Consider the following 115,026-nt stretch of genomic DNA (forward strand, 5'->3'; position numbering starts at 1 on the left):
CCGGACGGCCAGGGCGGTGGCCAGAGATCCGAGCGCGGCCCCGAGCATCGCGAGACGGAACCGCCCGTGGCTGATGGACATGGCCGTGATCGTAGGGGGCGGACGAAAGCCCGGTCCGGCCTGCTCAACTCCGGTGGGCCGGATAGACCCGGCGCTGGTTGACCGGGATCCGGTGACCGGGCGCGGGGTCCGCCTCGCGAGGGGTGTACGGACCGGCGGCGAGCCGGGCGGTCGTGCTGTTCAGCGGGCGGCCGGCCGCGTTCGGGTCACCCATCATCCTCATGATCGACCGGGACGCCTCGTCGTACCCGACGCGGTACGCCTCGTCACGTTCCATGCCGTGCCGGTGCCATTGGTGGATCCGTCCGACCGCGTAACCGGTGGACATGACGATGGCCAGGGTGAGGATGAAGTACATGAGGTAGTTGCCGGGCGCTGTCATGATCCCGCCGCGGGGACTTGATCGTGGAAAGGTTCTGCGGCATTACCTTCTTTCATGCCTTCCATCCTTGGTGGTACGTTTCCCGGATAGCTGACTATCGAATTGTGAATTCGCCGTCGGCACGATTCCGGAGATGGTCGGGATAGCTTCGGGAATTCGTCTCTCAGGACAGAAAACTCGTGTTGGACGACGGGGGACGTCAGTCGCGGGTCCACCGTTGACGCCAAAAGGAACGTCCGCGGCTGCCCGATCGGCCCAGTCGTCCCGTGGTGCCCGCGGAGCGCTGGGGCGGGGTGATCGGTAGCGAGCGGTCCGATGGCGCGGGGTGCCCGGCCGACTCGGGACGATGTGGACCGACGAATTCGTTCGCCCGAATGGCCCGGGTCGTCCGGGTTGATCGTTGGGATCCGCCGATGATCGACAGGTGCGGAAGCCCGGGTGATGGATACCGAACGAGTGAGAAACGGCCCAGGTTCATGCGAACGGTCGGACGGGGATTTGCTTCCTTTGACCGTTTGAGAACGATTTAAAGGGAATCACCCGGTCGCGGCCGACGGGCCACCGTCCACGGCCTCCTGATCCGAGAAAGGTTCCCGCGGATGTACAGAGACGCAGGCACGACCGGTTCCGGGCCGACTCTCGTGGGCGAGGGGTGTTCGTCGTGATCATGGAGACCGACGTGATGCTCCATCGCCGCGAAGCCGACGGCGTGACGGTCTACCAGGCATCGACGGCACACCAGCCGGCCCCCGATCCCGCCCCAGCCCCAGCCCCAGCCCCCGAGCCGGCCCCCGACCCCGAGCCGGCGCCGCCGGACCGCGCCATCGCGATCCTCGCCCTGGCGCAGCGCACCGCCGACGACCACATCGCCGAGGCCCGGGCCCGGGCCGAGCGGATCCTCGACGAGGCTCATTCGTACGCCGACGGGGTGCGCGCCGAAGCCGACCGGCTCCTGTCCGACGCGCGGGCCGAGGCGGAGCACATCGTGTCCGGCGGGACCGTCTACGCCGAGCAGTTGAGGCTCCAGGCGCAGCAGCGCTACGAGGACGCCGTGGGTGGTCTGTCGATCAAGCGGGAGGCGCTGCAGCGTCAGATCGAGAACCTGGCCGCCTTCGACCACGACTACCGGCACCGGATCACACTGTTCCTGCAGAGCCAGCTGCGGGCGCTCTGGGCTGAACATCCGCAGACCATGGACGTGCCGGGTGTGGGCCAGCAACTGCCCGGTGGCTTCGCCGACGAGATCGGGCCGAGTTGAGCGCCCGCCGGTGGGCCCGGCGACCGATCCCCGGACCGTCGTCACTCGCGCCGCAGGCGCCGTTGCCGCTGCAGGTCGATCTCCCGCCAGTCGTCCGGGATCTGGTCGACGAAGAAGCGCTGGACCGGGGAGAGCCCGCCCGCCTGGGCGAGCAGTTTCTGCATGCGGATCCAGCGGCGCGTGTCCGTCCGGGCGCGCTGCACCCGGGCCCGGGCGACCGGATCCGAGGGATCGCTGTACGGCTGGTCGCTCTCCAGCAGCGCCAGCGCCGCCTTGTAGGCCGCTCGCCAGCGAGCCGGCAGTGTGGTGTCGATCTTTTCCACCAGTCGATTCCTTGCTCTAGTACCCATCGCTCTAGTACCCATCCGGCAGCTTTCCGGACCTTTGTGCACGGGAATAACCTGCCAGAAATGTCAGCCTCCATCAGGAACGTCTATTTTCGGCGCTCGGAGGCCTGCTATCAGTGAAACCGCGGCACCGCAAGGTGCCGAAATACCCTTGTGTGAACCATTTCGGGGGAGGGCGGACACGTATCGGTGACGTGTGGCCGGCGCCCGTCCTGATTTCGGGCGCCCGCGGATGGCCGGACGGACGAGCCACGCTCGGCGGGAAGACGACAGGTACCGACCGGGCGCCCTAAGTCATGTAGGTGACCGGCACGGAAATCGCGGCATCCGTGAGTTCCTCTCGTTTCCGGCGGGGCGCACCGGCGCGGTCCACTGAACGGCTGGCCGCCGAAGACCTGTCTGGCGTTCGGCGATATCCGCCAGTTCGACTTCCGGCGTGGCGTGAATCGGGTTCTTCATCGCGAAAGACACGACCAGAGCCCGTCGGAGGGAATTGCGATGAAAAAGCTCGCCCGGATGATGACCATGGGTGGATTCGGTCTTCTCGCCGCGCTGACGGTCGGGGCCGGGCCGGTTCAGGCTGCTCCCGCCAACAGCGTCGCGGTGGCCAAGCCGGGGCCGCGTCACATCGAGCTGCGCGAGGGCGTGCAGATCGCCGGCTTCTACCGGACGGCCGGCTTGTGCCAGCGGTCCGGCCGGTTCGGTGAGCGCAACGCCTACTGGGACGTCCACAAGTGCTCCCCGGTGCGGGTGGGCGTCCGCCGCGGCGCGTGGGCGCTCCAGACGGCCAGCTACGACGACTGGGACCGGCTCGGATTCGCTGTTCCGCTGAGCGCCGTCTGCGAGTTCCCCGTCCAGTACCGCCCGACGTGGGTGGGCCAGTTCCGCCCGGGCCGGCCGGGCTACGTGAGCCCCCGCTACCCGCGCTACAACCGCCCCGGTCACGGCCGCCCGGACCACGGCCGCCCGGACCACGGGCGCTCGGACCAGGGTCGCCCGGACCAGGGCCGTCCCGACCACGGGCGCCCGGACCAGGGCCGTCCCGAGTCGCGGCTGCCCGGCTCGGCGGCCAAGCCCGGGAACCGGTCCGGATTCGGCTCGGCCCAGCCGGTGCCCTCGGTCTCCGTGAGCCCCAGCCCCAGCCCGAGCGCGAGCACGAGCGCGCCGGTTCGGGGCGGCCACGGATCGGGCCCCGGCTCGCGATGAGACCGCGAACGATCCGGCGGTGAGCCCGATCGGAGAGGAGGGATTCGAGACGGCTGCCTCTTCATGACCCCGCGGTGCGTGTGAAACGCGCCGGGGCGGGTGCGGCTCGCGTCGTGCGCGCCCCGGCGTCGCTCATCGACGGATCAATCCCGGGACGTTTCCGGGGAGAGCTCCTCGGAGTCGCTCCGGGAGACGAGCGGGAAGAGCGTCTGATAACCGTGTCGATAGCCTTCTCGAAAAGAACGGTCGCGATCCAGGCCCAATTTGTACCACTGATGAAAACGTCCCCCGCCGTACGAGGCCAAGGCCGAGATCGCGATGCAACCGATGATCTGGAGGGCACTGCTGTCGGTCGGCATTCGCCTACCTTAGTTATTGGATACGGCGAGTCGGACATGGCTTTTGGTGCAGATCGTCGCGCCGATCATCCGAGCTGTTTCGTGGTCCGGTTCGTGAAACGGGCTCAGGCGGGCGGCGCGTCGGCCGAATGTGACGGAGGAGGCCCGGCCGGACACGGCCGGACCCGTATACCCGACGCAACGACGCGACGAAGGGGAATCCGCATGACCGTCACCGCGAATCTCGACAACCTCCTCGACAAGAAGTTCGAGGACCTGGACCTGCACGCGCTGCCGAACGCGCCGGTCGACGCGCTCGCCGGTGTGAGCAAGGCCGATGCCGACGCGCTGGCCAAGGCGTTCGACGTGAAGACCATCGGCGATCTGGGCCGCAACCCCTACATCCGCGCCGCGGTCTCGATCACGAGTCTGGCCGACGCGAGCGCCAACTGAACCCGAGTCCTGATTACGGGCCGCATCGGGGATCCACCCGATGCGGCCTGCGATCTCTGCTTCCTACCGTCGAAGGCATGAACCTGCTGTTCAGAGTGCTCGGTGTCATCGTGGCGCTGTTCTTCGTCGCGCGGGCGGTGGCCGAGCCGTTCGTCATCGACGTGACCGACGCGTCCACCTACGCCAACGACTGGGGCGGCCCGAGCCTGGCCGGCGTGCTCGCCGTGCACTGCGGTCCGGGTGTGCTGGCCGCGATGTTCCTCTACGGCTCGGTGGTGCGCTGGCGCAACGACCGCAAATCGGAGCCCGTATCGTCCGGGCGGTGAAACAAGGCGATGAAACAAGGGCGACGGTACGGGACGTCGCCGCCCGGACCGGCCTGTCCATCGCGACGGTGTCCCGGGTGCTCAACGGGCGGGCCAACGTCGCACCGGACACCCGGGAGCGGGTGCTCGCCGCCATGGGGGAGCTGGGCCGGCAGGCGCCCCGGCGGCGCGGCGAGCGGGCCACCGGCATCTACCTGCGCTGCCCCTACCTGCTCACCGACTACTTCGGGCTGATCGTCTCCGCGGTCACCGAGGCCCTGGAGCCGCACGGCCTGCAGGTCATCCTGAACGCGGGGGTCGCCGCCCAGCGCGACCACGTGCTGACCGCACTGACCGGCCGGCGCGACGTGGCCGGGGCGATCCTGATCCTGCCCCCGGAGCCGGGGGCCGAGCTGGCCCGGCTGCGCGATCGCGGCTTCCCGTTCGTGGTGCTCGACCCCCGTATCCCGCCGCCCCGGAATCTGGCCGCGGTGTCCGCCGCGCACTTCTCCGGCGCCCGGCAACTCACCACCCACCTGATCGAGCTCGGTCATCGCCGGATCGGCATCGCCGGTGGCCCGCGTGACTGGCTGGCCGGGGAGAACCGGTTCGCCGGCTATCTCGCGCCGCTGGCCGACGCCGGGGTGCTGCCCGCGCCGGAGCTGATCAGGTTCGTCGCCGAGCCCACCGTCGAGCTGGGTCATCGGGCCGCCGCCGAGCTGCTGGACCTGCCGGACCGGCCGACCGCGCTGGTCGCGTTCAACGACAAGATGGCGATCGGGGCGCTGCACGCGGCGGCCGAGCGTGGCCTGCGGGTGCCGGAGGACCTGTCGGTGGCCGGGTTCGACGACATCGAGCTGGGGCAGGCCTGCCGGCCGCGACTCACCACGGTGCGGCAGCCGCTGGAGGAGATGGGCCGGATGGCCGTGCACCTGCTGCTGCGGATGCTTGGCGGGCACCGCCTCGACGCGCTGCATGTGGAGCTGGCGACCGAGCTCGTGGTTCGCGAGTCCACCGGGCCCGTTTCTGACGTGTTTCATGGTTCCGGAACCGGCACACGTCATTCCGCAACTCAGATGCATTGACTCGTACAAATTAACAAAGGTTTCCTTCCTGTTACCTGTCCCCCGTGTAGCAGGAGTCCTCATGAGAAAGACCGCGTTGCTCGCGGCGGCCGTCATCGGCGCCGCCTCGCTGAGCGCACCGGCCTACGCCGCCGGAGAGACCGTCAACGTCTACCTCACCACCACCTCGGACAGCGGCGGCCGCACCGTGACCCGCGGCCTCGCGCAGCAGGCCCCGATCGCTTTCGGCCCGGCCGGTGGCAGCGCCGCCCAGACCATCACCGTCGACGAGGGCACCACCTACCAGACCTTCGAGGGCGCCGGGGCGTCGATCACCGACACCACCGCCTACCTGCTGCGCGGCGGCCCGGTCAGCGCCGCAACCCGGGACAGCGTGATGTCCAAGCTGTTCAGCCCGACCGACGGCATCGGCCTGTCGTTCGTCCGGAACCCGATCGGCGCCTCCGACCTGTCCCGGCCCGGCAACGTCTCCCTCGACGACACCTGCTGCGACCTCAACGACTTCGGCGCCAACGGGTACGACACGAATGTCCGCCTGCTCACCCAACAGGCCCGGCAGCTCAACCCGGCACTGCGGGTCAAGGGCGTGCCGTGGAGCGCGCCCGGCTGGATGAAGGACAACGGCCGGATGGACCAGATGGGCTGGCTCAAGTGGGAGCACTACCCCACCTACGCCCAATACCTCGTCAAGTACGTCCAGGGCTATCAGGCCGCGGGCGTGCCGATCAACTACATCTCCGTGCAGAACGAGCCGAACTGCTGCCAGGCGTCGAACCCGACCGCGATGAACTACCCCGGCATGAGCTGGAACCCGTCCGGCCTGGTCGAGTTCACCAAGAACTACGTCTACCCGGCGTTCCGCGCGGCCGGCATCACCACCAAGGTGCTGATCCACGACTGGAACTACGGCGACTACGCGAACTTCGGCGCGGCCATCCTCGCCGACTCCGGGGTGCGCAACGACCCACTGTTCGGCGGCATCGCCTGGCACGGCTACTTCGGTGACCCGGTCGTCGGCTCGCAGGTGCACGACGCGTACCCCTCGGTGAAGCAGTTCAGCACCGAGCACTCCGGCGGCACCTGGATCTCGAACCAGCACAACGAGGACATGGCCGACATCGTCAACTACACCCGGAACTGGAGCAGCAGCGTCGTCAAGTGGAGCCTCGCCCTCAACCAGAGCATGGGCCCGCACAACGGCGGCTGCGGCACCTGCACCGGGCTGATCACCGTGCAGGAGGGCGGCTCCCGGGCCGGTCAGGTCGACTACACCATCGAGTACTACACGACCGGCCACCTCACCAAGTTCGTCAAGCCGGGCGCGGTGCGGATCGCCTCCAACAACACCGCCGTGCAGAACGTCGCCTGGCGCAACCCGGACGGCAGCAAGGCGCTGATCGCCCACAACGGCGGCACGAGCAGCCAGTCGGTACGGGTCAACTGGGGCTCGCAGTCCTTCGTCTACACGATGCCCGCCCGTACCACCGCGACTTTCACCTGGTCAGGAACCGGAAGCCCGGCGCCTGGCGGGACCATCACCGGCCTCGGCGGCAAATGCGTGGACGTCGCCGGCGCCGCGACCGCCAACGGAACGGCGATCCAGCTCTACGGCTGCAACGGCAGCGTCGCCCAGCGCTGGACCCGCCCGGGCGACGGCACGCTGCGGTCGCTCGGCAAGTGCCTCGACATCAGCGGCCCCAGCAGCGCCGACGGCACCGTCGCGCACCTCTGGGACTGCCACACCGGCACCTCCCAGAAATGGACGCTCGACAGCTCGCAACGCCTGGTCAACACGTACTCCGGCAAGTGCCTCGACGTGACCGGCAACACTTCCGCCGACGGCGCCCGGCTGCAGATCTGGACCTGCACCACCGGCGCCAACCAGAAATGGGCCCTCAACTAGCGGGACCGCCGGGGCCGGGCGAGTAGCCGGCGCGTGCGGCATCTCGTCAACGGGGTCGTGCTGCTCGACCGGGACGCCCTCACGGTCGGCTTCGCGCGCCGGACCGGGAACATCGGCGAAGGGCGGGCGCCATCGGCACCCGCCCTTCTCAACGTCTGGTCAGGACTCGACCGCCGGTGGGCGGCGCTGCGCCGGGATCGCGGCGGTCGGCTCGACCGGCAGCTTCAGCGGCTCGGTCTCGTCGCTCGGCGGCGTGACCAGCGCGGTCGGCTCTTCGGCCGGCTTCGCGGCCGGAATCGACATGGGGGCGGTCCGGTCCTGGTCCGCGTCGGCCGAGGCTTCCTTCGCGGGGGTACGGTCCTCGCCCGGCCCGGTCCGGGCAGAGGTCTCGTCGCCGTTCCCGACTGAAGGCCGGGGCGCCGAGGTCGACGCCGCCGGGGGCGACGCTGCCGAGGTCGACGCGGGCGTGGCACTGACGGGCACCGATGCCGTGGCCTTGGCGGCGACCGAAGCCGATGCCGACGCCGGCTTGGCCGCGACCGATGCCGATGCCGGCTTGGCCGCGACCGGGGCGGAAGCCGTCGCCGGTTTGGCCGGCGCGGGGCTGACCGATGCGGAGGCCGTCGCGGGCTTGGCGCTTACCGAGGCGGACGCCTTGGCGGGCGCGGGGCTGACCGGGGCGGATGCGGTGGCGGGCTTGGTCGGTGTGGCGCTGACCGGGGCGGATGCCTTCGCGGGTGTGGCGCTCACCGAAGCGGAGGCCGTGGCGGGCTTGGCGGGTGCGGGGCTGACCGAGGCGGACGCCGTGGCGGACTTGGCCTGGGCCAGGCCCATGCCGGCCACCACGGTCGCCTCGTCGCCGGAGGACAGGCCCCTGCCCTGGACGATCGTCGGCTCGCCGGAACCGGTCGCGAGGACCGTGGTCGGCTCCGCCTGGGCCGGGACCGGCTTCGGCGCGGCGGGTGCCGGCGACTGCGGCTGGGTCACGAAGACCGTGCGGTCGTTGTTCGCCACGACCTCGGTGCGGTCCGAGCGGGGCGTGCCCGAAGGGCGGTCCGAGTGGGGCGCGGCCGAAGGGCGGTCCGAACGCGGCGCGGCAGGAGTGCGGTCCGAGTGGGGCGCGGTCGACGGGCGGGGCGTGCGCGGCGTGGTCGACGAGACGCTGTTGAAGGCCACGGTCCGGTCGGCGCTGTCCGCCGGGAGGTTGATCGCGACCGTCGGGTCGGCCGGGACGCCGGTGCGGATGACGGTGGTCTGCTCGGCGGCGACCGGGGTGCCGGCCACCTTCGCCGCGCCACGGAACCGGCCGATCTCACCGATGATCGGCAGCACGGGCGGCTCGTAACGGGCCCACCGGCGGGCGCTGAGCGCGGTGAGGAGCAGCGGGATCGACAGCACCGCGGCGAGACCGTATCCGGGGCGGCTGAGGTCGAAGCCCTCCTTGGAGACCGCCGGGGACCACAGGTCCGCGTACGCCCCGGGCGCGTTGAACGCCCAGATCGTGACGCTCAGGTAGACCGCACCGGCCACGACCGGCCCGGCGGGGGAGACCGGCCCGGCGGCGAGGATCGAGAACAGGATGCCGGCGAAGATCAGGAGCAGGAGCCCGCTGACCGATTCGGCGGTGAAGAAGTCCCGGCCGCGACTGCTCAGGTCGTCGGTGAACCCGACGGCTAGGAGCACCCAGATGCATGGGGCCAGCACGAGTGCGTAGAAGATCGACCTGAGGTGACGCATGATCCGGCACGGTACTCGGCACCGGCAAGAACTACCGTACCGGCTATGGAAGAACAGCATCCCGGCCGGCCGACCACCCTGTCCAGGGTCACTCTGAGCCGGATCATGACCGCGGTCGACGTGAACCTGTACGGGACCGTGCACGGCGGCGTGCTGATGAAGTTCGTGGACGACGTGGCCGGTGCGGCCGCGGCCCGGCACAGCGGCGGCACCGCGGTCACCGCCGCGATCGACGAGATCGTCTTTCTCGAGCCGGTCCGGGTGGGTGACCTGGTGCACGCGTACGCCCAGATCAACTGGACCGGCAGCACCTCGATGGAGGTGGGTGTGAAGCTGGCCGCCGAGCGCTGGGACGAGGTCGGTCCGGAGCCGCTGCCGGTGGCCACCGCCTACCTGGTGTTCGTGGCCGTGGACGCGGCCGGCAACCCGCGCCGGGTGCCGCCGGTGCTGCCCGCCGACGACGAGGACAAGCGCCGTTTCACCGAGGCGATGATCCGCCGTGACCACCGGCTGGCCCGGCGCGCGGCGATTCAGAGGGCCCGAGCCGAGCACCAGTCGGCCGCCGGCTGACCCGACGTTAAGGTGTGGTGATGACGACAGGTGTGGTGACGCCGGGCACAGTGTTGTGGGAGCCGCCGGCGGACATCCGGGAGACGTCGCGGATCGGGCGCTATCTCGCTTGGCTGGAGTCCGAGCGGGGCCTGGTCTTCGCCGACTACGCGGCGCTGTGGGAGTGGTCCGTCACCGATCTGCCCGCCTTCTGGCAGTCCGTCTGGGACTGGTCCGGGGTGGTGTCGCACACCCCGGCGACGGCCGTGCTGGAGTCCGGGGGCATGCCGGGGGCGCGCTGGTTCCCCGGAGCCACGCTCAACTATGCCGAGAACGTGCTGCGCATGCCGGGCATCGCCGACGACGAGACGGTCGTTCACGCGTACTCCCAGAGTCGTGAGCCGATCGCCCTGACCGCCCGCAGCCTGCGGGAGGAGGTCCGGAGGGTCCGTGCCGGGCTGAAGGCCCGGGGGTCGGCAAGGGCGACCGGGTCGCCGCCTATGCGCCGAACATCCCGGAGACCTATGTGCTGATGCTCGCGACCGCGAGTCTCGGTGCGGTGTTCTCCTCGTGCGCGCCGGAGTTCGGCGCCCGCAGCGTGATCGACCGGTGGATCCAGATCGAGCCGAAGGTGCTGGTCGCGACCGACGGCTACCGGTATGGCGACAAGGACGTCGACCGGCGCACCGAGATCGCCGCGATCCGTGCGGCCATCCCGTCCATCGAGCACGTGATCACCATCGGCTACCTCGACGGCGCCGCCGGAGACTGGGCGTCGCTGGCCGGCGACGACCCGCTGGAGTTCGAGCCGGTGCCGTTCGACCAGCCGCTCTACGTTCTCTACAGCTCCGGCACCACCGGCCTGCCCAAACCGATCGTGCACGGTCACGGCGGCATCCTGCTGGAGCATCTCAAGATCCTGGCGCTGCATCACGACCTGGGGCCCGGCGACCGGTTCTTCTGGTTCACCACCACCGGCTGGATGATGTGGAACTACCTGGCCAGCGGGCCGGCCGTGGGCGCAGCGATCGTGCTCTTCGACGGCAACCCGGGCTGGCCGTCGCTGGACGCGCTGTGGGATCTGGCCGACACGGCCGGCATCACCTACTTCGGCACGTCGGCGCCGTTCCTGATGGCCTGTCGCAAGGCCGGTCTGACCCCCGGCAGCTCCCTCAAGGGCGTCGGCTCGACCGGCGCGCCGCTGCCTCCGGAGGGCTGGGCCTGGGTGTACGAGGCGGTCGGTCCCGACGTGCACCTGGTCTCACTGTCCGGCGGCACCGACGTGTGCACCGGTTTCGTCGGGGGAGTGCCGCTGCTGCCGGTCCGGGCCGGCGTGATCACCTGTCGTGCCCTGGGGGCGCGCGTGGAGGCGTACGACCCGACGGGCCGGCCGGTCGTCGGTGAGCTGGGCGAGCTGGTGATCACGGCGCCGATGCCGAGCATGCCGGTCGGCTTCTGGAACGACCACGACGGCTCCCGCTACCGCGAGGCGTACTTCGACGTCTTCCCCGGAGTGTGGCGTCACGGCGACTGGATCACCATCGACCCCGACGGCAGCTGCGTGATCACCGGCCGCTCGGACGCCACGCTGAACCGGGGTGGCGTCCGGCTGGGCACGGCCGAGTTCTACTCGGTGGTCGAGAGCCTGCCGGAGGTCGCCGACTCGCTGGTGGTGCACCTCGACAAGCCCGGCGACCCGAACGGTGAGCTGCTGCTCTTCGTGGTGCTGACCGAGGGCGCCGACCTCGACGACGCGTTGCGCGCGCGGATCGCCAAGGAGCTCCGCGGCGCGCTGTCGCCCCGGCACGTGCCCGACGCCGCCCATCAGGTTCGCGCCCTGCCGCGCACCCTCTCCGGCAAGAAGCTGGAGGTGCCGGTGAAGCGGATCCTCACCGGCATCCCTGTCGAGTCGGCCGCGGCCAAGGGCGCCCTGGCCAACCCCGACTCCCTCGACGCCTTCGCCGCGCTCTACGCCGAGCGGGTCACACCAGCGTCAGAGTGACCTTCTCGGTGGCGGTCCGCGCCTCGGTCTTCGACGTGTCCAGGTTGGCGCAGAGCACGATCGACGCGCCGGCCGCCAGCGGGGCCAGCAGCCAGTCGTTGGCGTCCGGGTAGAAGGCGGTGTCGATCAGCACCCGGGCGCCGGGCCTGATGCCCAGCTCGGCGGCGCGCTCCAGAGCCGCCTCGACGACGTCCTGGTGGCTCAGCTCGACATAACCGGACAGCGCCCGGTCGGCGGCTCCGACCGGCTCCCCGCGGAAGTGGTCGCCGTGGTTGCGGACCTCGGTGACGTAGTCGATGTACCCCTCGGGCGGGGTGCGCAGCGGCATGGCCAGTGGGAGCAGCCCGGTCACGTACCGGTCCAGGGTGGCCCAGCCGGCTGCTCGTTCCACCAGCTCCGGGCTGGTGAAGAGGGCCTCGACCGGCTGTGGGTCGCCGCCCAGGTCGGCGGCCAGCCCGGCGGCGGAGACACCGAGCAGCAGCGCCGCGGTCTGCCAGTGCGGCGGCAGCACCAGGGCCACGGTGTCGCCGTGACCCAGGCCGACCCCGTCGACCAGCAGGTTCGCGGTCTTCGCCACCCAGTTGTCCAGGGTTGTCCCGGACAGTTCGGTCCGGTCGCCGGTGGCATCGTCATACCAGGTCAGGAGCGGGGCGGCCGGGTCGCGCGCGACCGCCTTCGAGAAAACCTGCGGGATCGTCGTGTTCATCGCTTCACAGCGTAGGCGGATCACTGACAGTGATGTCCTCGTCTGGTCCGCAATGATCGGCAGTGTCGCGGACACCTTCGTGAAGCCTTCCCGGCGTAGTCTCGAACCGTCGGTGGTCCCATTGCCGTACAGGTATGGCAGAACCATCGCATCGGTTCGTCAGAGCTGCCAAGGAGATGCCTCGTGACCCCCGGTCGCCCCCCGCGAGTGCTCGTCGACGCCACAAGCGTCCCCGCCGACCGAGGCGGTGTCGGCAGATACGTCGACGGGCTGCTCGGAGCCCTGGGGCAGGAGAGCCCCGGCCGTGTGGAGCTCGCCGTCGTGTCCCAACGGTCGGATGCGGAGCGTTACCGCCGCATGCTGCCCGGGGCCGAGGTGATCCCCGGCCCGGCGGCGATCGTGCACCGTCCGGCCCGGCTGGCCTGGGAGCAGACCGGGTTGCCGCTGCTGGCCCAGCAGGTCGGCGCGGACGTGCTGCACGCGCCGTTCTACACCTGCCCGCTGCGGGCCGGCTGCCCGGTGACGGTCACGGTGCACGACGCGACCTTCTTCACCGAGCCGGAGCACTACGACAACACCAAGCGGACCTTCTTCCGCAGCGCCATCAAGACGTCGCTGCGCCGGGCCGCCCGGGTGATCGTGCCCAGCAAGGCCACCCGTGACGAGCTGATCCGTCTCCTCGACGCCGACCCGACCAAGATCGACGTGGCCTATCACGGCGTCGACCAAACCGCCTTCCACGCCCCCGCCGAGGACGAGAAGGCCCGGGTCCGGGCACGGCTCGGCCTGGGCGACTCCGGCTACGTGGCGTTCCTGGGCGCCAAGGAGCCGCGGAAGAACGTTCCGAACCTGATCCGTGGCTGGGCCCGGGCGGTCGCCGACTGGCCGCGCCCGCCGGCCCTGGTGATCGCCGGCGGCCAGGGCCACGACGACGACATCGACCGTGCGGTGGCCGAGGTCCCGGCTCACCTGCGCCTGCTGCGACCAGGCTACCTACGGTATGCGGATCTGCCCGGTTTCCTCGGCGGCGCCCTGGTGGCCTGCTACCCGTCCTTCGGTGAGGGTTTCGGCCTGCCGATCCTGGAGGCGATGGCCTGCGGCACGCCGGTGCTCACCACGCCCCGCCTGTCGCTGCCCGAGGTCGGTGGTGACGCTGTCGCCTATACGACCGAGGCGCCCGAGCGGATCGCCGAGGACCTCGCTGACCTGCTGCACGACGAGGACCGCCGGCGCACTCTGGCCAAGGCGGGCTTCGATCGGGCGAAAGAGTTCACCTGGTCGTCCAGCGCGGAGGTGCATGTAACAACATGGAATCGGGTCTCGTCTTGATCATCTATTAAACTTTCCGCGCATGAGCGACGAACAGGCCGTGTTGTACGGAGTGGTTCTTGCCGGGGGCACCGGAACCCGTCTCTGGCCACTGTCCCGCGCCGGTCATCCCAAGTTCCTGCACCCGTTGACCGGGACCGAAGCCTCCCTTCTACAGGCCACGGTGGACCGTCTGGACACTCTCACGTCCCCCGATCGGGTGTTCGTGGTGACCGGTGTGGCCCACGCCGCCGCGGTGTCCCGGCAGCTTGCCGCGATGCCCGAGGAGAACGTGCTGGTCGAGCCGTCGCCACGAGACTCGTGCGCGGCGATCGCGCTGGCCGCCGCGGTGATCGCCCGGCGCGATCCCGAGGCGATCATGGGCTCCTTCGCGTCCGATCACCTGATCGCCGACAAGGAGGCGTTCGCCGCCGTCATCCGCCAGGCGATGACCGGCGCGCGCCAGGGCCTGCTGATGACCCTCGGCATCACCCCGACCAGACCCGAGACGGGGTATGGCTACCTCCAGTGCGGCCCCGCGGTCGGCGACGGCCCGCTGCTGAAGGTGGAGGAGTTCAAGGAGAAGCCGTCCTACGACGTGGCCGAGAGCTACGTGAAATCGGGCAACTACCTGTGGAACGCCGGCATGTTCGTCTGGCGGGTGGACACCTTCCTGGCCGAGCTGCACCGCCAGCAGCCGCAGCTCGCCGCCGGGGTCAGCCGGATCGCCTCGGCGTGGGGCACCGCCGACCAGGAGGAGGTCATGGGTGACGTCTGGCCGACGCTGCCGAAGATCTCCGTCGACTACGCGGTGATGGAGGGCGCGGCCGCGGTCGGCCGGGTCGGCACCGTGCCCGGCGACTTCGGGTGGAACGACGTCGGTGACTTCCACACCCTCGGCGAGGTGCTCACCGCCGACGGGGCCGGCAACGTGGTCGTGGGCCAAGACAACGGTGGGGAGCGCCCCACCGTGCTGCTGCGCGATACGGAGGGCCTCGTCGTGGTCCCGTCGTCGGGCCGTCTGGTCGCCGCGATGGGCGTGCGCGACCTGGTCATCGTCGACACACCGGACGCGGTGCTGGTCTGCCCGCGTGAGCGCGCCCAGGAGGTCAAGCAGTTGGTCGACCACCTCAAGGAGCTGGGCCAGCACGGCTACATCTGACCGTCCCGCCCCGGTTCGGGCCCGTCATCGAAGGCGGGCCGGGGCCGGGGCGATCTGCGGACCGCCGCGTCAGTGAAGGCGGGCCTGAGGCCAGGGCGATCTGCGACCGTCCCGTCAGAGGAAGCGGGCCAGCGCCGGGGCGATCTGCTGGACCGTCCCGGAGGCCAGCGGCGACGGCAGAGCGTCAGGGGCGAACCAGCGGAGGTCCGACGACTCCTCGCTGATCCGCTCGACGCTTCCGGCCGGGGCCCGCAGCAGGAACCGCACGTCGTAGTGCACCGACGGCTCGGCCGGAGAGCCGTCGGCCGCCCCGCACCGAACCTCGTGGATGTCGATGTCGACGGGTGTCGGGTCGAGGATCAACCCGGAGATGCCGGACTCCTCGGTCGCCTCCCGGAAGGCGGCCGCGGCCAGCGTCGCGTCGCCCTCCTCGCAGTGCCCGCCGAGCTGCATCCACAGGCCGAGCCGCCCGTGCAGGCAGAGCAGGACGCGACGGTCCTCGCCGACGATCAGGGCGCTGGCCGTCACGTGGCCGATCCGGTGGGCGCGGGTCATCGCGGCCGGGCCGTCGGCCAGCAGGTCCAGCGTCCGCTTGCGGGCGAGCTCGGCGTCGTCCGAAGTCGCCGCCCAGGTGCTCAGGACGTCGACGGTGTTCTCGTAGAGGGCGCTCATCCCGATGCTCCGGTGGTCTCGGCTCCGGCGACGTCGGTGCGGGCTCCGCCGGACGACACGCGGTAGGTCAGGGTGACACCCTCGTCGTCGATGACGGCGGTGGTCTCGACGCTCTCGGCGGCGAGCGCGGCCCGCAGGCGGTGTGCCTCGGTCCCGGTACGGATGAGCGCTGCCGCCCCGTCGCGAGCCGGTGTCAGGCGGACGCCGTCCGGCCGCCGCTCGACATGGGCGGTGAGCAGCGACCCGACGGTGGTGAGAGCCCGTGTCACGGCGCCCGGGTCGCCGGGGACGGCCCGATCCGCCAGAGTCGCCGCTGTCCGGAGCCCGTCGGCGCGTGCCTCGGCGGTGCCCAGGCTGAACATGTCGCTCTCCGCGTCACGGATCAGGACGGCCGCGCCGGAGCCCTCCCCGGACCGCGGATAGCCCCGCACCACCGCCACCGGCACCCGGTCGCATTTGCCCTTGACCAGCTCGGCCGCGGCTGCCAGCTCGTCGACCACGGCCATCTGGGTCAGGGAGAGCTCGTTACCGTACGGATCGACCTGCCCCCGATGGTCGAGCAGCGCCTCGATCCCGGCCGCGCCCAGCGCCACGTCGGTCAGGCCGTTGCGCCAGGCCCGCCCCATGGTGTCCGAGACGACGATCACCACGTCGAGCCCACGGGCCAGCAGGTCGGCGCGCAGCCGCCGGGCCGACGCGTCCGGGTCGACGGGCAGGAGCACGAGATGGGTCTTGTCCACGTTCGACGCGTCGATGCCGGCGGCCGCCATCACGAAACCGTGGTGGGTCTGCACGATCGAGGTGGGGCCACGGCGGGCCACCACCCGGGCGGTCTCGTCGTCGAGCACCCGCTGCCGGGCCTGCTCGCGCTCCGCCCCGTCCGCCGGGACCTCGACCAGGCGGCCCTCCGCCTTCGACACGATCTTGCTGGTCACCACGAGCACGTCACCGTCGGCGATCCACGGGGCGGCCGTCACGATCAGCTGCGCCAGATCGTCGCCGGCCACGACGTCGCCGATCCCGCGGACCGGCAGGATCTGCAGGCCGTCGGCGGGCCGGTCGCTCATCGGGCGAGCTCCAGTGCCGCCTCGACCATCCGGGCGGTGGCGTCCTCGTCGCGCATCCACAGCGGCACCGCACGAGTCCGCACCCCGGGCACCTGAGCGCCCTCGTCGGAGGTGTCGACCAGCCAGCCGTCGAGCAGGCCGCCGTCGGCGCGTGGACCGTACATCCGGCCGACGCCGCCCGCGCTCACCTCGACCTCCAGGGTGGCCAGGCACTTGTCGGCCATCCCGCGGACCGGGGAGCCACCGATGATCGGCGACACGCCCACCACCGGCGCCGGCCCGTTGGCCACCGCCTCCTTGAGCGCGGGCACGGCCAGGATCGGGGCGATGCTCACCACCGGATTGCTGGGAGCGACGAGGATCACGTCGGCCGCGGTGATCGCGTCGAGCACGCCCGCTCCCGGTTTCGCCGCGTCGGCCCCGCGGAAGACGAAGTTGTGGGTCGGCAGGTCACCCCGGTAGCGGACCCACCACTCCTGGAAGTGGATCGCCTTGCGCTCGCCGTCGACGTCCACCACGACGTGCGTCTCCAGCCGGTCGTCGGTGGCCGGGAGCAGGGTGATGCCGGGCTGCCAGCGCTCGCAGAGGGCCGCGGTGACCGCGGAGAGCGGATAGCCGGCGTTCAGCATGGTGGTGCGCACCAGATGGGTGGCGGTGTCCTTGTCGCCGAGGCCGAACCAGGACGGCTCCACCCCGTACTTCGCCAGCTCCTCCTTGACCACCCACGTCTCGCCGACCCGGCCCCAGCCGCGCTCGGGGTCGGCGGCGCCGCTCAGCGTGTACATCACCGAGTCGAGGTCGGGGCAGATCTGGAGGCCGTGCATGCGCACGTCGTCGCCGACATTGACCACCGCCGTGACCTCGGCGCCGACGGCCCGGGCGTGCGCACGAACACCGAGAAGGAAACGGGCACCGCCGATGCCCCCGGTCAGGACCACGATCCGCATGACCCCATCCTCGCGCACACACGCCGTCCCCTCGGTCGGCGGGTATCGGTTTACTCTGTGCCGACCTCGATCAACCGCACCGGGAGCAACTGTGACGACACCACCGCAGCCGGATCCGGCCGCCGAGAAGACCATCGGGCAGTATCTGCGGCCCCTGCGTGACCTGGCCGCCTACGCCCTGATCGCGGCGCCGGCGATTTTCCTGCTCGTGGCCGTGCTCGGCCTGTTCGGGGACGACTTCACCGCACGCACGCGCTACAGCTTCGGATCGTTCGTGAACACCGAGACGATCTTCTTCCCGCTGGCCGCCGTGCTGCTCGCGCTCGGTGTCAAGCCGGTCCACCCGAAGGCGCGGCTGATCACCATGCTGGCCCTCGGGGAGTACGCCGTGGCGTCCTTCTTCGGGGTGATCTTCGGGCTCCTCTTCGGGGTGAGCGGGATCGCCGCCCAGGACGCCGGGGCGGCCTTCAACGCGCTTCTCATCCGGGTCGCGTGGCTCGCTGTGCTCGGCGTGGCCGGTTACGCGATCCTGCAGATCTGGCTCGGCTTCTACCCGACGGCCAAGCCGCAGCCGGGTGTCTACGGTCAGCCGTACCAGCCGCAGCAGTACGGCCCGCCGCCCGGCTACGGCCACCAGCCGCCGTACGGCGCCCCCATGCCCGGCCCGGTGCCGCCCGGCACGCCGATGCCGCCGCCGGTCGCCACGCAGCCGTTCAGCGTGCCGCCCGCGCCCTACGGGCAGTACCCGGCCGTGCCGCCGGTCTGGGGCGCCGCGTCCCCGCCGCCGCCCCCGCCCTTCGCCGAGCCCACCCAGCCGGTGCCGCCGCGCTTCGCCGAGCACACTCAGCCGGTTCCGCCGCCCGTCCCGTCGGCCCCGCCGGCGTCGGACCGCACCGAGGTGCTGCCCGAGGACCGCCCCGGCTTCGGCCCGGCGGCCCAGGACCCGCCACGGCAGTGAAGGCCTCGACGTGACCGCACGGGCTCGGATGGTGTCCCATGACACGCTCCGGGCCCGCGCACGTAGCGGCAGTCGAAACGATTCCGGCCTAGGCTGCTCAGCGTGGTAGAGGTCAACGTGGAACCCGTACCGACCGAGGCGAGCATCCGCCGCGCACTGCGCCGCGCCGCCGACGGTAAAGCGATCGACGTGGATGAGGCCGTGGCGCTGCTCACGGCCCGTGACGAACAGTTCGACGAGCTACTGGCGATCGCCGGTGGCATCCGGGACGCGGGTCTGCGCGAGGCCGGCCGGCCGGGCGTCGTCACGTACTCCCGCAAGGTCTTCATTCCTTTGACCCGGCTCTGCCGGGACCGGTGCCACTACTGCACGTTCGCCACCGTGCCGCACAAGCTTCCGGCGCCGTTCCTGGAGCGTGACGAGGTGCTCGAGATCGCCCGTCAGGGCGCGGCGCAGGGCTGCAAGGAGGCGCTGTTCACCCTCGGCGACCGGCCCGAGGAGCGGTGGCCGGCGGCGCGGCAGTGGCTCGACGAGCGGGGGTACGACTCGACCCTCGACTACGTGCGGGCCTGCGCCATCGCCGTGCTGGAGGAGACCGGCCTGCTCCCGCATCTCAATCCCGGGGTGATGAGCTGGGCCGAGATGCAGCGTCTCAAACCGGTGGCGCCGAGCATGGGCATGATGCTGGAGACCACCGCCACCCGGCTGTGGTCGGAGAAGGGCGGTCCGCACTACGGCTCGCCGGACAAGGAGCCCGCGGTCCGGCTGCGGGTGCTCGACGACGCCGGCCGGGTGGGCGTGCCGTTCACCACCGGCATCCTGATCGGTATCGGGGAGAACCTGACCGAGCGGGTCGACTCGCTCTTCGCGATCCGGCGGACGGCCCGGGAGTTCGGGCACATCCAAGAGGTGATCGTGCAGAATTTCCGCGCCAAGCCGGACACGGCGATGCGCGGGATGCCCGACGCGGAGCTGCGCGAGCTGGCCGCCACGGTGGCGGTGGCGCGCGTCATCATGGGGCCGCGCGCCCGCATCCAGGCCCCGCCCAACCTGATCGACGACGAGTTCGCGCTGCTCCTGCGCGCGGGGATCGACGACTGGGGCGGCGTCTCCCCGGTGACGCCCGATCACGTGAACCCGGAGCGTCCGTGGCCGCAGATCGATCTGCTCGCCGAGAAGACGGAGAAGTCCGGATTCACCCTCCAGGAGCGCCTCACCATCTACCCGGAGTACGTGCGCCGGGGTGACGAGGGCTGGCTCGATCCGCGCCTGAAAGCCCACGTGGCCGCGCTCGCCACCGCGGACGGCCTGGGTGCGGACGTGAAACCGGTCGGTCTGCCCTGGCAGGAGCCCGACGACAACTTCGGCGGCGGCCGCACCGACCTCTTCAAGAGCATCGACGAGGAGGGGCGCACCGAGGACCGCCGCTCCGACTTCGACCACGTCTACGGCGACTGGAACGAGGTCGCCTCGCACGTCCGGAGCGCCCCGGCGAGCATGCCCACCGACGTGGTGGCGGCGCTCAAGCTGGCCTCGGAGGATCCGGCCGCCCTGCTCCTGGAGCAGAACGAGGACAAGGCGATGGCGCTGTTCAACGCCGACGGCCCGGCTCTCGACGAGCTCACCCGGATCGCCGACGACCTGCGGAGGCACGTCAACGGCGACGACATCACGTACGTGGTGAACCGCAACATCAACTTCTCGAACGTCTGTTACGTCGGCTGCCGGTTCTGCGCGTTCGCCCAGCGTGAGAAGGACGCCGACGCGTACCGGCTGTCGGTGGAGCAGGTCGCCGACCGGGCCGAGGAGGCGTGGCGGGACGGCGCGTCCGAGGTCTGCATGCAGGGCGGCATCGACCCCAAGATGCCGGTCACCGCCTACGCCGACCTGGTTCGCGCGGTCAAGCAGCGTGTTCCCGGGATGCACGTCCACGCGTACTCCCCGATGGAGATCGTCACCGCCTCGGCGAAGGCCGGGGTGTCCTTGCGGGAGTGGCTGACCGATCTGAGGGAGGCCGGCCTCGGCACCATCCCGGGCACGGCGGCCGAGATCCTCGACGACGACGTGCGCTGGGTGCTGACCAAGGGCAAGCTGCCGACGTCGACCTGGGTGGACGTGGTGACGACCGCGCACCAGGTGGGCATCCGCTCCAGTTCGACCATGATGTACGGCCACGTCGACCACCCGCGCCAGTGGCTGGGCCACTTCCGGGTGCTGGCCGGCATCCAGGACGTCACGGGCGGCTTCACCGAGTTCGTGGCGCTGCCGTTCATCCACACGAACGCGCCGATCTATCTGGCCGGCATCGCCCGTCCGGGTCCGACCTGGAGGGAGAACCGGGTCGTGCACGCGATGGCCCGGGTGCTGTTGCACGGCCGGATCAACAATATTCAGTGCTCCTGGGTGAAACTCGGCGACGAGGGTACCCGCGAGATGCTCAACGGCGGTTGTAATGACCTGGGGGGCACTCTCATGGAGGAGACGATCTCGAGGATGGCCGGTTCGGAGCACGGTTCAGCCAGGACGGTCGCGGAGCTGAAGGAGCTGGCGGCCGCCGCGGGCCGTCCGGCTGTGGAACGCACCACGGTGTACGGACGCAGGTAGGGGGCACTGCCGGGCCGGCTGAGCCGCGGCCGGTCCGCCAGTGGGGGTTGGAGACGTTTCGGCCGGACATGATCCATTCGGCGGACCCGGGTAGGGGGACCCGCTGCCCCTTGGTCACGAATCGGGTTAAATTGGACGCGAAGGCCGGGCTTCGCGTTACCTTCCGGCGGGTTGGAGCGATAGGGCTGGAACAGGCCTGTGATCTGCCCTCCGGTGGTGCGGAAACGGGCCCATTTAGCAGGTTCGGCTTGACGACGCACGTCTTACACGCGTGTAATTTTGGTGGGGTTGTGGGGACGATGTGGCACAAAGGCGTCGTACCCACAAAAACACGCCGCGTGCGTGGGGGGTCAGCGCCGGTCTTCGTGCCGGCGCGGAATTTGGAGGCACGCCGATGGAAACGACGCAGGTTGAAGGGGTAGACCTGCTCGGGGACGCGCCCGAGTGGCAGGAGCGGGCGCTGTGTTCACAGACCGATCCCGAGGCTTTCTTTCCGGAGAAGGGCGGCTCGACGCGTGAGGCGAAGCGCATCTGCGGCCGCTGTGATGTGAAAGCCGAGTGCCTCGAGTACGCGCTCGGTCATGACGAGCGTTTCGGTATCTGGGGTGGACTGTCCGAACGTGAACGTCGCAAGTTGAAACGACGAGTGGCCTGAGAAGACGCTAGGCCAGCTCGTCGGGATCCACTCCGAGCAGGTTGGCAACCTGCTCGATGATCACATCGTGGACGAGGTCGGCGAGGTCCTCCCGATCCATCGCCCGGAACTCCAGCGGGCGGCGGTAGAGCACGATCCGCGGCGGCAACTCGTGTCGCCCGGGGCGGCCCGGCAGTAGCCGGGCCAGGGGCACCTCGCCGTCCTCGAGCACGTCCGAGTCGTAGACGTTCAGCTCCGGTGGCACGTCCTCGACCGCGAACTCCACGCCGGCCAGCTCCTTGGCGTAGCGGCGCTCCAGGCTCTCCACGGTGTCCAGCACGAGGTCGTCGAAGATCTCCGCCTTGGTGCGGGCCAGCGGCACTGTCGCCGGAACCAGACGGCCACGCAGGCCACGCCCGTGCCGGTCCCGGCGTGCGGGACGGCCCGGTCCGGGGCTGCGGGTCGCCTTGCCGTCCGTCCGGCGGCGTTCGGGACTGGTGGTCACGCGGCCAGCGTAGCCCCACTCGGCCGACGTACGTGGTCAGCCCGTGGTCATCGTGTGTCCGCGCCGTTAATTCGCCCCATCGGGTCGGCGTGTACAACGACCATCGCCGAATCGTGATGCGCCCGGGTCGGCGTGTCGCGAGGCAACACGACCCAGAATCGCGAACGGAGAGATAAGTTGCCGCCGTGAGGTCACCACGGCGCTGCTCCCGGAACGGCTGTCCCCGACAGGCGGTCGCCACCCTGACCTACGTCTATGGCGATTCCACGGCCGTAGTGGGCCCTCTCGCGGCCTTCGCAGAACCCCACACGTACGACCTGTGCGAGACGCACGCCCGCAGCCTCACCGCCCCCCGAGGCTGGGAGCTCGTCCGCCACGACGGCGACTTCGCGCCGCCACCCCCCACCACCGACGATCTGGTCGCCCTGGCCGAGGCCGTCCGCGAGGCCGCCCGTCCGGTCCCTCCGCGCCCGGACGACACCGACCACACCCCGGGCCATCAGACGGGCCGCCGCGGTCATCTCCGGGTGATCCCGCCCTCACACTGAAGAGCCCGCAGCGGTACGGGCCACCCCGCCCACCACCGCACCAGGCCCGTCCCCGGGCTACAGCGCGACGCCGGCGACCCCTCCCGCCCGTCAGCGCGCCTCTCGGGCTGAGGCGTCACCTCACCCTTACCGAAAGCCGTAGTGGCTCCCGTCACATCCCGGGACCGGGATGCGACGGGGAAAGCCGCCCGGCGATCGTCAGGTCAGGGCGACCAGGTGGAAGCGCTTGCGGAGCCAGGGAATGAGCTCGCGGTACGCGTCGATGGTGGCCGGCTGCGCGTAGTCGTGGGAGAGGATGATCGCGCCCGGGCGGGTGTTCCGCTTCACCGACCGGATGATCTTGTCGCGGTGCGAGTTGTTCGACTCGGTCTCCGCCTGCTCCCAGTCGCGAGGGTCGACCTTCCAGTAGATCGAGTGCATGCCCATCTCGGCGGAGATCTTGACCAGCGCCGGGGTGAAGTTGCCACCGGGCGCACGCATGTAGCGGATCTTGGCGTCCGGCACGACCGCGCGGATGGCGGCGTTGGTGCGCTCCAGGTCGGCGCGGATCGCATGGTGAGCGCGCTTGCCGAGTTTCAGATCGTGGTTCCACGAGTGGTTGCAGAAGCTGTGACCGCCCTTGGCGATCGCCCGCACCAGGTCGGGGTGGCGGCGCGCCTGCGTCCCGACCAGGCAGAAGGTCGCCTTCACCCTCTCCTTGGCGAGGAGCTTCAGCAGTTTCGGTGTGAGGTCCGGGTCGGGCCCGTCGTCGAAGGTGAGCGCGACGCCCTTGGATCCCGTCGTCAGGAGGCTGCCGGCGGGCCCGGACCTGCCCTTCGGCTTGACGATCGGAACGCTCGTGGGGCTGGTCTTCGTCGGTTTCGGCGCCGGCGTCGCCGGTGTGGCCGCCGGAGTCGTGGGCGCTGACGGCGCCGGGCTCGACGGCGCGGCGCTGGGCGCCGGCTGTGCGGTGGTTGTCGCCGCGGTCGCCTGGCCGACGAGTCCTGTCATGATCAGCGCGATGCTGATCGCGAAGGCCTTCCGGGTATGCGACAGCCGTATCAAGAGACCTCCCCAGGTCGGTGTTGCGCCTGCCGACGATGCCTCGAATCGCCGGCGGACGCCACAGCCGGATGTTCGATTGGCGCGAATCCGGTAATGCGTCAAGTTTCGCCGGAGTTCGATCGCGGATCGCCGATGGGGTCGGTCACGGTGGTAAATGTCTCGAAATGTCTACCCGACTGGTGGGCGGGGCCGGTACGCGCCCGCCCACCAGCGGATCAGCCGAGCTCCTCCAGCTCCCGCGCGGTGAGCAGCCGGGAGCGGATCAGGAACCGGACGCCCTCGGGCGCCTCCAGCGAGAAGCCGGAACCGCGGCCGGGGACGACGTCCACCGTCAGGTGCGTGTGCTTCCAGAGCTGGAACTGACTGGCCGACATCCAGAACGTGATGGGCTCCGGCACCCCCTCGATCGCCAGAGACTGCAAGAGCACGTCGGATCCGCCGGTACGGAACTCGCCCTCCAGGTAACACATCGGCGAACTGCCGTCACAGCAGCCGCCGGACTGGTGGAACATCAGTGGGCCGTGCTGCCCCCGCAGCTGCCGCATGAGATCGGCGGCCGCGGGGGTGACATCCACGCGTGAGGCCATCTCTAGAAGAACCCGAGGGCCTTGGGGGAGTAACTGACCAGGAGGTTCTTGGTCTGCTGGTAGTGGTCGAGCATCATCCGGTGGTTCTCCCGCCCGATGCCGGACTGCTTGTAGCCACCGAACGCCGCGTGCGCCGGGTAGAGGTGGTAGCAGTTGGTCCACACCCGGCCGGCCTTGATCGCCCGGCCGGCCCGGTACGCCTGGTTCCCGTCCCGGGTCCACACGCCGGCGCCCAGGCCGTACAGCGTGTCGTTGGCGATCTTGATGGCGTCGTCGAAGTCGCCGAACGGTGTCACCGAGACCACCGGCCCGAAGATCTCCTCCTGGAAGATCCGCATGTTGTTGCGGCCCTCGAAGATCGTCGGCTGCACGTAGTACCCACCCGCAAGGTCGCCGGGCATCTCCGCCTTGGCCCCGCCGACCAGCGCACGCGCGCCCTCCTGCCGGCCGATGTCCAGGTAGGAGAGGATCTTCTCGAGCTGGTCGTTGGAGGCCTGCGCGCCGACCTGCGTGTCGGTGTCGAGCGGGTTGCCCTGCTTGAGGTTCTCCACCCGCTTCACGCCGGCGGCCAGGAAGTCCGAGTAGTGGCCCTGCTGGATCAGCGCACGCGACGGGCAGGTGCACACCTCGCCCTGGTTGAGCGCGAACATCGCGAAGCCCTCGAGCGCCTTGTCGAAGAAGTCGTCGTCGGCCCGGCTGACGTCCTCGAAGAAGATGTTCGGGCTCTTGCCGCCCAGCTCCAGGGTGACCGGGATCAGGTTCTCCGAGGCGTACTGCATGATCAGGCGGCCGGTGGTGGTCTCGCCGGTGAACGCGACCTTGGCGACCCGGCTCGAGCTGGCCAGCGGCTTGCCCGCCTCCACGCCGAAGCCGTTGACGATGTTCACCACGCCGGCCGGGATCAGGTCGCCGATCAGCGAGAACAGGTAGTGGATCGAGGCCGGGGTCTGCTCGGCCGGCTTGAGCACGACCGCGTTGCCGGCGGCCAGGGCCGGTGCCAGCTTCCAGACCGCCATCAGGATCGGGAAGTTCCACGGGATGATCTGCGCGACCACACCGAGCGGCTCGTGGAAGTGGTAGGCGACGGTGTCCTCGTCCAGCTCGCCCGCGGAGCCCTCCTGCGCCCGGATACAGCCGGCGAAGTAGCGGAAGTGGTCGATCGCGAGCGGGATGTCGGCGGCCAGCGTCTCCCGTACCGCCTTGCCGTTCTCCCAGGCCTCGGCGACGGCGATCTTCTCGAGGTTCTGCTCCATCCGGTCGGCGATCTTGTTGAGGATGTTGGCCCGTTCGGTGGGCGAGGTGCGACCCCAGCCGGGGGCGGCGGCGTGCGCCGCGTCCAGGGCCTTCTCCACGTCGTCGGCGGTGCCGCGGGCGACCTCGCAGAAGATCTGACCGGTCACCGGGGACGGGTTGGTGAAGTACTGGCCCTTGGCCGGCGGGACGTACTCGCCACCGATGTAGTGGTCGTAGCGGGACTGGTAGCTGACGATCGAGCCCTCGGAACCGGGCGGGGTGTAGACGGTCACGGTCTCGCCTCCTCGTTTCGGCGGACCTTAGTTACGGCTACGTTGCAGCAACGTTGCACGCGTATTCACGAGTCAGGGCGGCGACCCGGCGGGCGGCGACCGGATCGGCCGGGACCAGCGCGGCGTACGCCTCCCAGAGGTCCAGATCGTCGCTGCCCCACGAGCTGTTCAGCCAGGTCCGGAGCAGCCGCCGGTCGCCGGCCTCCAGGATCGCGGCGCGCAGCCGGTCGTCCAGCAGCCGCCGCAGCCGCACGATCCCGGGCGCGTCCGAGGCGGGCAACAACGGGCCGGGGTACGCGTCGACGGCCTCCGCCGTCCGCCCGGCGGTCAGCAGCCGCGCCACCACGCCGAAGTCGGTCTCCAGCGCCGTGCGCAGCCGGTAGGGCCGGGAGTCGAGCAGTTCCGGGCCGAGAATGCGGCGCAGCCGGGACAGCTCGGCGCGGATCGTGACCGGGTTCACCTCGTCGCCGTACAGCTCGATGCCGAGCTGATCTCCGGTGCGCCCCTCCGGATGGATGGCGAGCAGCGCCAGCAACTCCGAGTGCCGCCGGCCGAGCCGCACCTGCCGACCGTTCACCGCGAGGCGGGCCTCGTCCCGGCCGAGTGCCACGACATGCGGCCTCCGCGGGACGGGCTCGACCGTGCGGAGGTACGCCTCGGCGGCCAGCGCCGTGGCCCGGACCAGAGCGAGACTGTGCGGATTGGCCAGATGGTCCCCACCGGTGACGTCGATCGCCCCGAGCAGCCGGCCGGTGCCGGGATCGTGGACCGGGGCCGCCGCGCACGTCCACCGCTGCACCGGATGGCTGAAGTGCTCGGTCGCGAAGATCTGCAGCGCGTGGTCGACGGCGAGCGCGGTCCCCGGCGCGTTCGTGCCGGCGTGCGCCTCGTCCCAGCGAGCACCGGGCACGAAGTTCATCGACGCGGCGCTGCGCAGCGTCGCCGGGTGCCCCTCGACCCAGAGCAGGCGGCCGTGCGCGTCACAGACCGCCATCATGTGGTCGCCGTCCTCGGCCAGGCCGCCCAGCAGATCCCGGAAGATCGGCATGACCCGGGACAGCGGGTGCGCCGACCGGTACGCCTCCAGGTCGCCGTCGGCCAGATCGATCGGTGCCGTGTTGTCCGCCCCGATGAACGCGGCGGAGCGGGCCCAGGAGTCGGCGACCACCGCGCGCATGCGGTCCGGCCCGGTCTCCCCGGCCAGGAACCTCTCGTGGGCACGGCCGATCAGCCGGATCCGCTCGGCGGGGTCGTCTCCGGGGGTCAGCGCGAGCCACGGGTTCACCGGCAGCACCTCCAGCCCCCATCGTGACCCGCGTCACGGCTGGTGACAACAGTCCCTATTCTTCGGGCCGTGCAGCCGTGGCCCCGTACCGAAGAAGAAGCCCTCGCCGTGCAGGACGCCCTGCGCTCCCGCATCGTCCCGGAGGACGGCCCGGCGTTGCCGGCCACCGTCGCCGGCCTGGACGTGGCCTACTCCGACGACGACTCCCGCCTCGCGGCCGCGGTCGTCGTGCTCGACACCGCCGACCTGTCGATCGCCGACACCGCCGTGGTGCGCGGGGTGCCGGCCTTCCCGTACGTCCCGGGGCTGTTCGCCTTCCGCGAGGTGCCCGCGCTGCTGGAGGCCCTGGACCGGCTGACCGTGCGGCCCGACGTGCTGATCTGCGACGGGCACGGCCTGGCCCACCCGCGACGCTTCGGGCTCGCCGCCCACCTCGGCGTGCTCACCGATCTCCCGTCGTTCGGCGTCGGGAAGACCCGGCTGGTGGGAGACTGGGAGCCGGTCGGCGAAGAGCGGGGCTCACGATCCGCGCTCGTCGACGCGGGGGAGACGGTCGGCGCCGTGCTGCGCACCCAGCCCGGGGTGAAGCCGGTCTTCGTCTCCGTCGGCCACCGGATCGGCCTGGACCGGGCCTGTGCGCTGACCCTGCGCCTGACCCCACGTTTCCGGCTGCCGGAGACCACCAGGGTCGCGGACCGTGCCTGCAGAGATTCCCTGCGTTAATCGCCCGGCAGTGCGGTTAGAACATGGGGGTACCAGGCACTCCGCTACCCTCGGGGCCAAAGGGGACTTCCTGAGGAGTGAGCAGTGTCTGATCTGTCGCAGATCATCAAGGCGTACGACGTACGGGGAACCGTCCCGGACCAGTTCAACGAGACGGTGGCCCGGGCGATCGGCACGGCGTTCGTCGAGATGTTGCGCGAGTCCGGTGACGAGCCGGACCAGATCGTGATCGGCCACGACATGCGGGAGTCCGGCCCCAGCCTGGCCGCCGCGTTCGCCAACGGGGCCAACGCCGCCGGTGCCGCCGTGATCAACATCGGTCTGGCCTCCACCGACCAGCTCTACTACGCCTCCGGCTCGCTGAACCTGCCGGGTGCGATGTTCACCGCCAGCCACAACCCCGCGCAGTACAACGGGATCAAACTGTGCCGCGCCGGCGCCCGCCCGGTCGGCCAGGACAGCGGCCTCGTCGTCGTCCGGCAGCGCGCCCAGCAGCTCCTCGCCGACCTGAACGCGGAGGCCGACGGCCCGGCCCGGGTCGAGCAGCGTGACGTCCTCACCGACTACGCGGCCCACCTGCGGTCGCTGGTCGACCTCTCCGGCATCCGGCCGCTCAAGGTCATCGTGGACGCGGGCAACGGCATGGGCGGCTACACCGTCCCGGCCGTCCTCGGCGACCAGGTGCTCCCCGCCCTGCCGCTGACCATCGCGCCGCTCTTCTTCGAGCTGGACGGCTCGTTCCCCAACCACGAGGCCAACCCGCTCGACCCGAAGAACCTGGTCGACCTGCAGAAGGCGGTCCGCGAGCAGGGCGCCGACATCGGCCTGGCCTTCGACGGCGACGCCGACCGCTGCTTCGTCATCGACGAGAACGGCGACCCCGTCTCCCCGTCCGCGATCACCGGTCTGGTGGCGAGCCGCGAGCTGGCCAAGTTCCCGGGCAGCACGATCATCCACAACCTGATCACCTCGGCCGCGGTGCCGGAGATCATCGTGGAGAACGGCGGGAAGCCGGTCCGCAGCCGGGTCGGCCACTCGTTCATCAAGGCCGAGATGGCCTCCACCAACGCCGTCTTCGGTGGTGAGCACTCGGCCCACTACTACTTCCGTGACTTCTGGTTCGCCGACACCGGCATGCTCGCCGCCATGCACGTGCTCGCCGCGCTCGGCGGCCAGGACCTGCCCCTGTCGGAGTTCGCCGCCGAGTACGAGCGGTACGTCGCCTCCGGTGAGATCAATTCCACCGTGGCCGACGCCACCGCCAAGATCGCTGAGGTGCGGGCCGCGTTCCCGGACGCCTCGGTGGACGAGCTCGACGGCATGACGTTCCAGGTCGGCGACGGTGCCTGGTTCAACCTGCGGGCGTCCAACACGGAGCCTCTCCTGCGGCTCAACGTGGAGGCCCCCGACGCGGACCGGATGGCAAAGCTCCGTGACGAGGTCCTGGCCATCGTTCGTGGATAGGATCGCCACGACCTAGTTCTTTCGCGGCGATTAGGAGTAGCTCGGTGGCGCTCGATCAGCAGTTGCTGGAGATTCTGGCCTGCCCGGACACCCATCACGCGCCCCTGGAGCATGACGCGGGCGCGCAGACGCTGACGTGCACCGAGTGCGGCCGGATCTTCGAGATCCGCGACGACATCCCGATCCTGCTCCTCGACGAGGCGCGGGAGCCGGGATCGGCGGCCTCCGCCCCCGTCGTCGACCCCGGTCCGGCCGCGGCTGACCCGCCGGCCGATTCCTCATCGGCCGCCGGTTCTCCGGTCTCGGCCGGTGCGGCAGGTTCTTCGGATGCGGCGGCGTCACCGGGCGTTTCCGGTGCGGCCGGTTCCTCGGGTGCGGCCGGCTCGGCCGGCGTTGCCGGTGCGGCTGGTTCTTCGGGTGCGGCCAGCTCGGCCGGCGTTGCCGGTGCGGCTGGTTCTTCGGGTGCGGCCGGCTCGGCCGTCGCCTCCGGCTCGTCCGACAAGGAGTCGAAGTGATGGCCGGCCCACGGGGTGGCTCCGCCGGGGTCAACGGGCACCGCGTCGCCGACGAGTCTCTGCTCAACGACGAGAAGTCGATGCTCGACAACGACCCGGGCGGCATGCTGCGGGCCACCGCTTCGGCGGGCGCCCAGGTGCGTGAGGCGGCGGCCCTGGCCGCCGAGGTCGACCTGAGCATGCTCGCCGACGAGGGCCGGCCGCGCGCCGTCGTGGTCGCCGGCATCGGCACCGCCGGTCTGACCGGCAGCATCCTGTCCACCGTCGCCGGCCCGCGCTGCCCGGTGCCGATCATCGGGCATCGCAGCGCCGGTGTTCCGGGGTGGGTCGGCGCGGCCGACGTGGTGATCGCGGTCTCCGCCTCCGGCCGTAGTCCCGAGGCCCTCGCCGCCGCCGAGGCCGCCGCCCGCCGCGGCGCCCGCCTGGTCGCCATCGGCAATCCCGGCTCCGAGCTGGAGGCGCTTGCCGAGCGGGCCCGTGCCCCGTTCATCGGCGTGCCGCGTCGGGCCCCGGCCCGGGCCACGCTGTGGGGCCTGACCATCCCGGTGCTCTTCGCCGGGCGTGCGCTGGGCCTCGCCAAGTTGGCCGAGGCGGACATCGCCGAGACCGCCACCCGGCTCGACGCCGACGCCGAGCGCTGCCGTGCCGGTGCCGACTCCTTCGTGAACCCGGCGAAGGCCCTGGCTCTCGGCCTGGCCGGTTCGGTCCCGATCGTCTGGGGCTCCTCGCCGCTGGCCACGGTCGCGGCCCGGCGGTTCGGCGACACCCTGGCCGCCAACGCCCGCTACCCGGTGATGGCCGGCGCTCTCGGCGAGGCCGGCCGTGGCCGGGTGGGCCTGCTCGACGGCGTTTTCGGCGGCCTCGCCGAGACGTCACGTGACATCTTCGCCGACCCGGACGAAGAGGACGACGAGCAGGCGCTGACCCGTCTGCGGCTCGTGGTCTTCCGCGACGGCGGTCTCAACCCGGAAGACGACGCGGACGAGCCGGTCGCCGTCGAGGAACGCCGGGCCGACGCCATCCAGACGATCGCCGACCGGCGCGGGGTCCGCTGCGACGTGCTGACCGCCGAGGGCGGCTCCACGCTGGAGCGGCTGGCCTCGCTGGTGGCGGTGCCCGACTACGCCTCCCTCTACCTGGCCCTGGCCCACGGCCTGGACCCGATGGCGGTGCCGGCGATCAGCGAGATGAAGGAACTCGCCAACCCCCTTCCCGAGGGCCTCTGACACACGGCGAGGGCCTCCGACACACGGCGATCCGCTCGGCCCGCTCTCGCGCGGGCCGGCCTCTCCGCAGGCGGCCAGCCATGCCGAGGCGCGGCCGGGCTCTGTTCAGGAGACCGGCCACGCCGCAGCCTTCTTGGGGCGGCCGGCCATGTCGCAGCCCTCTTGGGGGCGGCCGGCGATGTCGCGGCGTGGCAGGCCTTCCTTCGGGGGCCGGCGATGTCGCGGCGTGGGAGCTCGGCGATGTCGCGGGGTGGCTCGGGTGTCTTGAGTCGTAACCGGCGCGACCCCCGGGTTGCGCCGGTTAGCTGCTACTTTGCCGGGTATGACCGTGTATCCCTTGACCGGAGTCATCCGGCCGTATGCCTGGGGTTCCCGGACCGCGATCGCCGACCTGCAGGGCCGTCCCGCCAGTGACGGGCCCGAGGCGGAGCTGTGGCTCGGCGCGCACCCCGGCGACCCTTCCACCGTGCCGGGCCCGGACGGGCCGGTCGACCTGATCCAGCTGATCGGCTCCGATCCGGCCGGGCAGCTCGGCGACGATGTCGTGCGGACCTTCGGGGCCCGTCTGCCGTACCTCCTGAAGGTCCTCGCGGCCGGCGCCCCGCTGTCGTTGCAGGCCCACCCGGACGCTGATTATGCCAAGGTGGCGTTCGCCCGTCAGGAGGCCGACCCGGCCGCCCCGAAGAACTACACCGACGCCCACCACAAGCCCGAGATGCTGGTGGCGCTCACGCCGTTCGAGGCGCTCTGCGGCTTCCGTGACCCGGCCGTCGCGGCCGCGGTGATCGGTGGGCTCGGCCTGCCCCGGCTGGAGCCGGTGGTCACCGCCCTGCGCGGCGACGACCTGGCCGAGGCGGTCCGGCTGCTGCTCACCTGGCCGGCCGACGACCGGGCCGCCCTGATCGACGAGGTGGTCGCCGCCGCCCGTGCGATGCCGGCCGGCCACGAGCACGCCGACTCGTTCACGCTCGCCGTCGACCTGGCCGGCCACTACCCGGGCGACCCCGGGGTCCTGGTCGCCCTCCTGCTCAACCTGGTGCGCCTGGCGCCCGGCGAGGCCATCTGGATGCCTGCCGGAAACCTGCACGCCTACCTCAAGGGCCTGGGCGTCGAGTTGATGGCGGCCAGCGACAACGTTCTCCGCGGCGGCCTCACCCCGAAACGCGTCGACGTGGACGAGCTGCTGCGGGTCCTGCGGTTCGAGGTCCTCGACGATCCGCTGCTGCCCGCGGTGACGCTGGAACCGGGAGTCGACACGTGGACCGTGCCGGTGGGCGACTTCGTCCTCTACCGCATCGAACTGGACGGCACCCGCCCGCCCGTCGAGGTTCCCGCCCACGGCCCGCGGATCGTCCTGTGCACGGAGGGGACCGTGTTCGCCGGGCAGAGCGAGGACGGCACACCGGTCGAGCTCAACCCCGGAACGGCGGCCTACGTCCCGGCCGGTGCCGGCGCGATCAAGGTGGCCGGCACCGGTCGCCTGTTCGTCGCCGCCGTGCCCGGCTGAGCCGCGCGGGGCCCGCACCGCGCGGGGCCCGCACCGCGCCGTGCGGGCCCCGCGTCTGGTCGGAACGGGGTGGTGCGGCCCGGCCGTCGTGCTGTGCCGGAATGGGGTGGTGCGGCCAGGCCGGCGTGCTGCGGCGCGGCGGCGGTACCGCGCGTCAGCGCTCTTGCAGAGCGCAGTGACGCACCGTCCAACCGACATGACCGAAATTTCTGCAAATAACTTGACATGACGGTTGCAGAGTGTGAATCTAAGAGCACGCAGCGTCATTGGTGATCGGGGGTCCCACGGACGCGCGCGGTACCAAACCGGGGGGATGAACGGGGCGGCGGGTTTCGACCTGTCGCCCCGTTCGCTATGTCCCCACTCCCGCATTCCGGTGTCGTCCCCGCCCGTCGGCACGGCCGGCAGCGTCCGCCCACGAGCAGGACGCACGCATGCCCGACCCCGGCCGCGCGACCGTTCGCGATCTGGGCGGGAGCGCGGCAGCCTCGGTGAGCTTCGCGCGCTCGTCGCGCACGTCAGAGGCGTGACGGCCTGGTTTCCGTGGCCTGCCTGGGTCGTACCGAATCGGGGTTTTCGGGGTGAGGATCTGCATAGAGTGAACCGCTGCTTCGGCACCCACGGGGGTTCACATGACTGGCACCGACGGTGATTTCAAGGTCGCCGACCTGTCGTTGGCCGCGTTCGGCCGCAAGGAGATCGAGCTGGCCGAGCACGAGATGCCCGGCCTGATGGCGTTGCGTGCGGAGTTCGGGCCGTCGCAGCCGCTGCGCGGGGCGCGGATCACCGGGTCCCTGCACATGACGATCCAGACCGCGGTGCTGATCGAGACGCTGACCGCGCTCGGGGCCAAGGTGCGCTGGGCGTCCTGCAACATCTTCTCGACGCAGGATCACGCGGCCGCGGCGATCGTGGTGGGGCGTGACGGCACGCCGGAGAAGCCGAACGGGGTGCCGGTCTACGCCTGGAAGGGCGAGACGCTCGACGAGTACTGGTGGTGCACCGAGAAGGTGCTGCTCTGGCCGGACGGCGAGGCGCCCAACATGATCCTCGACGACGGTGGCGACGCGACGCTTCTGGTGCACAAGGGCGCCGAGTTCGAGCGGGCCGGCGCCGTGCCGTCGCCGGAGACCGCGGCCTCCGAGGAGTACGCGGTGATCCTGAAGTTGCTGGGTCGCAGCCTCCGGGAAGATCCCAAGCGGTGGACCCGGACGGCGGCCGGGATCAAGGGCGTCACCGAGGAGACCACCACCGGCGTGCACCGGCTCTACGAGATGCAGCAGGCGGGGACGCTGCTCTTCCCGGCTATCAACGTGAACGACTCGGTGACCAAATCGAAGTTCGACAATAAGTACGGCTGCCGGCACTCGCTGATCGACGGCATCAACCGTGCCACCGACGTGCTGATCGGCGGCAAGGTGGCGGTCGTCTTCGGGTACGGCGATGTGGGCAAGGGCTGTGCCGAGTCGCTGCGCGGCCAGGGCGCCCGGGTGATCGTGACCGAGGTGGACCCGATCTGCGCGCTGCAGGCCGCGATGGACGGCTACCAGGTGGCGACGATCGACGAGGTGGTCGCGACCGCGGACATCTTCGTGACGGCGACCGGCTGCTTCGACGTGATCACCCACGAGCACATGGCCCGGATGAAGCACCAGGCCATCGTCGGCAACATCGGTCATTTCGACAACGAGATCGACATGGCGGGGCTGGCCCGGCGCGGTGACGTCGAGCGGATCGTGATCAAGCCGCAGGTCGACGAGTGGCGGTTCGCCGACGGGCACTCGATCATCGTGCTCTCCGAGGGCCGCCTGCTGAACCTCGGCAACGCCACCGGCCACCCCTCGTTCGTGATGAGCAACAGCTTCTCGAACCAGACGATCGCGCAGATCGAGCTCTTCACGAAGACCGAGGAGTACCCCGTGGGGGTGTATGTGCTGCCGAAGAGACTCGACGAGAAGGTGGCCCGATTGCACCTCGCGGCGCTCGGTGTGCACCTGACCGAACTGACCAAGGAGCAGGCCGCATACCTCGGGATCGCGGTCGAGGGGCCGTACAAGCCGGAGCATTATCGCTACTGAAGGCGCTGTGCAACTTGCACCGGGGGGTCACCGCGTCGATATGGTGGGCTCCGTGGCGAGGCCGACTTCGACAGCACGCCGCGAGCTGGGCGGTGAGCTGCGCCGGCTTCGCGGTGAGCGTCGTGCTGTCGACGTGGCGACGGCCCTGGGTTGGTCCGAGTCGAAACTGAGCCGGATCGAGACCGCGCACACCGGGATCAGCGAGGACGACCTGGATCGCCTGCTCACCCTCTACGGGGTCGCGGTGGAGGACCGGGGGCGCCTGCGTGGCCTGGCCCGGCGTGGACGGGCCCGGGCGTGGTGGACGCCGTACCGGTCGTCGGTCCCGGACCCGTACGACGAGTATCTGGCGCTGGAGTCCGAGGCGGTCCAGATCTTCGAGTGGGAGGCCCAGGTGGTGCCGGGCCTGCTGCAGACCGACGAGTACGCGCAGGCGGTGATCGAGACCGGCGCGGACATCGACGACGCGCTGATCATCCAGCGCCGCCTGGCGCTGCGGATGGGCCGGCAGAACACGATGAGCCGGGTTCCGCCGCCCACGCTGCGGATGGTGGTCGACGAGGGCGTGCTGCTGCGCCAGATCGGTGGGCCGGCCGTGCAGCGGCGTCAGTTGACCCGGCTCTACGAGGCGAGCAGCCGGCCCGGGATCGAGCTGCTGATCCTCCCTTTCGAGGCGGGCGCACACGCCGGGCTGATCGAGTCGTTCATGGTCCTGGAGTTCGCGCCCGGCACCCGGTCACCGGTGGTGCACATCGAAGGGCTGACCGGCGGCCTCTTCCGGGTGAAGCCGGAGGAGATCGACGTGTATCGCGACGCCTTCGATGACCTGCAGGAACGCGCATTGTCGCCAGAAGAGAGCCGAACGGCCATCGCTCAGTCGAGGGATCGGATCGGTCGTTGACCGCTCGCCGTGGGGTCCAATGGAGAGGCATTCCACGGTAAAGGGAGACGATCATGCAGGACACCACACTGACCTGGCGCAAGAGCAGCCGTAGTGGCGCTGCCGGGCACTGTGTCGAAGTCGCGGAGGCGCCGGCCACGGTGCTGGTGCGCGACTCCAAGGACGTCACCGGCCCGGTGCTGAGCTTCGGCGCCCGGGACTGGACCGGCTTCATCGCCGGTATTCGCGCAGGGGAGTTCGACCGGCCCGGCATGTGATCGCTGATCGCCTGCCACGGGCGGTCCCGGACCGGGACCGCCCGTTCTTCTATCTTCGGGGCACGTTCCCGGGCCCGATCGGCCCGTGGTCACACGCCTCCGGGGACGGGCTCCCGGCAGGATCGGCTCCCGGGTGACGCGTCCCCGACGGTGGGCTCCCGGCAAGATCGGCCCCCAGGTAACGCGAAGACCGGGAGGACAGTGCAATATTGGACCGCATGAGAGCCCGGGTACTGGTCGTCGATGACGACCCAGCGTTGGCCGAGATGCTCGGCATCGTTCTCCGTAGCGAAGGCTTCCTTCCGTCTTTCGTAGCCGACGGTGAACGGGCCCTGGCCGCATTCCGGGAGAGTCGTCCCGACATCGTCCTGCTCGACCTGATGCTGCCGGGGATGAGCGGGATCGACGTGGCCCGTGCGATCCGTGCCGAGTCGGGCGTCCCGATCGTCATGCTGACCGCCAAGAGCGACACGGTGGACGTCGTGCTGGGCTTGGAGTCCGGCGCCGACGACTACGTGGTGAAGCCGTTCAAACCCAAGGAGCTGGTGGCCCGGATGCGGGCCCGGTTGCGCCGGGGCGAGGACGCCGCGCCGGAGATGCTGACCATAGGGCCGCCGGGGAACCAGATCACCATCGACGTGCCGGCGCACACCGTGTCCCGGGACGGCGAGGAGGTGAAGCTGACGCCGCTGGAGTTCGACCTGCTGGTCGCGCTGGCCCGCAAGCCGCGTCAGGTGTTCACCCGCGAGGTGCTGCTGGAGCAGGTCTGGGGTTATCGGCACGCCGCCGACACCCGCCTGGTCAACGTGCACGTCCAGCGGCTGCGCGCCAAGATCGAGCCGGACCCGGAGCGGCCGGAGATCATCCTGACGGTCCGTGGTGTCGGCTACAAGGCGGGCACCGGCTGATCCCCGGGAGCGGCTAATCTTGCCGCGAGATGCGTGCTCCTGCCTGGCTCCCCATGCCCGTGCGCCGTGCCCTGCGAGTGGTGCGGCGCTACTGGCGTGTGCTGGTGCGATATTCGATGCGATACACGGCGCCGGCCCGCCGGGCCTGGCGCCGGTCGCTGCAGCTACGGGTGGTGACGATCACCCTGCTCGCCTCCAGCCTGCTGGTCGGCACGTTCGGCGCCTTCATCGCCGACCGCAGCGCCGAGATCCTGCTGAGCCGGGCCGACGACGAGGCGCGGTCGGCGCTGAACACCAAGGTGAAGTTCGCCACCGATCAGCTCACGCTCTATCCGCAGGCGCGTGACCCGGAGCTGCCGAGCGCGCTCACCGAGCTGGCCGACGATCTCTTCGTCGGCGAGTCCACGGCGCGGGGCAACGCGGTCATCTCGATCCGCGCCGAGGGCTCGCCGGACCTCAAGGCCGTCGTCGTCCCGCCGGCGGTCGACACCAGCGACCTGATCACTCCGGAGATGGCCAAGGCGGTCACCGGCACGGGCGGCGGGGTCAGCAGACAGATCCGGACCACCGAGATCCAGGGCGAGACGATCAAATATCTGGTGTACGGGTCACCCGTCACCACTCGCTTCGGTCAGGTCGAGCTCTATTACATGGTCCCGCTCACCAGCGAGGACCAGGACGCCAACCTGATGAGCACCACGGTGCTCGCCACCGGCCTGGCCCTGGTGATCCTGCTCGGTGTGGTGGCGGCACTGGTGACCCGGCTGGTCGTCACGCCGGTCCGGGTGGCCGCCCGGACCGCCCAGCGGCTCTCGGCCGGTCTGCTCGACCAGCGGATGAAGGTCGACGGCGAGGACGATCTGGCCCTGCTGGCGGCCGCGTTCAACCAGATGGCGGCCAACCTGCAGCGGCAGATCGTCCGGCTGGAGGAGATGTCCCGGCTGCAGCGCCGGTTCACCTCGGACGTGTCGCACGAGCTGCGGACACCGCTGACGACCGTTCGGATGGCCGCCGACCTGATCTTCTCCGAGAGGGAGGACTTCGACCCGGCGGTGGCCCGCAGCGCCGAGCTGCTGCAGGCCGAGCTGGACCGCTTCGAGGAGCTGCTCACCGACCTGCTGGAGATCAGCCGGTTCGACGCCGGCTTCGCCGCGCTGGACGCCGAGCACACCGACCTGGTCCCGATCGTCGAGCGGGTGGCCGAGCGGCTCACCGGGCTGGCCGAGCGGGCCGGTGTGGAGATCCAGCTGAACCTGCCGGACACCCCGGTGATCGCCGAGGTCGACCCGCGGCGGGTGGAGCGGGTGCTGCGTAATCTGGTGGGCAACGCCGTCGAGCACGCCGAGGCCAAACCGGTGCAGGTCACCCTGGCGACCGACGACGCTGCGGTGGCGATCACCGTGCGCGACCATGGGATCGGCCTGAAACCGGGCGAGGAGCGCCTGGTCTTCAACCGGTTCTGGCGGGCCGACCCGTCCCGGGCCCGGCAGACCGGAGGCACCGGCCTCGGGCTGTCCATCAGCGTCGAGGACGCGCGGCTGCACGGCGGCTGGCTGGAGGCATGGGGCTCGCCCGGCGAGGGCGCCCAGTTCCGGCTCACCGTGCCGGTGCGGGCCGGTGACCGGCTGGTGGCCGCGCCGCTGCCGCTGATCCCCCGGGACCGGACAGCGGAGGTGAGCTGATGATCCGACGAGTGCTGGCCTGCACGGCCGTCGCCGCGCTGCTGCTCGCCGGGTGTGGCATCCCCGACGAGTCGGATGTCACCGTGGTCGGCCCCGGCCCCTCGACCGGCACGTCCTCCGGCGACAACGGCCGGCGTACCCCGATCGCCCGGAACTCGACGAGCGACCGCATCCAGTTCGTCGCCAACTACCTGCGCGCGGCCGCGGGGGAGTACGACGGCGCCCTCGACCGGGTCAAGCAGTTCATGTCGGCCGGCACGCGGGAGAGCTTCAACCCGCCGGCCGCGCCCCGGGTGATCCGCCTGACCGAGAAACCGCTGATCAACTCGACCGAGGACCGGGTGGTGATCTCGTATCAGCTGCTCGGCACTCTCGGGAAGAACGGGCTGTTGGAGCCGTCGTCCGAGCAGGTCGAGGACAAGTACGAGCTGGTCCTCGACGAGGTCCCCGGCGACGGGCTGTACGTGGTGCAGGCGCCGCCGTTCCTGCTGCTCAGTGATACCGCGGTGACCGAGTACTACGACGAGCACACGATCTACTTCTGGAACACCGACCAGACCGGCCTGGTCCCGGACGTCCGTTACCTGCTCAGCGAGGTCCCGAAAGAGCAGCAGCCGACGATCATCGTGAACTGGTTGATCGGTGGGCCCGCCCCGTGGCTGCAGGACGCCGTGGAGCCCCTGCCGGACGGCACCAAGCTGGAGAACAAGGTGCCCGCGATCGACAAGGACCGCCTGCAGATCCGGCTGAGCGCGCAGGCCGTGCCGACCGAGGGCGCCGTCGAGGCCATGGAGCACCTGCGCATCCAACTACAGTGGTCGCTGCGGAGCCTGCTGCCCGAGTATTTGGATCTCACGGTCGGTCATCAGCAGCCGCGCAGCTACTCCGGTGAGGACTTCGTCGCCAGCAACCCGGCGTCCCGGCTGCTCCCCGACCCGGAGCGGTTCGTGGTCTACGACCGCAGCGTCCGGCGTCTGTCGGAGGCTTCCCGGCCCACCTCGGACTTCGTTCCGGGCATCGCGCCGGACGACAACAAGGACGTCTCGCTGGCGGCCCTCACGACCTCCGGCACGGCCGTCTTCGCCGCCCTGGTCACCGGCTCCGGCAAGAACGAGCGGCTACGGGTGGGCAGCGCGGCCATCGGCAACCAGGTCGTGCTGAAGGAGATCCCCGGTCTCCCCACCGGCCTGGGCCATCCGATCTGGGCCGTCACTCCGGAGAACGACGCGGCCGGCGCCGTCGGTTTGATCATCGCGGGCGGCCGGCTCTGGCGGTTCCGGGCGCAGGGCGGTCCGGTGCAGGAGGTCTCCTCACCCGGTACGGCGGGGCAGATCACCGCGATCACGGTCGCTCCCGACGGGCACCGGGTGGCGCTGGTGGTCGGCGGGCGGCTCTACCGGGCGGTTCTCAACCTCAGCGGCGACGGGCAGGCCCTCACCGGACTCCAGCAGGTCTTCTCGCCGCTCACGTCGGTCACCGCGGTGGACTTCAGTGGCGAGGGCTGGCTCGCCGTGGCCGGAGCGGGCCGGGACGACGGGCGGACGTCGATCATCTACACGTCGATCGACGGGGTCCTGCAGTCGCCGGTGCTGCCGGACATGGGCAACGAGGTGGTCACCTACCTCACCGCGTACCCGGCGAACCCGCTGAAGCAGCGGAACAATGTCGGCTCGGTGCTCTACTCCACCTCCAACGGCAGGAACGCCTTCGAGGCGCTGTCGCTGGCGGTGCAGATCGGGGCGAAGGACCTGGCCGGCCCGTCCGGCGAGCCGCGGCCGGACGTGGTGCCCGAAGCGCCCTTCTTCCTCAACTGAGACCGCATGGTGGTCGCTGAACTCGCTGATCTCGTCCTGCCCGGCGTCTGCGCGGGGTGCGGGGCGGAACGGGTGCGGCTCACCTACGGCGCCTGTGCGGACTGTGTGACGGCGCTGGAGTCGCTGCGGCCGCGCGCTGCCATGCCGAGCCCGCCGCCGGCCGGTTTCCCGGACTGTGTGGCGGTCGGGGCGTACTCCGGGCCGTTGCGGGGCGCGCTGCTGGCGTACAAGGAGAAGGGTCGGTACCGGCTCGCCCGGCCGCTCGGGACGCTGCTCGCCGGCGCGGTGTCGGCGCTGGCGCCGCGCGACCGGCCGGTGACCCTGGTGCCGGTGCCGTCGACCGCGGCGGCGCGACGGGAGCGGTACGGCGATCACATGGCCCGTCTCGCCGATCATGCGGCGCGGCGGTTGCGGGCCGCCGGATACCGGGTGAACGTGGTGCAGCCGCTCCGTGCACTGCCCCGTCCTGACTCCACGTCACTGGAAGCATCCGAACGGGCTACCGTAGCTGTCAATTCGCTGCGAATGATGCCCCGAATCAGCAATCCCCTCCGCGATGGGAGATCGCGAGGCACGCTGGTGGTGGCGGATGACATCGTCACCACCGGTGCCACGTTGGCGGCGGTGGCACGCCGGCTCGAGGAGGCGGACATGCAGGTCACGGGTGCCGCGGTGCTGGCAGCGACCGAGTTGCGCAAGATCCGCCCCGGCATTTGTCGGTGATCGTGTCCCGAGCGGCCGATAGAGGCCAATGTCAGTCTTCAGGTATCCCAAACGAGGGGTGACTGACGGGCATAGGCGGGCTAGCGTCTAGGTGACGAGGGTAAGTGCGCAGACTTATCCGCCACCGGGAGCGCCTCAGTCGCACCGGAAAGGAGTCGTCTCACTCTCTTGAGCCGCGTCCCGCTGTTGATCATGACGCGGCGTTTCACCCAGTAGCGGGCCGCGCCGCGAATCGGCGCCCGCAAGCACAAGCGTTGGGGGAGGTCACGAGTGGACATTGTCGTCAAGGGCCGCAACGTAGAGGTTCCCGACCACTATCGAGAGCACGTCGCCGACAAGCTGAGCAAGGTCGAGCGTTACGACCAGAAGCTCATGAGGGCGGACGTGGAGCTCTTCCACGAACGCAATCCGCGACAGTCCGACACCTGCCAGCGGGTCGAGATCACCGTCAGGACCAAGGGCCCCGTGGTACGCGCCGAGGCCCAGGCACAGGATTTCTACGCAGCCCTGGACTGCGCGATCAACAAACTCGACGCCCGGCTGCGCCGTTCCGCCGACCGGCGCCGGGTGCATCGCGGACGGCATGCGCCGGTCTCCGTCGCCGCGGCCACCGCCAATCTCCCCACCGACCTGACTTACGGCCAGACCGCGACGCTGACCGAGCCGGTCCTCGACGCCGAGCCGGCCGAGCACGACGAGGACCAGCCGTGGCGCATCGTGCGGGAGAAGGAGCACTCGGCCGAGCCGATGACCGTCGACGACGCCCTCTTCCAGATGGAGCTCGTCGGCCACGACTTCTATCTGTTCCATGACAAGGACAGCGGGCGGCCCAGTGTGGTCTACCGCCGCCGTGGCTACGACTACGGCATCCTCAGCCTAGGCATGTGAGGCGTTTTCGCCGGAGGCCTGTGCGAGCAGGTCTCCGGCGAGGAGCACGAACTGGACGTCGTCGGTGCGTGTGCCGTTCGGCCCGGGCAGGCGCGAGCGCAGGTATGCCTCCCGGCTGAACCCGGCCTTCTCCAGCACCCGCTGCGAACCGGCGTTCGTCGGCAGCGTCCCGGCGATGAGACGGGCGACACCCGTCTCGGCGAAGACCCAGAGAGCGAGCAGTTGCGCGGCGCGCGAGGCGAAACCCCTTCCCCGGTACGCCGGGAGCATGCTGTACCCGATCATCGCCTGACCGGTGGGTGGCTCCTGGTAATACAGGCCGATCTCGCCGGCCCGTGCCCCGGTCGCGGTGTCGAGGATGACCAGGTCGGCCCGGTCCCCGGCCAGCCAGTGCGCCTCGGCGCGGGCACACCGCCGGCGGATCTCCCCGGCGGGTTTCGGCTCGGGCGGCACGCTGGTGGCGATGACGTCCGGCACGTTGTGCAGCTCGGTGTAGAAGTCGGCGTCCGACGCGCCGAGCGGCCGCAGGGTGATCACGCCGTCGGTCAGCTCGCCGCCGGGCAGATCGGGCAGCAGGCGCGGGGTCGGGCCCTCGGGATCATCGGCCAACCGGGAGAAGACGAGCAGCTCGGGATGGCCGCGGCGGACCGCCTCACGGGTGTAGCCGGCGGCCAGGGCGACCCGCTGGGCCGCCGTGTCCTCCCAGCCGATCCGGATCTCCAGCCGGGCACGCCGGGTCAGCGCCGCGCGGCTGAACTCGCGCACGGCGGTCGTCGCCACGCCCCGGCCACGGTGCTCCGGCGCCACCTCGAAGGTCAGGATCCCGTGTTCGAGACCGATCCGCCCGAGAACGGCACCGGTGTGCTCGTCGACGATCTCGTCTCCCCGGAAGCGGACTCCGCTCCCGGCACCCGCGTCCTCGAGCCGTACTCCGGTGTTCTGATCCACGTGGCCATCCTCTCCGGGACGCGCCCGGCCGCCAAATCCCGTTTCCGGCAAGTCGTAGGCTGCGCTGTCAGCGAACTTCGTGGAGTCTTTCGCCCTGTTTGCGAGATTCACCGGAGGCCAGGGTCACAGGTGCCGGGCGAAGGTGCCTACGATGGTTCGGCAGACTGTCTAGGGGAGCGTTGACCCGTGTCGATTTTGGAAAAGATTCTTCGCGCCGGCGAAGGCCGCATGGTGCGACGGCTCAAGGCGATCGCGGACGCGGTCAACTCGATCGAGGACGACTATGTCGATCTCACCGATGACGAGTTGCGCGAATGCACCCAGCAGTTCAAGGAGCGCTACGAGGAGGGCGAGACTCTCGACTCGCTGCTCCCCGAGGCCTTCGCCGTCGCCCGGGAGGGCGCGAAACGGGTGCTCGGCCAGCGGGCCTACGACGTGCAGCTGATGGGCGGTGCCGCCCTGCACTTCGGCAACATCCCGGAGATGAAGACCGGTGAGGGCAAGACCCTGACCGGTGTGTTCCCGGCCTACCTCAACGCGTTGAGCGGCAAGGGCGTGCACATCATCACGGTCAACGACTACCTCGCCCAGCGTGACGCCGAGTGGGTCGGCCGGGTGCACGTGTTCCTCGGCCTGAGCGTCGGCGTGATCCTGCCGAACCGGCCGGCCGCCGAGCACCGTGCCGCTTACCAGTGCGACATCACGTACGGGACGAACAACGAGTTCGGCTTCGACTACCTGCGCGACAACATGGCGTGGTCGAGTGACGAGCGGGTGCAGCGCGGGCACAACTTCGCGATCGTCGACGAGGTCGACTCGATCCTGATCGACGAAGCCCGTACCCCGCTGATCATCTCCGGCCCGGCCGAGCACTCCCAACGGTGGTATGGCGAGTTCGCCCAGATCGTCGCCCGCCTCCAGGCCGGCAAGGACGGCGAGGGCGACTACGAGGTCGACGTGGCCAAGCGGACCATCGCGGTCACCGAGCGCGGCGTCGCCAAGGTCGAGGACCGGATCGGGATCGACAACCTCTACGAGTCGGTCAACACCCCGCTCGTCGGCTATCTGAACAACGCGATCAAGGCCAAGGAGCTCTACAAGCGCGACAAGGACTACATCGTCAGCCCCGAGGGCGAGGTCCTGATCGTCGACGAGTTCACCGGCCGCATCCTGCACGGCCGCCGCTACAACGAGGGCATGCACCAGGCCATCGAGGCGAAGGAGGGGGTGGAGGTCAAGCAGGAGAACCAGACGCTGGCCACCGTCACCCTGCAGAACTACTTCCGCCTCTACGAGAAGCTCGGCGGCATGACCGGTACGGCGCAGACCGAGGCCGGCGAGTTCAACAGCGTCTACAAGGTCGGCGTCGTGAGCATCCCGACGCACCGCCCGATGGTCCGCATCGACCACCCGGACGTCATCTACAAGACCGAGAAGGCCAAGTTCAACGCGGTCATCGAGGACATCGCCGAACGCCACGCGACCGGCCAGCCGGTCCTCGTCGGCACCGTCTCCGTGGAGAACTCGGAGATCCTCTCCACCCTGCTGCGCCGTCGTGGCATCCCGCACAGCGTGCTGAACGCGAAGTTCCACGCGCAGGAGGCCACGATCATCGCGCAGGCCGGGCGGAAGGGCGCGGTCACCGTGGCCACCAACATGGCCGGGCGTGGCACCGACATCCTGCTCGGCGGCAACCCCGAGTTCACCGCCGCCGCCGAGCTGCGCCAGCGTGGCCTCGACCCGGTGGAGAGCCCGGAGGAGTATGCGAAGGCCCTGGAGGACATCCTCCCGAGCGTGAAGCAGGCCACCGAGCAGGAAGCCGCCGACGTGGTCGCCGCCGGCGGTCTCTACGTGCTCGGCACCGAGCGCCACGACTCCCGCCGCATCGACAACCAGCTGCGCGGCCGGTCCGGCCGGCAGGGCGACCCGGGCGAGTCCCGGTTCTACCTGTCGCTTCAGGACGACCTGATGAAGCGGTTCCGGGCGGGCGCCGTCGAGGCGGTCATGGAGCGCTTCAACATCCCCGAGGACGTTCCCATCGAGTCGAAGATGGTGAGCAAGCAGATCCGCAACGCGCAGACCCAGATCGAGGCGCAGAACGCGGAGATCCGCAAGAACGTCCTCAAGTACGACGAGGTCATGAACAAGCAGCGGCAGGTCGTCTACGCCGAGCGCCGGCGCGTGCTCGACGGCGAGGACATGCACGAGCAGGTCACCCACATGATCGACGACGTGGTCGCCGACTACGTGAGCGCCGCGACCGCCGACGGCTTCGCCGAGGACTGGGACCTCGACGACCTGTGGACCAACCTCAAGCGGCTCTACCCGATCACCCTCACGATCGAGGACATCGTCGAGGAGTCCGGCGGCGAGCGGAACACGATCGACCAGGAGTTCCTGCTCGAGCAGCTCAAGCAGGACGCGCAGGCCGCCTACCAGGCCCGTGAGGACGAGCTCGGTGCCGAGGCGATCCGCGAGCTGGAGCGTCAGGTGCTCCTCTCGGTGATCGACCGCAAGTGGCGTGAGCACCTTTACGAGATGGACTACCTGCAGGAGGGCATCTCCCTGCGGGCCTACGCGCAGCGCGACCCGGTCGTCGAGTACCAGCGCGAGGGCTTCGACATGTTCAACCAGATGATGGAGGGCATCAAGGAGGAGGCGGTCGGCCTCGTCTTCAACCTGGAGGTCCAGGTCGAGGAGGCGCCGGCGCCCGTCACGCTGGACACCAGCCAGGCCTTCGAGCTGCCCAGGGTCGGCGAGGTGCCGGACGACGAGCCCGAGCGGGTCGAGGTGCACGCCAAGGGCCTCAACACGCCCAGCCGTCCGCAGAACCTCCAGTACACGGCTCCGACGATCGACGGCGAGGCCGGTTCGGGGCGTCCGCAGGCCCAGCCGGAGCCGCCGGTCGCGATCGGCCCGGGTGGCTCGCCCGTCCCGGCGAGCCCGGCGCACACCACGGCCCGCGCGGCGTCGAGCCGGTCGTCCGCCGGCCAGTCCGAGTCGAACGGCCCGTCGCGGAACGCGCCGTGCTACTGCGGCTCGGGCAAGAAGTACAAGCGCTGCCACGGAGCGCCCGGGACGGCCTGATAGTTCGCCTGAACGGCCCGTGCGGTCCGGCTTCGGCCGGGCCACACGGGCCGTTTCGCGTTCCCGCCGGTCACCGCGCGCTGCCTGCTGCCCGCCGCCTGCCGGTCGCCATCCGCCGCCTTCGCGGGGTGTCGCGTCCGATCGTGATGGCGTCGGCTCCGATCAGATGACCAGCAGGGCGGTCGCGGCCCAGGTCTGCTGGTGCAGTTCGAGCCGGAACGCCATCGCCCAGGTCCGGTCGCCGGTGACCAGGGTGACCGCGGCCTCGACCGCGCCGGCCCGAGGCTCGCACAACACCACCTTGATCACCGCGACCGGTGGCCGCCGGGCGGTCGCCTGGCGCGTCCTGCGCAGATCGGCCGCCCGGCGTGCCCCGGCGAGGCCCTGGGCGACCACCTCGGCCGCGTGTGACGGCAGCGCGAGCCGCCGTAGGTGGGCGGCGGGCCGGAATCCGTTGAGGACCTCCACGCAGAGCCGCACGAACCGCCGGACCGCGAGCTTGGCGTCGCCGGACGCGCCGGCGACAACCGGTGGCTCCATGGTGGCCGGCGGCGACGCTGCCGAGCCGTCGGCCGGCCACTCCAGCGTCAGCTGCCGCGACGACGTCCAGACCTGAGGGGTCGCCTCGTCGTCGAACGGGGGTTCATACCGGGGAACCGGGCGCAGGCGGATAGCCGCCCGCGACCCGTTGGGTGCCAACTCGACCGCCGAGCGCATCGCCACCGCCAATCCTTGCGTTTGCCTCCGTTTGCCTTCGATAGCGTCGAGTGTTGCTCACGCGCAGTCGCGGCGACAAGCGGCGGTCATCGATCCGGTAAGAGGCACAAAAGCCGCCGGGCAGGCTATTCCGCCTCGCGCTCGGTCAACGGGTTGTCGCGGACCCACGCCGCGGTCTCGGCGTACTTCCCCGCGATGTACTCCTCCAGCCTGGCCCGCTCGACACGCCATTGACCGCGGCCACCGATCTTGATCGCGGGCAACTCGCCGCTGCGGACCATGTGGTAGACCTGCGAATCCGAGACGTTGAGCTCGACCGCTACGTCGGACAGCAGCAGGAAACGAGGCTCGGACACGGCAATCTCCTATCGACAGCCTCAGTTTGCCACCGTTTGCCGTCACAGGGTCTCTGGCGCGGAGACGAACAGCCTTGGGCGTACGGGCAGCGGTCCCGGATTCGCCTCGGAGCTCTCGGAGCCCTCGGAGGATTCGGAGCCCTCGGAGCCCTCGGCGGACTCCGATCCCTCGGAGGACTCGGAGCCCCGGCGGTCCCGTTCCGGAGACGCCTGGTGGAATGGTGCACTCGGCGAACCGTGTGGACGGTGTACTGTCCGGGACCGCAGAACGTGCCTGTGCAGGAGGAAGACGTGCCGATCACCGATCTGGTCCGGGTTTACGTGCCGGCCACACTGCCGATGCTCGCCGCGTTGCGGGCTGACGGGCAGCTCGGCGACCAGGCGACGATCGCGCACGCGGTGACGCCCGCCCTGCGGGAGTGGTATGCGGAGGGTGACGAGGAGGAGCTCGAGTACGTGGCCTTCACCCGGGCCGCGCAGGGCGCCCTGCAACTGCTCCGGCACGATCCGGCCGCCCCGCGCCGACGGGTCGTGGTGTCGGCTGACGTCCCCGCCGCCAGCCTGATCCGGGAGGACACCGAGCTGGGTTCGAGCACCGTCCGCCTGCCGCAGGCGCTGAGCCTGGCCGTGCTGGCCAGCATCCACGTCGACGGCACCGACGCCGAGGAGGCGATCGCGGAGGCCGCCGAGGTGATCGAGGAGGCGCTGGCGGGCGATCCGGACGCCCAGTTCACCGTCGACGGCGCCGAGGATCACGAGCTGGAGTGGTACGCGGTCTCCGAACTCGACGAGCTGCTCTGAGGCCGTTCCCGGCACCGCCCGGCCCGAGGCTCGACGGCCCCGGCCCGAGGCTCGACGGCCCCGGCCCGAGGCTCGACGGCCCCGGCCCGAGGCTCGACGGCCCCGGCCCGAGGCTCGACGGCCCCGGCAGGATCGTGGAGGACGGTCTCGCGCTAGTCCCGGGGTTTCCCGGCCTCGCTCTTGTCGCGGGGCTCGGCCCCGTTCTCGTCCTCGGACGCGAGGTCCGCGGCCCGGTCACGGCCCTCGGCGTCGGGATCCTCGGTCCCGGCCACAGGAGCGCCGGTCCCGGCCGGAAGCTCGTCGGCGGGAGTCTCGTCGGCCGGTGAGCCGAGCGTCCGCCCCACCGCGAAGATCGCGGTCAGGGCGCCGGCGAAGAGGACGATCAGCGCGTTGTTGAGCCGGGCCGTGCTGAGCAGCTCCTGAACCGTCCGCTCCAGCTCGCTGACCTTGCCGGCCAACTCCAGCACTTTCGCCCCGGCGGTGCGCGACAGCAGCTCGCCGATCACGAGCAGCAGGCCCGGCCCGGCGCCGGCCAGCGCATACATCGGCCAGCGAAGGCCGTCCGCCGTCGGCTCCGTCACGGCGCCCGATGCTGGGGAGGTCTCAGCGCGCCGTCCGGCGCGGCGCAGCAGGGCGTAGGAGATGAGCCCGGCCGCGAGACCACTGAGGGCGGCCTGACTGTACGAGAACCACTGTGCCGCGTTGGCCGAGGACGCGGTGTCGCCGGCCCCGAAGGCGTTGAGCACCGGCTCCTGGAAGAGGTTGAGCAGGAAGCCGATCAGGAAGACGCCGACCGAGGCGGAGGCGGCCGCCGTGATCACCCGGGGGATCCGTAGCCCGGCCAGCGCGCCACCGATGGTCGCCGCGGCCGCGACGGTGCCGCCGACGGCCGCGTAGATGGTGCCGAGCGTGTTGATCGTGATGATCGGGATGGCGCTGACCACGCCGACGAGCAGCCCCGTGCCGGTGGCCACGGCGAACCGGGCGGTCGCCCCGAGCGTCCACCGGCGGCCGACCAGGGTGAGCGCCAGGAGTGCCACGGCCGCGCCGGCGACCAGGTCGGCCGAGACGGCGCCGGGTAGCGCGTACGCCGTGGAGGTCACCTCCATGGCGGCGTCCGCCCGGCTGGTGATGCTGGCTCGCGCCGACCAGAGCATCGCGACGGTCCACCCCACGGCCGCGACGGAGAGCAGCGCCACGGTGAGCGGGGACTCCTCGACGGTCTCCGGGGTGGTCTGGCGGTCAGTCATGGGGCTCAGGGTAGCCGCCTCGTCCGCGTACCCCCGACCGGCCGTCCGGTGAGGTGCGACGATGGACTGTTGCCCGCCCGGGGAGCATGGCGCAATTCGCACATGGGGAGACGATGGGCGGTAAGGGCCGATTGTCTGGTTTTGCATGGCGAATCGCGGGTTTTCGCGAAGTTCCTGCCCGCAACGTGCCGACTGACCGTTTGTCTGCGCCATATTACCTGGTCAACGTGGTTTACATGGCCGAAACGCCCGATCCGCACGCTCGTTGTCGGACTGTCTGTGCGGGACAGTCGTTTGTGGAGGCGCAAACTGGACGGATCGGGCTAAATCCTGGACGGCGGCGCGACAAAGTGGCAGCTTATTAGGCATGCCCGACTTCCAAATCAATCCGACGGCGGCTGCCCTTCTCGGCCTCCTCCACGAGGGGGCAATGACCGGTGGTCAGCTGATGGCGGCTGCCGAACGCCGCCTCGGGCCCTACTGGTCGATGACGCGGAGCCAGGTCTACCGCGAATTGCCCGTGCTGGCCGAAATGGGGTATGTCCGCCTCGGAAAGCCGGGCCCTCGATCCAGTCAGCCCTACGCCATCACCGCGTCCGGGAAACGCGCCTTCACCCGCTGGCTCGCCGAGTCGCCGGGTCGGGACGCGCTGCGCAACCCGGTCGCTCTCCGGGTCGCCTTCGGCCAGCAGCACACCGGCGACCAGCTGCAGACGCTGTACTCGAATGCCAACCAGTACCACTCGGAGGCCATGACGATGGCGAAGGAGCAGGCCAAGGAGGCCAAGAAGAACGGTGACCCGTTCGGCGCGGCGGCGCTGGAGTTCGCGGTCGCCTACCACAAGGCCGCTCTCACCTGGCTCAAAGCCGCTCCGACGAGTTGAACGGACCGCCCCGGCCAGCAATCTGGCCGGGCGGCGTAGTCTTGAGTGTCGTGAGCGCTGCCGACTTTCCCGAGCAACTGAAGGCCCTCGACGCGACCCTGCGTAACATCGAGAACGTCCTGGACGTCGACAAGCTGCGCCGGGACAAGGCCGACCTCGAGGAGCAGGCCTCCGCGCCCGACCTCTGGGACGACCAGGCTCGCGCGCAGGAGGTCAACAGCCGCCTGGCGTACGTCTCCGGAGAGATCTCCAAGCTGGAGCGCCTGCGCTCGCGTCTCGACGACGCCGGCCTGCTCCTGGAGATGGCCGAGGCCGAGGACGACGCCGGTTCGGTCGCCGAGGTGGGCGACGAGCTCGTCACGCTGGCCAAGGCGATCGAGGAGATGGAGGTCCGCACCCTCCTCTCCGGCGAGTACGACTCCCGTGAGGCCCTCGTGGCGATCCGGGCCGGCGCCGGTGGGGTGGACGCGGCCGACTTCGCCGAGATGCTGATGCGGATGTATCTGCGCTGGGCCGAGCGGCACGGCTACCCGACCGAGGTCTACGACACGTCGTATGCGGAGGAGGCCGGCCTCAAGTCGGCGACCTTCACGGTCAAGGTGCCCTACGCCTACGGCACCCTCGGCGTCGAGTCGGGCACGCACCGGCTGGTCCGGATCAGTCCGTTCGACAACCAGGGCCGTCGCCAGACCAGCTTCGCCAGCGTCGAGGTGATGCCCGTGGTCGCGCAGACCGATCACATCGACATCCCGGACAACGAGATCCGCGTCGACGTCTACCGCTCCTCCGGTCCGGGTGGCCAGAGCGTCAACACCACCGACTCGGCGGTCCGGCTGACCCACATTCCGACCGGCATCGTGGCCTCGTGTCAGAACGAGAAGTCGCAACTGCAGAACAAGGCGGCCGCCCTGCGCGTCCTCCAAGCCCGGCTTCTGGAGCGCAAGCGCCAGGAGGAGCAGGCCAAGATGAACGATCTGCGGCAGGACACCACCGGCTCGTGGGGCGACCAGATGCGTTCGTACGTCCTCCACCCGTACCAAATGGTGAAGGATTTGCGCACCGAGTTCGAGACCGGCAACCCTTCGTCGGTCTTCGACGGCGATGTGGACGCGTTCATCCAGGCAGGCATCCGCTGGCGCAAGCAGAACGAGATCGCCGGCTGATCGTGGCGGTGACGCAGCGCTACTCGTCCTGAACGGTGAGTCAGGCCGGGTTGCGCTCGAATATGCCGTTACCGCAGCTCGTGAATATTCCCGGCCCCGGCGGGCTTGGCGTTTTCGTTACACCGCGTAGACTCCAGTCCCGTGATTCAGCTCGAGAACGTGACGAAGACGTATCCGAAGGGGTCTCGGCCGTCGCTGGACAATGTCAGCGTCGGGATCGAGAAGGGTGAGTTCGTCTTCTTCATCGGCCCCTCCGGTTCCGGCAAGTCGACGATCATCAAGCTGTTGCTGCACGAGGTTGCCCCGACCAGCGGCAAAGTAATGGTGAACCAGAAGGACGTGACCACGCTGCGGTCCTGGAAGGTGCCGCACTTCCGGCGCTCGATCGGCTGCGTGTTCCAGGACTTCCGGCTCCTGCCCAACCGTACGGCGTACGAGAACGTCGCCTTCGCCCTCGAGGTGATCGGCAAGACCAAGGCCGTCGCCCGGCGCGTCGTCCCCGAGGTCCTCGAGCTGGTCGGCCTGGGCGGCAAGGAGCACCGCTACCCGCATGAGCTCTCCGGTGGCGAGCAGCAGCGTGTCGCGGTGGCCCGGGCCTTCGTGAACCGTCCGCTGATTCTGCTGGCCGACGAGCCCACGGGTAACCTCGACCCGGACACGTCCATCGAGATCATGCGCCTGCTGGACCGGATCAACCGGACCGGCACGACCGTCGTGATGGTCACGCACGACTCCAACATCGTCAACCAGATGCGCCGCCGGGTCATCGAGATCGAGAGCGGACGAATCGTCCGTGACCAAGCGCGCGGTGTTTACGGTTAAGCCCGGCTCCGCCCCCGTAACGAAAGCTGACGCTGTGACACGCGGAGTCCTGGAAGGATCCCCCCGATGCGCGTGAAGTACGTACTCAACGAGGTCTTGGTGGGCCTGTGGCGAAACGTCACGATGACGATCGCCATGATCATCACCATGTCGGTCTCGTTGAGCATGCTGGGCGCCAGCGTGCTTCTGTATATGCAGGTCGACCAGATGAAGGACTACTACTACGGGAACATCCAGGTCTCGATTTTCCTGACCGAGGACATCACCGACGGTCAGAAGGAAGCGATCGACCAGGCGATCACCAGTAGCGACCTGGTCAAGGACAAGAAGTACGAGACCAAGGAAGACGCGCTCAAACGCTTCCAGCAGCTCTGGGCCGACACCCCGGACTTCGTGAACGCGATCAACGCGGACAGCCTGCCGGAGTCGTACCGGGTGACGCTCAAGAATCCCGAGCAGTACAAGGCCTTCGCCGACGGACTTCAGGGACTGGCCGGGATCAGACAGATCATCGACCAGAGCGACATCCTGGAAGAGGTCTTCGACATCTTCAACTCGATCCAGTTGGCCTCACTGATCGTCGCGGGCTTCATGGCGGTGGCCGCCTTGCTCCTCGTGGGTAACACCATCCAGGTCGCGGCGTACAGCAAGCGGCGTGAGGTGGCGGTGATGAAGCTCGTCGGAGCCTCGAACTGGTTCATCCAGGCGCCGTTCGTGCTCGAGGCGGTGGTCGCCGGTCTCATCGGCGCGATCCTAGGGTTCGTGGCGCTCTTCATCTCGAAGGTCGTGTTGCTGGACAACAAGCTCCAGGCGCTCACCACGATCCTCACCCCGATCCCGACCGGCAACGTGATGCTCATGCTGCCGTTGCTGGCCGGTGTGGGCGCTCTGGTCAGCGCGGTCACCGCATGGATCACCCTGCGCTTCTATCTGAAGGTCTGACCACCCGATCGTGTTCGTGCCGAGGGCCGCAATCCTGTCCAGGGTTGCGGCCCTCGGGCGATTTGGGGCGTTGGGGACGATTAGTCGCGGTAGCGTGACGCGGTGGGGTGCCGCCAGCTGGATCGTCTGATCGCCGCCTGCCTCTGCCTCCTCGGCATCGCGGGAATCGTCCTGACCGGACCCCGGCCCGCCGCCGCGGACCGCAACGACGACGCGGCACGGGCCGTCCGCAGGGCCGAGGCCCTCCTGGAGAGCGCGAGCGCCGCCGCCCGTACCGCCGCCAAGAATCTGGCCCGTGCCACCGCCGCCCTCCCTGCCGCCCAGAACCGGGTCGCCACCACCCGCGGCGTCGTCGTGGCCACCCGGGTCCAGGCGGACCTGGCCCGCCGCACCGCCGATGCCGCCCGTGACGGCTACCGGAGGGTCGCCGACGACTACGAGGTCGCGGCCGGACGGCTCGACGAGGCCCGGGCCCGGGTCGACGAGATCGCCGCGGTCAGCTACATGGGCAGCCGGCTCACCCGGTTCAACATGCTCGCCCGATCGACCGGGCCACAGGACCTGGTGGACCGGATGGGGCTCGTCCAGTACCTCCAGACGCGGGAGCAGGAGGAGGTTCGTACCCTCTTCGGCGTCCGCCGGGAGGCCCGCGCCGCGCAGGACCGGGCCGGCGCCGCGAAACGTGCCGCCGAAGCCGCCGAGAGGGCCGCCGTCGACAAGCTCCGCGCCGCACAGAACGCCCAGGCCGCCGCCCTCCGCGCCCGGCAGGCGCTGTATCACCTGGTCCTCGCCCGGCAGACCGCGCTGCGCGCCGCCGAGGCCCAGCGCACCACTGTGCTCGCCCAGTACCGGGCCGCGGTCCGGGCCGAACATCGGGTCCGGTCGGCCGTCCGCGGCTGGGAGAACCGGGGCGGCGTCGGCAGCCGCTATCCGGGCGGGTCCCTTCTGATGCCCGTCCGCGGGTGGAAGAGCAGTGACTACGGCAACCGCTACGACCCCTACTACAGGGTCTGGCAACTGCATGCCGGCACCGACTTCGCGGCCGGCTCGGGCAGCCCGATCCGGGCCGCGGCCTCCGGCCGGGTCATCCAGGCCGGTTGGAACGGCGGTTACGGTCAGTACACGTGTATCAATCACGGACGATTGAGCGGGTACGGGTTCACGACCTGCTACGCCCACCAGTCGCGGATGTACGTCGACGTCGGAGAGTACGTCCGGCGGGGCGAGGTGATCGGCCGGGTCGGCAGCACCGGCGCCTCCACCGGAGCACACCTGCACTTCGAGACCCGGCTCGGCGGCGTGCCCCGCAATCCGCTCAATTACCTGCCCGGCTGCCTCTGCTGAACCGCGGGTAGTCTTCTTCCTCATGCCACGTGAACAGGGTCGCAAGGTGGTCGCCTCCAACCGCAAGGCGTACCACGACTACACCATCCTGGACACCTACGAGGCCGGCATGGTCCTCACCGGCACCGAGGTGAAGTCGCTGCGAGCCGGCCGTTCCTCGCTGGTCGACGCGTTCGGTCACGAGAATGACGGCGAGATCTACCTGCACGGGATGCACATCCCGGAGTACACGCAGGGCACCTGGACCAACCACGAGCCCCGCCGACCCCGCAAGCTGCTGCTGCACCGCGAAGAGATCCACAAGATGCTCGGCAAGCTGCGCGACGACGGCGTCACGCTGGTCCCGCTCTCGGTCTTCTTCCACAACGGGTATGCGAAGGTCGAGATCGGCATCGCGAAGGGCAAGAAGAGCTACGACAAACGCCAGGACATGGCCAGCCGGGACGCGCAGCGGGAGATCAACAAGGCGATGGGCCGCCGCGCGAAGGGCATGGACTGACGGGTATTCTCGCCCGCCCGGCTTTGATCTTCGTCTGATCCGCTGTTGTCCGTCCTGGCGTCATCGTGCGACCTTGTGCTGTCGCTCGATCCGTCGTCGCCCGATCTTCCGTAGTCGTTCGATCTTTCGTTGCCGTTCGAGTTCCGTTGCTGTTCGATCTTCCGTTGCCGTGAGGGAGAACCACCCGTTGGCGAAGCATGCCATCCGTCAGTTCATCCTGGCCCGCCTGGTGCTCGGCTCCGCCGCCGCGGTCCTCGTCGCCCTCGTCGTCTGGGTGGCCGTCGTCGCCGGCGGGTCGGGCAGTACCGGTGAGCCGCTGATGGTCCAGCCGACCGCGGATCTCCAGGCCGCCCAGGGATCACTGCCCGCCGTCGCGCCGTCGACCGAGTCCGTCCCGGTGGCGCCGTCGCTCGATCCTTCGGCTCCGGGCTCCGCTTCGCCCTCGCCGTCCGCTTCCAGGTCACCGTCGGCCTCGGCAAAGCCCAAACCTTCCAAGAGCGTCAGCCGTACGCCCAGCGCGTCGCCGTCCCGCAGCAGCCCCTCACCGGCTCCGGACGTCTTCACGGCCTCCTACGCCACCAGTGCCACCTGGAGGGAAGGCTTCATCGCCGCGGTGAGCGTGGTCAACAACAGCGCCACCGCCCGGGAATGGTCGGTGACCTTGACCTACCCGTCCAGCGCTGACGTCGAGGTGCGCGGCGGGTGGAACGCCACGGTCAGCACGAGCGGAGACACCATCACCCTGCGCGGCCGGTCCCTGGCACCCGGCGCGTCGATCACCGCGGGTTTCCAGGGCTCGAAGGGCGGCTCCGCCACCGGAAAGCCGACCAGTTGCTCCGTCGGTGGCGGCTCCTGCCGGATGAGCTAGGATTGCAGGGCTATGACAACAAGCATGGGGGTGACTGGTTTCGACTTCGTACGTGGAGACAGGGGAAGCGAGCCGAGGAAGCCGACGTCGTCTCGAGAATCGGTCGTCGGAAACTTATAAGCGCCAACTCTAAGTTTGACGCTGACCAGTACGCTCTCGCCGCCTGAGGCAAGTAGCGTGGTCTGTCGGTCTGGGAGCGCCTCCGTCCCAGCTGCCGGCATCAGCTAGGAGGCTGGCCAATGGGTCCCGGTCACGGGGACCTTACGGCGAGATTAATCAGTGACTGGGCCCGTCGTCCGAACTTGCTCACGTGAGTCGGAGGGCCGAGTAGGGACGTAGTGAGCTGCGCTCGGAGAAGCCCTGACAAAGCAACGAAGGACCCGGGTTCGATTCCCGGCACCTCCACGGCATTGCGGCCCCCTGTTCGCGGAAAGCGCGAACCGGGGGCCGTTCCGATTTTCTGCTCCGGGGGCCGAGCCCCCGGAAACCCCGCATCACGGTGGGCACCGCAGGTGGTTGTGTCCCGCTTACCCCCGGCTGCTGTGTCGCCCGTCGGTCTCGTCAGGCGGGTAGGACGGACACGTCGTATTTCTGGATGTGCGTGTCGCGAGTGACGAGGGTCAGGTGTTCTACCTTGGCCTGGGCTATGAGCATCCGATCGAACGGGTCTCGGTGGATCAGTGGGAGCCGTCCTGCGACGATGCCGTGCTCGGCGGTGATGTTCAGGTGCCGGAAGCCGCTGTCGCGGATGCGTTCAGGGAGATCGGCCGGCTTCTCGAGTTTGCCCAGCGACTGCTTGATGGCTACTTCCCAGATCGTCGCCGGGCTTATGTAGACGTCCGGTTCATGATCGAGGCGTTTCTTGATCTCGGCGGCAAGAGTGGGGTCGTCCGTGAGCCACCACAGCACGACGTGCGTGTCGAGGAGCAGGCTCATGCGAGTCCGAAATCCTGTGCGATCGACTCGTTCACCTCGATGGAGTCCCAGTCGTCTGCCACGACGAGCTCACCGGCGAGGGAGCCTCTACCGATCCTGTCCACCCTGCGGTTGAGCGGGATCACCTTGGCGACGGGTGTGCCGGCCCGGCTGATGATGATCTCTTCGCCGTGCTCGACGCGGTCGATGATCCGCGAGAGGTTCGTTTTAGCGTCGTGGATGTTGAACTGCGCGGGGGCTTCGGACATGGCGACCTCCTTAGCTAAGAGGTTAGCCCGGCGTTGGCGAGCGCGGCGAGATCAGCCCCGTTGGTCGCCGATGGTCGTCTTCAGCCGTTGAGCCCGCTCGCCGAGGTTCAAGTACGCGCTCATCAGCTCCACCGAGGGTTCATCATCTTGAACCCGCTGCGGCACCGCGGTCGTGACCTCAGATTCCGAGGCCACGTTCCATGCCCTGAACCAGCCCACGCCGACGTTCCTCTGAGTCGGTCCAGTCAGGGGCGGGGATGCATCCTTGTACTCACCGTTGACGCCGCGATCAAGCCACGCCACCAGCTTTAGCATGGTGTAGCCGGCAAGAGTGGGAATGCGGACGGTGCCGGTTTTTCGCAACCGCAGAGGGAGAGCGGGTTCGCGAAAGCCTCGGCGAAGCCCCGCACGCTCATGGGTTCTCGGCGTGCCGCGGGAGTTGCTGTGCCTGGCGGACGGTCGACCGGTCCGAAGGGTGTGAGATCGGCAGGCGTGTTCGCGACTGTCGACGGCGCGTGGGAGGACACCTACTGGTTCGTGGTAGCCGGCCTGATTTCGACCGCCCGCCCGAGGTCGACGAGGCCCGACGAGGCCCGATGAGAAACGCGAACCGGAGTCCCGAACGGAAGCTGATCGCGTGACCGAGCCGGAAGAGTCGGCTGGCTGGTCAGCGCATTGCCGCCTCCCCGAGGGGGCCTACTCGACCCGCGACAGGGCTCGAAACGGCGGCACCGATGGTGCCGCCGTTTTCGTTGCCGCGCACGGCCGTGAGCTGGTCCGGCATCGATCCATGACAGGGCCGGGCGAACGCCACGGGGCGGACCTCTTCGGCCTTGGCGCTCCGGCGCTCCTCGCTGAGGGGCCGGGTCAGTGCGCTCCCGCTTTGGCGGCAGGCTTCTCGTCGGTCTTTCCGGTCGCCGGGGCGGTCGGCGCGGGGCATCCGAGGACGACCTGGGCGGCCCTGCGCACCGTCCTCGCAGGCAGGACGTCGACGCACCTGACGGTCCCCTCTTCGATGGGCCCGAAGGTGACGTAGGTGCCGCTACCCCGGCGCACATACCGGGGGTAGCCCCAGCCGGGACTGCAGACGGCGTGGCTGAAAGTGCCGGTGACCCGCTTGGTTCCCTTGTACAGACCGTAGTAGCCGGGGCTGCTGAACCGCCATTTGACCGTGAGGTCCTCGGTGTTGGTGGTGCTCTCGTCCTTGCGCACACTGAACCCGACCGTGCGGGTCACCTGCTCGAAGAGCGTTTCGGACGCGTTCGACTGGCCATTGATGCTCGTGCCGACACGATCGACCACGTTCAGGCGGTAGGTGTTTTCCGAAAGTGTTCCGGTGGTCACGTAGAAGCTGGTGAAATGTGTCACGACAGGGGACACCGAGGCTGATTCGACGGTGAATACCTGGTCGCCGATCTCGTTGTAGGAGCATGCCCTCCCCTCGTACGGGGCAGGGGCCGCGGCGGACGCGCTCGACGCGAAACCGGCGGTCATTCCTGTAACGAGTGTCATCGCGATGAGAAACTCACCGGTTCGTCGAGGGGTTACCTTCTTGATCACTTTTTTCTCCTGCTGAGTTGGATTCTGTCGGCTCGGATTTCGGCACCACCGGCTCCGTGCCGCCGACTCCCGGGCATCGGCATCCGGCCGCTGACCTGCCGATTGTTCCGCTCATCTGCGCCTGTGGCATTCGCGGAAGCTCTCGACGGGCTTTGTGTGGTCGCGCCGAATTCGTGCACTCATGTCAATACGGCCACAAGCGGCCGATCAATGACGCGAAATTCCCTCCGGTCCGGCGGGTTTGCTTCCGAGATCAGATTTCGGGCCTGGTGGAAGCTATTCGGAGGTAGTTTACCGGCCCGATTGCGGGGGTCATTTCTGGCCCTGACCATCGGAGACGACCATTTGAATGAACTGATTCCAGAAATTCTTTCCGGGACCACGGCGCCCGCCATTCGATGATCTTCGCGCGGTTCTCGGGCGGCTCCGTGTCGCTCGGTCGGCAGGCTCTTCCACCGGTGCGCAGGTAGGGGATCTCCTCTATGGCCGAGCCGTCCGATCGGCTGCTGCCACCACAACCGGACGGCACCCGGTGAAGTACCGGACGCGCACCCTCCGACCTTGAATCTTCTTCACATGCCCAGCCGATACGCGGCTGGACAAGCGGGGGAGAACCAGATTGCGTCGTCGGAAGCTGCAAAAATACGGTCCGGTGCTGGCAGCCCTGCTCGCGATGGCGAGCTCGGTCACGATGGTGCCCGGCAGCGCCGACGCGGCGGCCGGCGAGACGCAGTTCCAGTCGGCGGCCCAGGATCCTCGTATCGGTGGGCGTCTCTACTCCGCTACGAGCCCGTTCAACCAGGCCATCCCGGCCAACCCCGAGCTGGATCCCCGTTCGGCGGACTACGTGCGGCTGCTGAACCGCAGCAAGAAGGAGAAGGGGTTCAACCTCGCGCTCACCGAGTGGACGGTGCCGGCCTACTTCACCAAGCAGACCACGCCGCGGCACGACGTCCAGATCGAGGGCTTCGATGAGGTCCGCCGCACCATGCGCGGCGTCCCCATCCCGGACAACGCCCGCCCCGACCCCGCCGAGGACGCCCACCTCACGGTGATCGACCCGGCCACCCGCTGCGAGTACGACCTCATCGGCGCCAGGAAGACCGCGGCCGGCTGGATCGCCAAGTGGGCCAACGTCACCTCGACGACGGACAGCGGCGTGTACCCGTTCAGCATGTCGACCCGTGCGACCGGATTCGCGCCCCTCGCCGGCATGATCTGGCCCGCCGAGCTGCGCAGCGGCCGCATCGACCACGCGCTCGTCTTCGCCTACCCCTACACCCGCTCCGGCGGACCGGTCGCCCCCGCCACCTCCAGCGACGGCAGGACGACGCTGGCCGCGGCGATGCCGGAAGGCGCCCGAGTCCAGCTCGACCCCAAGCTCGACCTCAACACGCTGGGATTGACGGCCCACGAGCGTACGATCGCCGTCGCCCTGCAGCGTTATGGGATGTACCTGGGCGACACCGGCGGCGCACTCGCGCTCTACGCGGTGAACCCGCAGAGCTTCGCGACCAACCCGTACACAGGGCTGCTGCCGCTGCCCGCCGAACCGTCCATCCTCCTCGGCAAGATCCCGGTGGACCGGTTCCGGGTGTTGAAGACGGGCAAGCAGGTGGCACAGACGCGCTATTCCATCGTGCCGTCGACCTGCGCCCGGATCGACGTCCTCAACTGACGTCGAACATCGCCGCGGCCGATCTCCCCGCCGGGATCGTGCCCGCGGTGACGGTGTGGTTCATCCCTTGACGGTACGAAAGCCACCGTCGCGCCTGCGGTCTCTCCAGACCGAGCAGGACGCGGCGGTGGCTTTCGGTTTCGGCGAGCAGAGTCCAGGACTCCGATCAGCCGGCCATGACTTCAATCTGAGCGCAGGTCGACGGCACGATGGAATAGCGCGTCTGTGCCACCTGCTTGCCCGTCTTCAACACCCGGAACCGGTCGACGGGGATCTTGTCGAGGAAGACATAGGGCTCATCGGGCAGCAGTCCCGCGTACGGGTTGGTGTCGAAGCTCTGCGGGTTCACGGCGTAGAGCGCGAGTGCTCCGCCGGTGTCGCCCAGGTACATCCCATAACGCTGCAGGGCGACGGCGATCGTACGCTCGTGGGCCGTCAGCCCCAGCGATTCGAGGTCGAGTGTGGGGTCGAGCTGGACTCGGGCTCCCTGCGGCATCGCCGCGGCGAGAGCCGTCCTGCCGTCGCTGGAGGTGGCGGGGGCGACCGGTCCGCCGGAGCGGGTGTAGGGGTAGGCGAAGACGAGCGCGTGGTCGATGCGGCCGCTGCGCAGCTCGGCGGGCCAGATCATGCCGGCGAGGGGCGCAAATCCGGTCGCACGGGTCGACATGCCGAACGGATAGATCCCGCTGTCCGCCGTCGAGGTGACGTTGGCCCATTTCGCGGTCCAGCCGGCCGCGGTCTTCTTCGCGCCGATGAGGTCGTACCCGCAGCGGGTGGCCGGGTCGATCACCGTGAGGTGGGCGTCCTCGGCGGGGTCGGGGCGGGCGTTGTCCGGGATGGGGACGCCGCGCATGGTGCGGCGGACCTCATCGAAGCCCTCGATCTGGACGTCGTGCCGCGCCGTGGTCTGCTTGGCGAAGTAGGCCGGCACCGTCCACTCGCTGAGCGCCAGCACGAACCCCTTCTCCTTCTTGCTGCGGTTCAGCAGCCGCACGTAGTCCGCCGAGCGCGGGTCCAGTTGGGGGTTGGCGGGGATGGCCTGGTTGAACGGGCTCGTAGCGGAGTAGAGACGCCCACCGAAACGGGGATCCAGTTTGTCCACGACACTGCTCGGAACGTCGGTCGACTCGTGGAATCTGGCGATCGTCAACATGGCCGACGAGGCCACGAGCAGCGCCGCGATGACCCTGCCGAGTCCAGGTCGCCTGAACGGGGACCCCTTTCGGCCGCTCGGCCACCGGTCGGTCGAGGACCGGGGCTGCGAGGTCGGGGCGGTCCGTTCGTGCTCTGGTGAGGCTGCCTGATCGTCGCGGCCGTCTCGCGGTCGCGTGGTGATGGGCGCTCGCGGGGCGGGCCTTGGCGGCTCCGGCTCTTGGCGGCGCGGATCCTCGATATTCAAGGCGAGAATTCCTACGGGCGACGGGGGCGCAGTGCGCCCGGAGAGAAATTGTCTTCTTATTTGGGGACAGAGAATCCCTGAAGGTCCTGATTATTCCTTTTCGGAGGGCACTCTCGGGGGAAAACCACCCGATCGAGTCCGAGAATCGTGGTTACGGGTGACAGGCGGGTGTGGTCGGTCACAAGCCACCGATCCCGTCACCCGACTCGGCAGGGTCGCCGCCGAATCGTCCGTCACCGCGCCGCCGGGATCTCGTTGGTCAACGGTGACATCGATCGTTCATGAGCAATGCCGAGTCGTCCGTCGGGCGGTGGGGCCGAGAGGCGATCTCCTTAACTGTCGACCCTCGGTCCGCGAAAATTGAGCGAGAAATTCAGATCAGGATTTCGGTGGCCGGAGGGCCCGCCTTCATTGGCGTGAATCCGGGCGGTGAGCTTCTCGCGAGGATCTGAATCCAAAGTGTCACGACCCGCGATCAATTCAGCACCGGAGAAAGCTGGACGAGGCCCGAGGTCCGCACGCAGGAAATAGTCGGGCACGGATGCCGATGCCCGAAGTGCACGATTCAGGCGGGGATTCAGGGCGGCGAGCGACGATCGACCGGTGTCGGGACGTGCGAGACGGAGCCCCCGGGTCGCATCGAGGTGTGACTTCCCGGAGGGTGGCGGCTCGGTTGTGATAATGCCTCCTGACCTGGGCTTTTCCGAAGCCGTGTACTCGTTCGGGCCGGACGGCGCGTCCGCTGACGGCGTCAGGTGCGGCCGGTCCGCCGGTCGGGAGCGTCCTTGGCCGCTCGGCTGATCCCTGCCGAGTGAAATATGTCGGCGCGACAGTAGTGGAGTTGCGCTGATATGCACAATTAATCGAAAGTGTCGACGTCCGGCCCGTGAGTCATTGATCGAGCCATGCCCAAGTATCGGAACCAGGAGTAAGCCGCCTTGCGAGAACGATTCCGTCGCGCACTGGACATGGGCGGCATCGAAATTGCACCCCTCGTCTCGGTTGCCACAATCGGGCTTGCCGTCGTGACCGAGTCACTGACTTGGTATGAGGCTCCGGCCGTCATGGCGGCCCTGTTCGCATCCCATTTGATCATTCGCCGGGGTCGCCCATTCGTCCATTTTCTTCCCTTGGCGAAGCGGCTCGTACCGGCCAGTGGGCCATTGATCGTCCTGGTGATGACGCTGGCCTCGGGCTTCGTCGCCCGACGGGCGAACATGCCGTCGCAGAAGCTCGCGGTGGTCTGTGTGGCCGGCAGCCTGGGGATCGTTCTGCTGTCCTTCTGCCGGTGGCCGAGGCGCAGGGCGGTCCGGGTCGCGCTGTTGGGCAACGCCGAGTTGGTCACGGCGCTGGCTCAGGCGTTGGCCGTTCATCCGTCCGCCGGCCACCTCGTCGGGTACATCGGCGAGCGTTCAGCCGGCCCGCTGCAGAGTCACGATCACCGGCTGGGGCCGGAGAGCGAGCTGGCCGCCATCGTCGAGCGGAACGGGATCGACCTCCTTCTGGTCTCCTCGGAGGAGGTCCGTCGCTCCGCCTTCGCATTACTGGCAGCCAACTGTCTGGACATGAAGGTCCGTGTGATCGAGCTGGTCTCGTTCTGCGAGGAGACGTTCGGGTTGACGGCGCTGGCGGCGATCGAGCCGCGCTGGCTCGAATCGGTGTTGCACCCGAGTTATCAACCGGGGACGCCCCGGAGCAAACGGCTCCTCGACGTGGTCGTCAGTCTGGTGGCGGGCCTCCTTGCCGCGCCTGTACTGATCGTCCTCGCCGTCCTCGTGAAACTGGATGGCGGCCCGGCTCTCTACCGTCAGATCCGGATCGGCGAGCGAGGCCGGCCTTTCGAGATCCTGAAGATGCGTTCCATGCGCTCCACCGGCGGGCACGAGCAGTGGTCGTCCCGTACGGACCCTCGGATCACCTGGATCGGGCGGTTCATGCGCCGCACGCACCTCGACGAGTTGCCGCAGATCGTCAACGTCCTTCGTGGCGACATGAGCATCGTCGGTCCACGACCCGAACAACCGGGCCTGGCCGAACGCTTGCGGTCAGCGATTCCCTACTACGACGTCCGCCATCTCGTACGGCCGGGCCTGACCGGCTGGGCCCAGGTTCGTGGCGGTTACGCGGGATCTGAAGTCGGATCCGCGCTGAAGGTCTGCTACGACCTCTACTACATCAAGCATCGCTCGTTCTCGGTTGACTGCGTGATCCTGCTGGAGACCGTCCGGACCCTGGTCTTCGATCGTCAGTGGCAGAACGTCAGCGCACATCAGGCGCTGGCCCTCCCCGGAGGCCTCGGCGTGCTCTCCAACCAGACGACTCCCTTCCCTCGGACCTAGTCGATTTAGGCATACCCCTGTGATTAATTCCCGGCTCAAGGCCGAACCGAGCACGCAACCAGTGCCGCCGGCGTCGGCGCCGACGCTGGCCGGAACCGTTCGCTACTGGCGGATCGTCGCCGTCGCGGTTGCGGCATGTGTCGCCGCGACGGCTGCCTATGTCTCTGTCATGCCGCCGCAATGGGAGGCTTCCGCGCACATCCTGGTCGCACCTGTCCCGGCGGATGCCGACCTGTCGGAACTGGGCGTCATCAGCGGGTCGGTCGAGCCCGCACGATCGCTGCAGACGGCCGTCGCGCTGCTCGACACCCCGGCTGTCGCCGCTGCCACCGCCGCCAAGCTGGGCGCTCCCTGGAGCGCGGAATCCGTCGATCGAGGCGTCGTTCTCGAGCCGTTGGGACAGAGCTATGTCGTCCAGGTGAAGGCGCAGGCCGATTCGCCCTCCGGCGCAGCCCTCCTGGCCACGACGTTCATGGAGACCGCCCTCGAGACACGGAACTCGGAGATCAAGAAACGGGCGGCCACGCTGCTCGCCCTGCGCACCAAGCCGCCCGCGGGCACTACGCGTAAAGCGGGTGCCGTCACCGGGGAGCGGCTTGAACTGATCATCCGAACCGGCGATCCCTCACTGTCGATGGATCAGCCCGCAAGCCCACCGAGCTCCCCGGTCGGGCTGCCGGCACCGTACAAGATCGCTCTGTCGGCGGTTCTCGGGCTCTGCCTCGGAGTCGCCGCAGCATGGGTCAGAGCGCACGGAACGAGGCCCGACGATGAGAGACGGGCACCGGCGTACGCGCCGCGAGACGATGGCTCGGACAGATGACAGCACCTGTCCGAAGGCTGCCCGCGCAGCTCCACGGCTTGTCGCCGGCTTCCGTCGTGATCTGCTCAGCGGTGGCTCTCGGGACGTTGGTCGGGCTCGATGAGCGGATCGCGGTCGGTGCCCTGGGCGCGGTGGCCCTCGCGGCCTGCTGCTTCCTGAACCCGACCGTGGGCCTGCTGTGCTGGATTCCGGCCGTGTTCGTCTCCGCCAGCGCGGCCGGTGGCGCGCTGTTGAGGGCGGGCTTCGTGCTCTCCGTCGCGGCGTGGGTCCTCGACGCGATCCGGCGCCGGTCGATCATGGACGGACGGATCCGTGAGTTCCGCCGGCTCGTCGCCCTCGTCCTCGCGATGTACCTGTGGTTCGGGGCGACGATGCTGTGGGCGGCCGACCCGGCCGCCGTCCTGCGGGAGTACCGGTGGTGGCCGATCCCGCTGGCGGTCTTCGGCCTGGCGCTGACCCTCATCACCTCCACCAGACGGCTCCTGCTCCTGGCGACCACATTCGTCGCGTCGGCGACGCTTGCCGCCGTGATCGGCATGATCGCCCTGCGTTCGACGGCCTCCGCCTCGGCGGACCCGCTGACCAGCATGGACAACCGTGTCACGGGAGCCGCCGGGGACCCCAACGGGTTGGGTGCCGGGCTCGTCGCCGCGGCGATCCTGGCGTTCGGTCTGGCGTGTGTGGCCCGCCGTGCCTGGGTCCGGTCGACAGTTGCGGCGGCGATCCTGGTGCTGGCGACTGCCGCGGCCGGAACGGCATCACGCATGGTGGTGATCTCGGCCGGCATCGCGTTCATCGCGGCCCTGGTGATCTTCAGGCAGGTCATCGGCCGGGTGCTGGCGGCTTCGGCGTGCGTGGCGGCACCGGCCGCACTGTGGTTCTACAGCTTCCCGCCCGCGTGGCAACGGATGGTCGCCTCCGGCGACGGTGGGTCCGGCCGGGAGGACCTGTGGCGGGCCGCGGTCCAGTTGACCCTGGAGAACCCGATCGTGGGTCTGGGACTGGACAACTTCCAGGTTCACAAGGCGTCCGTCGCGCTGAAGATCGGCGAGGTGCAGAGTGCCTCCGCCGTTGCGGAACGGCCGTACGTGGCCCACAACACCTACCTGCAGCTCTGGGTGGACAGCGGCGTGATCGGCCTCGGGCTGTTCCTCGCGATCATCGTGTCCTGCATCTGGTGTTCGCTGCGTGCCGCTCGCCTCTTCGCCACGGTCGGCCGTCGCGACCTGGCGGCGTTGAGCCGCAGCGTGGCGGTGGCCGTCGTATCGATGCTCGGATCGGCCGCGTTCCTCAACCTGGGGCGGGACTTCAGGTTGTGGATTCTGCTGGCGATCGGACCGATCCTGCTGTCGCTGGCGCGGCTCGAGACACCACGGCAGTCGGGGGAGCAGGCAGAGATGGCACCGGTCACCGGGTCGTGCGCCGCATCATGAAGAACGAGTCGACAGTGCCGAAGGACCGCCGGCCGCCAATGGTGCGCGCGGCGGTTCAGACCTACGGGTCCTACCTCGTCGCTTCTGCGGGTGGGCTGGCCAACGTGGTGCTCACCGCGCGCATGCTGGGCGCGACCGGCCGTGGTGAGGTCGCCTTTCTCACCAGCGTCTCGGGTCTGGTCGCCTTCCTGGCCACGCTGAGCGCCTACGAAGCCATGATCAACATCAGCGGAGCGCGACCGGTGGAACGGCCGGCCCTCGCCGGTGCGGGTGTGGTCCTCGCGGGTGTGCTGGGCGCGCTGGGTGCGGCGGCGGCCTGGGTCGTCCTCTGGATCGTCCCGACCCCGGGTATCCAATTCGCCCACACCGACGTCCTGATCGCGATCAGTGCGATCCCCATATCGATCCTGCAGACCAACTTCCTGAACCTGGCCCGTGCCTCGTACGACCTCGCGATGGCCAGCCTCGGATGGATCAGCGCACCGCTCACCACCCTGATCCTCAACGTGGGCTTCGCCGCTGCGGACGGCCTGACGATCCGGGTCGCCGTCATGAACTGGGTCCTCGGTCTCGCCGTCTCCGCGGGGCTGGTCGTCGTCCAGGTCGGCCGGTCGTCCGGATTCGCCGTACCCTCGGCACCCCTCCTCCGGCAGATCCTCGGGTTCGGGCTTCGCAGTCACGTCGGCGGCGTCATGCTGACCGGCGCCTACCGTCTGGACACCTGGATCCTCGGCGCGTACGGCGGCGCTCGCGAGCTCGGCACCTACAGCGTCGCCGTGGCATGGTTCGACGCCATCGTCCACCTGTCCCGGGCGGTGAGCGTGACCTTCCGGCCGGACCTGTTGCGGGCCTCGGCCGAGGATGCCGGCCGTCAGTCCGCGCGCATCTTCCGCGTCTGCGTCGTCCTGGTGCTGGTCCTCGTCGGTGGAACCGTGCTGGCCGCCCCGTTCCTCTGTGTCACCATCTTCGGCCCGGAGTTCTCGGACTCCGTGCTCGACCTTCGGATCCTGGCCTTCGGCGCCTTCGGGCTGATGGCGTTGAACATCTTCGGTACGGCACTGGTGGCCCAGCAGAAGCCGGTCCTCGAGTCGATCGCCCACGGTGTCGGCTTCGCGGTCGCGATCGCCCTGTACCTGGTGATGATCCCGCCGTTCGGAGCGACGGGCGCGGCCTTCGCGTCCGCGATGTCGTATCTGATCTGCGGCTTCGTCGCATTGGTCCTCGTCCATCGGACCCTCGGCCTGCAGTACCGCTCGCTCCTGCCGCGCCTGTCCGACACCTCGCAAGTGACGCGGTTGTTGCCTCGGTGGAAAGGCTGACATGACCCAGAGCAGTGACGCGCCCGCGGTATCGGTGCTGGTACCCGTTCTCAACGAGGCGTCCCACATCGAGACCACCCTGGCGATGATGTGTGACCAGCAGGTGCCCGGTGGACTGGAGATCCTGGTCATCGACGGGGGCTCCACCGACGGGAGCCGGGAGATCGTCGAAGCCGTCCTCGCGCGGGAGCCTCGGATCCGGCTCCTGGACAATCCGGCACAGCAGATCCCGGCGGCGCTCAACATCGGCTTGAGGGCGGCACGGGGTGGCTACATCGCGCGAATGGATGCGCACACGCTGTATCCGGCGGGCTACCTGGCCGCCGGGTTGGCCCGCCTCGAAGCCGGGGACGTCGCATGGGCCAGTGGACCGGCTCTCGCGGCCGGCGACGGCCGATGGTCCAGGCGGGTGGCCATGGCCCTGAGCACGCCGATGGGCATCGGCGGCGCCACCTTCCGGCGCCTCGGCCCGGAGACGTACGTGGACACCGGGTTCACCGGCATCCTGCGCCGGAGCACCCTCGAGAGCCTCGACGGGTGGGACGAGGGCTGGCCGGTCAACGAGGACGGCGAGCTCGCGGCGCGTGTGCGGGCGGCCGGCGGCCGTATCGTGTGCCTCCCCGCGATGGCCGCGACATACACCCCGCGGAACAGCCTGCCCGCCCTCGCCCGCCAGTACTGGCGCTACGGGCAGTACCGGGTCAAGACCAGCCGTCGCCACCCCACGAGCATGCGACGGTCACATGTCCTGCCGCCGGCGTTCTCGATCGTCACCGCCCTGGCGTTCCTGCCCGGCCCCTACGGCTGGCTGCCGCGGGCCGGGCTCGCGGTGTGGATCGCGGCCGCGGTCACGATCGCCGGCCGCGAACTGAGTCGCGGCCGGCGTCCGGTCGACAGTGCCCTGCTGCCCGTGGTCTTCGCCGTCATGCACCTGGCCTGGGGCGCCGGCTTCCTCGTCGGTTGCGCCCGGTTCGGCCCGCCCGCCGGGGCTCTCGCGCACCTGGTCCGAACGGCGACGAGTCGCAGCTCCGCAAACGCGGGTGAGGCCACCGGGACCGGCCCGCGAGTGAGTGCTCGCGGGTGATCACGGAAGTCAGCGGGGCATCAGGCCGGCCTTGAGGCGGTCGCGGACCGGCGCCACCGCCGGAAGCGCGCGCGGGGACCCCAGAAGACCTCGGAGCTCATGTCCGGCTCGAAGATGTCGCGGATGAGGGCGTAGCACTGCTGTCGCCGGCGCTCCGGGAGTCCGGGCACGGCGCCGACGACCGGGAACATCGCCTTGACTCCCCACGATGACGGAGACCGGCGCCAGTTCGACGGTCGCTGCGCGAACAGGTGATGCCGGCGAGTGCGTAGCTGGGTGCTCAACGACTTGATGCGGCCGAGGCTCTCCCGGTACATCCGTGGGGTGGCGTGCTGCCGGTAGAGCAGGGTCACTGCGGGTACGTGGGCGCCCCGTGCGCCGACCTCGGCGAGCTTCATCCAGAGGTCCCAGTCCTCGAACCCGGAGCCCATGTCCCAGCCGCCCACCGACGTGAGGGTGCTACGCCGGATCAGGGAGGTGCCGGTCACCTCGTTGACGTACGTGATCCGCCACGGGTCCAGGCTGCGTGCGGCCGGCACGCGACCGCTGAAGGCGTCGAAGCAGTAGTAGTCACCCCAGGCGAGGTCCGTCTCCGGTTGCGCGTCCAGGATGTCCGCGAGGCGCTTCACCGCCCCCGGCGCGAGCCGGTCGTCGGCGTCGAGCGGCTGGATGTATCGCGCACTCGTATGCCGGACACCGGTCATCCGCGCCGCGGACAGCCCCTGGTTCTGCTGGGTGACGACTCGCACGCCGGACTCCCGCAGATCCGCCAGAACACCGAGCGTGCGCGCATCGGTCGAGCCGTCGTCCACGACGACGGTCTCGCACTCCTCCTGCTCCCGCACGGACCCGAGGGTCTCGTGAAGGAAATGGCCGTCGTTGTAGCACGGGATGACTACCGCGACCCGGGGTTCTGCATCTGTTCCGGTGCTCATACCTCAGCCCTCTGTTGGGTTCCGGCCTTGAGGAAGGCGGCCGCCGAGGCGGAGGTCGCTTCCAGGGTCCGCGTTTCCGCGAGTTCCCGCCCCCGCTGCACCATCGCTGACAGGCGGGCGCTGTCCTCGACCAGTCCGTCGATCGACTCGGCCAGCGCCGTCGCGTCCCTCGAGGGCACCAGGACGCCGGCCCGGCCGTCGTCCAGGACCACGCCGACCCCTCCGACGTCGGTCGCCACGATCGGGACGGCGTTCGCCTGCGCCTCGACGAGAGCCTGTGGCAGGCCCTCGGTGACCGAGGTGAGAACGAACAGATCCGCGCGACGGTAGTACGCCATCAGTTCCCGGCCGATCGGCACGAACCCCGGAAGGGAGACGATGTCCTCGATACCGAGCTCGGCCGTCCTCTCGCGGACCGCCGACCGCAACTCGCCGTCTCCCACCCAGGTGAGCCGGAACCGGTCCGGGCGCCGTGAGTGCAGCAGCGCGAGCGCGTCGAGCAGCAGCATCGGATTCTTCTCCGGCGCCAGCCGCCCGACGGCCAAGAGCTCGATCGGGCCGGTCAGCTCACGCCGCGGGCCGGCCGGCATGAGGTCGCGGTGCCGGACGAGTGAGACGCTCATCGGATACAGGCCGGTCCTCGGTCCTCCGTAGGCCTTCTCGATGCCGGCGCCGACGACCGTGGTGGGGAGCCTGCGCGACAGCAGCCGCCAGGATGCGTCCATCAGCCTCAACGCGACCCCGAGCCCGATGCGACGGGCTCCCGGCTTCATCCGGCTGGCGAAATAGGCGAGGGTCTCCTGCCGGACGCCGAGTGTCACCCTCCGGCGCCGGACCGCCGCCAGCGCGACGAGCAGGAGCCCGAAGGGATGGGGCCCGAAGACCCAGACGTGATCGACATCGTCGAGATGTCGCCACATCGCACGGACGGTCGCTACGGCGTTGCCCGCCAGGGCGCTGGGCGACACCGCTGGATAGTAGGGAAGACCGGCGACCGCGGGGCTGCCGGGCAGGGGGAAATCGGCGCCCGCTGCACTGGACTGCCGCGCGAATATCGTCAGGCCGGGGAAACCGGATCCGACCTCGCAGACGAAGGTCAGGAATGCCAGGCTGGCCGCGTTGGTCCGAACGGTGGGAATCCCGTCCCCGTGGCTGATGTCGACCACTGTGTCAACGTAGACGCCGAGCCGTTCCCGGCCCGCGACCACGTGATCAGTCTTCTCGCTCACGGTCGATTCGCTATCCAAGAGTGTCCTCGCGATTAATGGGCGAACTCAACAGGAAGATCCCTTCGGCCGGTCGAGGTGCGATGGGAGCCGTTCACGACCGATCGACATCACCGTCGTATAACGAGGTTTCGGTGAATCCGGTGGCGGAGAGAACCGGGGTCCGGCCGATTCACCACAGCGGGTTAAGCCGATCGTCCGATGCCGGGCCCGATACCGGTCACCGAAACGAGATGGATGCTCACTTCGAGGTGTTCGGTGGCATCGATTCAGCAGATCGTGGCGGGAATTCTGAGCGCTCGCCTCGCTCGCCGGAAGGAACGGTTGCCTCTGCTACGGTCGTTTCCATGGCTACTGCAAGCGGCGGAACGGTCCGAAGTATTCAGGTCCTGCGCGCCATAGCTGCGACTGCGGTCGTCTATTTTCATTGCAACCCGCCGGGCGGTGGATATGGATTCCCGCAAACGGGTGCGTGGGGTGTCGACATCTTCTTCGTCATCAGCGGCTTCATCATCGCCCGTACGGCCTTTAAAAGGCCGGAGGGATTCATGCGGAGCCGCATCATCAGAGTGGTGCCGATCTACCTGGTCGCCACTGTACTGACGGCGGTCGCGGTCGCGGCCTTTCCCCACCGGATCAACAGCACCGAGGTCTCCCCGGACGGACTGCTGAAATCGGCTCTCTTCATCCCCTATGAGATGGCGACGAGGCCCGGGCCGATTCTCGAGGCCGGCTGGACACTGAGCTACGAGATGTTCTTCTACGTGGTGGTGGCGCTCGCGTTGCTGGCCACCGGGAGCGCGAAGCGCGGTCTCACCGTCGCGGCGGTGCTGCTCTTCCTGCTGGTGCTGAGCGGATGGGTCTCACCGTCCGGGTGGTACCTCGTCCGCTTCTACCAGAGCAGCCTGTTCCTGGAGTTCCTGTCCGGAATCCTGCTCTGGGCGGCTTACGAGAGGTCTCGTGTAAATCAAGGAGTCTTCGCGGGAGGCCGGACGTCGGGCGCTGTCACGGGCGTCATCATGATCGCCGTGGGCTTCACTCTGCTGGTGGCCGCGGACACGTGGGATCTCTTCTCTGCCGGATTTGACGAACGATTCGTCCAGTACGGCGTCCCATCCGTTCTCGTGGTCGTAGGGGGCCTGCTGACCGAGCCCGCCCTGTCAGCCGGCCGGTGGATGAGACTGCTGGTGGAATTGGGCGACGCCAGCTACGCCCTCTACCTTTTCCATCCCTTTGTCATCCTGTTCCTTTCCAGGATCGCATTCGACAGCGTTCTGCCCGGAGCCGGGCTCGGTCTCCGAGTGGTGATGCTGCTTCTGGCGATAGTGCTGGCCCTCGTGGCGAGCGTTGTGGTGAACCGGTGCGTCGACGGCCCGATTCAGACCCGGCTCCGCCGGCGACTGCTCGGATCCACGTCTTCCGGAAAAGTGATGTCCCGGGTCTAGGGCCGAAACCGGTCGGCCGGGGAGATTATCGCGTCGGTCCGGCCGCCATGGCGACGAGGACGCCGGGGTGGACGGCGCCCGCATGACGTGGGCTCAACGCCTCTTCTTTGTGGCCGGTGACCCGTCTGCGGCGGCTGATCGGATTAGCTCTCTCCGGTGAATTACCGCGCCACACGCGGCTTGGTTGAATCGTCCGCCACCGGCCCTCCCGGGCTCTGTTGTACAACGTTGACATCGATCGTTCGTATGTGATGCCCGGCCGCCCTCGGGCGGTGGGCCCGGGAGGAAGCCTCCTCAATCGACAATCCCCGCACCGCCGGCCCGGGAGCGTAAGGGCCGGGCGACCCGCCGTGCAATTGAATAGCGTCAGACTTCGATCTCAATAATTGGGCGAGATTTAAAGATGAGAATTCTTGTGACCGGCGGAGCCGGCTTCATCGGTGCGAATCTGTGCAGCGAGCTCGTCGGGAGGCCCGACGTCGAGAGCGTCACGGTTCTCGACGACTTCAGCACGGGGGTCGCCGCCAACATCGAGTCGCTTCCGGTCGAGGTGATCAGAGGCTCGATCCTCGATCGCGACACGGTGTGGGACCTGGTCGAACGCAGCGACTCGATCGTTCACCTGGCGGCCCAGCCGTCCGTACCCCTCTCGATCATGGATCCGCTGTCGAGCCATGAGGTCAACGTGAACGGCACGGTGGGGATTCTGGACGCCTGCCGGACCTTCCAGAAGGCACTCGTCTTCGCCTCGTCGTCGGCCGTGTACGGGCAGACGCGGAAGCTGCCCATCAGCGAGGACGACGCCACCGCGCCGGCCAGCCCCTACGCGGCCAACAAGCTCGCGGCCGAGGCGTACACGCTGGCGTATGCATCGACGTACCGTTTCCCGGCGGTCGCGTTCAGGTTCTTCAACGTCTACGGCCCGCTCCAGTCGCCGGACCATCCGTATGCGGCAGTCGTTCCCTCCTTCATCGACGCGGCGCTCCGTGGCCGGCCTCTCGTCATCCACGGTGACGGTGCCCAGTCCCGGGACTTCACCTATGTCGGATCCCTGGTGTCGGTCCTCGCGGACACGGCCCTGAAGGGCGTGTCGTGTCCGTCGCCCGTCAACCTGGCCTTCGGCACGCGCACGACGATCGTCGACCTGGCCAAGAGGATCGAGCTGCTCAGCGGCCGGTCGATCGACATCCAGTTCGCCCGGACCCGGCCCGGCGATGTGCGGGACTCGCAGGCGGACAACAACCGGTTGCGGACGTTGATGCCCGAAGCGTGCGACTCGGATCTGGATCTCGGGCTTCAGACGACGATCGACTGGTTCAAGGCCGCCGAAGAGGGAGTGGAGTTGTCCGGCAGCGGATGCCTCTGACCGCCGGCGTCATCGCATAGCCGCCCGCCGGGCGCGTCGCCTCGGCGGCCGGATGCCCGCCCCGCCCCGCCCACCCGCGCGCCCGGCCGGCCGGGCAGAGTCGATCACCTATATGGACATCCGGCGCTCGGCTCTGCTGAAACTGCCAGGGCGTTCATCTATGCTGCGGCCCATGTGACGGATCGACATCGGTCTAGTTGCCTGTCATCGCCATGGGGGCTTGTGTGATCAGATCTCTGCTCGTTCGGCTGGGTGGCGTGGTCGCTGCCGGGCTGCTGATGGCCGGAGCGGCAGCGGCTCCCGCGGCGGCCGCCGCGGGAGCCGGAAACGTCGACGGTGTCTTCACCGACCACACGGGGGCGCCGATCGCCGACGCCTGGGTGGTGCTCTGGGGCGCCGAGGACGGGTCGTATCTCGACGGGGCCGGCACCGACGCCGAAGGGCGCTACAGCTTGACGGGTGTGCCGGAGGGCCCGGTGAAGCTGTCGTTCCAGACCGAGTCGCTGATCCAGTGGGCCCCGGGGCGCTCAGTCAGGACGCGGGCGAGACCTACCAGGTTCCGGCCGGCGGGACGCTCACCGTCGACGAGCGGCGACGGGCCACCGGGGTCGTCGAGGGCGTGCTCACCGGCTCCGGCGGCGCGCCGGCCGCCTGGGTGCAGGTGGATGCCCGCAACCTCGCCGACGACTCGCACGCCTCCACCTACACCGATGACGCCGGACGGTATCGGATCACGGTCTGGGCGGGTGATCACCACGTCGGGTTCGGGCCGGACGCGGCCAGGCAGTGGGCGCCGCGGGCGGTCGATGAGAACGACGCCGACACGATAGTCGTGGCCGCGGGTGCGACCGTCGAGGTCTCCGAGACGCTGTTGCCCACCGGGACGTTCCGGGGGCGGCTCACCGCTGTCGACGGCAGTCCGCTGGTCTGGATCGAGGTCCTCCTCTACGCCGGAGACCGGCGGATCCACGGTGGCTACACCGACGACGCCGGAGACTACTCGTTCCCGGTCCTTCCCGGTGACTACGTCCTGGGTTTCCAGGCCGACCCCAACGGGGCCGAGCAGTACGTCCCCGGGGCGGTCGACCGGGCCAAGGCCAAGGTGCACACCGTCGCCGCCGGGCAGACCGTCGTCGCTGACGACTCGGTGCTGAAGCCGGCCTCCGTGTCGGGGCGGCTGGTCGGTGCGGACGGCGCCGCGAAGGCCGACTTCCAGGTCTTCGTCACGTCCACCGACGACGAGCACGGCTACGGGGCCACCACGGGGGCCGACGGCCGCTGGCGGGTCGACGACGTGTTCCCGAGCGACTACCGGGTCTCGTTCGCCAATCCGTCCGGCACCCGCACCCAGTGGGCCCACGGCGAGAACAACTCCGGTGACGCCGCGGTGATCACCGTCGACGGCGGGGCGGACGTCGTGGTGGACGACACGTGGCTCACCGGCGCGACGCTCGCCGTCCGGGCGGTCGACGAGGTCACCGGCGCTCCGGCCACCGACTTCTGCGTGCAGGTCGAGGCGGCCGGCGGGTTCGACCAGGGCTGCGCGGTCGGCGGGGTGGCCACGGTGGCCGATCTGACGCCGGGAGCGGGCCTGGTCGACGTCGTGCCGGGCGAGTCCACCTACTTCCTGCGTGACCGGGACAACCCGGTGACGCTCGTCGCCGGGGAGACCGCCACGGTCACGGTGCCGCTGGCCAAGGGCGGCAAGGTGTCGTTCAACGCCACCGACCGCGCCACCGGCCGGGCGGTCGGTGAGACCTGCTTCGTCCTGACGGCGATCGGTCGCGGCGGGCTCCCGGACGGGTACGGCGACTGCACCGAGTCGCAGGGCACGTCGATCAGCGCCGCGCTCGCGCCCGGGACCTACGAGGCCTTCGCCGTCGCCCCGGGCGGCTACGGACACCAGTGGATCGGGCGGTCCGGCGGCACCGGCGATCAGAAGGCGGCGGCCCGGATCGTGGTCCAGGCCGACCTGACGGCGACGGCGCCGGCGGTGCGCCTCGACCGGGCCGGATCGATCACCGGCGTGGTCAAGGGGGCGGACGGCGCTCCGATCGAGGACGCCGACGTCTCGTTCACCGCCTGGGGCTTCGGGCCCGGTCCCATCCACAGCGTCAACACCGACGCCCAGGGGCGGTACACGATCGGGAAGCTCGGGCCGTACTCGTGGCCGCTGTCGTTCACCGCGTCCGGTCACCCGCGCCAGTGGTCCGGCAACGTCGGCGACCGTTTCAAGGCGGTGGCGATTCCGGTCACCTCGGACGGCGCGGCGACCTACGACATCGAGCTGGCACGCGGCTCCACACTGACCGGCAAGGTCACCATCCCGGCCGGATTGCCGGCCGACGGCTGGCGGCTCACCGTGATCAACGCGGTCACCGGTGACCAGATGGCCGATTTCGACAGCTACGGCCAGGGCCCCGGCGGGACGTACCGCATGCCGGTGATCGGCGGTCAGCCGGTCAAGATCAGTTGGTTGGCCACCGGCGAGGGAGACACCATCAAGACCGGGTGGTACGACCACGCGACCGGCCGGGACGACGCGAAGCGGGTGAGCATCCCGGCGTCCGGCACGAAGCGCGTCAACGTGACGCTCGGCTGACGCCGCGACAGGATCGGAGACGCCCCGGGCTCGGTGACGAGCCCGGGGCGTTCGCGTCTCAGTAGGAGCCGGCGCTCTGGAAGTGGTTCCAGGCTCCGCAGGGGGAGTCGTAGCGGCCCTTGATGTAGCCGAGACCCCAGGTGATCTGGGTGGCCGGGCTGATGCGCCAGTCGTCGGCCACCGAGCCCATCTTGGACCCGGGGTACGCCTGGGGGATCCCGTAGGCGCCGGAGCTGCGGTTGGTGGCCTTGTAGTTCCAGCCGCTCTCGTGATCCCACAGCTTGTTCAGGCAGGAGAACTCGTCGAAGTCGAAGCCCGCCTTGATCATCAGCGCGCAGCCGATCTCACGGCTGCCGTTGAAGCTCTTGCAGGAGGCCGGGATCGTGCCGGTGTAGGGCACCGGGCCGGTCAGGGCGGCCCGGTCGGCCGCCGCCTTCTTCTCGGCGGTGTCCCTCTTCTGTGCGGCGTCGAGTTTGCGGGCGTCCGCCGCGGCGGTCCTGGCCATGGTCGAGGCCTTCTGGGCGGCGGTGCGCTCCGACTCGGCCCGGGCCGCCCGGTCCGCGGCATGTTTCGCCTCGCGCTGCACCGTGGCCTGCTCGGCGGCGAGCACCGCCTGCCGGGCGTCGGCGGCCGACTGATCGCGGGCGTCGCTCTGCTGCGCCAGGTGGAAGCCGCCGGCCGCGCCGGCCAGCAGCAGCGTCACCGACGCGACGCGCGCGCCGACGGCCTGGAAACGTTGCGGTCGAGTCACCGGGGGTCCCTTCGACAGCCGTGGATCGTCCTCGGGGAGTACGACGGTCCACCGGCAGATCGTTGTGCAGTGAAGTGGGTCGGATCATACGCGTGGGGCCGGTGGGCGAGAGGGCCCGGCGGTGGGACGGACTGGCGTGACCCACGCCACCAATACATACTTGTCGATGCTTTCGTGTCGGGGGCGAGGTGGAGATCGGGCAGCCTCCGTGCTGAAGCGTCCCCGTCCCCACGATCCCCGCAAGGAATCCCCCATGAGATCGAAAGTGAAGGCCCTGCTGGCCGCCATCGGCATGCTGGTGGCGACCGCGGTGGCCGCCGTCGCCCTGCCACAACCGGCCTCCGCGGCCGCGCTGACCGAGGTCACCGGCTTCGGGGCCAACCCCAGCAACCTGCGGATGTACCTCTACGTCCCGGACAACCTGGCGCCCCGGCCGGGTCTGCTCGTGGCCGTCCACTACTGCACCGGCACCGGGCCGGCCTTCTACAGCGGATCCCAGTTCGCGTCGCTGGCCGACCGGTACGGCTACATCGTCGTCTACCCGTCGGTGACCCGGAGCAGCCAGTGCTTCGACGTCGCCTCCCCGCAGGCGCTGACCCGCGGTGGCGGCAGCGACCCGGTCGGCATCAAGTCGATGATCGACTACGTGCGGGCCCGCTACCCGGTCGACGCCGACATGATCGTGGCCACCGGCGTCTCCAGCGGAGCGATGATGACCAACGTGCTGCTGGGGCTCTACCCCGACGTGTTCAGCGCGGGATCGGCCTTCGCCGGGGTGCCGTTCGGCTGCTTCGCCACCACCAACGGCTCCGAGTGGAACAGCGACTGCGCCAACGGCCTGGTCACGAAGACCCCGCAGCAGTGGGGCGATCTGGTCCGCAACGCCTACCCCGGGTACACCGGCCGCCGGCCGCGCATGCAGACCTGGCACGGCACCAACGACGAGGTGCTGCGCTACCCCAACTTCGGTGAGCAGATCGACCAGTGGACCAACGTCCACGGCCTCACCCAGACGCCGTCGTTCACCGACACCCCGCAGAGCGGATACACCCGGACCCGGTACGGCGGAACCGGCGACACCGCCCCGGTCGAGGCGATCAGCCTGAACGGGGTCAGCCACAACCTCCCGGTCGACGCCGCCGCGGCCGTGCACTTCCTCGGGCTCGACACCACCACGCCGTCACCGTCGTCGCCCGGCCCGTCCTCGCCCGGCCCGTCGTCACCGGCCCCCACCGGCGGTTGCCGGGTGGGCTACACCGTCAACTCGTGGAGCACCGGCTTCACCGCGTCGGTCACCGTCACCAACACCGGCACGGCCACCGTCAACGGCTGGACGCTCCGGTTCACCCTGCCGGCCGGGCAGACCGTGACCAACTCCTGGAACGCGACGGTCAGCCCGTCCAGTGGGGCCGTCGCCGCCACCAACGTGTCCTACAACGGCACGCTCACCGCCGGCGCGTCACAGACCTTCGGCTTCCAGGCCACCCACACCGGCGGCGCCACGAAACCCACTGCCTTCACCCTCAACGGCGCCGCCTGCGCCGTAGCCTGACGAGCTCTCGGGGATGAGACCGGGTTCCCCACCTCGGCCTCATCCCCGAAACGGCGCGCGTAGCTCGTACCCCTAAGGAAGGTCGAAAGGCAGTTTGATGCCCGCCAGGGCATCCTTGCAGGGGCAGGAACGCTCGGCCGGGAGCTTGGCCACCGCATCGAGGAGCACCCCGCGCAGGCGGGCCGTATTGTCGGCGAAGACCGAGAAGACCTCCTCCTGAGTCACGCCGTGGTCGCCCTCGACGCCCGCGTCCAGGTCGGTGACCAGGGCGATCGCCGTGTAACAGAGAGCCAGCTCGCGGGCCAGGACCGCTTCCGGGTGACCGGTCATGTTCACGATCGTGCCACCGATCGAGGTGAACCAGCGCGACTCGGCGCGGGTCGAGAAGCGTGGCCCCTCGACCACGACCATCGTCCCGCCGTCGACGGCGCTCACCCGCTCGGCGGAATCCAGCACCGTGGCACGTCCGACCGGACAGTACGGATCGGCGAACGACACGTGCACCGCGCCGGAGTCGTAGAACGTCTGCTCACGGCCGCTGGTGCGGTCGATCAGCTGGTCAGGCACCACGAACGTGCCCGGCCCGAGCTCGGGGCGCAGGCCGCCGACCGCGCAGGGCGCGACGATCTGCCGGACGCCGAGCGAGCGCAGCGCCCACAGATTGGCCCGATAGGGAATCCTGTGCGGGGGAAACCGGTGGTCACGGCCGTGCCGGGGCAGGAACGCCACCCGGCGCCCACCCACCTCGGCCACGGTGATCCGGTCCGACGGCGAACCGTACGGGGTGTCGACCTCGAGTTCGGTGGCGTTGTCGAGGAGCGCATACAGCCCCGATCCGCCGATGACGCCGATCTCTGCTGCCGTAGGTGGCGGGTTCATGTCCAGACCTTATCCATGGCCGGAATCGCAAGCTAATGTGCGAGTCATGGCTACATCGAGCGGACGGCGGTAATCAGGTGTTCGGTGAGCAGCAGCGGATCGGAGGCCGGTCGGTGGAGTCGATGACCGGTCAGCTGCTCGTCGCCACGCCCACCCTCAAGGACCCCAACTTCGACCGGACGGTCGTGCTGCTGGTGGCCCACGAGACGGGCGGCGCGCTGGGGGTCGTGCTGAACCGCGCGACCGAGGTCCCGGTGGCCGAGGTCCTCGGCAACTGGGGCGAGCTCGCCGGTGACCCCGCGGTCCTCTTCGAGGGCGGCCCGGTGCAGCCCGAGTCGGCGATCTGCCTGGCCCGGACGAAACCCGAGGTCAAGAAGCGGCTGTCCGGTTTCCATCCGGTCAGCGGCGCGCTCGGCACCCTCGACCTCTCGGCCGACCCGGAGCGGATGCGGGAGAGCGTCGCCGGCATCCGCGTCTTTGCCGGCTACTCGGGCTGGTCGGCCGGTCAGCTGGAGGAGGAGATCGCGTCCGGCTCCTGGTTCGTCTTCGACGCCCTGCCCGGAGACCCGTTCGTGGAGCGCCCGGATGACCTCTGGGCGATGGTCCTGCGGCGACAGGGCGACATCCTCGCAGCGGTCGCCCACTTCCCGCCGGATGTCTCCCTCAACTGAGGGGGGTGCCTCAAGAAGGCCCGGAGAGGTGTGTAGTATTTCCAGCGTGCCCGGGGGAAACGCCGGGGCGAATTAGTAGTAAATGCAGGACAGCATGGGGCTGTGGCGCAGCTGGTAGCGCACCACACTGGCAGTGTGGGGGTCAGGGGTTCGAGTCCCCTCAGCTCCACGAGTGCGATGGGCGATCTGTGTTCGCGGAAAGCGCGAACCGGGTCGCCCTCGTCGTTTCTACTCCGGGGGCCGAGCCCCCGGAAACCCCGCATCACGATGGGTGCGGCAGGTGAGCCCGTCCAGGTAGGACCTCAGGGCTGACGCGATTTCCGCGCGGACTGCGCGCTGTCGGATACCGCGCGCCGTCGGATGCCGCGCTCTGTCGGAGACCGCGCTGTCGGATCCGCGCTCTGTCGGATGCCGCGCGCCGTCAAGTGCCGCGCGGCGTTAAGGGGCCCGTGCCGCTACGGGGGGAACGGCACGGGCCGGACGTAACGATAACCGTCGTTTCGGACGAATGCGAGGGTTTGACGGCGATCCATAGGAATCGCACAGGAAAACCGTCTTGTCAGGACGGTCGCCCGCCCAGGTGGCGCTCGCTGATGAGGGTCTGCAGCCGGCTCACCAGCTCGCGCGGGGCCAGCGGCTTCGTCAGGTAGCCGTCGGCGCCCGCCTCCATGCCGGCGTCGACGTCGTAGGTGTGGCTGTTGCCGGAGACCATCAGGATCGCCATGTCGCGGGTCGCCGGGGTGTTGCGGGCCAGCCGGCACAGCTCCATGCCGTTCATGGCGGGCATCATGACATCGGTGATCATGCCGACCGGCTTGGCCACGGTCAGGATGCGGGCCGCGGCGTTGCCGTCCTTCGCGCCGAGTGCGCGGTAGCCGGCCGCCTCCAGTGTCACGGAAAGGACGTCACGTATGTCGTTGTCGTCGTCCGCGATCAGGATCAGGTTCTGGTTCATCGGGGGTTCCTCTCTACGCGTCTCCTCACCGTTCGGCGGGCCCTTCGTGGCCGGGAGTGCCGTCCGGTTGCGAACCGGGAGCGACGAAAGCCCCTGTTCATGCTGAACAGGGGCTTTCCGGCAGTACGGGTCAGGACTTGACGGAGGCGGTCTCGGTCGCGGTGATGAAGGCCTTGAGGGAGAGCGAGAGCACCGGCTTGGGCGGGGTCATGGTGAGCTTGACGTTGTCGATCAGCAGGGCCCGCGGCTGCTCGGTCTGCAGGTGCTTCACCAGCCGCATGGTGTTGTCGACCGGGCCCTCGATCTTGAGCGTGATCGGCAGCTCGGTCACCGTGGCGACGATCGACGACGTCTCCTCGCCGGTCGCCGCGTATCCGGTGACCTCGACCCCGTACTCGAGGCCGAGGCTCTGCAGCTGCTTCAGGAACTCCGGGATCTTGTTGGTGGTGTTGTGGAACGGCAGGGCCTGCTGAGCGGTGAGCAGGTCGGCCTTGTACTCGGTGATCTTCTTGAGCTCGGTCTTGAGCTCGGCGAGCCGCTTCTGCTCCTTGATCAGCTGAGTCTCGGTCTCGGCGGTGTCGGCCTGCACGCTGTCCCGGGCCGTGTACTGCGGCTTGATCATCATGAACCAGCCGCCGGTCACGAGCAGGATGATGAGGGCCAGGCCGCCGAAGAGCCAGATCTGATCGACGCGTCGGGTGGTCATCACTTACCTCCGCTCGGGCAGTCGTCGGTGAAGCGGCCGCAGAGGGCCTTGTCGGTGATGGTCACGGAGAGGCTGAAGAGGTAGCCCTCCGGGCCGGTGCCGGCCCCTTCCCTCTTGTTGACGCTGGTGACGAAGGGGTTCGTCACGTGCTTGAGGGTGCCCAGCTTGTTGACGTAGTCGGCGACGACCTTCTTGCTCTGGGCCGAGCCCGAGATGGTCAGCGTGCCGGCTTCCGACGTGTCGGTGGCCGTGGCGTCCTCCGCGGCGAGCCCACCGGTGATCTCACTGAGGGTCACGTTCTCGGCCCGGGCCTCGTCCCGGATCAGGTTGATCAGGTTGGTCCAGGAGAGGTCCCTGGCCTGGATCGTGGCCAGCTCCTTGTTCAGGACCTCGCCGCCGTCCTGGTAGTCGACCAGCGCCTTGAGCTCGTCCGTCTTCTGCGCCGCCCGGGTGGTGGTCAGTGTCTGGAACATCTCCTCGTACGCCTCGTCGGCGGCCACCTTCTCCTCGCCGGCCTGCCAGTACCAGGCGCCGAGAGCGGCCACCACGAGCAGCACGAGGATGGCGATCAGGGTACGTACGCGCCGGGCCCGCCGGCCGTCCCGGATCTCCGGGGGCAGCAGGTCGGCGCGGATCGAGAGCACCCGGGCCGCCTGCTGTGGCGAGACCGAGGGGTCCACGGGCATCAGTGCGGTGGACATCAGGCCGCTCCGAGGGTGAGGCCGATCGACACCGCAGCCGACGGCACGAAACTGTCGAACCCACGCTCCCGGGCCTTGCGCGTGTCACGCAGGCGGGCCGCGTTGTCGGCGTACATCACCGCGACGCCGAGCTGCTCCTGCAGGTGCTCGGCGAGGCCGGGCATGAGCGCGCTGCCGCCGCAGAGCGAGATCCGGGTGACCTGCTTCTGGCGCTCGCCGGAGGCCAGGTAGGTGAACGAGCTGCGCAGCTCGCTGGAGAGCGGGCGCACCGCGTCGATCAGGGCGGCCGCCGTGTCCGGGTTGCCGTCGCCGTGCAGGCCGTACCGGCACTTGAGAGCCTCGGCCTCGGCGGTCGGCAGGCCCAGCCGGGTAGCGATGTTCTCGGTGACCTCCGAGCCACCGCGCGGCAGGGTACGGACGAACAGCGGCTCGCCGTCCGCGTGCACCACGACGCTGGTGATGTTGGCGCCGATGTCCACGATCGCCTCGACCTGGGCGTCCAGCCGGGAGGCCGAGCGCAGCATGGCGAACGACGCGAGGTCGACGCCGACCACTTTGAGGCCGGCCTTCTGCACCGCCTGCACGAGGGTGAGCACCGCGTCCTTGGGCATGGCGATCAGCAGGCCGCGTACGGTCGGGTTGTCGCCGGGCTGCTCGAGCGGGTAGAAGTCCAGCAGTGAGCGCTCGACCGCGAGGGGAAGCTGCTCCTTGACCTGGAACGGCAGCGCCTGGCGCATCTGGCTCTGCGGCAGGTTGGCGACCGACGTCTCGCGGACCACGAGCTGCGGGTTGGTGACCGCGAGGGTGACCTTCTTACTGCCGAACCTGGACGCCGCCCAGAGTTGCTTGAGCGCCGCGGTGACGGTGCCCGGGTCCTGCACCACGCCGGCCGCGACGGTGCCCGGCTCCAGTGGGAACTGGCCGAAGTTGATCAGCGTGTAGTCGTCCTTGTTGCGGCGCACTTCCACGGCCCGGATGGAGGACGAGCCGATGTCGAGCCCGATCGGCGTAGAGCCAGCCATCGGTGTTCCTTCCTTCTCAGTAGTTCTCCGGCGGGATGTTCAGGCGGTGGGGACGAGCAGGTTCGTGTACCAGCCGGCGACCGGGGCCGCGGCGAAGACCGCGAGGAAGGCGCCGGCCAGCATGTACGGGCCGAACGGGATGCGGCTCTTGCGGGAGGCCAGCCTCAGCGCGATCAGCAGGCCGCCGACCACGCCACCGAGCATGAACCCGGCGAGGGCGCCGACCGCGACCGCGCCCCAGCCGAGCCAGCCGAGGTAGAAGCCGAGCAGCGGGGCCAGTTTCACGTCGCCGCCGCCCATGCCCCAGACGGCGAGCACGCGGTAGGCCACGTACAGCAGGACGGCGGCGAGACTGCCGCGGAGCAGGGCGCCCGGGTCTCCGGCCGCGATCGAGACCGGGGTGAGCAGGGCGATCGCCACGCCGTACGACGGCAGGACGATCTTGTCGGGCAGTCGCATGACGTCCAGGTCGATCATCGTGAGAGCGACCGCGACGGCGGCGAGGTAGAGGTAGGCGGGCAGTTCCCAGGACCAGCCGAAGCGGGCCGCGACCGCCACGAACAGGGCCGCGGTGCCGGCTTCGACGAGCGGGTAACGGGCGCTGATCCGGTTGCCGCAGTCGGCGCACCGGCCGCGGAGCATCAGCCAGCCGAGCACCGGGACGTTGTGCCGGGCCCGGACCGGGTTGCCGCACTGCGGGCAGTGCGATCCCGGGTGGACCAGCGACTCGTCGCGGGGCACCCGGTGGATGACGACATTGAGGAACGAGCCGATCGCGAGCCCGAGCAGAGCCACGATGCCGAACAGCGGGGTCTCGGGCATGGCGCTCCTCCTCGGGCTCGTGAGCGGTGGGGTCCGGGTGACGCCGGTCGCGGCGCCACCCGGGGGCGGTACGTCAGGCGCAGGTGGTGATGTTCAGGGTGTCCGCGGCCTGCTGGACCGAGCCGCCCTTCTCGCTGTCGTACAGGTACTTCTTGCCACTGCCACCACCGTTGGTCGCACAGAGCTTGTAGGTGCCGGCGGCGGTGCCCGCGACGTACGACAGCTGGGTCTTGTCCGACAGGGTGATGACCTGCTTGCCGGTGGCCGACAGCTTGAGGGAGGTCTTGGTGCCGTCCGAATTGTCCTCGGTCAGCGGGCCGGTCGGGTACTTGTTGCCGTTCTCGGTGTAGAACTGCTCCACCGCGCTGATCGCGCCGCGCACGTCGGACTGCGCCGACTTGTCGGCCGCGCCCTGACGGTAGTTCAGGTAGACCGGGACGGCGATCGCGACCAGCACGCCGATGATGACCACGACGACCAGGAGCTCGATGAGGGTGAAGCCCTCGTCGTTCTTCTTGCCGGCACGGAGACGGGCGATGACATCCTGCATTGGGGGTGTCCTCCATGACATGGGGGTAAGCGGGGAAGGGTGCACCGGGCCGGGGAGCCCGGGGGTGACGACCAGCCGGCGGTCAGCTCTGGATGTTCTGGTAGATCGTGAACATCGGCAGGTAGAGGCAGATCACCATGCCGCCGACCACGGTGCCCATGACGAGCACCATGATGGGCTCGATCGATGCGGTCAGTGATTCCGCGGCCTCATCGACCTCGCGGTCGTAGAAGTCGGCAATCTTGTCGAGCATCTGACTGATCTGACCGCTCTCTTCACCGACTTCGACCATCTGCGTGACCATCTCGGGGAAGATCGAGTGATGCCGTAGCGCCGAAGACATGGGCTGACCGTCACGAACGGTCGACTGCACGTCCTTCATCGCGGCATTGATCACCTCGTTGCCGGTGGTCTCGCCGACGACCGCCAGCGCCTGCATGACCGGAACGCCGACGTTCAGGAGCAGGCCGAGGTTGCGGGAGAAGCGGCTCATCGCGAGCTTGCGCAGGAGCGGGCCGAAGACGGGAAGCCGGATCTTCAGCCGGTCGACCTTGAGGCGGAACTCCTCGCTGTCGCGCATCTGCCGCTTGTAGAAGAAGGTGGTGCCGAACATCAGGCCCAGGACCAGCGGCCCGATCCAGCCCATGTTGTGGCTGGCGGTGACCAGGAACTGGGTGATGGCCGGGAGCTCGCCACCGAGGCTCTTGAACATCGCCTCGAAGATCGGGACGATGAAGATCAGCACGCCGGCGATCATCACGAAGGTGAAGCCCAGCACGATCGCGGGATAGGTCAGCGCGCTCTTGATCTTGCCGCGGAGCGCGGTGTCCTTTTCCAGGCTCTCGGCGATCTGCTCGAGCGCCTTGTCGATCATACCGCCGGTCTCACCGGCGCGGATCATGGCGATCATCAGGCGCGGGAAGACCCGGTCGTGCTTCGCCATCGACGCCGACAGCCCGGCGCCGCCGGCGACGTCGGTACGCAGCTCGCCGAGCGCCTTCTTCAGCGGCGCCGACGAGGTCTGCTCCTCGAGGATCGCCAGCGACCGCAGCAGCGACATGCCGGACGCGGTCATGGTGGCGAACTGCCGCGCGAAGACGGCGAGGTCCTTCAGCTTGATGCGGTTCCCCAGGCCGGGGATCTTGAGTTCCTTCTGGAGACCCTGACCCGCCTCGATCAGGTCGAGCGGGACCTCGCCGCGCTGGCGCAGCATGTGGGTGGCGGCCGCCTCGTTGGGGGCCTCGATCGTGCCCTTGGCCTTCTTACCGGAGGCGTCGATCGCGTGATAGGTGAAAGTCTTGGTGGACGCCATCGGATCAGGACCTTCCCACGAGTCGCTTGAGTTCGTCGGCCCCGTGGCAGATCTCCAGGGCGGCCGGCATGCTGACGATGCCTTCGCGGACCTTCTCGGCCAGGTGCTGGTCGAAGGCGAGCATGCCCTCGGCGCCACCGGCCTGCATGAAGGACGGGATCTGGTGGGTCTTGCCCTCCCGGATCAGGCTGCGGATGGCCGGGGTGGCGGTGAGGATCTCGCAGATCACGGCACGCCCCTTTCCGTCGGCAGTCGGCGCCAGGGCTTGAGTGATCACGCCCTGCAGACTGGCCGCGAGCTGGGCGCGGATCTGCAGCTGCTGGTGCGGCGGGAAGATGTCGATGACGCGGTCGATGGTCTGGGTGGCGCTCTGCGTGTGCAGGGTCGCCATCACCAGGTGGCCGGTCTCCGCGGCGGTCAGTGCCGTCGAGGTGGTGGTCAGATCGCGCAGCTCGCCGACCAGGATGATGTCCGGGTCCTGCCGTAGCGCGTGCTTGAGCGCGGACGCGAAGGTGTCGGTGTCCGTGCCGACCTCCCGCTGGTTCACCACCGACCGTTTGTGCGGGTGCAGGAACTCGATCGGGTCTTCGATGGTGATGATGTGGTCGGCCCGGCTGCGGTTGGCCAGGTCGAGCAGCGACGCCAGGGTGGTGGTCTTGCCGGAACCGGTCGGACCGGTCACCAGCACCAGGCCACGCGGCAGGTGGGCGAACCGGCCCACGGACTCCGGCATGCCCAGCTCGTCCAGCGGCTTGATCTTGTGTGGGATGGCCCGGAAGACCGCGCCGCAAGAGGTCCGCTGCCGGTAGAGGTTGCCACGGAAACGGGAGACGCCGACGATGCTGTGCGCGAAGTCCATCTCCTGCTCGGCGAGGAACGTCTCCCACTGGGCGCGGCTGACGGCCGCGCGGGCCAGCAGCTCGGTGTCCGAGGTGTTGAGCTTGCCGTAACCGGGGACCGGCCGGAGCGACCCGTGCACCCGCATCATCGGCGGGGACCCGACGGTCAGGTGCAGGTCGGACCCGCCCGACTCGACCAGGGTGATGAGCATCTGGTCGAGCACGTCCAGACCGTCCGCGGACGCGGCGCTGGTATCCGCCTGATGTCCGTCGTACTGGAGCGTGTCCATCTGTTCTCTCCCGATCCGTACTGGGTGCTTCCGACGCCTGTTGAATCGGCACCGCACGGACCGGGTTTAGTAGCGAAACAGGTGCTAGACGGCCACCCGGGAGATCTCGCGGATCGAGGTCAGGCCGCCCGCCGCCTTGGCGAGCCCGTCGGCGCGCAGCTCGTACATGCCCTGGGCGAGGGCGACCTCGCGGATCTCGCCGGCCGAGGCCCGCTTGATCGTCAGCGACTCGATCTCCGGGCTCACCTGCATCACCTCGTGGATCGCGATCCGGCCCTTGTACCCGGTGTTCGCGCAGTTCCGGCAGCCCACCGGCTTGTACAGCACCTCGGGGAAGGCCAGGTCCTCCAGCGGCCACTTGGCGCCGAGGACCTCCTCCTCGCTCGGCGTGTACGGCTCCTTGCACCAGTCGCAGATCCGCCGGGCCAGACGCTGGGCGAGCACACAGTCCAGCGACGAGCCGACCAGGAACGGCTCGATGCCCATCTCGGTGAGACGGGTGACCGCACCCGGTGCGTCGTTGGTGTGCAATGTGGAGAGCAGGAGGTGGCCGGTGAGTGCGGCCTCGACCGCGATCTGGGCGGTGTTGCCGTCCCGGATCTCACCGATCAGCACGACGTCCGGGTCGGTACGCAGAATGGCCGGCAGCACCGCCGCGAAGGTGAGCCCGGCCTTCGCGTTGACCTGCACCTGGTTGATGCCCCGCAGGCGGTACTCGACCGGGTCCTCGACGGTGATCACGTTGACCTCGGGCCGGCTGATCTTGCCGAGGGTGGCGTAGAGCGTGGTCGACTTGCCGGAGCCGGTCGGGCCGGTCACCAGCACCATGCCGTGCGGCTTGGTGAACGACTCGGAGAAGCGCCTCAGGTTGTGCTCGGTGAAGCCGAGTTTGGCCAGATCGAGATCGATACCGCCGGTGTCCAGGACCCGGAGCACGATCTTCTCGCCCCAGACCGTGGGCAGCGTGGCGGTGCGCAGGTCGACCGACCGGTCGCGGATCATCGCGGTGATGCGGCCGTTCTGCGGGATCCGCTTCTCGGTGATGTCGACGCCGGACATGATCTTGATGCGGGAGATCAGCGCGTTCATCACGCCGCGGGGCACCAGGTCCACCTCGTGCAGCACGCCGTCGATCCGGTAGCGGACCCGCATGTCGTCCTCGGTCGGCTCCAGGTGCAAGTCGGACGCACGGTTCATGACGGCCTGCTCGATCAGGCTGTTCACGTAACGGACGATCGGCGCGTCGTCGCTGCTGGTCGCCTGCGCGGCCATGCCCGCCTGGTCGTCCACCTCGTCGACCAGATCGGCCAGGTCGGCGCCCTCGCGCTGGAGCCGCTCGATGATCCGGCGGACCTCGCTGCGGGCCACCACCACCGGCCGGATCGTCATGCCGGTGGCGGCCCGCACGTCGTCCAGGGCCACCACGTCGGCCGGGTCGGTCACGCCGACGACCAACTCGCCGTCGTTGATGGCCAGGCCGAGGACCCGGTGGCGGAGTACCACGGGCAGCGGGATCCGCTTCAGCGCCTGCGGGTCCGGGGTGAAACCGACCAGGTCCAGGGTGTTGATGCCGAACGCGGCGGCCGCCGCCTGGGTCAGCTGTTCCTCGGTGACGACCTGATCGTTGATCAGGACGGCGCGCACCGGCCGCCCGCTGCGCTGTGCCTCCGCCGCTGCTCGGTCGACCGCATCGGGGTCGACACCGATCTGCTTGAGGGCGTCCAGCAGCGGACGGAAGGTTTGATCCATGGGTTCCTCGGCCGGGCGGGTGAAGAGGGCTCAGAAATCCAGTCGGACACTTTCCGGCGGAACTGAGCCAGAGGCTCCGTGGCGGAAGGTACGCCGGTATGCCGACGGGGCGACGCCGATCGTGGAGTGCATGTGCTGGCGCAGGGCGGTCGCGCTGCCCAGCCCCGAGCGGCGGGCCACCGCGTCGACCGCCAGGTCGGTCGACTCCAGCAGGATGCGGGCGTGCTCGACCCGCTGGCGGAGCAGCCACTGCCGGGGGCTCAGGCCGGTCTCGTCACGGAATCGGCGGGTGAACGTCCGTACGCTCATCCGGGCGTGCCCGGCCATCTCCTCGAGAGTCACCGGATCGGCGAGCCGGTCCAGTACCCACGCCCGGGTCCCCTCGGTCCCGGCGCCGTTCGCGGCCGGCATCGGGCGCTCGATGTACTGCGCCTGGCCACCGTCGCGCCACGGCGGCACCACGCAGCGCCGGGCCGTCCGGTTCGCCACCGAGGCGCCGTGGTCGGAACGGATGATGTGCAGGCAGAGGTCCACCCCGGCGCCCACCCCGGCCGAGGTCAGCACGTTGCCGTCGTCGACGAACAGCACGTCGAAGTCCCATTTCACCCCGGGATAGAGCCCGCCGATCCGCTCCGCCCAGGCCCAGTGGGTGGCGGCCGGGCGCCCGTCCAGCAGGCCGGCGGCGGCCAGCACCGACGCGCCGGTGCAGATCGAGACGATCCGGGCGCCCCGGGCCGCGGCGGCGACCAGCGCCTCCCGCACGTCGTCGGACAGTGTGCCGTCGGTAACCGGGCCGCCCCGGTGGATGCCGGGCACGATCACCGTGTCGGCGATCGCCAACTGCTCCAGGCCGTGGTCGGGGACGACGGTGAAACCCACCTCGGTGGTGACCGGGCCGGGGCCGCAGACGCGGACGTCGTACAGCCTCGTCATGGTGTCGTCGCGGGCGGACAGGAACACCTGCGTGGGCGTGCCCAGGTCGAAGGGGACCAGGCCGTCCAGGACAAGCACGGAAATCAGATGCCGCATGGCTCGATTCTTGCGCATGATGGCCCTCTGGCCACTCGTCCGAAAGCACGCGAGAAAGAAGGATCGGTGCTGTGAGACGTTTCCATCCCGCCTGGGCGGTCGCCGCGGTCACCTTCATCGCGCTGCTGGGCGCGGCCGGCTTCCGGGCCACGCCGTCCGTCATGCTTCAGCCGCTGCACGACGAGTTCGGCTGGTCGCTCGGCACCATCTCCGCCGCGGTGTCGGTCAACCTGCTGCTCTACGGCCTGACCGCGCCGTTCGCCGCGGCCCTGATGGCCCGGTTCGGCATCCGCCGGATCGCGATGGGCGCGCTGCTGCTGGTCTCGGCCGGCTCTGGCCTGACCCTGTGGATGACCCAGAGCTGGCAGCTCGTGCTCTGCTGGGGCGTGCTGGTCGGGCTCGGCACCGGCTCGCTGGCACTGGGCTTCGTGGCCACCATCACCGGGCGCTGGTTCGTCAAGCACCGCGGGCTGGTCACCGGGGTGTTGACCGCGGCCGGGGCGACCGGAAACCTGATCTTCCTGCCGGTCCTGTCCCGGGTCGTCGAGTCGGACGGGTGGCGGACCGCCGCCCTCACCGTGTCGATTGCCGCGCTCCTGGTCGTACCCCTGCTGTGGTGGAGGTTGCGGGATCACCCGGCCGACCTGAACGTGCCCGCCCTCGGCGCCACCGAGATCGAGGAGCCGGCGAAGCCGGCCGGAGGCGCCGCCCGAAACGCCCTGCGCGCCCTTCGGGACGCCGCGAAGACCAGGCCGTTCTGGCTGCTCGCCGGCGGTTTCGCGATCTGCGGGGCGACCACCAACGGGCTGGTCGGCACCCACTTCATCCCGGCCGCGCACGACCACGGCATGCCGGTGACCACCGCGGCGACGCTGCTGGCGCTGGTCGGCGTCTTCGACGTGGTCGGCACCATCGCTTCCGGCTGGCTCACCGACCGGGTCGACAGCCGGATCCTGCTCGGCGCCTACTACGCGCTGCGCGGGCTGTCGCTGCTGACGCTGCCGTCGCTGTTCGCCGCGACCGCGCATCCGAGCATGCTGGTCTTCATCCTGTTCTACGGGCTGGACTGGGTGGCCACCGTGCCGCCGACCGTGACGCTCTGCCGCGAGTACTTCGGGGCCGCCGGGCCGATCGTGTTCGGCTGGGTCTTCGCCTCGCACCAGTTCGGCGCGGCCGCCGCCGCCACGGCCGCCGGGCTCGCGCGTGACCAGTTCGGCAACTACACGGTTGCCTGGTACGCGGCCGGCGGCCTGGCGATCCTCGGCGCGGTCCTGAGCCTGATGCTCTACGCCGGGAAGCGTCTCCCGCTGATCGAACAGTCGGTGCAGGGGGCTACTTCTCGAGCTTGACCTCGGCGGACTGCTTGTCGAGCAGCTCGGTGACCCCGATCGCCGGCATCGGCCGGGCGAAGTGGTAACCCTGCGCCCGGCCGGCGCCCAGGTCCTTGAGGCGCTCGGCCTGACCGGCGTCCTCGACACCCTCGGCCACCGGCGAGAGGTTGAAGGTGCGGGCGATGTGCAGCACCGCTTCGGCCACCGACGCGCCGCCGGTCGCCGGCATCGCCTGCACGAACGAGCGGTCGATCTTGACCACGTCGACGGGCAGGGTGCTGAGGTGGCTGAGCGAGGAGAATCCGGTGCCGAAGTCGTCCAGGGCGATCCGGACACCGAGCTCCTTGAGCTGGCTCAGCACCCGGGCCGACTCGACCAGGTCGGTGAGCGCCACCGACTCGGTCAGCTCCAGCACCAGGTCCCGCGGGGGCAGGCCGGTACGCTCCAGCACCTCACGGACCTCGTCGATCAGCTTCGGGTTGGTCAGCTGGGACGCGGACAGGTTGACGTTCATCTCGAAGCCGGGGAACTGACCCTGCCAGGCGAGCGCCTGCCGGCAGGCCTCCTCGAGAACCCAGCCGCCGAGCCGGGGCACCTGACCCAGCTGCTCGGCCAGGTCGAGGAAGAGCGCCGGCGGGACCAGGCCCTTCTCCGGGTGACGCCAGCGCACGAGAGCCTCCACACCGACGGTGATGCCGCCGTTGTCCAGGTCCACGATCGGCTGGTAATGCACCTCGAACTCGCCGGCCTCCAGGCCGCGCATCAGGTCCTGCTCGGCCAGCCGACGCTGCTCCGCCTTCGCGAACAGCACCGGGTCGAACCGGCGGGCCACCCCGCCGCCGTCCCGCTTGGCCCGGATCAGCGCCTGGTCGGCGCGGCGCAGCACCCCGTCCAGGCCGTCGTGGCCGTCGGTGATGGCGACGCCGGCGCTGGCCCGGATGCTCAGAGCCACGCCGGCCACCTGCAGCGGACGGTGCAGCTCGGTCAGCACGCGCTCGGCCACCGCGACCGCCGCCTGCTCGTCCTCCAAGCCGGGCAGCAGCACCACGAACTCGTCGCCGTCCAGACGGGCGACCGTGTCGTTGGCGCGTACGTTCACGGCGAGACGCTCGGCCGCGGCACGCAGCAGATCGTCGCCGGCGGCGTGCCCGAGCACGTCGTTGACCTCTTTCAGGCCGTCCAGGTCGACCACGATCACCGCGGTCTGGGTGCGCGACGGCTCGGCGAGCACCTCCTCGGCGTACTCGACGAACATTCGCCGGTTGCCCAGTCCGGTCAGTGGATCCCGGAAGGCCTGCTGCGCGAGCAGCGTCTGCTGGCGGTTACGGTCCGGGTCGATCCGGTTGCCGAGGAACTGTCGCAGCACCCCGGCGCCCGCAAGCAGCAGGACCAGCCAGGTCGCCGCCGGTGGAAGATCACCCGAGACGTGCCGGATCCCGGCGACCGCCAGGGCGGCCCCCACGGTGACGTACCGCAGCACCCCGCGCCGGTTGTCCAGCAGCAGGACGGCGAGGCCCAGGCAGAGCGCCGCCAGCAGCGGCACGATGCGGCCCACCAGCCCACCGGGCTGCGCGATGTCGGCCACCGGCCAGGCGAGCAGTACCAGCGACGCGAGCACCACGGCATCGTCGACGACGACCCGAACCCGGTCCCACAGAGCGTTGCGACCCACGATCCACCTCCGGCGAGAAACATCGGTCCTGGCCGGGCCCGGTTGAGTCATCGCGTCGCGGTTACTTCAAGATCTATTGGGGTACGGCCTCACGGTCGGTGACGGACCTGTGCTCCGGTCGATGCGTTGCCGGTGCGTTACGCCGGTCGTCGGGTCGGGTGACCAGGGTCGCGAGGTTTGCGCGGGCGTGATCTCATGGGACTTCATCGCGGTAAGTCGGTAACGGAGGGCTATAACGTGCTGGATGGAGACCGCGGGGCTGACGACGGCGTCCCACGTGCTGACGAGGGCGTGACGCCGGTCGTCGTCGAGGAGCCGGTGATGCCGGCGCCCGACTTCCCGACCTTTCCCCGTACTCCGGGGCTGCCGCACCAGGCGCCGGGCAACGGTTTCGAGAGCGGGCGCGACAGTCGTGCACGGTGAACCCAGCCCCTCCCTGCCTCGGCGCGGCCCGGCCCCGCCCGTCGACCGGATGGACAATGCGGAGCTGGCCCGGCTGATCGAGTCCGAGCACCCGTACCGGGGGAAGGCGCTCTTCGAGCTCTGTGACCGGGTCGCGCTCGACGACGACGCGGCGACCAAGGTCGCGATGCTGTCCCGGCTCACCTCGCTGCGGCGGGCACGGCTCTTCGACCGGGTGTCGCTGGCCTGGTCGGCGATCATCGCGCTGCTGGCGGCGGAGACCACCCATGCGCGCGACGAGGCGTACGCCGCGTTCGGCGCGCTGGACCCGGAGGAGCAGCGGGACATGCTGGACTATCTCGAGGTCACCGCGATCGAGGAGGCCCACCCGCGGATCACGTGAGCGGGCCTCCGGAGTGATCAGGCCTGGATCAGGACGTCTCGGCGGAACGCGACCCGGTCGCGTACGGCTGAGGCGTCCGGTTTCGGGTCGGGATAGAACCAGGCCGCGTCCGGCGCGGTGTGCCCGTCCGCCCGGAGCGAGTAGTAGGACGCCTTACCCTTCCAAGGGCAGACGGTGTGCGTGTCCGACGGGACGAGCACGTCCTCACGGACGCTGGCGAGGGGGAAGTAGTGATTGCCCTCGAGCACCACCGTGTCGTCGCTCTCGGCGATCACTTCGTCGTTCCAGATGGCCTTCGGCATGCCCTCGAACGTAGCGCGTAGTGCGGTTTGTGTCTGATATGTGCGATTTATTCACCTCTCGTGGGTGAATTGCCGCAACCCGGTTGAAGATCTAGAGTCGAATTCCTTATGGAGTCTCGGTTGGACCAGCTGCGCGGCTCCGCGCGGGCCAAACGCCACAACGCGCGCACCCTCGCCGCGCTCACCGGCAATCCGGGCTGCAACCGCCGGGCCGTCCTCGACGCGGCCGGCATCGACAAGCAGAGACTCGCCGAGCACATCGGCTTCCCCGGCAGCTTCGGCCAGTCCCGGTTCGCGCTGTCCCGCGGCAACGCCTTCGAGGCCATGCTCAAGGCCGACGACTGCGCCCTGCTCCGTGAGGTGCTCGCCGCCGACGCCGGGCTCGACTACCGGGATCTCGCCTCCGACACGCTGGACGACCGGCACGAGCAGACCGTCAAGGTGCTCGCCGACGCCCGGTCCGCCCTCATCGACCACCCGCTGCTCACCCTCGACGTCGCCGGCCAGACCGTCTATCTCGAGCCCGACCTGATCGCGTACGCCCATCACGGCCGGCTCCAGGTGGTCGAGATCAAGTCGTTCGCGATCGTCGACGGGCAGGCCGACAGCGCCAAGGTGTCGGCCGCCGCCGTGCAGGCCGCCGTCTACGTCCTGGCCCTCCGCGACCTGCTCGAGCGCCTGGGCCAGGACCCGTCCACGGTCAGTCACGAGGTCGTCCTGGTCTGCCCCGCCGATTTCAGCTTCCACCCCACCGCGGTCGTCCTCGACGTTCGCAAGCAGCTCTCCACCCTGCGGCGGCAGTTGTCCCGCCTCGCCTCGGTCAACGACCTGATCGGCGCCCTCCCGGCCGGCCTCAGCTTCGACCTGGCACTCGACCCCGACGATCTCGTCGCCGCGCTCGCACACGTCGATGCCCGGTATGCGCCGGAATGCCTCTCCGCATGCGAGCTCTCCGTCTACTGCCGGAACGAGGCGGCCGGCAGCACGGCGGCGCTCGGCCGGACCGTCCGGGAGGCGCTCGGCGGCATCGACTCCGTCGACGAGGTGCTCGCCCTGGCCGAGGGCCGCCGCGAGCCGACCCCGGACCAGGCCGAAGCGGCCGCGATGCTCCAGGCCGCGTTGCGGCTCCGGACCGAGGCCCTTTCCCCCGCACTTCCCGCATCCTCCGCGCCGTCCGCTTCCGAGGCCCCTTCTTGAGTACGCTCACCGCGCTCGCACGGGCCCAAGCGGTCGCCAGCGGTCGCGCCCAGCCCATCGCCACCGTGCGTCACCTGCACGTGCACGACCATCCGCTGGTGCTGATCCCGCTGGTCATGGCCGGCGAGGCGAACGCTCCGCTGGCCGCGATGGTCGGCACCGACCCGGCCCGGCCACGACTGCTCACCGTGGGTCAGCCGCGCAACCGTGACGAGCGGTTCGCCTTCGCCGCCGACCTCGCCGCCACTCTCGTGCCCTACGTCGACTCGTTCGCCACCGACACCGAGGACGTCGCCGTCGACCGGGGGAAGGACGTGCGCCAGCGGTACGTCGACGCGCCCCAGATCTGGCTGCCCAACCCGGCCGGAGCCGACTTCCTGCGGCTCTTCGGCCGGTCCACCCGGTTCCGGCGCACCGACGGCGACAACCCGGTCCCGGCCGCCGTGCCCCTGCTCGGGCGCTGGCTCACCTTCTTCGCCAACACGGCCGAGATGCCCGGCTCGTCACTACTGGTCAACGCCGTGCAGGCGCTCGGCCTGCACTGGGTGACCGGGCAGAGCGGCGCCGAGGACGCCCAGTTCGGTGTGCAGCTCGCCTGGATCGAGTCAGGCGCGGCAGCCGCCCGGGACGCCGAGAACGGGCCGGTCGCCGGGCCCGCCACCGATCCCGACTTCGACAACCGGGTGCTCGCGCCCCTCATCGAACGCTCCGCGCCGGAACTGCCGCAGGTGCTGGACGACCTGCTCCGGCCGACGTGGGAACGGATGTGGCGTAGCCTCGCGCTCCTGCGCCGCCTGCCGGTCGGTGAGCGGGTCCGGCTGCGCTGGGACGCCGACCGCGACGCCTTCACCGCGTTCGCGCAGAACCTCGCCGAGGGTGGGCCGCCGCAGCCCCGCCGGGACGGCGCCGTCGCCGCGGCCGCCCGCCTCCAGCGGCTGGAGAGCGCCGCCTCCCGATACGCCGTCCAGCGCGCCTTCGACGACCCGCTCGTCCTGGCCGAGTACCGGCTCAGCGGTGCCGCCTTCGCCGGGACCGTCACCCTGGCCAACCCGGACCGCGTCGACGACAGCGGGAAGCGGCCGGTCCTCCGCCCCCGGATCATGGTGCACACCACCGAACCGGTCCGGGTCGAGCCCGGCGCCTCGCTGACCTCCCCGGCCCGGCCGTCCCAGAAGGCCCGCGTCATCTCGATCAGCCCGTCCGGCGACGTCCTGCTCGAACTGTCCGGCGGGATGGGGCGGCGCCTGGTCGCCGAGCCCGGCAGCGTTCCGGCCGTGGGGGAGCGGCTGATCCTCACCACGCTCAGCGAGGCGTACCGTCCCGGGGGCGCGCTGCCCGACCCGGCCGAGACGCCCTGGACCCACGGCGGGCCGCCGGCCCCCTACGACCCGTCGGCTCAGGCGGATGCTTCCACTTCGTCAGCTCCGGCGGCCTCTTCGGCTCCATCAGGCCCGGCGGACCCTTCGGCTCCATCAGGCCCGGCGGCCTCTTCGGTTCCGTCAGGTCAGGCGGCCTCTTCGGTTCCGTCAGGTCAGGCGGACGAGCAGGAGGGCGATGTCGTCGCTGCGGCGCGGGGCGATCTCCAGCAACCGGGCGCAGAGCTCGTCACCGGGCCGGGACGCGTTGTCCCGTAACACCGTCGACAACCGGGCGATCCCGTCGTCCAGCAGCTGCTCCCGATCCTCCACCAGGCCGTCGGTGTAGAGGACCAGCGTCGAGCCGGCCGGGACGAACCGCCGGGCCGTCGTGCGCGGCTCATCCCGCGGAGGCAGGCCCAGCAGCGGCTCCGGCGGCACCCACCACACCTGGACCTCACCGTCCGGTAACAGCAGCAGCGGCGGCGGGTGCCCGGCGTTGGCGAACCCCACCTCATAACCCGACCAGCACGTGCGTACGCGAGCCAGCACGGCCGTCGCGGACGCGGGCACCCGCAGACCGTGCAGTGTCTGGTCGAGAGCGGTGAGCAGCGCGCCCGGCTCCTCGTCGCGCCCGTACGCGTCGCCCCGGATCAGATTGCGCAGCTGACCCATCGTCGCCGCGGCCTCGATGTCGTGACCGGACACGTCCCCGACGGCGACCACCACGCTGCCGTCCGGCTGGGCGAACGCGTCATACCAGTCGCCGCCGACCGCCGCGCCGTCCTGCGCCGGGAGATAGCGGGCGTGCAGCTCGATCCCCGGCAGGACCGGCAACTCGGTGAGCAGGCTCCGCTGCAGCACCTCGGCGACGTGCCGCTGCTCCCGGTAGAGCCGGCCGTTCTCCACGGCGAGACCCGCGCGCCGGCCCACCTCGGCCGCAGTCCACTCCTCGGCGGCCGAGAAAGCGGGCCGATCCGGGCGGTTCACCAGCAGGATCGCGCCGAGCGCCAGCCTCCGCACCGGCGACACCACGGGCACGATCATCGACGCCCCGAATCCGGCCCGCGCGGTGATCTCGGAGAGCTCCGCGTCGCTGATCCGGCTCCGCATCTCGGCGTCACCGTCCGCGGACCGTACCGGACGGCCCCGTGCCCGTACCGCGCGGATCATCGTCCGCAGGTCGGCGTGGGAGCCGGCGGCCAGCTCGGCGAGCCGGGCCATGTCGGCCGCCCGGTCCGGGTCGCAGTGCGCCGCCGAGACACGCGCCGCCCCACCCGGATCGTCGGCGACCGCCACCACACACCAGTCGGCCAGCGCCGCCGTGACGATGCCGCCGAGCCGGCGCATCGCCTCCTCCACGTCCATCGTCGCGGCCAGTGACTCGGTCAGCTCGGCCAGCAGCTCCAGCTGATGATGCGCCGACTCGGCGGCCCGGCGGGCCTCCTCGGCCGCGATCCGGGCGATCCGCAGGCACACCTCGGACGAACACACCTCGGCCAGCTCGCCGATCAGGGCGATCTCACTCGGCGTCCAGACCCGGGGCTCCTGGTCGATGGCGCAGAGCACCCCGACGATCAACCCGTCCGGATCGGTGATCGGCGCCCCCACGTAGGCGATCGCGCCGATCTCGTCGATCATCGGGTTGTCGCACATCCGCGGGTCGTCACGCACATCCGGAACCACCTGCATCTCACCGGCGATCACCACATGCCGGCTGAACGAGTGGGTCAGCGGCATCTCCCGCGCCGAGGCCAGCGGCTCCGGCACCCCCACGTGGCCGGCCAGCACCTGCCGGTCCTCGTCCACCAGGCAGACCACACCCATCGGAGCGTCGATCAGCTTGTGCACCAGCATCGCGACCCGGTTGAAGGCGTCATCCGGCACCGGACCCGCGATGATCCGGCGCACCGATCGCAGACGCGGCGGATCAGCGAGCACAGCTGCACCGGTCAGGCCCCACTGAAGCACCATCGCCCCCCGCGGTCTCGACCGTCAGGCTACCGGCGGCAGGTGTATGCGCACCGTTTCCGCGGTGACCCGATCATCCGTTTCGACCCGCCCGAAAGGACGACCCACCCCAGATTGCGGGGGCCGCCCCGCCAGCCACCCTTCGGTCGGGGTTGTGGTGGCAGCCCGGCGGTCGCGCTGCGGCCCGGCGCCGGGGAGACGTCGCGAGGTGGCCACGGTGCTCTTCGTGGCCGTACAGAATAGGTTGTCTGGTTTTGGGCTGCGGGTTTCAGGCGGCGCTGGATGGTCGGTGGCCGAATGGCTGGCGTCGGCCCGCGGTGAGACCGGAGCGGATGGTGCGACGGATCTCCGTCCAGCCGAGACCGGCGTGGCGTGCCGCCGCCGTCAGCTCCCATCGGACCTCGGACTCGTCCAGCAGCCCGGCGCCGACCAGGCGGCCGAGGGCGAAGGCCGCCCGGTTGAGCGTGTCGTTTCGGGTGCCCGGCACGGCGTCGGCGACCCGGCCGGTCTCGGCGTCTAGTGCCGCCTCCGCGTAGCGGTCCGGGTGTGCCGGCAACCGCCGGCGGACCGGCTCGGGTGGTGGGCCCGCGATCAGCGTCACCAGGGGCGCCGGCCCGGCCGGCAGGGCCACCGCGGGCCGCTGGATCCAGCGATAGTCGCCCCCGCTCGCGTGCCGTGACGGCGGGGCCAGGACGTAGCCGCCGGATCCGCGCCAATCCAGGCCCGGCAGCAGGCGGACCCGGTTGCCGAAGCCGGTGGGGCGGAACCAGAGATGGCGGCCGCCCGACCCGGTGCGCACCTGCGGGCCGGGCGGGACGTCGCCGCCGAGCAGGTGGCGCAGCCCGTGCCAGCCCTCCGCCGAGTCGACATCGGCCACATCCATCACCACCCCGGTACGCAAGCCGACGTTGGCGCGTGGCCAGAACGTCCACCACAGCCGGATCTGATGAGGATCGGTCGACGCCTCGGACAGCCCGTGTCGGAGGCGGGGATGTTTGCCGGAACGCCCGCATCGGGCCCCTCTGTCGCAGGAACAGGCGCCGGTCAGGTCAGGCGTGTGCACCGGCAGGACGGGGACGCCGTGCCGGGCATACGCGAGGGCGACCGTAAGCGACATTAGAACAAGCGTACGACAATCAGCCTCCGTCCGGCAGGGTGTGCAGCACGTGGGCGATGTGGTGGGAGGTGCCCCACGCGATCCAGCTGGCCGAGCTCCCGGCGCCCCGCGCTGTCCTGGCACGTCTCGCGATCTCGGCGTCGCCCCACGAGAAGCGGGCACCGGTCGACGGCCACTGCGGCGAGGACACCAGCGTGCGGCAGAGGTCGTGACACCGGTCGTCGCTGCGCCCACCCCGCCGGGCCCAGCGGTAGATCCACCACTGCGTCGCCGTCGTATACCGCAAGGTCGGAAGCTGACGGTGATGCCGGACCCCACGCCGCCGCACCGGTGACGTGACTCCGTAGTCGGCATAGCCCAGGCCGGGGTCGCCGAGGCGCTCCCAGACCCGCGCGTCCAGGCGGCCGAGCGCCACCGGCCGATCGGTCGGCAGGCCGTCCAGATCGGGCGGCATCGCGCCGGACGCCACGCTCACCGAACGCCACGGCGTCTCCCGGGCCCAGCGCAGCACCCGGCGGGCCCGGTCCTCCACCGCGGTGGCGTGCGCCAGGCAGGCGGTCTCGGCCAGGTCGATCAGCAGGTCGACCTCGCCCGGGTCGAGGGCGGCGGCACGAAGCAGCCGCCCGGCGACCGCGTCCGCCTCGACCGGGTTGCCGGCATCCGCGTGCGGCCGCAGGCGGAGCACGGCGCCGCGCTGATGCAGTCGTGCGGCCCGGCCGTGCCCGGCCAGCCGCAGGCTGCTCTCATGTGGTCGCATCACCGGGATCATGGCGAGTCCGAGGCCGCTCAGCCGCTCGGCGAGCGGCTCCGGCCCGGCGGTCTGCTCGGGGACGTCTCCGAAGTCGACGGCCAGCGCGCGAACACGTGGCCGGAGCTCGCGGACCAGCGGAAGGACGACACCGTCCGGCTCCAGCTCGACGATGGGGACGATCCGCTCGGACTCGTGTGCCGACAGGTGCGCCAGAGCCGTGAACTCGCCCCGACGGGGCCGCAGGATCGGGTGGTAGACCCGGTCGCGCTTCATTCGTCAACGGTAGCGTCACGGACGGTATAGATGGGCAAGCATCGATTGATTAGCCTCCCATCCGTCCGGGAACTTCACGGGAACATTCAGGTGCACCGGCTCGGTCGACGGGTGCGCGTCGAGCAGCTCTGCTATGCCGGCCCGCGCCACCACAACGCACGCATGCCGGTGCCGCGAGGTCAGCACGCAGAGGCGGCCCGACTCCAGGTGGAAGGCGGTCGCGTCACGCCTGCCGGAGAGCGGATGCAGCACCACGGTCAGGTCGTACTCCCGCCCCTGCAGGCGGTTGGCGGTGTCCACCGTGATGCCGGCCGCCTCCGACGGCAACAGCGATCGGATCACCGCGACCTGGTCACGGTGGGCGGCCCCGACCGCGATCCGATCCGGCGTCAGCCGGCCGGTGCCGGACTCCGAGGACGCGACGCCCTCCCTGGCCAGCGCACGTGCGGCGAGTGTCGCGCAGGCGGCGGCGGCCTCCGCGTCGGTACGCACGGTGAACCGCTCCGCCAGCTCGTGCAGCCCCCAGCCCGTGGTGGCCGCCGAGTCGAGCACGGCGTCGAACGCGTCCCGCCCCGGCCGCTCGAAGGCGAGCGTGCGGTCACCCGGCCCGGTCCCCGAACGAAACCCGGTGAACGGGTAGAACGCCTGCGCCACCACCGGCGCCGCCGACGCGGGCAGTCGCCACGACACCGGCAGACGATGCACCGGCAGGTCCGGATTGTGCCGCAGCAGCACCGCCACCGCGCTCTGCATCGGATCCCAGGACAGGCCGATCCACCGCTCCACCTCCACCGTCGAGAAGGGATCGAGCTGGCCGGGATCACCGACGAACAGAGCGCGTGCGAACCGGGGCGCGACACGCAGAAGAGCATCGGAGCGCATCTGGTACGCCTCGTCGACGATCGCCCACGGCCAGGTGCCGTCGGTGACCGTGGCCCACTTGGCCGCCGTGCCGATGGTGACCGGCGGCGACCCCAGATCAGCGACCTTGGCCGCGACCCGGCAGCCCGGATGCGCCCGGACCCGGGGCGTCGGCTCGTAGTCGACCGCTGACAGGCGGCCCACGCGAAGCTCCGGTGACCGCGCCCCGAGCCGCTCGATCAGATCGTCCACCTGCTCGTTCGTCTGTGCCACGATCATCAGTGGGTCGCCGGTGGCGGCCAGCTCCCCGGCGGCCCGGACCACCAGCGTCGACTTGCCGGCGCCCGGTGGCGAATCGACCACCACCCCACGATGATCACCCGTGGTGAGATCACGGAGAACCGCCGTGATGACGGCCGCGGCCTCCTCGGCCGGGCTGGCGAGCGTGTGCGAACCCATTCCGGCACGGTAGCGCCAACCTCCGACAGAACCGGGCGGCTACCCCGACGCGGCGCCCGTGAGGTGTGCGGAGAGTAGTTATCCACAGGCCTTCCCCAGGGGTACGCCGATCTCGCTACCGTCTGCTGCGAAGTCATCACGATGAATGAGGAGGCGGCATGTTCGACGGACGGGCCTTCACCGGCGACCAGCGGTTGATCGACGAGTGGCGTGGGGCGATCGAGAAGCGCGCGGCCCACACCCGGGAGCTGGAGACGCGCCTGGCACAGCTCTCCGAGACCTCGCGAAGTCCGGACGGACTGGTCACGGTCACCGCCGGCCCCGCGGGTGACCTGACCGCTCTCGATCTCGACCTCGACCTCGGTGAGGGCATCCGGCACAGGGCCGCGGCCGTCACCGCCCGGGAGATCGTGACGACGTTGCGGGCGGCCCACGTCGCTCTGGTCGCCGCGGTCGCGGCCGTGGCTTCGGAGATCGGCGGGGCGGACGTCTCCGTCGTCGAGGGCTCGGCTGATTCGGACACCTCCCGCCCGCGGGGTGCGTAAGGCGTCCCCGGCCCCGCCGGCGGCTCACCCCGGCGCAGACCGGTGGCCTACCCCTGCCTGGCCGGCGGCTTATCCCGGCGCCAGCCAGTGGCCTACCCCTGCCTGGCCGGCGGCCCATCCCGGCACCGGCCGTCCTGAGCAAGTCGACCCTGATTCCTGGAACGGAGAGGACCGAGGCGTTGTCCACGCAAGAGCACGTGTACTTCCATTCGGAGCACAGCGCGGTGGAGTTCGCCGCGACGATCGGGCCCGCCGTCGGCATGACGGTGATCCGGGGCGGGCGCGGGGAGACCTTCCTGTCCCGCCCACTGCCGGACGGCGGCGCGGTCGGCGGCGAGTTGCGCGCCAATGAACTGGCCGACCCGGGGGAGCCCTCGTTCCTCGACGTGTTCCCCCTGGTGCTGGACCTGGGAATCACCATCGGTGACCGAGGGCGCCAGTTGGCCGAGGCGCGTGCGCTCTTCACCGAATTGGCCGGGGCGTCGCCGGTGCCGGTCGCGCTGGTGCGTGGTTACGACTTCCTGCTCGGCGCTGCGGACGGTGGTGAGAAGCTCGTCTGGTTTCCGGAGAACGTCACTCCGTATGCCGAGGACCGAGAGACGTGGCTGCCATTTCAGCCGGCCGCGCACAGCTGATTGACGGCGTGCCGAACAGTCTGGCCGGAATCGATCCGTGCGTTTTCGGCGTCTGCCGGAAATCCATCGCCGGTGAGTTTGGATCTTCGTAGCGATGGTTAGTGGCTCAGGAAAGCTGCGAAAGGTGCGAAGCGCTTAGAAGCGAACGTTCCGATAAGTCGGACTGATGACGAAGAATTGATCATGGCCGGGAGAGCGTTTCCCCGCCGACCTCGACGTCTCCGATGGTGATCTGACGGGTATCTGACACTTGACGGCTGTCCCATTCGGGTCAGGCAAGATCCACGCGTTCGTCGCCGCGGTTCACGTGAAAAGGGACGCGCGTACTGTAATTCATTTCAACTCTCTCGCCTCGGCGGCGGTGATCCGGCGGTCGACCGCCGGAGCGTCGACCCGCTGGTGAAGCAGTACTTGATCACGTGCTGTGAAGCATTGTTTGCGCTCTCGTCACCGCTCGGAAATATCTCTCCGCTTGAATATCGGGTACCGGTTAATAGCGAAACGGGCATGCAACTTGCGCCTGTGCGCCGCCGCGCAAGTTGCATGTTCTGCCTCTCGCCGGCCTGCCGCCTCATCGTTGTGGCCAAGTGCTGATCGACATGTTCGATTTCATTCACGGTTGTTGTTGTGATCTCGTTCTTCCCCCTTCCAGTCGATCAATGAAAGTGCAACTCTTCTAGCCAGCAGTGACGTCGGCATCACGGACGGTGGTGGTGGGGAAATGCGTCCAGACGTTCTCGTCGGTCCGAGTGATTGGCTGATCGAGCAGTTCGGCGACAAGATCGCAGACGAGCTGTGGACTCGGGTGCCGGAGGCCTTGAGCACGGCGATCGATCGTGAGGTCCACGCTCACCCAGCCATGACCCAGACCATGGAGCGTGTGCTGGCGAACCCTCGATGGCCTCTTCCCTATGAAGAGCTCGTCCTCTTCCTGGGGACCCTGCCGGGTGCGGAGATCATCAGCGTGCCGCGCTCGGTGTACCAGTTGGTTCTGATCAACGGTCATGTGGTGGTGCCCTGGTGCTACGGCCAGTCCGCACGGCTCTCGATGCGCGACGCCGAGGTGGGCCGTTCATTCGGTCGTCTCGCCCGCGAGTTGCTGCGCCGGTTCGGGCCGCCCTGGCGCCGCTCGCCGGTCGAGGCGCCGTTGCCGCTGGACGCGGTCGACGAGCGGGAGGTCGCCAAGATCTGCGGGGCCATCGCCCGGATCGCGCCGCAACCGGAGGTGGTCATCGCCGGCTACGCGGGGGCGCCCAACCTGGGTCTGCTCCGCGCCTGCCTCGGCGAGATCAAGTCCACCGACAACGGCATGCTGAGCTGGAGTCACCTCGACGATCTGCCGCTGCCGCCTCCGGTGATCCCGCGCCCGCGGCGTATGCAGTTCCCCTGACCGCGCTCCGGGACCGGCCCGCCCGTTCCCGAGCCCGGCCGGTGTCGGTCACCCCGACCCACCCGGCGGAAGGCGGGCCAGCCGCCAGCCCGCCCAACGCGAACCGGACCGGCCTTTCGGCCGGTCCGGTTCAACATGTGACCCGAGATTCCGTCGGCCGGAGATCGAGTACCGGTTCGTCATGAAGGCTGTCTCATGGCGGTCGAGGCAAAACTTACCCCTGCCGGACCGAACGGCGGCGACGGGACCGGCGGCCGGCGTGGGCCAAGGGGGGATCGGGTCGGCGGTGGGCGTGGGTCGAACGGCCACGGGGTCGGCGGCGGGCGTGGGCCGCAACGGGGATCAGGCCGGTGGCGGGCGTGGCCAAGGGGGATCGGGCGGGCGGCCGGCGGCCGCGGGTGGGGCGGACGATGCCGGGTCGGCGAGGGCGAGAGGCGACGGGTGGAAGGTCTGCCCGGAGGGATCAGACGGGCGGGGCCAGGTAGGCGGTGGAGAAGGGCTCGCGCCGGGCTCGCATGTCGGCGTAGGTGGTCACCAGCAGTGGTGTGGTGACGATGCCGATGACCAGGCCCGCGGCGCCGGTGGTGAGGGTGGAGACGATCACGCCGATGGAGCCGCCGATCATCAGCTCGAGGACGCCGCCGACGGCCGCGAAAACGACGAGGCCGGCGATGCTGATGCCGGCCAGGGTGGCGACCCGGGCGACGGAGCTGCCGAGGTCGGCGTGGAAGAGGGTGAAGGCCCGGCCGATGCCGGAGCCCGGTTCCAGGGTGGCGATCACGGGCAGGATCATCAGCGCGGCGCCGACGTAGAAGACCGGCAGGAAGCAGGCGAGGGCGGCGCCGACGAAGACGAAGGCGGCGAGGAACCCCCAGCCGATGACGGCGGGCGCACGGCGGACGCCGGCGCCGAACGCGGCTGCGACGCTGACCTTCCGGCCGGTGGCGGCGAGGACGACCAACTGGACGCTGACGGCCACGGCGACCGCGGAGAAGAGGCTCGCGACGATGCTGACCGCGGTGAACTGCCACACCGCCGACAGGTAGCCGCTCAGGTCCGGCAGCCGGCCCGGGGTGATGCGGAGGGCGGCGGTCTCCTCGGCGAGCCGGAGGCCGGCTGGCAGGGTGAGGGCGGTGGCCGGCACGGTGGCGATCGCGTGGACGGCCAGCACCTGACGCCACGTCTGCCGGGCCAGGGCGGCGCCGCGCCGCCACCACCCCTCGTAGTCGGGGCTGACCAGCGGGTCGGCCGGTGTCGGGTAGTACGCCGGCGGGAGTGTCGGAGGCTGCCCGGGCCAGTAGTGCCCGTTGTCGTCCCGCTCCGCCCAACCTTGATTCACGTGCTTCCCCAGGACCCTCGTTGCAAGATCAGCGGCGACACCTTAGCGGTTCCGGAACCCCTCGCGCCGCCCCGGAACGTGAGGCGCAGACAGGCCCTACACTCCGGAGATGGCCGACCAGCGGGAATCGCCCACCACGATCCGTGACAGGGCTGTGGCGGTCGCCGACTACCTGCTCGCGGTGCGGGCCCAGATGGAGCGTCCGGCCCGGACCGTGCCGTCCGACGCGCACTGGCTGCACGATCTTCCCGACCATCCGGACTGCCGGACCGGCCCCGCCGCGGACGACTCCTCGTGGCTGCGGGTGGGCCGTCCGGAGCTGCCCGGCCCGGCGCCGGTGCCGGCGACACTGCGGCGTCGGCTGCGGGGTGAGGTGACAGCCGGTGAGGAGCCCCGGCTGGACGAGGCGGGCGCCGACTTCGACACCTGGCGCGACGAGGTGTGGCGGCCCTGGTCACTGGCTACGGCCACCGCCGAGCAGACTCGTGACCTGCACCGGCGCCTGTTCGACCGGATGCATCAGCTGGACATGGCGGCCGCCACCACCGAGTTGGTCTGGGGCCACGGCATCCTGGAGACGGCGATCGACGGCGTGCGGGTGCGCTATCCGCTGGTCGCGACGCCGGTCCTGATCGAGTATGACGCGGACCGCGCCCTGATCACGGTCTCTCCGGCCGGCCCGGCCCGGCTGCAGACCGAGGCGCTCGCCGGGCTCGACGACCGTCATCTGGCGCAGCTGTCGGCGCTGACCGGCCCGGGTGGCGCGGTCGAGGTGGATCTGTGGAGCGACACGGATCGCCGGGAGTTGTTCGAGCGGGCGCTGACCAGACTGGGGTTCGACCGCACGGTGGTGGGCGCCGCCGAGGAGAAGCCGTCGGCGGAGGCGTTCGTCCGCGACGTCGCCGTCCTCTTCGCCCGTCCGCGCCAGCGTCACCTGCGCGGGTTCCTGGAGAACATGCGCAACCGCCTGACCAGTGCGGGCAACGAGGGCGGGGTCGGCGCTCTGGCCGCGGTGGTGGCGCATGAGCCGAGCCGCCTGCTGATGCCGGACGAGACACCGGAGTCCTGGGAGCGGGTCGGGGAGCGGCTGCTCATGCCGCTGCCGACGAACGAGGCGCAGGAGTCGATCGCCCGCCGCCTGGCGCATCACCGCAACGTGGCCGTGCAGGGCCCGCCGGGCACCGGCAAGACGCACACGATCCGCAACCTGATCTGTCATCTGATGGCGAACGGCAAGCGGGTCCTGGTGGTGGCGCAGAAGGAGGAGCCGCTGCGGGTGCTGCGCGACGGGCTGCCCGAGGAGGTGCAGCCGCTGTGTCTCGCCGTGCTCGGCCGGACCACCGATCAGCTGGTGCAGTTGCAGCTGGCGGCGCGGGAGCTCTCCGACCGGGCGGCGACGCTGGACAAGGCGGCCGAGGAGCGCCGGGTGGACCGGCTGACCCGCAACCTGGAGGAGGCGGAGCGGGAGCTGGCCGCGGCGATGGCGGGACTGCGCCTGATCGCCGAGAGCGAGGCTCAGACGTACCAGATAGGTGGGGTTGCCCTGCTCCCCGCCGAGGTCGGCGGCTGGCTGCGGGAGCGGGCGGCCGCGCACGGTGGCATTCCGGACCCGATCGCGGGCCCGGCGCCGTTGACCATCGAGGAGTTCGCCACGCTGCTGAAGCTGGCGGCCCGGCTGTCGCCGGAGGACCGGTCGGCCGCGATGCGGCCGTTGCCGGAGATCTCCGACCTTCCGGACGCCGCGGCGGCGGCTGCGTCGCGGGAGAGGATGGCGCGGACCGAGGCGAGCCTGTCGCGGTTGGCGGACGAGGGCGTCGACCTGGCGGGGGTACGCGCAGAGGGCCGTTCCGGGATGACCGACCTGCTCACCGAGGTCCGTGAGGCCGTGGCGTGGCTGCGCCGGCGTGAGGGGACCTGGACCGACCGGCTGGGCCGGCTGCTCGACGACGCGCACTGGCGCACGATCTGGAACGACCAGGTGGTCGCCACCGAGAACCTGTTCGCCGAGCTGGCCGTGCTGACCCGGGAGGTGGCCGGCCACCGGATCACGATGCCCGAGCCGATCCTGGCCGAGCCGAAACTGCTGTTCACCCGTCTGTCCGAGATCCGGCAGCGATTCGAGGCGGGCCGTGGCCTGAGCCGGATCCTGCAGCCGGGGCTGTACCGCCTGGCCGATGAGGTGCGGGTGGACGGCGAGCCGTTGCGCACGGTCGCCGACGTCGACGTGGCACAGAAGGCGGTGCGCCGTGGCCAGGCCCGCCAGCGGCTGGGTGAGGCCTGGTTCGAGTGGGTGCAGCGCCTGGCGATCCCGGAACCGGCCGGTGGCTGGGGTGATCCGGAGATCTGGGCCGGCGGTCTGCTCGCCGACGCGAAGCAGTCACTCGACTTCGACCTGAACCGGTGGCCGCCGCTGGCCCGGCGGATCGCGGTGCTCATGCCGCAGCGGGAGCTGTCGGTGGACGCGGCCCGGCTGGCCGGGGTGGCCGACGTGCTGGAGACCCTGGCCGAGGTGTTCGCGATGGAGCGGACCGTCGCCCAGGACCGGGCGGTCGCCGAGCGGGTGGCGGTCTGGCCGCACCTGGCCGAGGCGTGGAGGACGCTGGACGGCTGGGACGACGCGATCGCCGAGGTGCGCCGGCTGGTGCTGTTGCAACCGGACGTGATGCGGTTCGACGCCGCGTACCGCCGGCTCGCGGTGGCCGCGCCGGAATGGGCTGCGCAGATCGGCGGCGGCGAGCACCCGGTGGTCTCCGGCCAGGCGTGCCTCGAGGCCTGGGAGTGGCGTCGCGCGCAGACCTGGTTCGACGGGGTGGTCGGTGAGGTCGATCCGGCCGTGCTGGCCCGGCGGGTGGAGCGGGCCCGTGACCGGATCCGGCGGCTGACCGGCGAGCTCGTGGTGGCGTCGGCGTGGCTGGAGGTGTCCCGGGCGCTCGACGACCGGCGCCGGGCCGCGCTGGCCGACTGGACCACGGCGCTGCGCAAGATCGGCAAGGGCACGGGGCGGAGCGCGGCGACCTGGCAGGCGCACGCGCAGCGGGCCATGGAGTCGGCGGTCACCGCGGTGCCGGTCTGGGTCATGTCGGTGGACCGGGCGATCGAGCAGTTCGCCGGCGGTGCCCGGTTCGACGTGGTGATCGTCGACGAGGCGTCGCAGGCCGACCTGTTCTCGCTGCCGGTGCTGTCGCTGGCCGAGCGGGCCGTGGTGGTCGGCGACGACCAGCAGATCGGCCCGCAGTTGGGGTTCGTCGGATCGGTCGAGGGCCTGATCAGGCGCCATCTGACCGGGGTGCCGTCGGCCGAGCACTTCGACCCCGAGTCGTCCCTCTACGACCATGCGGTACGCCGTTCGCCGGAGCGGATCCTGCTGACCGAGCACTTCCGCAGCGTCCCGCAGATCATCGAGTTCTCGTCACGTCACTACTACGACGGCAAGATCAGGCCGTTGCGGGCGGACCGGCCCGCGCTGCCGCCGATCCAGACGGTGCACTGCGCCGACGGGGTGCGCCAGACGATCGCCGGCTTCGGTGACGTGAACCTGGAGGAGGCCACCGCGCTGGTCGAGCGGGTCACGAAGATCGTCGCCGATCCGCGTTACGACGGTAGGACGATCGGCGTGATCAGCCTGCTGAGCAGCAGCGGGCAGGCGAACTACCTGTTGGAGCAGTTGCACGAGGCGATCGGCGAGGACGAGATCCAGGCTCGGCGGCTGCGGGTCGGCGACGCGTACACGTTCCAGGGCGACGAGCGGGACGTGGTGCTGGTGTCGATGGTGGTGTCCGAGAAGGATCCGCGGGTCGCCGCGTTCACCAAACGGGACTACCACCGGCGGATCAACGTGGCGGCGTCCCGGGCCCGCGACCAACTGTGGATCTTCCACTCGGTGCGGCCGGGCGCTCTGCTCGCCGACGATGCCAGGGGACGGCTTCTGTCGTACGCCATCGATCTGCCCTCGGAGGCAGCGACGGCCGATCCCTCCGCGCACTGCGAGAGCGACTTCGAGCGTGAGGTTCTGCAGTTGCTGGTGGGCCGGGGTTTCCGGCCGATCCCGCAGTTCCGGATCGGCGCCTACCGGATCGATTTCGTGCTGAACGCGCCGGACGGGCGGCGGCTCGCGATCGAGTGCGACGGCGACGCCTATCAGGGGCCGGAGCAGTGGGAGAGCGACATGCGCCGTCAGTCGGTGCTGGAGCGGGTCGGCAACTGTGTGTTCGTGCGGATCCGGGGCAGCGTCTTCGCCCGGGAGCCCGAGGTGGCGATGCGTCCGGTCTGGCAACGTATAGGTGAGTTGGAGATCACTCCCGTCTGATCTCACGCCGTGTGCATCAACGACTGCTTTGGGTGCATGTGGACGGTGCCGAGCGGGTAGGAAAATGCGGAAGGTTCCACAGCAAACACTCGCAGTGACTGTCTGTCATGGAGAAGGCGAGGGTATTTCGACGTAAATGTGGGGGAACGAGGTCATCCATTCGGTTGTTTCGTTACTCTGGATGGGCGATAATTCCCTGCTCCTGGCCTTGCTTGCGGATTCGGTAAAAGTTTGACGCCTACGTCCACTGTTACTACGGCCCCGTGACAGGTCGTAATAGGTGAGGGGTCCTGGGTGACAGGAGGAGCGGCCGTGCGCAAGGGGGAGGTGGCGGTATATGACGGTGCCCGAAGAACGGGAGCGATGGACCGCCACGTCGACACCCGCGCTCCCGGAGCCACGGCAGCCGGCCGACGAACGGGCGGCCTGGTTCACGTACACCGCGGCCGGTGACCAGATCGTCTGGTCGCCCGCCTTCGCCGCGATGGTCGGCCGCATCCCCGCCGAGAAGGGCAAGACCCGGCAGATCCTCGCCCGGCACGTGCACCGCGACGACCACGCCAAGGCGCTCGGCGCCATCACCGAGGCCTGGACCAGCCAGAAGACCGTGCACACCACCGTCCGGCTGATGCGCGCCGACGGCGGCTGGTTCGACATCGACTGCACGCTGGAGCCGATGGCCGGCCCGGACGGCGCGGTCCGCGGCATCCGCGGCACCGTCCGTGACGTCTCGGCCCGCGAGCGCGCCCGCCGCGAGTCGGCCCGGCTGACCCGGCGCGGCGAGACGGTGCAGGCCTCCCTGGTCGAGCCGGACCCGGCGACCGGCCTGCTGATCCGCGCCCGGTTCGCCGACGAGATCGACCGTGCGCTGCGCGGGGACGGCGGCGCCCTGCTGGTGGTCCGGGTCCAGTCCGGTGACACCGCCGAGGAGGGACGCCCGGACCACAACGCCGACCTGCTGCACCGCGCCGCCCGTCTGGTCGAGGAGCGGGCCCGCCCGGAGTACCTGCTCGGCCGGGTCGGGCCCAACGAGATCGGCGTGCTGTTCTCCCGGACCACCTGGCGCGCCGCCCGTGAGCAGGCCCGTGACCTGATCGCGGCGCTCAGCGAGCACTCACACTGCTGGGGTGGCCTGGTCCGCTTCGAGCGCGACGCCGAGGCCGGCAGCCACGGTCTGTTGATCGATGCCGAGCAGGCGTGGCGGCAGTCCCGGGAAGCGGAGCGGGCTATCACGCTCGTCGCGCACCCGGTTCCGGTCCGGGACCGGCAGGGCTCGTATCGCAGCCGGGTCGCCGACGCGCTCGGCACCGACCGGTTCACCCTCTACTCGCAGCCGATCCTGGAGCTGCAGACCAACCGGGTGACCCGGCACGAGCTGCTGCTGAGGGTGCTCGACGAGACCGACGGGCCGCAGTCGCCGATCCAGGTGCTGGACGCGGCCGAGCGGCTCGACGCGATCTTCGACATCGACCTGTGGGTGGTCGAGCGGGCCATGCGCCTCGCCGCCGAGCAGCCCGGGCTCTGCCTGCAGGTCAACCTCTCCGGCCGGTCGGTGGGCGACCCGCGGCTCACCAACGAGGTGGAGAAGCTGCTGGAGCGCTACCGGGTCGACCCGGCTCAGCTGACCTTCGAGATCACCGAGACGGCGCTGATCGGCAACCTGAGCGAGGCCCGCCGGTTCGCCGACCGGGTCCGCGACCTCGGCTGCGGGCTGGCGCTCGACGACTTCGGCTCCGGCTACGCGTCCTTCCGCTACCTGCGGCTCTTCCCGATCGACCTCGTCAAGATCGACGGGGAGTACGTCGTGGATCTCGTCGACAACCCACAGGACCAGGTTCTGGTACGGGCTCTCGTGCAGGTCTGCCAGGCGTACGGCATCCACACCGTCGCCGAGTTCGTGCAGGACGAGGCCACCCTCCGGATGTTGCGTGAGCTGGGGGTCGACTACGTACAGGGCTATCTGATCGGTCGCCCGTCGCCCGTCGTCCCCGGCCGATTGCGAAAGTCCTGACCTGGGTAACGACGGGGGCATGGAGCACTTCACGATTGCCACTGTCGCTGAACAGAGCCCCGACTTCCGCCGCGTGCTCTGGACCGGAAAGCACACCCAGCTCGTCATCATGACCGTCCCGCCGGGCGGCGAGATCGGCGAGGAGGTCCACGAGGTGGACCAGATCCTGACCTTCGTCAGCGGTGTCGGCAAGGCCGTGGTCAGCGGCCAGACCCGCAAGGTCCAGCAGGGTGACCTGGTGGTGGTGCCGGCCGGCCGCAAGCACAACTTCCTCAACGACGGCCCGAACCCGCTCGTCCTCTACACCGTCTACGGTCCGCCGGAGCACGCCGACGGCGCGGTGCACAAGACCAAGGAGGAGGCCGACGCGCTCGAGGAGGCGGGCAAGGACGAACCGCCCACCGAGTGACTCGGACGTCAAATCACGGTGACCTCGGTCAGAGGTCACGACGCCGGAACCGGCCGAGGCCCCCCAGCCAGCCGGTTCCGGCGCCGTGTTCAGGGGTTAAAGTCCCCGGACAGCCTACCTGCCAAAGTTCACGGAAGTCGATCGAATCAGTGGGCCATCCGTAACGCCTTGGCTGGATCTCACCTGTCCGGTCACTACCGTAACGGTCGATCGCCACTAACCTGCCAGGATGGACGAGCCCCGCTGGTTGACCGACGAGCAGCAGCACGCCTGGCGGCAGGTGGTCGAGGTGCTCGTCCGGGTCCCGGCCGCACTGGAGGCGCAGCTGCAGCGCGACTCCGGTCTGACCCACATGGGCTATCTCGTCCTGATGACCCTCTCCGAGCTTCCGGACCGGCGCCTGGCCATGAGCAAGCTGGCCAAACGCGCCAGTGCCTCGCTCTCCCGGCTCTCCCACGTGGTGGCCCGCCTGGAGGAGAAGGGCTGGGTGCGCCGGGAACGGGATGCCGAGGACGGCCGGGTCCAGATCGCCGTGCTCACCGAGGCCGGCTGGGACAAGGTCACCGAATCAGCGCCCGGCCACGCCGAGGCGGTCCAGCAGCTCATCTTCGACCGGCTGACGACCGCGCAGGTCCGCCAGTTGACCAAGCTCGCCGAGTCTCTGCTGGAGACGCCGCTGGAGGTGCGATCCCGTCCCCTTTCCCGATGAGATCTGGAAGGCTGTCCTGATCGGACCACCGACCGGTGAAGGATGTGCGGGTATGAGTCAGCGGGTGCGGGGCGTGATCGCCCGGGAGAAGGGCAAGCCGGTCGAGGTGACCACCATCGTGGTCCCCGACCCAGGACCGGGCGAGGCGGTCGTCAAGGTGCAGGCCTGCGGGGTCTGCCACACCGATCTGCACTATCGCGAGGGCGGGATCAACGACGAGTTCCCGTTCCTGCTCGGCCACGAGGCGGCCGGGGTGGTGGAGGCCGTCGGTGACGGGGTGACCGACGTGGCGCCCGGCGACTTCGTGGTGCTCAACTGGCGTGCCGTCTGCGGCAACTGCCGGGCCTGCAACAAGGGCAAACCGTGGTATTGCTTCGCCACCCACAACGCGAAGCAGAGAATGACCCTGGAGGACGGCACCGAGTTGTCCCCGGCGCTCGGCGTCGGCGCCTTCGTCGAGAAGACGCTGGTGCACGCCGGCCAGTGCACCAAGGTCGACCCGTCGGCCCGGGCGGCCGCGGTCGGCCTGCTCGGCTGCGGCGTGATGGCCGGTCTCGGCGCGGCGATCAACACCGGCGGCGTGACGCGCGGCGACTCGGTCGCGGTGATCGGCTGCGGCGGTGTCGGCGACGGCGCGGTGGCGGGCGCGGCCCTGGCCGGCGCCACCACGATCATCGCGATCGACACCGACGACCGGAAACTCGAGTGGGCCCGCGGCTTCGGGGCCACCCACACGATCAACGCCCGCGAGACCGACGTGGTCAAGGCTGTTCAGGACCTCACCGGTGGATTCGGCGCCGACGTGGTGGTCGAGGCGGTCGGTCGCCCGGAGACGTACCGGCAGGCCTTCTACGCCCGCGATCTGGCCGGCACGGTGGTCCTCGTCGGCGTGCCCACCCCGGAGATGACCATCGAGTTGCCGCTGCTCGACGTCTTCGGCCGCGGTGGTGCGCTCAAATCCAGTTGGTACGGCGACTGCCTGCCCAGCCGCGACTTCCCGATGCTGGTCGAGCTCTACAAGCAGGGCCGGCTCGACCTGGACGCGTTCGTCACCGAGGAGATCGCGCTGGACGAGGTCGAGCAGGCGTTCGGCAAGATGCACACCGGCGACGTGCTGCGCTCGGTGGTCATCTTCTGATAGTTGTCTTCGTCTTCTGAGGGCTCGTCTTCTGAGGGCTCGTCTTCTACGGGCTCGTCTTCTGACGGCTCGTCTTCTACGAGCGGGCGTAGGCCGGCGCGGACCGGTCGGCCAGCAGATCCAGACAGAGGGCGGCGGTCCAGCTGAACGCCGGTGAGCCGAGGCCACCGCCGTCCTCCGGATGGAAGTACTCGTAGTGGCCGTTGCGGTGCACCAGCCGGACCAGCGCCTGCCGTAGGTGCTCCGCGTCGTCGTGCCGGCCGTGCACGAGCAGACCCCGGCGCAGCAGCCAGTTCACGTTCACCCAGACCGGGCCGCGCCAATAGCGGCGATCGTCGAAGGCCGGCCCGGTCCGGTCGTAACTGGGTGCGGGCAGCCCGAACCGGGGCGACTTCGCCTCCTCGGCCAGCGCGTCGGCGCGGCCACGGTCGAGATCCGGGAGCATCAGGGGGAGCAGGCCGCTGATGCTGCGTGCCCGGGTGCGGCGCCCCGACCGTACATCCAGGGCGTGAAAGAAGTCGGTCTCCGGATCCCAGAGCCGATGTGCGATGGCCGTGGTGATGCCCCGCGCGTGCTCCCGGTGCCGCCGCGCCTCGCCGGGACGGCCGAGCACCCCGGCGATCTGGGCCAGCGCCAGCTCGGCGGTGGCCAGGACGGCGTTGAACCCGGGGCACTCGACGACGAA

The 115,026-nt window shown here is 69.8% G+C and carries 102 protein-coding genes, 1 tRNA gene, 1 other RNA gene and 3 pseudogenes (2 of these 107 only partly in view); 62 read left to right on the plus strand and 45 right to left on the minus strand.

The window, feature by feature from the left end:
• Both ACQPZW_RS04175 and ACQPZW_RS04180 read right to left on the minus strand, forming a co-directional pair.
• Nucleotides 1-81: the start of a DUF2809 domain-containing protein gene (locus tag ACQPZW_RS04175; RefSeq protein ID WP_433793509.1), read on the minus strand. Its footprint begins 357 nt before the window's first position; the window shows 81 of its 438 coding nt (coding positions 1-81); its start codon is at nt 79-81; its stop codon lies beyond the left edge, outside the window.
• A gap of 43 nt (nt 82-124) precedes the next feature.
• Nucleotides 125-442, minus strand: coding sequence for a hypothetical protein (locus ACQPZW_RS04180; protein WP_433793510.1), 318 nt, complete (start codon nt 440-442; stop codon nt 125-127).
• Between the two features lie 661 nt (nt 443-1,103).
• Here ACQPZW_RS04180 and ACQPZW_RS04185 point away from each other — a divergent pair.
• Complete coding sequence (locus tag ACQPZW_RS04185) at nt 1,104-1,700, plus strand: DivIVA domain-containing protein (RefSeq protein WP_433793511.1); 597 nt, start codon at nt 1,104-1,106, stop codon at nt 1,698-1,700.
• Between the two features lie 41 nt (nt 1,701-1,741).
• On the opposite strand, the gene ACQPZW_RS04190 is transcribed toward ACQPZW_RS04185, so the two are convergent.
• Nucleotides 1,742-2,023: a hypothetical protein gene (locus ACQPZW_RS04190; protein WP_433793512.1), complete on the minus strand. Its 282-nt coding sequence runs from the start codon at nt 2,021-2,023 to the stop codon at nt 1,742-1,744.
• 522 nt (nt 2,024-2,545) lie between these two features.
• On the opposite strand from ACQPZW_RS04190, the gene ACQPZW_RS04195 reads away from it, so the two are divergent.
• Nucleotides 2,546-3,253: a hypothetical protein gene (locus tag ACQPZW_RS04195; RefSeq protein WP_433793513.1), complete on the plus strand. Its 708-nt coding sequence runs from the start codon at nt 2,546-2,548 to the stop codon at nt 3,251-3,253.
• A 143-nt stretch (nt 3,254-3,396) separates the two neighbouring features.
• On the opposite strand, the gene ACQPZW_RS04200 is transcribed toward ACQPZW_RS04195, so the two are convergent.
• Nucleotides 3,397-3,612: a hypothetical protein gene (locus tag ACQPZW_RS04200; RefSeq protein WP_433793514.1), complete on the minus strand. Its 216-nt coding sequence runs from the start codon at nt 3,610-3,612 to the stop codon at nt 3,397-3,399.
• Between the two features lie 204 nt (nt 3,613-3,816).
• Here ACQPZW_RS04200 and ACQPZW_RS04205 point away from each other — a divergent pair, with 204 nt between their 5' ends.
• The 4 genes from ACQPZW_RS04205 to ACQPZW_RS04220 all read left to right on the plus strand — a co-directional run bounded on the left by ACQPZW_RS04205 (nt 3,817) and on the right by ACQPZW_RS04220 (nt 7,337).
• Complete coding sequence (locus ACQPZW_RS04205; protein ID WP_433793515.1) at nt 3,817-4,044, plus strand: hypothetical protein; 228 nt, start codon at nt 3,817-3,819, stop codon at nt 4,042-4,044.
• 77 nt (nt 4,045-4,121) lie between these two features.
• Nucleotides 4,122-4,370, plus strand: coding sequence for a hypothetical protein (locus ACQPZW_RS04210; RefSeq protein ID WP_433793516.1), 249 nt, complete (start codon nt 4,122-4,124; stop codon nt 4,368-4,370).
• Nucleotides 4,367-5,434 carry a LacI family DNA-binding transcriptional regulator gene (locus tag ACQPZW_RS04215; RefSeq protein ID WP_433793517.1) on the plus strand — a complete coding sequence of 356 codons (1,068 nt, stop codon included), beginning with the start codon at nt 4,367-4,369 and terminating at the stop codon, nt 5,432-5,434. Before ACQPZW_RS04210 ends, ACQPZW_RS04215 begins: the two co-directional genes overlap by 4 nt.
• 61 nt (nt 5,435-5,495) lie before the next feature.
• Nucleotides 5,496-7,337, plus strand: a complete 1,842-nt coding sequence (locus ACQPZW_RS04220) for an RICIN domain-containing protein (RefSeq protein WP_433793518.1) — start codon at nt 5,496-5,498, stop codon at nt 7,335-7,337.
• 159 nt (nt 7,338-7,496) lie between these two features.
• Here the strand turns inward: ACQPZW_RS04220 and ACQPZW_RS04225 are convergent, their stop codons facing one another.
• Nucleotides 7,497-9,074, minus strand: coding sequence for a hypothetical protein (locus ACQPZW_RS04225; protein ID WP_433793519.1), 1,578 nt, complete (start codon nt 9,072-9,074; stop codon nt 7,497-7,499).
• A gap of 45 nt (nt 9,075-9,119) precedes the next feature.
• On the opposite strand from ACQPZW_RS04225, the gene ACQPZW_RS04230 reads away from it, so the two are divergent.
• Both ACQPZW_RS04230 and ACQPZW_RS04235 read left to right on the plus strand, forming a co-directional pair.
• A complete protein-coding gene (locus ACQPZW_RS04230; RefSeq protein WP_433793520.1) occupies nt 9,120-9,644 on the plus strand; it encodes an acyl-CoA thioesterase in 525 nt (174 codons plus the stop codon).
• A 20-nt stretch (nt 9,645-9,664) separates the two neighbouring features.
• Nucleotides 9,665-11,625 (plus strand): annotated as a pseudogene (locus ACQPZW_RS04235) (acetoacetate--CoA ligase).
• On the opposite strand, the gene ACQPZW_RS04240 reads toward ACQPZW_RS04235, so the two are convergent.
• The gene (locus tag ACQPZW_RS04240) at nt 11,606-12,331 is read right to left on the minus strand and encodes a TIGR03089 family protein (protein WP_433793521.1); all 726 of its coding nucleotides are present in this window, start codon (nt 12,329-12,331) and stop codon (nt 11,606-11,608) included. The pseudogene ACQPZW_RS04235 and the gene ACQPZW_RS04240 overlap by 20 nt on opposite strands.
• Nucleotides 12,332-12,514: 183 nt before the next feature.
• Here ACQPZW_RS04240 and ACQPZW_RS04245 point away from each other — a divergent pair, with 183 nt between their 5' ends.
• A complete protein-coding gene (locus ACQPZW_RS04245; protein ID WP_433793522.1) occupies nt 12,515-13,660 on the plus strand; it encodes a glycosyltransferase family 4 protein in 1,146 nt (381 codons plus the stop codon).
• Between the two features lie 22 nt (nt 13,661-13,682).
• On the plus strand, nt 13,683-14,801 hold the full coding sequence (locus ACQPZW_RS04250; protein WP_433793523.1) for a mannose-1-phosphate guanylyltransferase: 1,119 nt from the start codon (nt 13,683-13,685) through the stop codon (nt 14,799-14,801).
• Nucleotides 14,802-14,915: 114 nt separating this feature from the next.
• Here the strand turns inward: ACQPZW_RS04250 and ACQPZW_RS04255 are convergent, their stop codons facing one another.
• Genes ACQPZW_RS04255 through cofD form a run of 3 tightly spaced genes read right to left on the minus strand, consistent with a single transcriptional unit; the run spans nt 14,916 to nt 17,487 of the window.
• Nucleotides 14,916-15,473, minus strand: coding sequence for an NUDIX hydrolase (locus tag ACQPZW_RS04255; protein ID WP_433793524.1), 558 nt, complete (start codon nt 15,471-15,473; stop codon nt 14,916-14,918).
• On the minus strand, nt 15,470-16,540 hold the full coding sequence (locus tag ACQPZW_RS04260) for a coenzyme F420-0:L-glutamate ligase (protein WP_433793525.1): 1,071 nt from the start codon (nt 16,538-16,540) through the stop codon (nt 15,470-15,472). The genes ACQPZW_RS04255 and ACQPZW_RS04260 overlap by 4 nt, the downstream gene beginning before the upstream one ends.
• A complete protein-coding gene (cofD, locus tag ACQPZW_RS04265; RefSeq protein WP_433793526.1) occupies nt 16,537-17,487 on the minus strand; it encodes a 2-phospho-L-lactate transferase in 951 nt (316 codons plus the stop codon). Before cofD ends, ACQPZW_RS04260 begins: the two co-directional genes overlap by 4 nt.
• Before the next feature lie 91 nt (nt 17,488-17,578).
• Here cofD and ACQPZW_RS04270 point away from each other — a divergent pair, with 91 nt between their 5' ends.
• The 3 genes from ACQPZW_RS04270 to ACQPZW_RS04280 all read left to right on the plus strand — a co-directional run bounded on the left by ACQPZW_RS04270 (nt 17,579) and on the right by ACQPZW_RS04280 (nt 21,704).
• Nucleotides 17,579-18,445 (plus strand): hypothetical protein, encoded by an 867-nt coding sequence (locus ACQPZW_RS04270; protein WP_433793527.1) that lies wholly within the window; start codon nt 17,579-17,581, stop codon nt 18,443-18,445.
• A 102-nt stretch (nt 18,446-18,547) separates the two neighbouring features.
• A complete protein-coding gene (locus ACQPZW_RS04275) occupies nt 18,548-21,049 on the plus strand; it encodes a bifunctional FO biosynthesis protein CofGH (RefSeq protein WP_433793528.1) in 2,502 nt (833 codons plus the stop codon).
• Nucleotides 21,050-21,443: 394 nt separating this feature from the next.
• Complete coding sequence (locus ACQPZW_RS04280; RefSeq protein WP_433793529.1) at nt 21,444-21,704, plus strand: WhiB family transcriptional regulator; 261 nt, start codon at nt 21,444-21,446, stop codon at nt 21,702-21,704.
• A gap of 7 nt (nt 21,705-21,711) precedes the next feature.
• On the opposite strand, the gene ACQPZW_RS04285 is transcribed toward ACQPZW_RS04280, so the two are convergent.
• The gene (locus tag ACQPZW_RS04285) at nt 21,712-22,188 is read right to left on the minus strand and encodes a metallopeptidase family protein (protein ID WP_093618566.1); all 477 of its coding nucleotides are present in this window, start codon (nt 22,186-22,188) and stop codon (nt 21,712-21,714) included.
• Nucleotides 22,189-22,373: 185 nt separating this feature from the next.
• On the opposite strand from ACQPZW_RS04285, the gene ACQPZW_RS04290 reads away from it, so the two are divergent.
• Nucleotides 22,374-22,736: a DUF3499 domain-containing protein gene (locus ACQPZW_RS04290; RefSeq protein WP_093618565.1), complete on the plus strand. Its 363-nt coding sequence runs from the start codon at nt 22,374-22,376 to the stop codon at nt 22,734-22,736.
• Between the two features lie 198 nt (nt 22,737-22,934).
• Here ACQPZW_RS04290 and ACQPZW_RS04295 read toward each other — a convergent pair whose 3' ends face one another.
• From ACQPZW_RS04295 to ACQPZW_RS04310, 4 genes are all read right to left on the minus strand, one after another.
• On the minus strand, nt 22,935-23,726 hold the full coding sequence (locus tag ACQPZW_RS04295; RefSeq protein ID WP_433793531.1) for a polysaccharide deacetylase family protein: 792 nt from the start codon (nt 23,724-23,726) through the stop codon (nt 22,935-22,937).
• Between the two features lie 269 nt (nt 23,727-23,995).
• Nucleotides 23,996-24,367, minus strand: coding sequence for a DUF779 domain-containing protein (locus ACQPZW_RS04300; RefSeq protein WP_433793532.1), 372 nt, complete (start codon nt 24,365-24,367; stop codon nt 23,996-23,998).
• 2 nt (nt 24,368-24,369) lie between these two features.
• The gene (gene exaC / locus ACQPZW_RS04305) at nt 24,370-25,893 is read right to left on the minus strand and encodes an acetaldehyde dehydrogenase ExaC (RefSeq protein ID WP_433793533.1); all 1,524 of its coding nucleotides are present in this window, start codon (nt 25,891-25,893) and stop codon (nt 24,370-24,372) included.
• 37 nt (nt 25,894-25,930) lie between these two features.
• Nucleotides 25,931-27,178, minus strand: a complete 1,248-nt coding sequence (locus tag ACQPZW_RS04310) for a GAF domain-containing protein (protein ID WP_433793534.1) — start codon at nt 27,176-27,178, stop codon at nt 25,931-25,933.
• A 69-nt stretch (nt 27,179-27,247) separates the two neighbouring features.
• Here ACQPZW_RS04310 and nfi point away from each other — a divergent pair, with 69 nt between their 5' ends.
• The 13 genes and pseudogenes from nfi to hpf all read left to right on the plus strand — a co-directional run bounded on the left by nfi (nt 27,248) and on the right by hpf (nt 41,864).
• On the plus strand, nt 27,248-27,901 hold the full coding sequence (gene nfi, locus ACQPZW_RS04315) for a deoxyribonuclease V (RefSeq protein ID WP_433793535.1): 654 nt from the start codon (nt 27,248-27,250) through the stop codon (nt 27,899-27,901).
• Nucleotides 27,902-27,985: 84 nt separating this feature from the next.
• A complete protein-coding gene (locus ACQPZW_RS04320) occupies nt 27,986-29,365 on the plus strand; it encodes a phosphomannomutase/phosphoglucomutase (protein WP_433793536.1) in 1,380 nt (459 codons plus the stop codon).
• A gap of 44 nt (nt 29,366-29,409) precedes the next feature.
• Nucleotides 29,410-29,571 (plus strand): annotated as a pseudogene (locus ACQPZW_RS04325) (Trm112 family protein); the annotation flags it as partial.
• A gap of 308 nt (nt 29,572-29,879) precedes the next feature.
• A complete protein-coding gene (locus tag ACQPZW_RS04330) occupies nt 29,880-31,106 on the plus strand; it encodes an SIS domain-containing protein (RefSeq protein ID WP_433793537.1) in 1,227 nt (408 codons plus the stop codon).
• Nucleotides 31,107-31,428: 322 nt separating this feature from the next.
• On the plus strand, nt 31,429-32,613 hold the full coding sequence (manA, locus tag ACQPZW_RS04335; protein ID WP_433793538.1) for a mannose-6-phosphate isomerase, class I: 1,185 nt from the start codon (nt 31,429-31,431) through the stop codon (nt 32,611-32,613).
• 632 nt (nt 32,614-33,245) lie between these two features.
• A complete protein-coding gene (gene ahcY / locus ACQPZW_RS04340) occupies nt 33,246-34,691 on the plus strand; it encodes an adenosylhomocysteinase (RefSeq protein ID WP_433793539.1) in 1,446 nt (481 codons plus the stop codon).
• Between the two features lie 52 nt (nt 34,692-34,743).
• Nucleotides 34,744-35,592, plus strand: a complete 849-nt coding sequence (locus ACQPZW_RS04345) for a helix-turn-helix domain-containing protein (RefSeq protein ID WP_433793540.1) — start codon at nt 34,744-34,746, stop codon at nt 35,590-35,592.
• 53 nt (nt 35,593-35,645) lie between these two features.
• Nucleotides 35,646-35,849: a DUF397 domain-containing protein gene (locus tag ACQPZW_RS04350; RefSeq protein WP_360291148.1), complete on the plus strand. Its 204-nt coding sequence runs from the start codon at nt 35,646-35,648 to the stop codon at nt 35,847-35,849.
• Between the two features lie 218 nt (nt 35,850-36,067).
• Entirely contained in the window at nt 36,068-36,757 is a 690-nt protein-coding gene (mtrA, locus tag ACQPZW_RS04355; RefSeq protein ID WP_433793541.1) for an MtrAB system response regulator MtrA, read from the plus strand.
• Between the two features lie 116 nt (nt 36,758-36,873).
• Complete coding sequence (gene mtrB, locus ACQPZW_RS04360; RefSeq protein ID WP_433797418.1) at nt 36,874-38,439, plus strand: MtrAB system histidine kinase MtrB; 1,566 nt, start codon at nt 36,874-36,876, stop codon at nt 38,437-38,439.
• Entirely contained in the window at nt 38,439-40,253 is a 1,815-nt protein-coding gene (locus tag ACQPZW_RS04365; protein ID WP_433793542.1) for an LpqB family beta-propeller domain-containing protein, read from the plus strand. Before mtrB ends, ACQPZW_RS04365 begins: the two co-directional genes overlap by 1 nt.
• 6 nt (nt 40,254-40,259) lie before the next feature.
• Nucleotides 40,260-40,976 (plus strand): ComF family protein, encoded by a 717-nt coding sequence (locus ACQPZW_RS04370; protein ID WP_433793543.1) that lies wholly within the window; start codon nt 40,260-40,262, stop codon nt 40,974-40,976.
• A 270-nt stretch (nt 40,977-41,246) separates the two neighbouring features.
• A complete protein-coding gene (hpf, locus tag ACQPZW_RS04375; RefSeq protein ID WP_433793544.1) occupies nt 41,247-41,864 on the plus strand; it encodes a ribosome hibernation-promoting factor, HPF/YfiA family in 618 nt (205 codons plus the stop codon).
• On the opposite strand, the gene ACQPZW_RS04380 is transcribed toward hpf, so the two are convergent.
• Nucleotides 41,853-42,812, minus strand: coding sequence for a GNAT family N-acetyltransferase (locus ACQPZW_RS04380; protein ID WP_433793545.1), 960 nt, complete (start codon nt 42,810-42,812; stop codon nt 41,853-41,855). The genes hpf and ACQPZW_RS04380 overlap by 12 nt on opposite strands.
• Before the next feature lie 186 nt (nt 42,813-42,998).
• Between ACQPZW_RS04380 and secA the strand changes: the two genes are divergently transcribed.
• Nucleotides 42,999-45,899 carry a preprotein translocase subunit SecA gene (gene secA, locus ACQPZW_RS04385; protein WP_433793546.1) on the plus strand — a complete coding sequence of 967 codons (2,901 nt, stop codon included), beginning with the start codon at nt 42,999-43,001 and terminating at the stop codon, nt 45,897-45,899.
• 162 nt (nt 45,900-46,061) lie between these two features.
• Here secA and ACQPZW_RS04390 read toward each other — a convergent pair whose 3' ends face one another.
• On the minus strand, nt 46,062-46,616 hold the full coding sequence (locus tag ACQPZW_RS04390) for an Rv3235 family protein (RefSeq protein ID WP_433797419.1): 555 nt from the start codon (nt 46,614-46,616) through the stop codon (nt 46,062-46,064).
• A 125-nt stretch (nt 46,617-46,741) separates the two neighbouring features.
• Nucleotides 46,742-46,972: a helix-turn-helix transcriptional regulator gene (locus tag ACQPZW_RS04395; RefSeq protein WP_433793547.1), complete on the minus strand. Its 231-nt coding sequence runs from the start codon at nt 46,970-46,972 to the stop codon at nt 46,742-46,744.
• 339 nt (nt 46,973-47,311) lie between these two features.
• Between ACQPZW_RS04395 and ACQPZW_RS04400 the strand changes: the two genes are divergently transcribed.
• Nucleotides 47,312-47,773, plus strand: a complete 462-nt coding sequence (locus tag ACQPZW_RS04400) for a DUF6912 family protein (protein WP_433797420.1) — start codon at nt 47,312-47,314, stop codon at nt 47,771-47,773.
• Between the two features lie 152 nt (nt 47,774-47,925).
• Here the strand turns inward: ACQPZW_RS04400 and ACQPZW_RS04405 are convergent, their stop codons facing one another.
• Nucleotides 47,926-49,023, minus strand: coding sequence for a hypothetical protein (locus tag ACQPZW_RS04405; RefSeq protein ID WP_433793548.1), 1,098 nt, complete (start codon nt 49,021-49,023; stop codon nt 47,926-47,928).
• A 367-nt stretch (nt 49,024-49,390) separates the two neighbouring features.
• Here ACQPZW_RS04405 and ACQPZW_RS04410 point away from each other — a divergent pair, with 367 nt between their 5' ends.
• The 8 genes from ACQPZW_RS04410 to ssrA all read left to right on the plus strand — a co-directional run bounded on the left by ACQPZW_RS04410 (nt 49,391) and on the right by ssrA (nt 55,952).
• Nucleotides 49,391-49,906, plus strand: a complete 516-nt coding sequence (locus ACQPZW_RS04410) for a PadR family transcriptional regulator (RefSeq protein ID WP_433793549.1) — start codon at nt 49,391-49,393, stop codon at nt 49,904-49,906.
• Nucleotides 49,907-49,956: 50 nt separating this feature from the next.
• Complete coding sequence (gene prfB, locus ACQPZW_RS04415; protein ID WP_433793550.1) at nt 49,957-51,069, plus strand: peptide chain release factor 2; 1,113 nt, start codon at nt 49,957-49,959, stop codon at nt 51,067-51,069.
• A 141-nt stretch (nt 51,070-51,210) separates the two neighbouring features.
• On the plus strand, nt 51,211-51,891 hold the full coding sequence (gene ftsE / locus ACQPZW_RS04420) for a cell division ATP-binding protein FtsE (RefSeq protein WP_109595338.1): 681 nt from the start codon (nt 51,211-51,213) through the stop codon (nt 51,889-51,891).
• 66 nt (nt 51,892-51,957) lie between these two features.
• A complete protein-coding gene (ftsX, locus tag ACQPZW_RS04425) occupies nt 51,958-52,833 on the plus strand; it encodes a permease-like cell division protein FtsX (protein ID WP_433793551.1) in 876 nt (291 codons plus the stop codon).
• A gap of 102 nt (nt 52,834-52,935) precedes the next feature.
• Nucleotides 52,936-54,177, plus strand: a complete 1,242-nt coding sequence (locus ACQPZW_RS04430) for a M23 family metallopeptidase (protein WP_433793552.1) — start codon at nt 52,936-52,938, stop codon at nt 54,175-54,177.
• Nucleotides 54,178-54,199: 22 nt separating this feature from the next.
• The gene (gene smpB / locus ACQPZW_RS04435) at nt 54,200-54,676 is read left to right on the plus strand and encodes an SsrA-binding protein SmpB (protein WP_433793553.1); all 477 of its coding nucleotides are present in this window, start codon (nt 54,200-54,202) and stop codon (nt 54,674-54,676) included.
• A gap of 187 nt (nt 54,677-54,863) precedes the next feature.
• A complete protein-coding gene (locus tag ACQPZW_RS04440; RefSeq protein ID WP_433793554.1) occupies nt 54,864-55,544 on the plus strand; it encodes a cellulose binding domain-containing protein in 681 nt (226 codons plus the stop codon).
• A 26-nt stretch (nt 55,545-55,570) separates the two neighbouring features.
• Nucleotides 55,571-55,952: a transfer-messenger RNA gene (ssrA, locus tag ACQPZW_RS04445) on the plus strand.
• 153 nt (nt 55,953-56,105) lie between these two features.
• Here the strand turns inward: ssrA and ACQPZW_RS04450 are convergent.
• The 4 genes from ACQPZW_RS04450 to ACQPZW_RS04465 all read right to left on the minus strand — a co-directional run bounded on the left by ACQPZW_RS04450 (nt 56,106) and on the right by ACQPZW_RS04465 (nt 58,288).
• Nucleotides 56,106-56,480: a type II toxin-antitoxin system VapC family toxin gene (locus ACQPZW_RS04450; RefSeq protein ID WP_433793555.1), complete on the minus strand. Its 375-nt coding sequence runs from the start codon at nt 56,478-56,480 to the stop codon at nt 56,106-56,108.
• Nucleotides 56,477-56,728 (minus strand): type II toxin-antitoxin system Phd/YefM family antitoxin, encoded by a 252-nt coding sequence (locus tag ACQPZW_RS04455; RefSeq protein ID WP_433793556.1) that lies wholly within the window; start codon nt 56,726-56,728, stop codon nt 56,477-56,479. The genes ACQPZW_RS04450 and ACQPZW_RS04455 overlap by 4 nt, the downstream gene beginning before the upstream one ends.
• Before the next feature lie 51 nt (nt 56,729-56,779).
• A complete protein-coding gene (locus ACQPZW_RS04460; RefSeq protein ID WP_433793557.1) occupies nt 56,780-57,091 on the minus strand; it encodes a hypothetical protein in 312 nt (103 codons plus the stop codon).
• 504 nt (nt 57,092-57,595) lie between these two features.
• Entirely contained in the window at nt 57,596-58,288 is a 693-nt protein-coding gene (locus tag ACQPZW_RS04465; protein ID WP_433793558.1) for a hypothetical protein, read from the minus strand.
• Nucleotides 58,289-58,907: 619 nt separating this feature from the next.
• On the opposite strand from ACQPZW_RS04465, the gene ACQPZW_RS04470 reads away from it, so the two are divergent.
• Complete coding sequence (locus tag ACQPZW_RS04470) at nt 58,908-59,966, plus strand: hypothetical protein (protein ID WP_433793559.1); 1,059 nt, start codon at nt 58,908-58,910, stop codon at nt 59,964-59,966.
• Between the two features lie 166 nt (nt 59,967-60,132).
• Here the strand turns inward: ACQPZW_RS04470 and ACQPZW_RS04475 are convergent, their stop codons facing one another.
• Nucleotides 60,133-61,119: a hypothetical protein gene (locus ACQPZW_RS04475; RefSeq protein ID WP_433793560.1), complete on the minus strand. Its 987-nt coding sequence runs from the start codon at nt 61,117-61,119 to the stop codon at nt 60,133-60,135.
• A 1,214-nt stretch (nt 61,120-62,333) separates the two neighbouring features.
• Here ACQPZW_RS04475 and ACQPZW_RS04480 point away from each other — a divergent pair.
• The 5 genes from ACQPZW_RS04480 to ACQPZW_RS04500 are packed head-to-tail and all read left to right on the plus strand — an operon-like array spanning nt 62,334 to nt 68,363.
• On the plus strand, nt 62,334-63,704 hold the full coding sequence (locus ACQPZW_RS04480; RefSeq protein ID WP_433793561.1) for an exopolysaccharide biosynthesis polyprenyl glycosylphosphotransferase: 1,371 nt from the start codon (nt 62,334-62,336) through the stop codon (nt 63,702-63,704).
• 19 nt (nt 63,705-63,723) lie between these two features.
• Nucleotides 63,724-64,527 carry a Wzz/FepE/Etk N-terminal domain-containing protein gene (locus tag ACQPZW_RS04485; RefSeq protein WP_433793562.1) on the plus strand — a complete coding sequence of 268 codons (804 nt, stop codon included), beginning with the start codon at nt 63,724-63,726 and terminating at the stop codon, nt 64,525-64,527.
• Nucleotides 64,528-64,583: 56 nt separating this feature from the next.
• Nucleotides 64,584-65,960 (plus strand): O-antigen ligase family protein, encoded by a 1,377-nt coding sequence (locus ACQPZW_RS04490; protein WP_433793563.1) that lies wholly within the window; start codon nt 64,584-64,586, stop codon nt 65,958-65,960.
• 38 nt (nt 65,961-65,998) lie between these two features.
• Nucleotides 65,999-67,279, plus strand: a complete 1,281-nt coding sequence (locus ACQPZW_RS04495) for a lipopolysaccharide biosynthesis protein (protein WP_433793564.1) — start codon at nt 65,999-66,001, stop codon at nt 67,277-67,279.
• Between the two features lies 1 nt (nt 67,280).
• Nucleotides 67,281-68,363, plus strand: coding sequence for a glycosyltransferase family 2 protein (locus ACQPZW_RS04500; RefSeq protein WP_433793565.1), 1,083 nt, complete (start codon nt 67,281-67,283; stop codon nt 68,361-68,363).
• A 20-nt stretch (nt 68,364-68,383) separates the two neighbouring features.
• On the opposite strand, the gene ACQPZW_RS04505 is transcribed toward ACQPZW_RS04500, so the two are convergent.
• Nucleotides 68,384-69,208 (minus strand): glycosyltransferase family 2 protein, encoded by an 825-nt coding sequence (locus ACQPZW_RS04505; protein ID WP_433793566.1) that lies wholly within the window; start codon nt 69,206-69,208, stop codon nt 68,384-68,386.
• An 86-nt stretch (nt 69,209-69,294) separates the two neighbouring features.
• Nucleotides 69,295-70,527: a glycosyltransferase gene (locus tag ACQPZW_RS04510; RefSeq protein ID WP_433793567.1), complete on the minus strand. Its 1,233-nt coding sequence runs from the start codon at nt 70,525-70,527 to the stop codon at nt 69,295-69,297.
• Nucleotides 70,528-70,871: 344 nt separating this feature from the next.
• Here ACQPZW_RS04510 and ACQPZW_RS04515 point away from each other — a divergent pair, with 344 nt between their 5' ends.
• From ACQPZW_RS04515 to ACQPZW_RS04525, 3 genes are all read left to right on the plus strand, one after another.
• A complete protein-coding gene (locus ACQPZW_RS04515; RefSeq protein ID WP_433793568.1) occupies nt 70,872-71,969 on the plus strand; it encodes an acyltransferase family protein in 1,098 nt (365 codons plus the stop codon).
• 403 nt (nt 71,970-72,372) lie between these two features.
• A complete protein-coding gene (locus tag ACQPZW_RS04520; RefSeq protein ID WP_433793569.1) occupies nt 72,373-73,335 on the plus strand; it encodes an NAD-dependent epimerase/dehydratase family protein in 963 nt (320 codons plus the stop codon).
• Nucleotides 73,336-73,846: 511 nt separating this feature from the next.
• Complete coding sequence (locus ACQPZW_RS04525; RefSeq protein ID WP_433793570.1) at nt 73,847-75,937, plus strand: carboxypeptidase-like regulatory domain-containing protein; 2,091 nt, start codon at nt 73,847-73,849, stop codon at nt 75,935-75,937.
• Between the two features lie 58 nt (nt 75,938-75,995).
• Here the strand turns inward: ACQPZW_RS04525 and ACQPZW_RS04530 are convergent, their stop codons facing one another.
• Nucleotides 75,996-76,688 carry a lytic transglycosylase domain-containing protein gene (locus ACQPZW_RS04530; RefSeq protein WP_433793571.1) on the minus strand — a complete coding sequence of 231 codons (693 nt, stop codon included), beginning with the start codon at nt 76,686-76,688 and terminating at the stop codon, nt 75,996-75,998.
• A gap of 253 nt (nt 76,689-76,941) precedes the next feature.
• On the opposite strand from ACQPZW_RS04530, the gene ACQPZW_RS04535 reads away from it, so the two are divergent.
• Nucleotides 76,942-78,240, plus strand: a complete 1,299-nt coding sequence (locus ACQPZW_RS04535; RefSeq protein ID WP_433793572.1) for an extracellular catalytic domain type 1 short-chain-length polyhydroxyalkanoate depolymerase — start codon at nt 76,942-76,944, stop codon at nt 78,238-78,240.
• A gap of 72 nt (nt 78,241-78,312) precedes the next feature.
• On the opposite strand, the gene ACQPZW_RS04540 is transcribed toward ACQPZW_RS04535, so the two are convergent.
• Entirely contained in the window at nt 78,313-79,119 is an 807-nt protein-coding gene (locus ACQPZW_RS04540; protein ID WP_433793573.1) for an S-methyl-5'-thioadenosine phosphorylase, read from the minus strand.
• A 122-nt stretch (nt 79,120-79,241) separates the two neighbouring features.
• Between ACQPZW_RS04540 and ACQPZW_RS04545 the strand changes: the two genes are divergently transcribed.
• Together ACQPZW_RS04545 and ACQPZW_RS04550 are read left to right on the plus strand one after the other, a co-directional pair.
• Nucleotides 79,242-79,790 carry a YqgE/AlgH family protein gene (locus ACQPZW_RS04545; RefSeq protein WP_433797421.1) on the plus strand — a complete coding sequence of 183 codons (549 nt, stop codon included), beginning with the start codon at nt 79,242-79,244 and terminating at the stop codon, nt 79,788-79,790.
• Nucleotides 79,791-79,886: 96 nt separating this feature from the next.
• Nucleotides 79,887-79,959 (plus strand) — tRNA-Ala (locus ACQPZW_RS04550).
• Between the two features lie 390 nt (nt 79,960-80,349).
• Here the strand turns inward: ACQPZW_RS04550 and ACQPZW_RS04555 are convergent.
• The 10 genes from ACQPZW_RS04555 to ACQPZW_RS04600 form a co-directional block, all read right to left on the minus strand.
• Complete coding sequence (locus ACQPZW_RS04555; RefSeq protein WP_433793574.1) at nt 80,350-80,745, minus strand: response regulator; 396 nt, start codon at nt 80,743-80,745, stop codon at nt 80,350-80,352.
• A gap of 130 nt (nt 80,746-80,875) precedes the next feature.
• Nucleotides 80,876-81,451: a type 4a pilus biogenesis protein PilO gene (gene pilO, locus ACQPZW_RS04560; protein ID WP_433793575.1), complete on the minus strand. Its 576-nt coding sequence runs from the start codon at nt 81,449-81,451 to the stop codon at nt 80,876-80,878.
• Nucleotides 81,451-82,152: a PilN domain-containing protein gene (locus ACQPZW_RS04565; protein ID WP_433793576.1), complete on the minus strand. Its 702-nt coding sequence runs from the start codon at nt 82,150-82,152 to the stop codon at nt 81,451-81,453. The genes pilO and ACQPZW_RS04565 overlap by 1 nt, the downstream gene beginning before the upstream one ends.
• The gene (gene pilM / locus ACQPZW_RS04570; RefSeq protein ID WP_433793577.1) at nt 82,152-83,174 is read right to left on the minus strand and encodes a type IV pilus assembly protein PilM; all 1,023 of its coding nucleotides are present in this window, start codon (nt 83,172-83,174) and stop codon (nt 82,152-82,154) included. Before pilM ends, ACQPZW_RS04565 begins: the two co-directional genes overlap by 1 nt.
• A gap of 39 nt (nt 83,175-83,213) precedes the next feature.
• Nucleotides 83,214-83,996 (minus strand): prepilin peptidase, encoded by a 783-nt coding sequence (locus ACQPZW_RS04575; protein ID WP_433793578.1) that lies wholly within the window; start codon nt 83,994-83,996, stop codon nt 83,214-83,216.
• 73 nt (nt 83,997-84,069) lie between these two features.
• On the minus strand, nt 84,070-84,546 hold the full coding sequence (locus tag ACQPZW_RS04580) for a type II secretion system protein (protein ID WP_433793579.1): 477 nt from the start codon (nt 84,544-84,546) through the stop codon (nt 84,070-84,072).
• Between the two features lie 82 nt (nt 84,547-84,628).
• Nucleotides 84,629-85,858: a type II secretion system F family protein gene (locus ACQPZW_RS04585; protein WP_433793580.1), complete on the minus strand. Its 1,230-nt coding sequence runs from the start codon at nt 85,856-85,858 to the stop codon at nt 84,629-84,631.
• 4 nt (nt 85,859-85,862) lie between these two features.
• On the minus strand, nt 85,863-86,987 hold the full coding sequence (locus ACQPZW_RS04590) for a type IV pilus twitching motility protein PilT (RefSeq protein WP_433793581.1): 1,125 nt from the start codon (nt 86,985-86,987) through the stop codon (nt 85,863-85,865).
• An 84-nt stretch (nt 86,988-87,071) separates the two neighbouring features.
• A complete protein-coding gene (locus tag ACQPZW_RS04595) occupies nt 87,072-88,736 on the minus strand; it encodes a GspE/PulE family protein (protein WP_433793582.1) in 1,665 nt (554 codons plus the stop codon).
• Nucleotides 88,737-88,766: 30 nt separating this feature from the next.
• Nucleotides 88,767-89,765, minus strand: coding sequence for a GlxA family transcriptional regulator (locus ACQPZW_RS04600; RefSeq protein WP_433793584.1), 999 nt, complete (start codon nt 89,763-89,765; stop codon nt 88,767-88,769).
• A gap of 71 nt (nt 89,766-89,836) precedes the next feature.
• On the opposite strand from ACQPZW_RS04600, the gene ACQPZW_RS04605 reads away from it, so the two are divergent.
• Nucleotides 89,837-91,114, plus strand: coding sequence for an MFS transporter (locus ACQPZW_RS04605; protein ID WP_433793585.1), 1,278 nt, complete (start codon nt 89,837-89,839; stop codon nt 91,112-91,114).
• Here the strand turns inward: ACQPZW_RS04605 and ACQPZW_RS04610 are convergent.
• Nucleotides 91,098-92,768, minus strand: coding sequence for a putative bifunctional diguanylate cyclase/phosphodiesterase (locus ACQPZW_RS04610; protein WP_433793586.1), 1,671 nt, complete (start codon nt 92,766-92,768; stop codon nt 91,098-91,100). The two genes, ACQPZW_RS04605 and ACQPZW_RS04610, sit on opposite strands and share 17 nt — an antisense overlap.
• A gap of 237 nt (nt 92,769-93,005) precedes the next feature.
• On the opposite strand from ACQPZW_RS04610, the gene ACQPZW_RS04615 reads away from it, so the two are divergent.
• Together ACQPZW_RS04615 and ACQPZW_RS04620 are read left to right on the plus strand one after the other, a co-directional pair.
• Entirely contained in the window at nt 93,006-93,191 is a 186-nt protein-coding gene (locus ACQPZW_RS04615) for a hypothetical protein (RefSeq protein ID WP_433793587.1), read from the plus strand.
• A gap of 49 nt (nt 93,192-93,240) precedes the next feature.
• Nucleotides 93,241-93,573, plus strand: a complete 333-nt coding sequence (locus ACQPZW_RS04620) for a hypothetical protein (protein ID WP_433793588.1) — start codon at nt 93,241-93,243, stop codon at nt 93,571-93,573.
• 17 nt (nt 93,574-93,590) lie between these two features.
• Here the strand turns inward: ACQPZW_RS04620 and ACQPZW_RS04625 are convergent, their stop codons facing one another.
• Nucleotides 93,591-93,875, minus strand: coding sequence for a DUF427 domain-containing protein (locus tag ACQPZW_RS04625; protein WP_433793589.1), 285 nt, complete (start codon nt 93,873-93,875; stop codon nt 93,591-93,593).
• 108 nt (nt 93,876-93,983) lie between these two features.
• Between ACQPZW_RS04625 and ACQPZW_RS04630 the strand changes: the two genes are divergently transcribed.
• On the plus strand, nt 93,984-95,072 hold the full coding sequence (locus ACQPZW_RS04630) for a hypothetical protein (RefSeq protein ID WP_433793590.1): 1,089 nt from the start codon (nt 93,984-93,986) through the stop codon (nt 95,070-95,072).
• Nucleotides 95,069-96,478 (plus strand): annotated as a pseudogene (locus ACQPZW_RS04635) (hypothetical protein); the annotation flags it as partial. The gene ACQPZW_RS04630 and the pseudogene ACQPZW_RS04635, both read left to right, overlap by 4 nt.
• A 120-nt stretch (nt 96,479-96,598) precedes the next feature.
• Here ACQPZW_RS04635 and ACQPZW_RS04640 read toward each other — a convergent pair.
• The 4 genes from ACQPZW_RS04640 to ACQPZW_RS04655 form a co-directional block, all read right to left on the minus strand.
• A complete protein-coding gene (locus ACQPZW_RS04640; RefSeq protein WP_433793591.1) occupies nt 96,599-98,368 on the minus strand; it encodes a GAF domain-containing SpoIIE family protein phosphatase in 1,770 nt (589 codons plus the stop codon).
• A 298-nt stretch (nt 98,369-98,666) separates the two neighbouring features.
• Complete coding sequence (locus ACQPZW_RS04645) at nt 98,667-99,515, minus strand: bifunctional DNA primase/polymerase (RefSeq protein ID WP_433793593.1); 849 nt, start codon at nt 99,513-99,515, stop codon at nt 98,667-98,669.
• 19 nt (nt 99,516-99,534) lie between these two features.
• A complete protein-coding gene (locus ACQPZW_RS04650; protein WP_433793594.1) occupies nt 99,535-100,539 on the minus strand; it encodes a beta family protein in 1,005 nt (334 codons plus the stop codon).
• A 15-nt stretch (nt 100,540-100,554) separates the two neighbouring features.
• On the minus strand, nt 100,555-101,859 hold the full coding sequence (locus ACQPZW_RS04655; RefSeq protein ID WP_433793595.1) for an AAA family ATPase: 1,305 nt from the start codon (nt 101,857-101,859) through the stop codon (nt 100,555-100,557).
• Between the two features lie 158 nt (nt 101,860-102,017).
• On the opposite strand from ACQPZW_RS04655, the gene ACQPZW_RS04660 reads away from it, so the two are divergent.
• The 3 genes from ACQPZW_RS04660 (at nt 102,018) to ACQPZW_RS04670 (ending at nt 104,429) form a co-directional block, all read left to right on the plus strand.
• Nucleotides 102,018-102,404, plus strand: a complete 387-nt coding sequence (locus ACQPZW_RS04660; RefSeq protein WP_433793596.1) for a hypothetical protein — start codon at nt 102,018-102,020, stop codon at nt 102,402-102,404.
• A gap of 179 nt (nt 102,405-102,583) precedes the next feature.
• The gene (locus ACQPZW_RS04665; RefSeq protein WP_433793597.1) at nt 102,584-103,039 is read left to right on the plus strand and encodes a hypothetical protein; all 456 of its coding nucleotides are present in this window, start codon (nt 102,584-102,586) and stop codon (nt 103,037-103,039) included.
• Between the two features lie 721 nt (nt 103,040-103,760).
• On the plus strand, nt 103,761-104,429 hold the full coding sequence (locus tag ACQPZW_RS04670) for a hypothetical protein (protein ID WP_433793598.1): 669 nt from the start codon (nt 103,761-103,763) through the stop codon (nt 104,427-104,429).
• 463 nt (nt 104,430-104,892) lie between these two features.
• On the opposite strand, the gene ACQPZW_RS04675 is transcribed toward ACQPZW_RS04670, so the two are convergent.
• Complete coding sequence (locus ACQPZW_RS04675) at nt 104,893-105,768, minus strand: hypothetical protein (protein WP_433793599.1); 876 nt, start codon at nt 105,766-105,768, stop codon at nt 104,893-104,895.
• A 109-nt stretch (nt 105,769-105,877) separates the two neighbouring features.
• Between ACQPZW_RS04675 and ACQPZW_RS04680 the strand changes: the two genes are divergently transcribed.
• From ACQPZW_RS04680 to ACQPZW_RS04700, 5 genes are all read left to right on the plus strand, one after another.
• A complete protein-coding gene (locus tag ACQPZW_RS04680) occupies nt 105,878-110,074 on the plus strand; it encodes an AAA domain-containing protein (RefSeq protein WP_433793600.1) in 4,197 nt (1,398 codons plus the stop codon).
• 337 nt (nt 110,075-110,411) lie between these two features.
• A complete protein-coding gene (locus tag ACQPZW_RS04685) occupies nt 110,412-112,085 on the plus strand; it encodes an EAL domain-containing protein (RefSeq protein WP_433793601.1) in 1,674 nt (557 codons plus the stop codon).
• Nucleotides 112,086-112,104: 19 nt separating this feature from the next.
• On the plus strand, nt 112,105-112,494 hold the full coding sequence (locus ACQPZW_RS04690; protein WP_433793602.1) for a cupin domain-containing protein: 390 nt from the start codon (nt 112,105-112,107) through the stop codon (nt 112,492-112,494).
• 229 nt (nt 112,495-112,723) lie between these two features.
• Nucleotides 112,724-113,203, plus strand: coding sequence for a MarR family winged helix-turn-helix transcriptional regulator (locus tag ACQPZW_RS04695; protein WP_433793603.1), 480 nt, complete (start codon nt 112,724-112,726; stop codon nt 113,201-113,203).
• Nucleotides 113,204-113,255: 52 nt separating this feature from the next.
• Nucleotides 113,256-114,341: an S-(hydroxymethyl)mycothiol dehydrogenase gene (locus ACQPZW_RS04700; protein ID WP_433793604.1), complete on the plus strand. Its 1,086-nt coding sequence runs from the start codon at nt 113,256-113,258 to the stop codon at nt 114,339-114,341.
• Between the two features lie 76 nt (nt 114,342-114,417).
• On the opposite strand, the gene ACQPZW_RS04705 is transcribed toward ACQPZW_RS04700, so the two are convergent.
• Nucleotides 114,418-115,026: the 3' portion of an MGH1-like glycoside hydrolase domain-containing protein gene (locus tag ACQPZW_RS04705; RefSeq protein WP_433793605.1), read on the minus strand. It continues 765 nt past the right edge of the window; the window shows 609 of its 1,374 coding nt (coding positions 766-1,374); its start codon lies beyond the right edge, outside the window — the gene reads right to left on this strand; it ends in the stop codon at nt 114,418-114,420.

The organism is Actinoplanes sp. CA-252034 (assembly GCF_050956125.1).
GTDB lineage: Bacteria > Actinomycetota > Actinomycetes > Mycobacteriales > Micromonosporaceae > Actinoplanes.

Coding starts and splice junctions, on each gene's coding strand:
- ACQPZW_RS04650 (WP_433793594.1), bottom strand. CDS start 100,539: ATGAAGCGCGACCGGGTCTACCACCCGATCCTGCGGCCCCGTCGGGGC.
- ACQPZW_RS04585 (WP_433793580.1), bottom strand. CDS start 85,858: ATGGCGTCCACCAAGACTTTCACCTATCACGCGATCGACGCCTCCGGT.
- ACQPZW_RS04690 (WP_433793602.1), top strand. CDS start 112,105: ATGGAGCACTTCACGATTGCCACTGTCGCTGAACAGAGCCCCGACTTC.
- ACQPZW_RS04250 (WP_433793523.1), top strand. CDS start 13,683: ATGAGCGACGAACAGGCCGTGTTGTACGGAGTGGTTCTTGCCGGGGGC.
- ACQPZW_RS04545 (WP_433797421.1), top strand. CDS start 79,242: ATGACCGGTCAGCTGCTCGTCGCCACGCCCACCCTCAAGGACCCCAAC.
- mtrB (WP_433797418.1), top strand. CDS start 36,874: ATGCGATACACGGCGCCGGCCCGCCGGGCCTGGCGCCGGTCGCTGCAG.
- pilM (WP_433793577.1), bottom strand. CDS start 83,174: ATGGCTGGCTCTACGCCGATCGGGCTCGACATCGGCTCGTCCTCCATC.
- ACQPZW_RS04255 (WP_433793524.1), bottom strand. CDS start 15,473: ATGAGCGCCCTCTACGAGAACACCGTCGACGTCCTGAGCACCTGGGCG.
- ACQPZW_RS04685 (WP_433793601.1), top strand. CDS start 110,412: ATGACGGTGCCCGAAGAACGGGAGCGATGGACCGCCACGTCGACACCC.
- ACQPZW_RS04645 (WP_433793593.1), bottom strand. CDS start 99,515: ATGTCGCTTACGGTCGCCCTCGCGTATGCCCGGCACGGCGTCCCCGTC.
- ACQPZW_RS04455 (WP_433793556.1), bottom strand. CDS start 56,728: ATGTCCGAAGCCCCCGCGCAGTTCAACATCCACGACGCTAAAACGAAC.
- ACQPZW_RS04300 (WP_433793532.1), bottom strand. CDS start 24,367: ATGGCCTCACGCGTGGATGTCACCCCCGCGGCCGCCGATCTCATGCGG.
- smpB (WP_433793553.1), top strand. CDS start 54,200: ATGCCACGTGAACAGGGTCGCAAGGTGGTCGCCTCCAACCGCAAGGCG.
- ACQPZW_RS04695 (WP_433793603.1), top strand. CDS start 112,724: ATGGACGAGCCCCGCTGGTTGACCGACGAGCAGCAGCACGCCTGGCGG.
- ACQPZW_RS04630 (WP_433793590.1), top strand. CDS start 93,984: ATGGAGTCTCGGTTGGACCAGCTGCGCGGCTCCGCGCGGGCCAAACGC.
- ACQPZW_RS04400 (WP_433797420.1), top strand. CDS start 47,312: ATGCTCGCCGCGTTGCGGGCTGACGGGCAGCTCGGCGACCAGGCGACG.
- ACQPZW_RS04205 (WP_433793515.1), top strand. CDS start 3,817: ATGACCGTCACCGCGAATCTCGACAACCTCCTCGACAAGAAGTTCGAG.
- ACQPZW_RS04700 (WP_433793604.1), top strand. CDS start 113,256: ATGAGTCAGCGGGTGCGGGGCGTGATCGCCCGGGAGAAGGGCAAGCCG.
- ACQPZW_RS04680 (WP_433793600.1), top strand. CDS start 105,878: ATGGCCGACCAGCGGGAATCGCCCACCACGATCCGTGACAGGGCTGTG.
- ACQPZW_RS04535 (WP_433793572.1), top strand. CDS start 76,942: ATGAGATCGAAAGTGAAGGCCCTGCTGGCCGCCATCGGCATGCTGGTG.
- ACQPZW_RS04565 (WP_433793576.1), bottom strand. CDS start 82,152: ATGTCCACCGCACTGATGCCCGTGGACCCCTCGGTCTCGCCACAGCAG.
- ACQPZW_RS04390 (WP_433797419.1), bottom strand. CDS start 46,616: ATGCGCTCGGCGGTCGAGTTGGCACCCAACGGGTCGCGGGCGGCTATC.
- ACQPZW_RS04230 (WP_433793520.1), top strand. CDS start 9,120: ATGGAAGAACAGCATCCCGGCCGGCCGACCACCCTGTCCAGGGTCACT.
- cofD (WP_433793526.1), bottom strand. CDS start 17,487: ATGCGGATCGTGGTCCTGACCGGGGGCATCGGCGGTGCCCGTTTCCTT.
- ACQPZW_RS04500 (WP_433793565.1), top strand. CDS start 67,281: ATGACCCAGAGCAGTGACGCGCCCGCGGTATCGGTGCTGGTACCCGTT.
- ACQPZW_RS04295 (WP_433793531.1), bottom strand. CDS start 23,726: ATGACAGGACTCGTCGGCCAGGCGACCGCGGCGACAACCACCGCACAG.
- ACQPZW_RS04475 (WP_433793560.1), bottom strand. CDS start 61,119: ATGTTGACGATCGCCAGATTCCACGAGTCGACCGACGTTCCGAGCAGT.
- ACQPZW_RS04200 (WP_433793514.1), bottom strand. CDS start 3,612: ATGCCGACCGACAGCAGTGCCCTCCAGATCATCGGTTGCATCGCGATC.
- ACQPZW_RS04575 (WP_433793578.1), bottom strand. CDS start 83,996: ATGCCCGAGACCCCGCTGTTCGGCATCGTGGCTCTGCTCGGGCTCGCG.
- ACQPZW_RS04450 (WP_433793555.1), bottom strand. CDS start 56,480: ATGAGCCTGCTCCTCGACACGCACGTCGTGCTGTGGTGGCTCACGGAC.
- ACQPZW_RS04660 (WP_433793596.1), top strand. CDS start 102,018: ATGTTCGACGGACGGGCCTTCACCGGCGACCAGCGGTTGATCGACGAG.
- ACQPZW_RS04330 (WP_433793537.1), top strand. CDS start 29,880: ATGGCCGGCCCACGGGGTGGCTCCGCCGGGGTCAACGGGCACCGCGTC.
- mtrA (WP_433793541.1), top strand. CDS start 36,068: ATGAGAGCCCGGGTACTGGTCGTCGATGACGACCCAGCGTTGGCCGAG.
- ACQPZW_RS04520 (WP_433793569.1), top strand. CDS start 72,373: ATGAGAATTCTTGTGACCGGCGGAGCCGGCTTCATCGGTGCGAATCTG.
- ACQPZW_RS04195 (WP_433793513.1), top strand. CDS start 2,546: ATGAAAAAGCTCGCCCGGATGATGACCATGGGTGGATTCGGTCTTCTC.
- ACQPZW_RS04260 (WP_433793525.1), bottom strand. CDS start 16,540: ATGAGCGACCGGCCCGCCGACGGCCTGCAGATCCTGCCGGTCCGCGGG.
- pilO (WP_433793575.1), bottom strand. CDS start 81,451: ATGACCACCCGACGCGTCGATCAGATCTGGCTCTTCGGCGGCCTGGCC.
- ACQPZW_RS04210 (WP_433793516.1), top strand. CDS start 4,122: ATGAACCTGCTGTTCAGAGTGCTCGGTGTCATCGTGGCGCTGTTCTTC.
- ACQPZW_RS04180 (WP_433793510.1), bottom strand. CDS start 442: ATGACAGCGCCCGGCAACTACCTCATGTACTTCATCCTCACCCTGGCC.
- ACQPZW_RS04600 (WP_433793584.1), bottom strand. CDS start 89,765: ATGCGGCATCTGATTTCCGTGCTTGTCCTGGACGGCCTGGTCCCCTTC.
- ACQPZW_RS04220 (WP_433793518.1), top strand. CDS start 5,496: ATGAGAAAGACCGCGTTGCTCGCGGCGGCCGTCATCGGCGCCGCCTCG.
- ACQPZW_RS04515 (WP_433793568.1), top strand. CDS start 70,872: ATGGCTACTGCAAGCGGCGGAACGGTCCGAAGTATTCAGGTCCTGCGC.
- ACQPZW_RS04625 (WP_433793589.1), bottom strand. CDS start 93,875: ATGCCGAAGGCCATCTGGAACGACGAAGTGATCGCCGAGAGCGACGAC.
- ACQPZW_RS04410 (WP_433793549.1), top strand. CDS start 49,391: ATGCCCGACTTCCAAATCAATCCGACGGCGGCTGCCCTTCTCGGCCTC.
- manA (WP_433793538.1), top strand. CDS start 31,429: ATGACCGTGTATCCCTTGACCGGAGTCATCCGGCCGTATGCCTGGGGT.
- ACQPZW_RS04480 (WP_433793561.1), top strand. CDS start 62,334: ATGGGCGGCATCGAAATTGCACCCCTCGTCTCGGTTGCCACAATCGGG.
- ACQPZW_RS04655 (WP_433793595.1), bottom strand. CDS start 101,859: ATGGGTTCGCACACGCTCGCCAGCCCGGCCGAGGAGGCCGCGGCCGTC.
- ACQPZW_RS04405 (WP_433793548.1), bottom strand. CDS start 49,023: ATGACTGACCGCCAGACCACCCCGGAGACCGTCGAGGAGTCCCCGCTC.
- ACQPZW_RS04540 (WP_433793573.1), bottom strand. CDS start 79,119: ATGAACCCGCCACCTACGGCAGCAGAGATCGGCGTCATCGGCGGATCG.
- ftsX (WP_433793551.1), top strand. CDS start 51,958: ATGCGCGTGAAGTACGTACTCAACGAGGTCTTGGTGGGCCTGTGGCGA.
- ACQPZW_RS04350 (WP_360291148.1), top strand. CDS start 35,646: ATGCAGGACACCACACTGACCTGGCGCAAGAGCAGCCGTAGTGGCGCT.
- ACQPZW_RS04555 (WP_433793574.1), bottom strand. CDS start 80,745: ATGAACCAGAACCTGATCCTGATCGCGGACGACGACAACGACATACGT.
- ACQPZW_RS04225 (WP_433793519.1), bottom strand. CDS start 9,074: ATGCGTCACCTCAGGTCGATCTTCTACGCACTCGTGCTGGCCCCATGC.
- ACQPZW_RS04280 (WP_433793529.1), top strand. CDS start 21,444: ATGGAAACGACGCAGGTTGAAGGGGTAGACCTGCTCGGGGACGCGCCC.
- ACQPZW_RS04580 (WP_433793579.1), bottom strand. CDS start 84,546: ATGCAGGATGTCATCGCCCGTCTCCGTGCCGGCAAGAAGAACGACGAG.
- ahcY (WP_433793539.1), top strand. CDS start 33,246: ATGACTGGCACCGACGGTGATTTCAAGGTCGCCGACCTGTCGTTGGCC.
- ACQPZW_RS04595 (WP_433793582.1), bottom strand. CDS start 88,736: ATGGATCAAACCTTCCGTCCGCTGCTGGACGCCCTCAAGCAGATCGGT.
- ACQPZW_RS04370 (WP_433793543.1), top strand. CDS start 40,260: ATGGTGGTCGCTGAACTCGCTGATCTCGTCCTGCCCGGCGTCTGCGCG.
- ACQPZW_RS04590 (WP_433793581.1), bottom strand. CDS start 86,987: ATGGACACGCTCCAGTACGACGGACATCAGGCGGATACCAGCGCCGCG.
- ACQPZW_RS04240 (WP_433793521.1), bottom strand. CDS start 12,331: ATGAACACGACGATCCCGCAGGTTTTCTCGAAGGCGGTCGCGCGCGAC.
- ACQPZW_RS04670 (WP_433793598.1), top strand. CDS start 103,761: ATGCGTCCAGACGTTCTCGTCGGTCCGAGTGATTGGCTGATCGAGCAG.
- ACQPZW_RS04620 (WP_433793588.1), top strand. CDS start 93,241: ATGGACAATGCGGAGCTGGCCCGGCTGATCGAGTCCGAGCACCCGTAC.
- ACQPZW_RS04365 (WP_433793542.1), top strand. CDS start 38,439: ATGATCCGACGAGTGCTGGCCTGCACGGCCGTCGCCGCGCTGCTGCTC.
- ACQPZW_RS04495 (WP_433793564.1), top strand. CDS start 65,999: ATGGTGCGCGCGGCGGTTCAGACCTACGGGTCCTACCTCGTCGCTTCT.